The organism is Streptomyces griseoruber (genome assembly GCF_001514205.1).
Classification (GTDB): domain Bacteria; phylum Actinomycetota; class Actinomycetes; order Streptomycetales; family Streptomycetaceae; genus Streptomyces; species Streptomyces griseoruber.
The window spans coordinates 108,732-201,624 of the sequence record NZ_KQ948783.1 but is presented as its reverse complement, the minus strand read 5'-3'; the positions used below and the strand labels follow the sequence as shown (position 1 = coordinate 201,624).

Below are 92,893 nucleotides of genomic sequence, written 5' to 3'. Positions count from 1 at the left end.
AAGCGCTAGACGGCAACGTCGGCGGACGACGGCTGTAGCGGGTGGCTGTTGACCTGGTCGAGGGCATTGCAAGGCCAAGCCCGACCGTCACGATGTGAGCCTTGGCGGTTCCTGAATCAAGCTGGTGCGGCGAAGCTTCCCGACCGACCGTCCGGTTTCCATCATGCGGGTCGGCGGCCCACGTTGTCGCTCGCCATGATCCTGCACGCGCCGGCCCAGGCGGCCAAAGCACCGGGCGAGGTGCTGGAGGCCGTCAACGTCTTCCTGCCGTCCGGCCTCGTAGTCCCCGATCTCGTGGTGACCGACGCTGATGTAACCGCCGGGGACGGTGTCAGCGTCGATGCCGAGGGCGTGTAGCTCGTGGTGGAACTGGTCTCTCCCGGCAACCGCACGATGGACCGCAAGTTCAAGCCGGTGCTGTACGCCAAGGCGGCCCCCGTGCTCGCCGGCTATTTCCAGGTGGGTCAGCCCCAGGTCCTGCCGGCCGGTTCCTTGATGGTGCGGTTGATTCGGTTGAAGAAGTTGGTCAGTGCGATCTCCAAGTTGATCGCGCCGATCTGTTCCTCTGTGAAGTGGGCGTTGGCCTCTTCCCAGATTTCGTCCGTGACACCCGGCGCACCGTCCTGGAGCCGGGTCGCGGCCTCCGCCAGCGCCAGCGCCGCGCGTTCCGCCTCGGTGTAGAACGGCGCCTCACGCCACGCCGCGACGTTGTGCAGCCGCTCGTCGGTGTCACCCGCCTTCTTCCCTCCCGAGACACTCGCGTAGACGCACGCCGAGCAGCCGTTGATCTGGCTCGCGCGCAGGTGGACCAGTGCCAGCAGCTTCGGGTCGACGCCACCCGCGGCGATCGCCTTCTGGAGGTGCTGGATCGCCGTCCACACATCGGGGTTGTTCGCGTTCTTGTTCTTGTTCTTGAGCCGGTTCTCCATGGGGTTGTTCTCCTCCATCGGGTTACGTTGCGACGCCGGTGCGCGTCATCCCTATGACGGAGCAGCTTTTAGGGAGGTAACACCATGGCCGACCCCCATCCCACGGACCCCATCGTCGATGCCTTCGAGTCCCACCGTGACCGGCTCCGTGCCGTCGCCTACCGCATGCTCGGATCACACGCCGACGCGGAGGACGTGGTCCAGGAGGCGTGGCTGCGGCTGTCCCGTCAGGACACCGGCACCATCGACAACCTCGGCGGCTGGCTGACCACTGTCGTCGGCCGCATCAGCCTCGACGTCCTGCGGTCGGGCCGTACGCGCCCGGAGGTCTCCCTCGACGACCGGCTCCCCGAATTCACCGTGACGCTCGACGACACCCCCGCCCCCGAAGACCTCGCGGCCACCGGGGACTCCGTCGGCCTCGCACTCTTCACGGTCCTCGACTCGCTCCGTCCCGACGAACGACTCGCGTTCGTGCTGCACGACGTGTTCGCCGTCCCCTTCGCGGAGATCGGCACCATCCTCGGCAGATCCGCCGACGCCGCCAAGATGCTCGCCAGCCGCGCCCACCGTAAGGTACGGGCCACCGAGCGGACGGCGAGCGCCGGACGGCAGCAGCGCGAGGTCGTCCAAGCGTTCCTGGCCGCCGCCCGCGACGGCCGCTTCGAGCAGCTGCTGCGGGTTCTCCACCCGGAAGTGGAGTTCACCGTCCACACCCCGAACGGCACGTTCGTCACGCTCGGGGCCACCGAGGTCGCCACCCGCGCGCGCGTGGCCGGCGGCGCGGCACGAGGTCGTGCGGCGACCGTCAACGGCCTGCCCGGTGTCATCTCCTGGCGCGAGGACGGTACGCCGCTCTCCCTGCTCGCCTTCACCGTCACCGATGGCCGCATCACCGCGATCACCGCCGTGGTCGACCCGGCGAAGCTCGCGCTCCTGGACCTGCCGGCCCCGGTGTGACCCCCTACCGGCGAACGCAGAACGCCAGGAACTTACCCCAGGCGGGGGAGGAGAGGGTGAGGTGGCCTCCGGTGGGGTTCTTGGAGTCGCGGATGTGGATGGTGTGGGGGGAGGGGGCAACTTCGAGGCATTCGCCGCCTTCGCCGCTGCTGTAGCTGGACTTGAACCAGATGAGTTCGTCGATGGTCATAGCTCCTCCAGCTTCCGCTCGATCAAGCTCCGGGATTCCATGGGGTTGAGTGCCAGGGCGCGCATGAAACCATAGCGGTCCGCGATCTTCCTGACCTCCTCCGGATCGGTGATCAACCGGGGGTACCCCTGAGCTTCGGTGTACGCCACCTGCCCTTGTGCCTTTGGTGTCATCAGGTTGAAGGCGCTGTCCAGGTTGGGATGCTCCTCGCGCCGTGTCGGCATCACCTGGATCTCGACGTTTCGCATACTGCCAACACGCAGCAGGTTCTCCAACTGCCCTTTGAAGATGCCCGTTCCGCCGATCGGTCGATCCAAGAGGACCTCCTCGAGTACGTAGCTCACGACAGGAGGGGGCCAGGCGTCGAAGACCTGTTGCCGTGACAGCCGATCGACGACCCGCTTCTCGATGGTCTCCTCGCTCAGAAAGGGCCGCCGTTGGCGGAACACCGCGAATGCGTATTCCTCGGTCTGCAGCAGCCCAGGCATGGCTTGGTTTGCGTAGAAGTGCAGCTCAACGGAGGCCGCCTCCAACGACGCATATCCCCGATACCACTCCGGATGCCGCGTCCGTACCTTCGCCATCGCCTCCCTCAGCTCAGGGACGGCCTGCACCAACAAGCCCCCGGCCTCCAGCAGTTCGTCCGCCTTCTCCAGCACCTCCGGACGGAGCGTCCGCACCCCCCGCTCCATCGCCGAGATGGCGTCCGGCCCGTACCCCACCATCTCGCCGAAGTCCTTCTGCGTCAGCCCCCTCCGCTCCCGCAGGAGCTTCATCATCTTGCCCAGGGCCGTCAGCAGCCCCGTCGTGCCGTCGGCCTCCGCCGGGGTTTCCGGCCTGCGCTCGTTCATGACCATGCCTGACCGCCCTCGCTCGACACCCCGTACGCGCACCCCTCCGCATCCGTACGGCTACGGAGAGTCGCGATTCCTCCCCTGGTCAGGGTAGAGAGGACCGGCCACGCTCAGTCAGGTGAACTCGGAAATCTCCACCCAGATCCCCACCCCGATTTCTCCCCTAGGGGAGATGACCCTCCGCCTCAGCTCCACCCCGCGCGGGGCCCGCCTCGCCCGGCGGCTCACGCAGCGGCAGCTCGTGGAGTGGGGCCACCCGTACGACGGGGAGGCCAACCGCACCGCTCAGCAGATCGTCGCCGAACTCGCCGCGAACGCGGTCACCCACGGCCGGGTGCCCGGCCGGGACTTCGCGCTGCGGCTGCTGCTCCTCGCGGAGGGCGCCCTGCGGATCGAGGTGAGCGACCCGCGGGGTGACCGTGGGCTGCGGATCGTGCGGGAGCCGGACGCCGAGGGGGGTCGGGGGCTGATCGTCGTGAGCGTCCTGGCCACCGCCTGGGGCGTCACCGAGCGCGAAGTGGGGAAGGCCGTGTGGGCGGAACTGGCCATGCCGGGAAGGAGAGGGCCGGCTGGGGCGCCCCGGCCCGCCTCCGGCTGACGGGCCTCTGGCTCTACGCCTCCCGCGACCGCAACGCCACCGCGCTGTGGCTGTTCGACCGCGTGGGAACCCTGCTGGGCCCCGCCGATTACCGGTAGGCGGCCGAAGCGAGGAATTATGGGCTCCATGAGCGAGAACGTTTACTTCGACATCACCATCAACGACGAGCCCGCCGGGCGCATCGTCTTCAAGCTGTACGACGACGTCGTGCCCAAGACCGCCCGCAACTTCCGCGAGCTGGCCACCGGCGTGCACGGCTACGGCTACGCCGGTTCGTCCTTCCACCGTGTCATCCCGGACTTCATGCTCCAGGGCGGCGACTTCACCCGCGGCGACGGCACCGGCGGCAAGAGCATCTACGGCGAGAAGTTCGAGGACGAGAACTTCCAGCTCAAGCACACCAAGGCGGGTCTGCTGAGCATGGCCAACGCGGGCCGCAACACCAACGGCTCGCAGTTCTTCATCACCACCATCGTGACCTCCTGGCTGGACGGTAAGCACGTCGTCTTCGGCGAGGTCGTCGAGGGCATGGACGTCGTCAAGACGATCGAGGGCCTCGGCAGCCAGTCCGGCCGCACCTCGGCCAAGGTCACCATCTCGGCCTCCGGCACCGTCTGAGACGTACGCCACACACGAGGCACCTGAGGCACGTGTGACGCCTGAGGCGTCTGTGACACCTGCTGTGAGCTGCGGCGGGCGGGTCCCCTTCATCGGGACCCGCCCGCCGCAGCCGTTTACGCCCGTTCCCCCCGTCACTGCTTTCTGTAACCGTTCGCGCGCACCCTGTTGACACCCCCTGCAACCGCTTCCTAGGGTCGCGCCAACATTTTTTCGATCAGGTGACGGTATTTCGAACAGTTGAAAGGTGAGTCCCACCCCGCCGCTTCCTCGCCTGCATCTGATGCGCCGTCATCCTCTCAACGACGAGAAGAACAAGGAACGATCAGCATGCGCAACCGAAGATCCGCTCTCGCCGCCCTCGCCGGAGCGGCCTCCGCCTTGACCCTGTCCGCCTGTGGGCAGCTCAGCGGGGACAGCTCCGGCAGCGGCTCCAAGGGCGGCACCATCGGCATCGCCATGCCGACCCGTACCTCCGAGCGCTGGCTCACCGAGGGCAAGAGCATGGTCGAGGACCTGACGCACCAGGGGTACAAGGCCCAGCTCGTCTATGGCGACGACGACCCGGACAAGCAGGTCGCGCAGATCGCCGACCTCGTCAAGAAGGGCGTCGACGCGCTGATCATCGCGGCCATCGACAACAAGTCGCTGAACGACGTGCTCAAGCAGGCCGCGGCCGCGAAGATCCCCGTGATCTCCTACGACCGGCTCATCCTGGGCACCGCGAACGTCGACTACTACGTGTCCTTCGACAACGAGCAGGTCGGCCGGCTCGAGGCCCGCTACATCATCGAGCAGCTCGGCCTGGAGGACGGCAAGGGGCCGTTCACTATCGAACTGTTCGCCGGTTCTCCGGACGACAACAACACCAAGTACTTCTTCGAAGGGTCGATGGCGCTGCTCCAGCCGTACCTGGACAGCAAGAAGCTGGTGGTCCGGTCCGGCCAGACCACGCTGGAGAAGGTCACCACCCTGCGCTGGGACGGGCCCACCGCGCAGAAGCGGATGAGCGGCATCCTCTCCCAGTCGTACGTCGGGGAGCGGGTCGACGCGGTCCTCTCGCCCTACGACGGCATCTCCATCGGCGTCCTGGCGGCGCTGAAGGCGTACGGCTACGGCACCGACAGCAAGCCGTACCCCATCGTCACCGGACAGGACGCCGAGCTCGCCTCGGTGAAGTCGATCATCAAGGGCGAGCAGTCGCAGACCGTCTACAAGGACGTCCGGCAGCTCGGCGAGGTCGCCTCGGACATGGTCGACTCGATCCTCAGCGGCAGGACGCCGAGGCTGAACAACAGAAGGGACTACAACAACGGCGTGAAGGCCGTGCCCGCCTATCTGCTCCAGCCCACCAGCGTGGACAAGTCCAACTACGAGTACGTCCTGGTCGCGGGCGGCTTCTACACCGCCGCCGAGCTCAAGTAGCCGTCAGCCTCAGCCGCGCCTCAGCCGCGCCTCAGCCTCAGCCGGGCTGAAGCAGCCGTCAGCCGGCCTTGCGCAGGATCAGGAAGGCGTGCGGGGTCGTCTCGCCGAGGGCGGGCTCCGGCTGCCGTACCGTGCACGAGTGCGGGACGAAGCCGGCCGCCGTCAGCAGTTCGGTCATCGGCTCCGGGCGCCGGCGGATGAAGGTCAGGGCCACCGGGTGGCCCCACGGCTGATCGAAGTGCCGGGGTTCGTCGCCGACCTGGAAGCCGAGGAGGAGAGGGCTTCCGGGGGCGAGCACACGGTGGAACTCGGCGAAGAGGGCGGGCAGTTCGTCCACCGGGGTGTGGATGGAGGAGTAGAAGGAGAGCGCTCCGGCCAGCTGCCCGTCGGGCAGGTCCAGCTTCAGCATCGAGCCCTGTTCGAAGCGGATCCCCGGGTTCTCGCGCCGGGCGATCGCCAGCATCGACTCCGACAGGTCCAGCCCGAAGACGTCGAGGCCCTGGCGGGCGAGGAACCCCGTCGTCCGGCCGGGCCCGCACCCCAGGTCCGCCACCCGGCCGCCGGCGCCGACGAGCTCGGCGTACGCCGTGAGCACGGCCCGCTCCAGCGGCCTCGACACCAGCTCGTCGCTGTAGCGCTCGGCGTAGTCCTCGGCGATGGCGTCGTAGAAGGTGCGCGTGGCGGTGACGAAGTCGGGCGTGACGGGGGTGACGGGGGTGGCTGTGGTGTCGATGGCGTCGGTCATGGCGGGGGACCCTAGCCAACGCCACTGACAACGACGGCTGCCCGTGGGTGCTTTCAGGCCACCCCCGCCGACCGCAGCACCCCCGCCGTCACGGCCGCCCCCAGGACCACCACCGGGAAGGGCGCCCGGCGCCAGGCGAGCACGGCCCCCACCAGCACTGCTGCCGGGCGGGCCCACCCGGCGAAGCCGCCGCCCTCCGTCAGCGCGCCCGTGGCCAGCAGGGCGACCAGGAGGACGACGGCGCCCGCCGACAGCAGCTCCCGCACGCGGGCGGGCAGCTCGACCCGCCCGTGCAGCGCCGGTCCGACCAGCCGGAGGGCGTACGTGCCCACCGCCAGCGTCAGGATCATCGCGACCGTCGCGTTCATCGCCGTACGCCACCTGTACGGCCGTACGCCGGCAGCCCGGCGAGCGCGAGCAGCACCGGGACGCCGGCCGGGACGAACGGGGTGGCCGCCAGGGCGAGGAGCGCGCCGAGGGCCGCGGGGCGGCGCAGCCGGGCGTTCGCGCGCAGGGTCGGCAGGACCAGGGCGACGAGTACGGCGGGGAAGGCGGCGTCGAGGCCGTAGCGGGCCGGGTCGCCGAGCGCGGTCCCGGCGAGCGCGCCCGTGAGGACACCCGCGTTCCAGACGGCGAACAGGCCGATGCCGAAGACCCAGAAGGCGGCGCGGCGGCGGGCGGGGTCCGGCTGGGCGAGGGCGAAGGCGACCGTCTCGTCGGTGACCAGATGGGCGCCGAACAGCCGGGCGGCCCGGCCGGGGCCGAGGAGGTCGGCGACCGCGAGGCTGAATGCGGCCGTACGGGTGTTGAGGAGCAGTCCGGTGGCCGCGGCGGCGACCGGACCGCCGCCGGCGAGCAGGACGCCGACGGCACTGAACTGGGCGGAGCCCGCGTACACCACCAGGGACATGAGCACGGGCACCCAGACGGGCAGTCCGCCGGCCACGGAGAGCGCGCCGAAGGAGAGGCCGATCACCCCGCTCGCCACCCAGACGAGTGAGCTGTCGCGGACGAATGGCCGTATCGGGCCGGGTCCCGAGGGTGTTCGTTGTGGCGAACGCATGTTTTCTACAATGAACAGATGTGACCGTGTTCGTCAAGCCGAACGAACGACCCGATGGAGCGAACGGCATGCCCGAGACCCCCGCCCGCCTGCCCCTGGACTGGATCGCCGCGTCCCTGAAGCGGGAACGCGCACGCGCCGGTCTGTCCCTGTCCGAGCTGGCCAAACGGGCCGGAATCGCGAAGTCCACGCTCTCCCAGCTGGAGGCGGCGAGCGGCAATCCGAGCATGGAGACGATCTGGGCGCTGGGCGTGGCGCTGGGGGTGCCGTTCAGCGCGCTGGTCGAGCCGCCGGTGCCGGCCGTGCGGGTGATCAGGGCGGGGCAGGGGCCGACGGTCGCCTCGGAGCAGGCGCCGTACGCGGCGACCCTGCTGTCGGCCAGTCCGCCGGGTGCCCGCCGGGACCTGTACCACCTGCGGGCCGAGCCGGGCGCCGCACGGGTGTCTCAGCCGCACATCCCGGGCACGGTCGAGCATCTGATCGTGAGTACGGGGCGCGTGAAAGCGGGGCCCGCCGGAGAGCTTTTCGTACTGGAGCCGGGTGATTACCTGACCTATCGCGGCGATGTCCCGCACACGTACGAGGCGCTGCTGCCGGGGACGACCTTCGTGCTGGTGATGCAGCACGTGTGAGGGCTCGGGCGGGGTGTCCCTCGGGAATTCACCGGAAATTCACCGGGAAAGGCAGGAGCCCCGTGCCGGTGGGCGCGGGGCTCCTTGGGTACTGCTTTCAGATTGCGATCACAGGGGGGAGGATCGTCACACGGGGGTGACGTTCTCCGCCTGCGGACCCTTCGGGCCCTGCGTCACGTCGAAGGAGACCTGCTGGTTCTCCTCGAGGGAACGGAAACCCTGCGCGTTGATCGCGGAGTAGTGGACGAAGACGTCGGGGCCGCCGCCTTCCTGGGCGATGAAGCCAAAGCCCTTTTCGGCGTTGAACCACTTCACGGTTCCGGTAGCCATAAGCCCTCCTTGGGCCCAAAGGGTTGCCCTGCTCCAGAACCTGCAAGGTGAAAGCAGTGCCGCACAATGCATACGTCTGAAAATGTCAAGAGCCCGCGGTTACATGCTCCGCAGGCTCTGTACTGCAAGGGAAACCAAACTGCAACTTGCGGCGAGCCTAGCATGCGGGCAGCCGAAAGCAATAGGGGGCAAGATCACGTCACCCGGATGTTTGAACATCCGGTGAAGGGGTTGACCCGGGGGGTCGGAGTTCGAAGGGTACTCCACCGGGGCTAGTCTCGCGATGTGGACAATTCTCGCACCCGGCCGCGCGTAGGCCACATCCAGTTCCTGAACTGCCTGCCCCTGTACTGGGGGCTCGCGCGAACGGGCACGCTCCTCGACTTCGAGCTCACCAAGGACACCCCCGAGAAGCTCAGCGAGCAGCTGGTGCGGGGGGACCTCGACATCGGGCCCATCACCCTCGTCGAGTTCCTCAGGAACGCCGACGACCTGGTCGCCTTCCCCGACATCGCGGTCGGCTGCGACGGCCCGGTCATGTCCTGCGTGATCGTCTCGAAGGTCCCGCTGGACGAGCTGGACGGCGCGCGCGTCGCCCTCGGCTCCACCTCCCGCACCTCCGTGCGCCTGGCCCAGCTGCTGCTGGCGGACCGGTTCGGCGTACGGCCCGACTACTACACCTGCCCGCCCGACCTCAGCCTGATGATGCAGGAGGCGGAGGCGGCCGTACTGATCGGCGACGCGGCGCTGCGGGCCAACCTGCTCGACGGGCCGCGCTACGGCCTCCAGGTGCACGATCTCGGCACGCTCTGGAAGGAGTGGACCGGGCTGCCGTTCGTCTTCGCCGTCTGGGCGGCCCGCCGGGACTACCTGGAACGGCAGCCGGTGATCACCCGCGAGGTCCACCAGGCCTTCCTCGCCTCCCGCAACCTCTCCCTGGAGGAGGTCGGCAAGGTCGCCGAGCAGGCGGCCCGCTGGGAGGCCTTCGACGAGCAGGTCCTGGAGCGCTACTTCACCACCCTCGACTTCCGCTTCGGCACCCCCCAGCTGAACGCGGTCGCCGAGTTCGCCCGCCGGGTGGGGCCGACCACCGGCTTCCCGGCGGACGTACGGGTGGAGCTGCTGCCGGCCTGAGCGGGCCGCAACCGCCGCACGGGGATCAGTACCGGCATTGCGCCGGGTGTCGTCCGGGCACGACGATGAAGCGCTCGTACGACCGCATGCGCAGACGGGGGGAAGGGGAACGTCATGCAGCCGCTCGGAGCCGACGAACCCACAGCCGTCGGGCCCTACCGGCTGCTCGGCCGGCTCGGTTCCGGCGGGATGGGCCGGGTCTATCTCGGCCGCAGCGCCGGGGGCCGCACGGTCGCCGTGAAGATCGTGCATCCGCACCTCGCCCTCGACGACGAGTTCCGCACCCGCTTCCGGCGCGAGGTCGAGGCCGCCCGCCGGGTCGGCGGCGCCTGGACCGCGCCGGTGCTGGACGCCGACCCGGAGGCGGCCGTGCCCTGGGTCGCGACGGCCTACGCGGCCGGCCCCTCGCTCGCCGCGGCCGTCGCCGCCCACGGCCCGCTGCCCGAGCACACCGTACGGGCGCTCGGCGCGGGGCTCGCGGAGGCGCTGGCGGCGGTGCACGAGCTGGGGCTGGTGCACCGGGACGTCAAGCCGTCCAACCTGCTGCTCACCGTGGACGGACCGCTGCTCATCGACTTCGGCATCGCCCGCGCGACCGACGGCACGGCCTCCCTCACCTCGACCGGTGTCTCCGTCGGCTCGCCCGGCTACATGGCCCCCGAGCAGATCCTCGGCCGGGGCGCGTCCGGCGCGGCCGACGTCTTCTCCTTCGGCGCGGTGCTGGCGTACGCCGCCACCGGTCAGCCGCCCTTCCCCGGCGACTCCTCGGCCGCCCTGCTCTACCAGGTCGTCCACGAGGAACCCGCGCTCGGGGAGCTGGCGCCCGGGCTGCTGCGGGAGGTCGTCGAGGACTGCCTCGCCAAGGACCCCTCGGCCCGGCCGGCCCCCGGCGAACTGGCCCGGCGGCTCGCTCCCGAGGGCGCGGCGCGGCTGATGGCCGGCGGCTGGCTGCCGGGCGCGCTGGTGGAGCAGGTCGGGCGGAGCGCCGTACAGCTGCTGAACCTGGAGGCGACGGGGACGCAGGAGCCCGCTTCCGGGCCGGTCGGGTTCAGCCGGGTGGCCGTGGCGGCCCAGCGGCCGGTGACCGCGGGGGAGTTCGGGCCGCCGCCGGTGATGGACGCGGTCCCGGCGACACCGGTGGACGCGCCCGTGGCGGGGGAGACCGAGGGCGGCGGGCGCCCGGGGAAGGTGTCCGTCACCGTGTCGGCCGCGGCGGCGCCCGGGGAGGGCGGGCGCGGGCGGCGCCTGAGCTGCACCGTCGCCCTGGCGGTCGCGGGCGCGCTGGCGGCGGTGACGGTCGGCTCGGTGTTCGTGTTCGACCTGCTGCCGGGCGGCGACGACGACACGAACGCCGACGCCAGCAGCGGCGCGTACTCATCGGCGCCCACGGGCGCGTCGAGCGCGGTGCCCACGGCCGCGTCGAGTCCGGCGGCGACGGCCGCGTCGAGTCCGGCGGCCAGCGAGGCGCCCGGCGCCCTGCCGGCCCGGTACGCCGGCACCTGGGAGGGCGAGGGCACCGGCCTCGGCGGCACCCTCCCCATGGGCACCTTCCGGGTGACCCTGCGCCAGGCCGCGGTGGGCGCGAAGGTGGGCGAGCTGCGGCAGACCGACGTCCTCGGCGGGGTCTGCGTGGACGTGCTGACGCTGAAGGAGGTGACGGCGAAGGAGGTCGTCGCCGACTCGGTGGGCGCGAAGTCCAACCACTCCGGCTGCAACCCCGAGCCGCACACGATCCGCTTCACCCCGACGGGCGACGACCTCACCTACACCTCGGACAGCAGTGCGGAGGGCAACCCCACGGCCCGGCTGTCCAAGGTGGGGTAGGGGACGCCCGATGGCCACACCTCCCGACACCCTCACCCTGGTCGCCGTCGCCGCCCTCTGGGGCGCGCTGGCGGGAGCGTTCCTGCCACGCCCGGCGTACCGCCTCTCGGTACCGGTCGAACAGGCAGACCAGGGGTGGTACGACAGCTGCCCCGCGGGCCACCCCGTGCGCGGGTGGCTCGGGCGGGGCGGATGCGGAGGGTGCACGCCCCCCGGGGCGTCGTACGCCTCCGGCGCGCTCCTTTTGCCCACGGTCACCGCCGTCCTCTGCGCGGCTCTCGCCGCGGCCACCGGAACCCGCCCCGAACTGGCCGTCTGGCTGCTGCTGGCCCCGGCCGGGGTGCTCCTCGCGGTCGTCGACGTACGGGTCCAACGCCTCCCCGACCCCCTCACCCTCCCTCTCGCGGCCACCGCCCTGGCCCTCCTCGGGGTGACCGCCCTGCTCCCCGAACACGCCGGCCGCTGGACGACGGCCCTCCTCGGCTCCCTGGCCCTGGCCGCCGGCCATCTCCTCCTGCACCTGATCAACCCGGCCGGTCTGGCCTTCGGCGATGTGAAACTGGCCCTCGCGACCGGTGCCGTCCTCGGCTGGTACGGCTGGCCGACCCTCATGCTCGGCACCCTCGCCGCCTTCGTCCTCGGCGCCCTCTACGGCCTCGCGCTCACCGTCGCCGGCCGCGCCGCCCGCCGCACCACCGTCCCCTTCGGACCCTTCATGCTCACGGGAGCCTTCACGGGGGTGCTGATCGGCGCGTACGCGGCCTGAGGAGAGGTGCGGGAAAACGCTGGCGTAGGCTGGTTCGGTCCGTCCTCACCCCTTGACGAAAGGGACGCTTCCGGTGACCGAGAAGGCCGACCTCCAGTCTGTGCTCGACCGTGCCGCCGAGGGCGGGCGGATCACCCCGGAGGAGGCGCTCGTCCTCTACCGCGACGCGCCCCTGCACGCCCTGGGCGCCGCCGCCGACGCCGTACGCCGCCGCAAGTACGCCGGAACCGAGCACATCGCGACGTACATCATCGAGCGGAACATCAACTACACCAACGTGTGCGTCACGGCGTGCAAGTTCTGCGCCTTCTACGCGGCCCCCAAGGACACGGCCAAGGGCTGGACCCGCGACCTCGACGACATCCTGCGCCGCTGCGCCGAGACCGTCGAACTCGGCGGCACCCAGATCATGTTCCAGGGCGGCCACCACCCCGACTACGGCGTCGAGTACTACGAGAAGCACTTCTCCGCCATCAAGGAGGCCTACCCCCAGCTGGTGATCCACTCGCTGGGCGCCTCCGAGGTCGAGCACATGGCCCGGATCTCCGGCGTGTCCGTCGAGGAGGCCATCACCCGCATCCACGCGGCCGGTCTCGACTCCTTCGCGGGCGCCGGCGCGGAACTCCTCCCGGCGCGCCCCCGCAAGGCCATCGCGCCCCTCAAGGAGTCCGGCGAGCGCTGGCTGGAGATCATGGAGACCGCGCACCGGCTGGGCGTCGAGTCGACCTCCACCATGCTGATGGGCACCGGCGAGACCAACGCCGAGCGCATCGAGCACCTGCGGATGATCCGTGACGTACAGGACCGGACGGGCGGCTTCCGCGCCTTCATCCCGTACACCTACCAGCCCGAGAACAACCACCTGAAGGGCCGTACGCAGGCGACCCTGTTCGAGTACCTGCGGATGATCGCCATCGCGCGGCTGTTCATGGACAACATCCAGCACATCCAGGGCTCCTGGCTCACCACCGGCAAGGAGGTCGGCCAGCTCTCCCTGCACTACGGCGCCGACGACCTCGGTTCGATCATGCTGGAGGAGAACGTCGTCTCCTCGGCCGGCGCCAAGCACCGCTCCAACCGGCTGGAGATCATCGACCTGATCCGCAAGGCGGGCCGCGTCCCCGCCCAGCGGGCGACCACCTACGAACACCTCGTCGTCCACGACGACCCGGCCAACGACCCCGTCGACGAACGCGTGATGTCCCACATCTCCTCGACGGCCATCGAAGGCGGCACGGCCCACCCCGAGTTGAAGCTGCTCGCTTCCAACTAGGGCCGCGTTGCTGACGATTCACGCCGCCGACCTTCTCGTCCTCGGTGACCCGCGGCACCCCTCGGTACCCGGCGGCGCGGTGCTCGTGGACGGCCGGGAGTTCGCGGCCGCGGGGCCGTTCGAGGAGCTGGCGGCCCTGCGCCCGGCCGCCCGGGTACGGCGCTGGCCGGGACTGCTCACCCCCGGGCTCGTCAATCCGTACGGCCCCGAACTCCTCGAAGGCGCCTACCACCCGGACCCCCGCGAGGCCGCGGAGCTGGGCACCGAGCCGCTCACCGGTGAGGCACTCGCGGCCCTGCCCATGACGGAATCCCGCTGGGGTGCGAGCGCACGACGGGGCGTACAGCGGATGCTGGCCCACGGGACGGTGGCCGTGGCGGGAACACTGCGGCGGCCCGCCGTGGTGGACGCCGTAGACCGGGCGGGGCTCAGCCTGGAGGAGCGTTTCGGGGACCCCGCGGGCCCGCCCACCCTCGACCCGCTGGCCGGACGGACCCTCGCCGAGGCCATCCTGATGCCGCTGGTGCCCGAGGCGGGCATGCCCGCGACGTTCGCGGTCTTCGACGCGGAGAACGAGGCGACCTTGACGGCGAAGGGCGCCTCGAGCTGCGTGGCGACGGTGGTGGGGGGCAGATTGCTGTACCGGTCCAGGTGAGGCCCCCCAAGGGGCGCGGGGAACCGCGCGACCAGCCACAACGCACCCGCGCCTACCCCGAGAACGCCTCCGCGAACGCCCCCGAACTCTGCGACACCCCACTGCAATTGGTCAGGGCGTCATCCGTGTCCGTCCCGTCCTCGCACTGCTGGTCCCGGAACGTCGCCCACATCGACACCCACGCGATCCCCTTCTCCTCCGCGAACTCCCGCACCTGAGCCGCGTCGGACAGCGTGAACGTCTCGTTGTCCACGTCATTCGTGCCGATCATCGACGTGAGCGCCATCCCCTTCCACGCGGTCTCGTCCGACGTCCCGAAGACGTTCCGCAACTGCGCCTGCGCCGCCTTCGCCGAGGTGATCGCGTACGAGCCCATGTCCCCGGTGTACGACTCGCCGTAGTTCATCGTCATCAGATTGACCGTGGAGACCTGGACGTCGTACGTGTTCGCGGACTCCAGCAACGCGATCCCGTCGTCGTCCAGACCGGACGGCATCACCGGCAGGGTGAAGGAGACCTCCAGGTCGGACCGGTCCGCCTGGAGCAGCGCGATCGCCTTCGAGCGCAGGGCGACCGAGGCGGAGTCGGTCAGCTCGTCGCCCTCGATGTCGAAGTCCGCCTGGGAGGAGCCGGCCTCGTCGAGGGCCTCGCCGTACGCCTTGGCCAGCGCCGACGCGCTGTCGCAGGTCGACGCCAGCTCCTTGCCCGAGGCCCCGCCGAAGGAGACGCGGACCGTGGCGCCGGAATCGGTGAGCGCCGAGATACGGGAGGTGACCGCCGAGTCGTCGATGGCCTCCGTACCGTTCCACTTCGCCGTACAGCCGCTGCCGTCGGAGATGACGAAGGCCAGGTTGTACGTCCCCGGTGAGCCCGCCGCGTCGTTGTCGGAGGAATCCGACGCACTGACGTACGGCGCGTAGGACGTACCGGACGAAGCCTCCTCCGAGGCGCTCGCGGACGGGGACGACGAGCTTCGACCGGGCGGCCCGGGTGCCGCGTCCGACGTGCCGTCGGACCCTGTGGAGCACCCTGCCGTGGCCAGGGCAAACAGGCAACTGAGCCCCGCCACCGGCTTCAGGAAACTCCTCATGTGACATGCACCCGCTCTCGTGATTTGCGTCTCAGGGGGAAATGGGAGTACGTATTCCAAAGGAAAATGTCTCACATGAGGCCGCACAAATTTAAGACAGTGAACGTACAGGGGCCTCACGGACACGGCACGGCAAAAACGGACAATCACCCCTACAAGAGGGGCATTCAACCCTCCCCCATGGACGGCCTCTCGCGCAGGTTTTCTGTGAGACTCTCAGGAAAGAGACAGGTTAAGAGGTTTCTCATGGGTCTCTCACATGGATTTCCGGGTTCCCGACACATAAAGACTCCCTAATATCCGGGGAATGCATTCCGAGTCTTCCGAGCCTGCCGTCGATAGTCATGACGCCGTTCGCGGTCGCCGTCGCAAACGCGGTGGCAACGCCGCCGACGGTCCCGTGTTCGTGGACAACTCCGGACGCAGGTCCAAGCTGCTGCGACGCATCGGCATCCTCCTGGGTGTCGGCTGCCTCACCTACGCGACCGTCCTCGGCGCGGCCTTCATGGGCTGGGGCACCTCCCTGACCCCGTCCTCGCTGCTGCCGTTCGGCGGAGGCGGCCAGAACCGCCAGGGCCCCGCCGGCGGTATCCGCCCCAACGGGGGCGTGGGCTACGAGGTGGGCGGTCCGGGCGGCACCGGCCGCTCCTCGCTGCCCACCGGCACCGCCTCCCCGTCCGCCTCCGCCTCCGCCAACTGACGGGACCGCCACCACTGCCATGACCACGACGACGACACCCTCCCGCGGGCGCCGCCGCGCCCCCACCCGTATGAAGCGGGCGGCGGACAAGGCCGCGGCGCTGCAGAAACCGCGCGTCATCCTCGCCCTGCTGCTCCTGCTCGCGCTGACCAGCGTGATGCTGCTCGACGGCTATCTGCGCGCCGAGGTCGGCGGCGACCAGCGGGTGCGCACCGGCGCCGGCGCCGGCAAGGTCCCGGACAAGGTCCTCGACGGCGGCCCGATCCTCACCTTCCAGGGCGGCCAGGCGAAGACGGTGTCCGTCCCGGACAAGACGATCGCGCTCACCTTCGACGACGGTCCCAACCCGACCTGGACGCCGAAGGTCCTGAAGATCCTCGAGGAGTACGACGTACCCGGCACGTTCTTCGTCGTGGGCTCGATGGTCTCCCGCTACCCGGGCATCGTGAAGACGATGGTCGAGCAGGGCAACGAGGTGGGCATCCACACCTTCACCCACGTCGACCTCTCGTACCAGAGCGACGCCCGTGTCGACCGGGAGATGCAGCAGACCCAGCTCGCGCTCGCGGGCGCGGCCGGCATCACCACCACGCTGTTCCGCGCCCCGTACTCCTCCGAGACGGACGCCATCGACAACTACAGCTGGCCCGTCTACAAGGAGCTCGGCGCGGACGGCTACACCAGCGTCTTCGTCGACACCGACAGCGACGACTGGAAGAAGCCGGGCGTCTCGAAGATCATCAAGTGGGCCACGCCGGACGACGACGATGGCGCCTCGGTCCTCTTCCACGACGCCGGCGGCGAGCGGTCGCAGACCATCAAGGCGCTGCCGACCTACATCAAGAAGATGAAGGCGAAGGGCTACACCTTCACCACCATCAGCGGGGTGCTGGAGGACCAGAGCACCGGGCAGAACGCGGGGACGCAGAACGCGGGGACGCAGGACACGGGGACGCAGAACGCGGGTGCGGCCGGCGCGAGCGGTCAGCGGTCGGCCGGTCAGCAGCCCGGTGGTGTGCCGGGCGGCGAGGGCACCGGGACCGGGACCGGGACCGGGTACGGGTACGGCAACGGCAACGGGATCGGGAACGCCGAGGGCGGTTCGGGCGCGGAGACGGCCCGCAACCCCCTCCAGGCCGCCCACCGCGAGGCCACCGGGCTCACCCTCTACGAGGGCAAGGCCCTCATCGGGGCGGTCGCGCTCGCCGAGTGGACGGTCCCGGCGCTGTCGGTGGGGCTGATGGTGGTGGGCGTGGCCGTCATGGGCCGGTTCGGGATGATGCTCATCCTGGCCCGCCGCCACTACCGGCTGCGCAACAAGCGCCGCTTCAGCTGGGGGCCGACGATCACCCGCCCGGTGAGCGTGATCGTCCCGGCGTACAACGAGAAGGAGTGCATCGCCAACACCCTTCAGTCGCTGGCGCAGAGCACCCATCCGATCGAGATCATCGTGGTCGACGACGGCTCGACGGACGGCACGTCCGAGATCGCGCGGGACGCGGCCGCCTCGCTCGGCATGCGCAACGTCCGGGTCGTCCGGCAGGAGAACGCGGGCAAGCCCGCCGCCCTCAACAACGGTGTCCGCAACGCCAGTTACGACATCGTCATCATGATGGACGGCGACACCGTCTTCGAGCCGGACGCCGTGCACCAGCTGGTGCAGCCGTTCGCGGACCCGAAGGTCGGCGCGGTCGCCGGCAACGCCAAGGTCGGCAACCGCAACACCGTCATCGGCGCCTGGCAGCACATCGAGTACGTGATGGGCTTCAACCTCGACCGCCGGATGTACGACCTGCTGCGCTGCATGCCGACCATTCCCGGCGCGATCGGCGCGTTCCGCCGTGACGCCGTGCTGGAGGTCGGCGGCATGAGCGAGGACACCCTCGCCGAGGACACCGACATCACCATCGCCATGCACCGCGCGGGCTGGCAGGTCGTCTACCAGGAGCACGCCAAGGCCTGGACCGAGGCGCCCGGCTCGCTCAAGCAGCTGTGGTCGCAGCGCTACCGCTGGTCCTACGGCACCATGCAGGCGCTGTGGAAGCACCGCAAGTCGCTCACCGACAAGGGCCCCTCGGGCCGCTTCGGCCGCGTCGGCATGCCACTGGTCGTCCTCTTCCAGATCGTCACGCCGGTGTTCGCCCCGCTGATCGACGTGTTCACGGTCTACTCGATGATCTTCGTCGACTTCCAGGCGGCCCTGCTGGCCTGGTTCGCGGTCCTCGGCATCCAGCTCGCCTGCGCGGCGTACGCCTTCCGCCTCGACCGCGAGAAGTACCGCTACCTGCTGATGATGCCGCTCCAGCAGCTGGCCTACCGCCAGATGATGTACCTCGTCCTCATCCACTCCTGCATCACCGCGCTCACCGGCGGCCGCCTGCGCTGGCAGAAGCTGAAGCGCACCGGCGAGGTCGGCACCCCGGCGGGGGTGAGCGGATGAGCTGGGAACAGCAGCAGGCGTACGGGTACGACCAGCAGCGGTACGGCTACGGATACGACTACGGGCAGCAGCCTCAGTATCCGTACACCTACGAGCAGTACGGCGAGCAGCCGCAGTACGCCGAGTACGCGCAGGCGTCCGGGGCGACGGCTCCACTGCCGGTGCCGGTGCCGGTGCCGGTGCCGGTGCCGGAGCCGGAGCCGGCCGAGGAACCCGGACCCGAACCCGAGCCTCCGGCCGCCGCCGAGCCCGCGCCCCCCACCAGGGACCGCTACTTCGACACCCTCAGAGCCCTGGCCCTGATCAGGGTCGTCACCTATCACACCTTCGGCTGGGCCTGGGCCGGCATGGTCTTCCCCTCGATGGGGATCATGTTCGGCCTGGCCGGCACGCTCATGGCCAAGTCCCTGGAGCGCCCGGCCCCGAAGGTGATCAAGAGCCGGCTCCGCCGGCTGCTGCCCCCCTTCTGGTTCTGGGGCGTCTTCGTCGTCCTGGCCATGCTGATCCACGACTGGATGCCGAACTGGGAGATCGTCTACTGGATCGTCCCGCTGGGCGACCCCCCGGGCAACGCCTGGGGCGAGCAGGCCTGGGAGATCCTCTGGTACCTGCGGACGTACCTCTGGTTCGTCCTGCTCTCCCCGCTCCTGCTGCGGGCCTTCCGCCTGGCGCCGCTGCCGGTCCTCGCGCTCTCCCTCGCCCCGATCCTGGTCCTGAACTTCGTCTGGTCCGGCCCCGACAACCGGCTGGGCAGCGCCCTGTGGGACCTGTCGACGTACCTCTTCTGCTGGATGCTCGGCTTCGCGCACCGCGACGGAGTGCTCCAGAAGCTGAAGCCGGCCCTCGTGGGCGTGCTCTCGCTCGCCGCGGTCGGGTTCGGCGGCTGGTACGCCTTCGCGCACCAGGCCGACTTCGGCACCTACGACCTGGACGAGAACCCCCTCGCGCAGGCCTTCTGGTCGGCGGGCTGTGTGCTGCTGCTGATGTGGGCGAAGTCGTACTTCGGCATCGACTTCGCGTGGCTGACCCGCTTCCGCCGCGCGAACCGCATCGTCACCGTCTTCAACGCGCGCGCGGTCACGATCTACCTCTGGCACGAGATCGCCCTGATCCTCGCCGTCCCGCTGATCGACCAGTTCTGGAACGTCCCGGCGTTCGAGAAGTACCTGCCGCTGGAGAGCCAGTGGTTCATGTTCGGCGTCGGCTGGGTGCTGATCGCGGTCTTCGTCCTGCTGGCCGGGTGGGTGGAGGACGTGGCGGCGAAGAAGAAGCCGAGGCTGCTGCCCTGAGGGTGTCCTGCGGCCCGCCGGAGCGGTGCTGCAAGAATGGCGAGGTGACCCGCGCTTCCCTGAACAAGCAGCCCCACGAAGTCGCCTCGATGTTCGACCGCGTGGCGGAACGGTACGACCTGACCAACGACGTGCTGTCGCTCGGCCAGGACCGCAGATGGCGCAAGGAGGTCGCGAAGGCGGTCGACGCCCGCCCGGCGCAGAAGGTCCTGGACCTCGCCGCGGGCACGGCCACCTCCTCCCTGCCGTTCGCGGCGACGGGGGCGTACGTGGTCCCCTGCGACTTCTCCCTCGGCATGCTCCAGGTCGGCAAGAGGAAGCACACCTGGCTGCCGTTCACGGCCGGGGACGCGACCCGGCTGCCGTTCAAGGACGACACCTTCGACGCCGTCACCATCTCCTTCGGCCTGCGCAACGTGCAGGACACCGACGCGGCCCTGCGCGAGATGTACCGGGTGACCCGGCCCGGCGGACGGGTCGTGATCTGCGAGTTCTCGCACCCGACCTGGGCGCCCTTCCGCACGGTCTACACCGAGTACCTGATGCGCGCCCTGCCCCCGGTGGCCCGCGCGGTCTCCTCGAACCCGGACGCCTACGTCTACCTCGCCGAGTCCATCCGCGCCTGGCCCGACCAGCCCGCGCTCGCCGAGCTGCTGCGCAAGGCCGGCTGGTCCCAGGTGGCCTGGCGCAACCTCACGGGCGGCGTCGTGACCCTCCACCGGGGCTTCAAGCAGGCCTGAGCGCGTCGCGGGTCCGAGCCGGTCGCAGGAGGCAGGTGGTCGCGGGTCCGAGCCGTCGCAGGCCCGGGCCGGTCGTCCGGGCCGGTCGTCCGGGCCGGTCGTCCGGGCCGGTCAGAGAGCGAGGGGCTCGAAGGGGTCCTTGGGGCGGTCCAGCTCGCGTTCCAGTCCGCCTCCGCCCGGTCTCGGCACGCGCGGCTCCCGCACGCCCGCGCCTCCACCGCCCTCGCCCTCGGCGAAGTCGAACCACACGGTGACGACGGCCCCGCGCGGGACCTCCACCCCGGGCGGCGGGTACTGCCGTACGACGTAGTCGACGACGGCCCGGTGGAAGTCCGGCCGGTCCGGTGCGGCCAGCAGCACGCCCTGTGCCGTGGCCGTCTCGCGCGCGTCCACGGCCATCAGACCGACGAACCGTGGCACACGCACTTCGGGTGTTTTGGGTGGTATGAGCACAGATGTCACCCCCAGCGACACTGGAAGGGTAACCGCACAGGTGTGCCGTCCGGAAGCGCTGAGTGTCCATCCGTGACTTTTCGCTACCCAGCGTCACCGGCGCCGGGGCGGCAGGGGGTCAGCGGGGCTGGAGGTCCAGCCGGTAGCAGTGCCCCTCCCGTTTCCCCTCCGGCGAGGTGAAGACCTCCGCGAGCCGCATCCCGAGGCGCCGGGTGACGGCGATGGAGCGGGCGTTCTGCGCGTCGACCATGGCCACCACCGTCGGCACACCGGCCGCCCGCACCCGCTCCAGCGTCATCTGCGCGGCCGCCGTGACGTACCCCTGCCCCCAGTGCTCCCGCCCGAGCCGCCACCCGATCTCGATCTCGCCCTTGGGGCCCCAGTCGGCCGGCCACGGCTGCGCCCCCGTGAAGCCGATGACCCGGTCGTCGCGGTCCAGCATGGTCCACAGGCAGAAGCCGTGCTCGGCGTCGTGCCGGCGCTGGCGGGCGGTGAGTTCCTCGTAGACGGAGAGCTCGGCGGACCGGTGGCCCTGGAACTCCATGACGTCCGGGTGGTCGAAGATCCGGTGCCATGCGACCGCGTCCTCGTCCGTGGGGACACGCAGCCGTACTACGGGGAGAGCTCGGTTCACGGGGCAGCCCTTCAGCCGGGTGATCAATTCTGCTGAATAGACTGCCCATGTCCAGTGCCGGCCGGCACGCACATTACGAACTTGGGGAGATCCCGCCGTGACCGAGCCCCACTCCGAGTCCGCCTCCGAGTCGCTCTCCGCGAACACCGCCGACGTCATCGTCGTCGGCGCGGGGCCGGCCGGCTCCACGACCGCGTACTACCTCGCCAAGGCCGGACTCGACGTACTCCTGCTGGAGAAGACCGAGTTCCCGCGCGAGAAGGTCTGCGGCGACGGTCTCACCCCGCGCGCCACCAAGCAGCTCGTGTCGATGGGCATCGACATCTCCGAGGAGGCCGGCTGGCTGCGCAACAAGGGCCTGCGGATCATCGGCGGCGGGGTGCGGCTCCAGCTCGACTGGCCGGATCTCGCCTCCTTCCCCGACTACGGACTCGTCCGCAAGCGCGACGACTTCGACGAGCAGCTGGCCCGCCAGGCCCAGAAGGCCGGGGCCCGGCTGTACGAGCGCTGCAACGTCGGTGCCCCGATCGTCGACGACCGCACCGGCCGGATCACCGGCGTCCACGCCAAGCTGGGCGAGGAGAAGCGCGAAGTCACCTTCCACGCCCCGCTGGTGGTCGCCGCCGACGGCAACTCCACCCGGCTGTCGCTGGCGATGGGCCTGCACCGCCGCGAGGACCGCCCGATGGGCGTCGCGGTCCGCACCTACTTCACCTCCCCGCGCCACGACGACGACTACCTGGAGTCCTGGCTGGAGCTGTGGGACCGCCGCGGCCCGGGCGAGGACCGCCTCCTGCCCGGCTACGGCTGGATCTTCGGCATGGGCGACGGCACCTCGAACGTGGGCCTCGGGGTGCTCAACACCTCCGACTCCTTCAAGGAACTCGACTGGCGCGAGGTCCTCAAGGCCTGGTGCGCGTCGATGCCGGAGGACTGGGGCTACACCCCCGAAAACATGACCGGCCCGATCCGCGGCGCCGCCCTCCCCATGGCCTTCAACCGCAAGCCGCACTACACCAAGGGCCTGTTGCTCGTCGGCGACGCCGGCGGCCTGGTCAACCCCTTCAACGGGGAGGGCATCGCGTACGCCATGGAGTCCGGGCAGATCGCCGCCGACGTCATCGTCCAGGCCCACGCCCGCGCCACCCCCGCCCAGCGCGAACTCGCCCTGCGGCGGTACCCGCAGATCCTCGCCGACACCTACGGCGGCTACTACACGCTCGGCCGCGCCTTCGTGAAGCTCATCGGCAACCCGAAGGTCATGAAGATCGCCACCCAGCGCGGGCTGACCCACCCGATGCTGATGAAGTTCACACTGAAGATGCTCGCCAACCTGACCGACCCCACGGGCGGCGACGCGATGGACCGCATCATCAACGGCCTGAGCAAGGTGGCCCCGAAGGCCTGAGACGTGCGAAGGGCCGCTGCCCCCGAGCGGCTGCGGCCCTTACGCGCGAGAGGTGCGGGGTGCGGTCAGAGCACCCGCACCGCGCCGGTCGGCGGGTCGTACGAGAGAGGCCTCTCGACCACACCGGTGGACGGGTTCTGCGCGCCGACGAACATGCCGTCGCCGACGTAGACCGCCACGTGGTACGCGCTGCCCGCGCTGCCCCAGTAGAGGATGTCGCCCGGCTGCAGGTTGCTCAGCGAGACCTGGGTGCCCCGGGTCGACTGGTCCTGCGAGACGCGCGGCAGGTCGATGCCGACCTGGCGGAAGGCGGCCTGCACGAGGCCCGAGCAGTCCCAGGAGTTGGGGCCGGTGCCGCCGGAGACATAGGCGTCGCCGATCTGCGCCTTCACGAAGGCGATGACGGCCGCGGCCGAACCGGTCGCGGTCGACGTGCTGGTGGAGCTGCTCCCGTTCGCCGACGTGGCGAGCGTGGTCCGCTCGGCGTTGCGGGAGGCGGCCTCCGCGGCGGCCACCCGGGCCTCCTCCGCCTTCTTCTTCGCCTCGGCCTTCTTGGCGGCGGCGAGGTCCTTCTTCGCCTCCTTGGCGGCGGCCGCGGCGGCCGCGTCGCGCTCGGCCTCGAGCTGGTAGTTCGCGGCGGCCTGCTGCGTCGCCTGGGCGGACTGCGCCACCTGGGCGGCCAGGTCGCCCGTGAACACGGGCAGTTCGAGCGTCTGGGTCACCGGCTCGGCGGCGTTGGCCGATCCGGCCGCCGTGGCGACCGCCAGCGTGCCGAGGACACCACTGGCGACTCCGGCCCGCATCGCGATGTTCGACGCGCTGCGGCGGGGTTTCCGGTGGCTGCGTATGTGAGCGGTGTGGGACATGAGTCCAACCGGTATCAGGGGCTCCTCCATACCTTCAAGAAACGTGTGCTGCGCCACATTTGTTCAACGCGAGCCTCAAATACCCTTCGCGCCACTCTTTATTGACGCCGTAACGGACATTGCGGACAAGGGCGTTCAGGCCTGTGATCATGGCCTTTCGCTGTTACGTCCGAATTGCCCTCGACCTACCATCGGTTGGGATCGTTGGCCAAGCCCGGTTCTCAGGGGTCTCTCATCGATGTGGCGGAGGTCACGGAACGGTCACCGGTATGACCGCGTCACGCGCGTAGATCACCTTCGTCCCGCTCGTGAACGCGTGCACGCGTCCACATCTTGCTCCGGGTCTCCCTCCGACGTGTGAACGCGCCCCTCTATCAAGCCGGGATGTCCATCGCCAATTTGCATGCAAGGGAAGCCTCTTGATATAGAGACGCCCCTCACGGCCTGCGGTGACGAGCGCAAATGTCACTTCTTGTGATCACTCTGGCGCTTCCCGTACGAAGATCACCGCTGATATGACTTCATGATCCTTCATCAGGTGGTGGAGATCACAAAGCTTGTGCAATACCCCGTGTCGCAGATCACAGAGCGGCGGGCATAGGATGCGAGGCAGTTGGGCTTGTGACCTGCTTCACATGTTCGCGATCTTCGTTGGGACACGCGGGGTTCGTGAGCTGGGTGGGGTGGATGTGAGCCCAGTGCCATCGCCAGCAGTCAGTGCCGACTGAGAGGAGCGAGGAGCGGTGAACGCCTATGCGCCCATCCTCGTACTGGGAGCCCTCGGGGCAGGCTTTGCGATCTTCTCCGTGGTCATGGCCACGCTGATCGGGCCGAAGCGGTACAACCGCGCCAAGCTCGAGGCCTACGAGTGCGGAATCGAGCCGACCCCCACGCCGGCCGGCGGCGGGCGCTTCCCCATCAAGTACTACCTGACGGCGATGCTCTTCATCGTCTTCGACATCGAGATCGTCTTCCTCTACCCCTGGGCCGTCACCTTCGACGCCCTGGGTGTCTTCGGGCTCGTGGAGATGCTGCTCTTCGTGCTCACCGTCTTCGTCGCCTACGCGTACGTCTGGCGGCGCGGCGGCCTGGAATGGGACTGAGGGGCCTTTAGTCATGGGACTCGAAGAAAAGCTGCCGAGCGGTTTTCTGCTGACCACCGTCGAACAGGCCGCGGGCTGGGTGCGCAAGGCATCCGTCTTCCCCGCCACCTTCGGCCTCGCCTGCTGTGCCATCGAGATGATGACCACCGGCGCAGGCCGCTACGACCTGGCCCGCTTCGGCATGGAGGTCTTCCGCGGCTCACCCCGCCAGGCGGACCTCATGATCGTCGCCGGCCGGGTGAGCCAGAAGATGGCGCCGGTGCTGCGGCAGGTCTACGACCAGATGCCGAACCCGAAGTGGGTCATCTCCATGGGCGTGTGCGCGTCCTCGGGCGGCATGTTCAACAACTACGCGATCGTCCAGGGCGTCGACCACATCGTCCCCGTCGACATCTATCTGCCCGGCTGCCCGCCACGCCCCGAGATGCTGATGGACGCGATCCTCAAGCTCCATCACAAGATCCAGAACTCCAAGCTGGGCGTGAACGCGGAGGAAGCGGCCCGCGAGGCGGAGGAGGCGGCGCTCAAGGCCCTGCCCACGATCGAGATGAAGGGGCTGCTGCGGTGAGCGACGCGAACGGCACGCCTGCGGGCGGCGTGAACCCGGAGAGGGATCTCTCCGCCTCCAATCTCCCCGGCCAGCGCGGCCAGGGCGGCGAGGAGGTCCGCGTCCAGCGGGGCATGTTCGGCGCCAACAACGGCGGCGACACCTCCGGCTACGGCGGACTGGTCCGCTCCGTGCGCCTCCCGGGCGCCGCCGCCCGGCCCTACGGCGGCTGGTTCGACGAGGTCGCCGACGAACTCGAGGGCGCCCTGGAGGAACAGGGACTCCTCCCCGAGAACGCGATCGAGAAGACGGTCGTCGACCGCGGCGAGCTCACCTTCCACATCGAGCGCGAGCACCTGCTGCGCGTCGCCCGCACCCTGCGCGACGACCCGGCCCTGCGCTTCGAGCTCTGCACCGGAGTGAGCGGCGTCCACTACCCCAACGACAAGGGCCGCGAGCTGCACGCCGTCTACCACCTGCGCTCGATCACCCACAACCGGCTGATCCGCCTGGAGGTCAGCGCCCCGGACGCCGATCCCCACATCACGTCCCTGGTCTCCGTGTACCCGACCAACGACTGGCACGAGCGCGAGACCTACGACTTCTTCGGGATCGTCTTCGACGGTCACCCGGCCCTGACGCGGATCATGATGCCGGACGACTGGCAGGGCCATCCGCAGCGCAAGGACTACCCCCTCGGCGGCATCCCCGTCGAGTACAAGGGCGCCCAGATCCCGGCTCCGGACCAGCGGAGGTCGTACTCGTGAGCACGTCACACGCTTCTCCCCGCGAGACCACCGAGGGCACCGTATACACGGTCACCGGTGGCGACTGGGACGAGGTCGTCCAGTCCGCGGCCCGCGCCGACGACGAGCGCATCGTCGTCAACATGGGTCCCCAGCACCCCTCCACCCACGGAGTGCTCCGTCTGATCCTGGAGATCGAGGGCGAGACGGTCACCGAGGCCCGCTGCGGCATCGGCTACCTCCACACCGGCATCGAGAAGAACCTCGAGTACCGCACGTGGACGCAGGGCACCACGTTCGTGACGCGCATGGACTACCTGACGTCCTTCTTCAACGAGACCGCCTACTGTCTCGGCGTCGAGAAACTCCTCGGCCTCGAGGACCAGATCACCGAACGCGCCAAGATCATCCGGGTGCTCCTGATGGAGCTGAACCGCATGTCCTCCCACCTGGTGTGCATCGCCACCGGCGGCATGGAACTCGGCGCCACCACGATCATGATCTACGGGTTCCGCGACCGGGAGATGATCCTCGACATCTACGAGCTCATCACGGGCCTCAGGATGAACCACGCGTACATCCGCCCCGGCGGACTCGCCCAGGACCTGCCGCCCGGCGCGGTGGACCACATCCGCGAGTTCGTGAAGAAGATGAAGAAGAACCTCCCCGAGTACGACAAGCTCGCCACCGGGAACCCCATCTTCAAGGCCCGTATGCAGGATGTCGGCTACCTCGACCTGGCCGGCTGCATGGCCCTCGGCGCCACCGGTCCGATCCTGCGCTCCACCGGCCTGCCCCACGACCTGCGCAAGACCCAGCCGTACTGCGACTACGAGACGTACGACTTCGACGTCCCGACCGCCGACTCCTGCGACTCCTACGGCCGCTTCCTCATCCGCCTGGAGGAGATGCGCCAGTCGCTGAGGATCGTCGAGCAGTGTCTGGACCGGCTCCAGCCCGGCCCGGTCATGGTCGGCGACAAGAAGATCGCCTGGCCCGCGCAGCTCGCCCTGGGACCGGACGGGCTCGGCAACTCCCTCGACCACATCAAGAAGATCATGGGCACCTCCATGGAGGCCCTGATCCACCACTTCAAGCTGGTCACCGAGGGCTTCCGCGTCCCGCCCGGACAGGCGTACGCGGCGGTCGAGTCACCCAAGGGCGAACTCGGGGTGCACGTCGTCTCCGACGGAGGCACCCGCCCCTACCGGGTCCACTTCCGGGACCCGTCCTTCACCAATCTGCAGGCCATGGCGGCGATGTGCGAGGGCGGCCAGGTCGCCGACGTCATCGTCGCCGTCGCGTCCATCGACCCCGTGATGGGAGGCGTCGACCGGTGACCACCTCTTCTTCCGAGCGGGGCGTCAGCCTGGGCATGCCCGAACTGCCCGCGCCCGCCTACCCGGACGACGTCCGGGCCCGGCTGGAGGCGGACGCGCGCGAGATCGTCGCCCGCTACCCCGACTCCCGGTCCGCGCTCCTGCCGTTGCTGCATCTCGTGCAGTCGGAGGAGGGACACGTCACGCGCACCGGGATGCGGTTCTGCGCGGACGTCCTCGGCCTGACCACGGCCGAGGTCACCGCGGTCGCCACCTTCTACACCATGTACCGCCGCCGCGAGAGCGGTGACTACCAGGTGGGCGTCTGCACCAACACCCTGTGCGCGGTGATGGGCGGCGACGCGATCTTCGAGGCGCTCCAGGAGTACCTCGGCGTCGGCAACGGCGAGACCACCGGCGACGGAAAGATCACCCTGGAGCACATCGAGTGCAACGCGGCCTGCGACTTCGCGCCGGTCGTGATGGTCAACTGGGAGTTCTTCGACAACCAGACCGTGCAGAGCGCCAAGCGCCTGGTGGACGACCTGCGGGGCGGAGGCACCGTGTCGCCCACGCGGGGGGCGCCGCTGTGCACCTTCAAGGACACCGCGCGGATTCTGGCCGGCTTCCCCGACGAGCGGCCAGGGGCCGTCGAGGCGAGCGGCAGTGCGGGACCGGCGTCGCTGGTGGGCCTTCGCCTGGCAAAGGGAGAGGCCGCACCCGCGCGCGTGGTCCATCCGCGCGAGGAACCCGAGGACGCGCGGTCCACGGACGCGGTCACCGAGGAGGGGGAGTGATGACCTTGGCACCCGAGCTGAAAGGCAGCAGCCCCGAGAAGCTGCTCGCACCCGTGCTGTCGGCCTTCTGGGACGAGGAGAGGTCCTGGTCACTGGACGTCTACCGAAGGCACGAGGGGTACGAGGGACTCCGCAAGGCGCTCGCCATGTCCCCGGACGAAGTGATCGCGTACGTCAAGGACTCCGGTCTGCGCGGGCGTGGTGGCGCGGGATTCCCCACGGGGATGAAATGGCAGTTCATTCCCCAGGGTGATGGAAAGCCGCACTATCTAGTTGTCAACGCCGACGAATCGGAGCCGGGGACCTGCAAGGACATCCCGCTCCTCTTCGCGAACCCGCATAGCCTCATCGAGGGCATTGTGATCGCGTGTTATGCCATTCGGTCTTCGCATGCCTTCATCTATCTGCGTGGTGAAGTCGTCCCTGTTCTGCGGCGGTTGCACGAGGCCGTGCGCGAGGCCTACGCGGCGGGCTACCTCGGTGAGAACGTCCTGGGCAGTGGACTCGACCTCGAACTCACCGTGCACGCCGGCGCCGGCGCGTACATCTGCGGTGAGGAGACCGCGCTGCTGGACTCCCTCGAAGGCCGCCGCGGTCAACCGCGGCTGCGTCCTCCTTTCCCTGCTGTCGCGGGCCTCTACGCCTGCCCGACTGTGGTGAACAACGTCGAGTCGATCGCGTCGGTTCCCGCGATCCTGAACAACGGGAAAGAATGGTTCAGGGCGATGGGCAGCGAGAAGTCCCCGGGCTTCACGCTCTACTCGCTCAGCGGCCATGTCGCCCGCCCCGGCCAGTACGAGGCCCCGCTCGGCATCACCCTCCGTCAGCTCCTCGAGATGAGCGGCGGCATGCGACCGGGCCACCGCCTGAAGTTCTGGACGCCGGGCGGCTCCTCGACCCCGATGTTCACCGACGAGCACCTCGACGTCCCTCTCGACTACGAAGGAGTGGGCGCCGCGGGTTCCATGCTCGGCACCAAGGCACTCCAGTGCTTCGACGAGACGACGTGCGTGGTGCGTGCCGTCACCCGCTGGACCGAGTTCTACGCCCACGAGTCCTGCGGCAAGTGCACCCCCTGCCGCGAAGGCACGTACTGGCTCGTGCAGTTGCTCCGTGACATCGAGGCCGGCAAGGGCGTGCTGTCCGACCTCGACAAGCTGAACGACATCGCCGACAACATCAACGGCAAGTCGTTCTGCGCCCTCGGCGACGGCGCCGCCTCGCCGATCTTCTCCTCGCTCAAGTACTTCCGCGAGGAGTACGAGCAGCACATCACCGGCCGGGGCTGCCCCTTCGACCCGGCGAAGTCGACGGCCTGGGCCGACCGCCCGGAGGTGAACGCATGACCGTGACCACCAGCGCTCCCGCGGGAGGGGGAGAGGCGGCGGTCCCGCCGGAGGATCTCGTCACGCTGACCATCGACGGAGCGGAGATCAGCGTGCCCAAGGGCACCCTGGTCATCCGGGCCGCCGAGCAGCTCGGCATCGAGATCCCCCGCTTCTGCGACCACCCCCTCCTCGACCCGGCCGGCGCCTGCCGGCAGTGCATCGTCGAGGTCGAGGGCCAGCGCAAGCCGATGGCGTCCTGCACCATCACCTGCACGGACGGGATGGTGGTGAAGACCCACCTCACCTCGCCGGTCGCCGAGAAGGCCCAGCACGGTGTGATGGAGCTGCTCCTCATCAACCACCCGCTGGACTGCCCGGTCTGCGACAAGGGCGGCGAGTGCCCCCTGCAGAACCAGGCGATGTCGCACGGCCAGGCCGAGTCCCGGTTCGAGGGCCGCAAGCGGACGTACGAGAAGCCCGTCCCCATCTCCACGCAGGTGCTGCTCGACCGCGAGCGGTGTGTGCTGTGCGCCCGCTGCACCCGGTTCTCCAACCAGGTCGCGGGCGACCCGATGATCGAGCTGATCGAGCGGGGCGCGCTGCAGCAGGTCGGCACCGGCGAGGGCGACCCGTTCGAGTCGTACTTCTCCGGCAACACCATCCAGATCTGCCCGGTCGGCGCGCTGACCTCGGCGGCGTACCGATTCCGCTCCCGCCCCTTCGACCTGGTCTCCTCGCACTCGGTGTGCGAGCACTGCTCCGGCGGCTGCGCCACCCGGACCGACCACCGGCGCGGCAAGGTCATGCGGCGTCTGGCGGCTCCGGATCCCGAGGTCAACGAGGAGTGGATCTGCGACAAGGGCCGCTTCGGGTTCCGCTACGCGCAAGCGCGCGACCGGCTCGAGACGCCCCTGGTCCGCAACGCCGAGGGCGACCTGGAGCCGGCGTCCTGGCCGGAGGCGCTGCAGATCGCCGCGCAGGGGCTGCTCGCCTCGCGCGGCAGGACCGGCGTCCTGACCGGCGGCCGGCTCACCATCGAGGACGCGTACGCGTACAGCAAGTTCGCGCGCGTGGCGCTCGACACCAACGACATCGACTTCCGCGCGCGCGTGCACAGCGCCGAGGAGGCCGACTTCCTCGCCGCCCGGGTCGCGGGCCGCGGCCGTGATCTCGACGGTACGGGCGTCACGTACGCCTCGCTGGAGAAGGCGCCCGCCGTCCTGCTGGTCGGCTTCGAGTCCGAGGAGGAGGCGCCCGGCGTCTTCCTGCGGCTGCGCAAGGCCTGGCGCAAGCACGGCCAGAAGGTGTTCTCGCTGGCCACGCACGCCACGCGCGGCCTGGAGAAGGCGGGCGGCACACTGCTGCCGGCCGCTCCGGGCACCGAGACCGAGTGGCTGGACGCGCTGGCCGGCGGGGTCGGCCTGGAGGAGGAGGGCGGCAAGGCCGCCGAGGCGCTCCGCGGCGAGGGCGCGGTCATCGTCGTGGGGGAGCGGCTGGCGAGTGTGGCCGGCGGTCTGACGGCCGCCGTACGGGCCGCCAACGCCACCGGGGCCGCCCTGGTGTGGATCCCGCGCCGGGCGGGGGAGCGGGGCGCGATCGAGGCGGGTGCGCTGCCCTCGCTGCTGCCGGGCGGGCGTCCGGCGACCGACCCGCGCGCGCGGGAGGAGGTCGCGGCCGCCTGGGGTCTCGCCGAACTCCCGCACCGCCACGGCAGGGACACCGGCCAGATCGTCGAGGACGCGGTGTCCGGCGCTCTGCAGGCACTGCTCGTCGCGGGTGTGGAGGTCGCCGACCTGCCCGATCCGGCACGCGCGCGTGAGGCGCTCGCCGAGGCCGGGTTCGTGGTGTCGCTGGAGCTGCGGCCCAGCGAGGTCACCCGGCTCGCGGACGTCGTCCTGCCGGTGGCCGCGGTTGCCGAGAAGCCGGGCGCCTTCCTCAACTGGGAGGGCCGGGTCCGCTTCTTCGAGGCCGCGCTCAAGCCCGACCAGATGACCCGCGGGTCGGCGCCGTCCGACGCGCGCGTGCTGCAGATGCTCGCCGATGCCATGGACGTCCACCTGGGCCTGCCGGACCTGCGCACCGCGCGTGCGGAGCTGGACCGGCTCGGCGCCTGGGACGGGCCGCGCGCCACCGAACCCCTGGAGACCTCCGGCGTGCTGCCGAGGCCCGCCGCGGGCGAGGCCGTGCTGGCCGGACACCGGCTGCTGCTGGACCAGGGGCGGCTGCAGGACGGCGACGAGGCGCTCGCCGGGACACGGCACGCGGCACACGCACGCGTGTCGGCCGCGACGGCCGCCGAGGCCGGGGTGAAGGACGGTGACCTCCTCGCCGTGACCGGCCCGCAGGGTGTCGTCGCACTCCCGCTCCAGGTCACCGAGATGCCCGACCGGGTGGTGTGGCTCCCGCTGAACTCCACCGGCGGCGGCGTCGCCTCCGACGCCGGGGCAAGGCCCGGCTCCCTCGTCCGCATCGGTCCGGCGACGCCCGCCGCCGAGGCCCCCCAGGAGGTGGAGGCATGAGCCCGTACTTCGCCGCTGAAGACCTCTCGATGTTCGGCCGCGACCCCTGGTGGCTGGTCGTCGTCAAGGCGGTGTTCTGCTTCGCCTTCCTGATGGTGACGGTGCTGTTCTCCATCGTCTGGGAGCGCAAGGTCGTCGCCTGGATGCAGCTGCGCATCGGCCCCAACCGGCACGGCCCCTGGGGCATGCTCCAGTCGCTGGCCGACGGCATCAAGCTGATGCTGAAGGAAGACCTCATCGTCAAGCGCGCCGACAAGGTGGTCTACGTCCTCGCGCCGATCGTCGCGGCCATCCCGGCCTTCATGGCGATCGCGGTGATCCCCTTCGGCCCCGCCGACAACGAGATCTCGATCTTCGGCCAGCGCACCACGATGCAGCTCACCGACCTGCCGATCGCGATGCTGTACATCCTCGCGGTCGCCTCGGTCGGCATCTACGGCATCGTCCTGGCGGGCTGGAGTTCCGGATCCACCTATCCGCTCCTGGGCGGCCTGCGTTCGTGCGCGCAGATGATCTCGTACGAGATCGCCATGGGCGCCGCGTTCGCCTCGGTGTTCCTCTACTCCGGGTCGATGTCGACGTCGACGATCGTCGAGCAGCAGACGGACCGCTGGTACATCCTGCTGCTGCCGGTGTCGTTCATCCTCTACATCGTCACCATGGTCGGCGAGACGAACCGCGCCCCCTTCGACATGCCGGAGTCCGAGGGCGACCTGGTCGGCGGCTTCAACACCGAGTACTCGTCGATCAAGTTCGCGATGTTCATGCTCGCCGAGTACGTCAACATGGTGACCGTCTCGGCCGTGGCCACCACGCTCTTCCTGGGCGGCTGGCGGGCCCCCTGGCCGATCAGCGGCTTCTGGGAGGGCGCGAACCACGGCTGGTGGCCGATGCTCTGGTTCGTCGTCAAGGTCCAGCTGCTGCTGTTCTTCTTCATCTGGCTGCGCGGCACGCTCCCGCGCGTGCGCTACGACCAGCTGATGAAGCTCGGCTGGAAGGTCCTCATCCCGGTGTCCGTGACCTGGCTGATGCTCGTCGCGACCGTACGGACCCTGCGCAACGAGAACTACGACTTCGCCCAGATCGCCCTCTACGTCGGCGGGGGTGTGCTGGCCCTGCTGCTGCTCTCCTTCGTCGTGGACATGTTCCGCGGCGGCGCGAAGGCGGCCCAGGCTCCCGCCGAGCCCGCCGGCTTCGACCCGATGGCGGGCGGATTCCCCGTACCGCCGCTGCCCGGACAGGAGCTTCCCGCGGTGCCCAGGCGCCGTCCGCGCCGGGAGCGGGAGCTGATTGTCAGTGGCGGGTCGGACACTGTCAGTGACGGATCGCTGGATGGAAAGGAGGCGTCCGATGGCTGAGGAGCCGAAGGAGACCGGGCAGACGAACCCCGGCTTCCAGAACCCCGTGGCCGGCTTCGGCGTGACCTTCAAGGCCATGTTCAAGAAGCGGCTGACCGAGCAGTACCCGGAGCAGAAGAAGACCACGGCCCCGCGGTTCCACGGACGGCACCAGCTCAACCGCCATCCGGACGGCCTGGAGAAGTGCGTCGGCTGCGAGCTGTGCGCCTGGGCCTGTCCCGCCGACGCGATCTACGTCGAGGGCGCGGACAACACCGACGAGGAGCGCTACTCGCCGGGCGAGCGGTACGGGCGCGTGTACCAGATCAACTACGCCCGCTGCATCCTGTGCGGCCTGTGCATCGAGGCCTGCCCCACCCGCGCGCTCACGATGACGAACGAGTTCGAGCTCGCCGACTCCAGCCGCGCCAACCTGATCTACACCAAGGAGCAGCTGCTGGCCGGCCTCGAGGACGGCATGGTCGACACCCCGCACGCGATCTACCCGGGGACCGACGAGCAGGACTACTACCGGGGCCTGGTGACCGAGGCCGCGCCCGGTACGGAGCGCCAGGTGGCCGTCTCCCAGGGCGAGGAGCCCTCACCGGAGGAGGTGGAGGCATGAACCAGCTCGCGGCCTACTCCACCTCCACCGGCGAGGCCTTCCAGTTCTGGGTGCTCGGCACCGTCGCCGTGATCGGCGCCCTGTGCACCGTCTTCATGAGGAAGGCCGTCCACAGCGCGCTCTGCCTCGCCGGCACCATGATCGTCCTCGCGGTGTTCTACCTCGCCAACGGCGCCTACTTCCTGGGCATCGTGCAGATCGTCGTCTACACCGGCGCGATCATGATGCTGTTCCTGTTCGTGGTGATGCTCGTCGGCGTCACCGCGGCGGACTCCCTGAAGGAGACCATCAAGGGCCAGCGCTGGCTGGCCCTGGTGTGCGGCCTCGGCTTCGGCGTCCTGCTGATCGCCGGGATCGGCAATGCCTCCCTGACGGAGTTCACCGGCCTCTCCCAGGCCAACGCGAACGGCAATGTGGAGGGCCTCGCCGCCCTCATCTTCACCAAGTACGTCTTCGCCTTCGAGATCACCGGCGCCCTGCTGATCACGGCCGCCGTCGGCGCCATGGTGCTCACCCACCGCGAGCGCACCGAGCGCGCGAAGACCCAGCGCGAGCTGGCCGAACAGCGCGTCCGCGACGGCAAGCACGTCCCGCCGCTGCCCGCCCCCGGCGTGTACGCCCGGCACAACGCCGTGGACGTCGCCGGCCTGCTGCCCGACGGCACCCCGTCGGAGCTCACGGTCAGCAGCACCCTGCGGGAACGCGGCCAGATCCGTGATGTGTCCACCCAGGCGCTGAGCGACCTCAAGGCGCTGGAACAGCGTTCCGAGGACCGCCTGGAGCGCGGCGGGAGCGAGCCGCCGCACCTCGAGCGGAACTCCCGGCGGACCGAGGAGGCGTCGAAGTGAACCCCGTCAACTACCTCTACCTCGCCGCCCTGTTGTTCACGATCGGCGCGACCGGCGTGCTGATCAGGCGCAACGCGATCGTCGTGTTCATGTGCATCGAGCTGATGCTCAACGCCTGCAACCTCGCGTTCGTCACCTTCTCCCGGATGCACGGCAACCTCGACGGCCAGATCATCGCCTTCTTCACGATGGTCGTCGCCGCAGCGGAGGTCGTGGTGGGACTCGCGATCATCGTGTCGCTGTTCCGTTCCCGCCACTCGGCCTCGGTCGACGACGCCAGCCTGATGAAGCTGTAAGGGGTCGGAAGAATCGTGGAGAACCTGATCGCGCTGCTGATCGCGGCGCCCCTGCTCGGAGCGGCCGTCCTCCTGGTCGGCGGCCGCCGGCTCGACGCCGTCGGCCACTGGATCGGCACGCTCCTCGCGGCCGCCTCCTTCGTGTTCGGCCTCGTCCTCTTCGGCGACCTGCTCAGCAGGAGCGCCGACGACCGGACGCTCACCCAGCACCTGTTCACCTGGATCCCGGTCGAGGGCTTCCAGGCGGACGTGGCCTTCCGCCTCGACCAGCTGTCGATGACGTTCGTGCTGCTGATCACGGGCGTCGGCTCGCTGATCCACCTGTACTCGGTCGGGTACATGGAGCACGACGAGCGGCGCCGCCGCTTCTTCGGCTACCTCAACCTGTTCCTCGCGGCGATGCTGCTGCTCGTCCTCGCCGACAACTACCTGCTGCTGTACGTCGGCTGGGAGGGCGTCGGTCTCGCCTCCTACCTGCTCATCGGCTTCTGGCAGCACAAGCCCAGCGCGGCCACCGCGGCGAAGAAGGCCTTCCTGGTCAACCGTGTCGGCGACATGGGCCTGTCGATCGCCATCATGCTGATGTTCACCACCTTCGGGACCTTCGCCTTCGGCCCGCTGCTCGGCAGCGAGCAGGAGCCGGGCATCGCGGGCGACGCGAGCGAGGGCAGGCTGACCGCCATCGCCCTGATGCTGCTCCTCGCGGCCTGCGGCAAGTCCGCCCAGGTGCCGCTGCAGTCCTGGCTCGGGGACGCCATGGAGGGCCCGACCCCGGTCTCCGCCCTCATCCACGCGGCGACGATGGTGACCGCGGGCGTCTATCTGATCGTCCGCTCCGCGGCCGTCTTCAACGGCGCGCCCGACGCCCAGCTCGTCGTCACCGTCGTCGGAGCGGTCACGCTCCTGTTCGGTGCGATCGTCGGTTGCGCGAAGGACGACATCAAGAAGGCGCTGGCCGGCTCGACCATGTCGCAGATCGGCTACATGGTGCTGGCCGCGGGCCTCGGCCCGATCGGCTACGTCTTCGCGATCATGCACCTGGTGACGCACGGCTTCTTCAAGGCCGGGCTGTTCCTCGGCGCCGGCTCCGTGATGCACGGCATGAACGACGAGGTCGACATGCGCAAGTACGGCGGCCTGCGGACGTACATGCCGGTCACCTTCATCACCTTCGGCCTCGGCTACCTCGCCATCATCGGCTTCCCCGGTCTGTCCGGCTTCTTCTCCAAGGACAAGATCATCGAGGCGGCCTTCGCCAAGGGCGGCACCGAGGGCTGGATCCTCGGCGGCTGCGCGCTGCTGGGCGCGGCCATCACCGCGTACTACATGACGCGCGTGATGCTGATGACGTTCTTCGGCGAGAAGCGCTGGCAGCCCGACGCGGACGGCCATGAGCCGCACCCGCACGAGTCGCCCAAGATCATGACGATCCCGATGATCGTGCTGGCCTTCGGGTCGGTCCTCGCGGGCGGGTTCTTCAGCATCGGCGACCGCTTCCTGCACTGGCTCGAACCCGTCACCGGGCACAGCGAGGGCGACTCCCCGCTCAGCGTGGCGACGGTCACCGGCGCGACCATGGTCTGCCTGGTCATCGGCGTCGCCATCGCCTACGCCCAGTACGGCCGCCGCCCGGTCCCGGCCGTCGCCCCGCGCGGGTCGCTGCTCACCCGGGCCGCCCGCCGCGACCTGCTGCAGGACGACTTCAACCACGTCGTCCTGGTCCGCGGCGGCGAGCACCTCACCCGCTCCCTGGTGTACGTCGACCACACCCTGGTCGACGGAGTCGTCAACGGCACGGCGGCCTCGGTCGGCGGCCTCTCCGGACGGCTGCGCCGACTGCAGAACGGCTTCGCGCGGTCGTACGCGGTCTCGATGTTCGGCGGTGCGGCGCTCCTCGTCGCCGCGACCCTGCTGATGAGGGCGGTCTGATACCGATGTCCTTTCCTCTGCTGACAGCGACGGCCGCGCTCCCGGCGATCGGGGCGGTCGCCACGGCCGCCGTCCCGGCCGCCCGGCGCAACGCCGCCAAATCGCTGGCCCTGCTCGTCTCCCTCGGCACCCTCGCCCTGGCGATCGCCGTCCTGGTGCGCTTCGACCCGGACGGCAGCCGCTACCAGCTCACCGAGTCCCACGCCTGGATCGCGGACTTCGGGGTCCGCTACGAACTCGGCGTGGACGGCATCGCGGTGGCCCTCATCGCGCTCACCGCGCTGCTGATCCCCTTCATCATCCTGGCGGGCTGGCACGACGCCGACCCGCTGGAGACCGGCAGCAAGCGCTGGCGGCCCACCCAGGGCTTCTTCGCCCTGATGCTGGCCGTCGAGGCGATGGTGATCCTCTCCTTCGAGGCCACCGACGTCTTCCTGTTCTACATCTTCTTCGAAGCCATGCTCATCCCGATGTACTTCCTCATCGGCGGCTTCGGCGACCGTGCCCACGAGCACGGCGAGCAGGCGGCGTCCACGCAACGGTCGTACGCGGCCGTGAAGTTCCTGCTCTACAACCTGGTCGGCGGCCTGATCATGCTGGCCGCGGTGATCGGGCTGTACGTGGTGGCCGGGAGCTTCTCGCTCACCGAGATCGCCGACGCCCGCGCGAACGGCTCGCTGCACATGGCGACCAGCACCGAACGCTGGCTGTTCCTCGGCTTCTTCTTCGCCTTCGCGGTGAAGGCGCCCCTGTGGCCGCTGCACACCTGGCTGCCCAACGCCATGCAGGAGTCCACCGCCCCCGTCGCCGTCCTCATCACCGCGGTGGTCGACAAGGTGGGCACCTTCGCGATGCTCCGCTTCTGTCTCCAGCTGTTCCCGGAGGCCAGCAAGTGGGCCACGCCCGCCATCCTCGTCCTCGCGCTGATCAGCATCGTCTACGGGGCGCTGCTCGCCGTCGGTCAGCGCGACATCAAGCGGCTGGTGGCGTACGCGTCGATCTCGCACTTCGGCTTCATCATCATGGGCATCTTCGCGATGACCAGCCAGGGCCAGTCAGGCGCCACGCTCTACATGGTCAACCACGGCATCTCGACGGCCGCCCTGATGCTGGTCGCCGGCTTCCTGATCTCCCGGCGCGGCTCGCGGCTCATCGCGGACTACGGCGGTGTGCAGAAGGTCGCCCCGGTGCTCGCCGGCACCTTCCTGATCGGCGGTCTGGCGACGCTGTCGCTGCCCGGGCTGGCGCCGTTCGTGAGCGAGTTCCTGGTCCTCGTCGGCACGTTCTCGCGCTACCCGGCGATCGGCATCATCGCCACCTTCGGCATCGTGCTCGCCGCGCTGTACACCCTCGTCCTCTACCAGCGGACGATGACGGGCCCGGTGAAGGCCGAGGTCTCCGCGATGCCCGACCTCCGCGCGCGTGAGCTCGCGGTCGTCGCCCCGCTGATCGTGCTGCTGATCTTCCTGGGCGTCTATCCGAAGCCCCTCACGGACATCGTCAACCCGGCGGTCCAGCAGACCCTCTCCGACGTACATCAGAAGGACCCCCGGCCCGAGGTGGAGGCGGCCAAGTGAGCGCATCAGCCGTCCACAGCCTGTGGACAACGGCGGCCGAGCCGATCGCCAAGATCGACGCGCCGAAGATCGAATACGGGCAATTGTCGCCCACCTTGATCGTCGTGGGAGCGGCGATCGTCGGGGTGCTCGTCGAGGCCTTCGTGCCGCGCAAGCACCGCTACTACGCACAGCTGTTCGTGTCCGTCGTGGCGCTGGCCGCCGCGTTCGCCGCGGTCGTCGCCCTCGCGGCGGACGGCTACGGCACGACGAAGGCGCGCATCGCCGCCATGGGCGCGATCGCGGTCGACGGACCGGCCCTCTTCCTCCAGGGCACGATCCTGCTGGCCGCCCTGGTCGGCCTGTTCACCTTCGCCGAACGCCGCCTCGACCCCGAGGCACACGGCAACCGGGTCGACTCCTTCGCCGCCCAGGCGGCCTCCGTGCCCGGCAGCGACAGCGAGAAAGCCGCGGTCAAGGCCGGTTTCACCACCACCGAGGTCTTCCCGCTGCTGCTCTTCGCGGTCGCCGGCATGCTGGTCTTCCCGTCGGCCAACGACCTGCTGACCCTCTTCATCGCCCTGGAAGTCTTCTCGCTCCCGCTCTACCTCCTGTGCGCCCTGGCCCGCCGCAAGCGGCTCATGTCGCAGGAGGCCGCGGTCAAGTACTTCCTGCTCGGCGCGTTCGCCTCCGCGTTCACCCTCTTCGGCATCGCCCTGCTCTACGGCTACGCCGGCTCGGTGTCGTACGGGACGATCTCCCAGGTCGTCGACGGCACCGTCAAGAACGTGAACCCGGCGCTCGCCGACACCATGGGCAACGACGCGCTGCTGCTCATCGGCACCGCGCTGATCGTCATGGGCCTGCTGTTCAAGGTCGGCGCCGTGCCGTTCCACATGTGGACGCCGGACGTCTACCAGGGCGCCCCCACCCCGGTCACCGGCTTCATGGCCGCGGCGACCAAGGTGGCCGCCTTCGGCGCGCTGCTGCGGATCCTGTACGTCGTCCTGCCCGGCCTGCGCTGGGACTGGCGGCCGGTCATGTGGGGCGTCGCGGTCATCACCATGCTGGGCGGCGCGATCGTCGCGATCACCCAGACCGACATCAAGCGGCTGCTGGCGTACTCGTCCATCGCGCACGCCGGCTTCATCCTCGCGGGTGTCATCGCGACCACCCCCGACGGTGTCTCGTCCGTGCTGTTCTACCTGGCCGCGTACTCCTTCGTGACGATCGGCGCGTTCGCCGTGGTGACGCTGGTGCGCGACGCCGGCGGCGAGGCCACGCACCTGTCCAAGTGGGCGGGGCTGGGCCGGCGGTCGCCGCTGGTCGCGGCCGTGTTCGCGGTGTTCCTGCTGGCCTTCGCCGGTATCCCGCTGACCTCCGGGTTCGCCGGGAAGTTCGCCGTGTTCAAGGCGGCCGCCGAGGGTGGGGCCGGGCCGCTGGTCGTGGTCGGTGTGATCTCGTCGGCGATCGCCGCGTTCTTCTACATCCGGGTGATCGTGCTGATGTTCTTCAGCGAGCCGAAGCCCGAGGGCCCGACCGTCGCGGTGCCGTCGCCGCTGACGATGACGGCCATCGGCGTGGGGGTCGCGGTCACCCTGGTGCTCGGTGTGGCGCCGCAGTACTTCCTGGACCTGGCGAACCAGGCAGGGGTGTTCGTGCGCTGACCCGCGAGACGCGCGTATACGGCGGGCGCGGCTCCCTCGGTTTCCGGGGGGCCGGGCCCGTCCGCGTGTTCGAGTGAGGACAGATGTACACAGGGTGACCTGATCGAGCCTGTGGATAACTCCGGCGGTGTCAGTCCGGACCCCTATCGTGGAGGCAGTGGTCGAGGGACGACGTACGGGGGACGAGACGATGGGCGGGACGGGCGGGATCAGCGAGATGACAGGGATCACCGGGACACCGGGGCGGACCGAGAGCGAGGCCCTGGCCACGCTGCACCGGGTCTTCGGGTACGAGGCCTTCCGCGGCGAGCAGGAAGAGGTCATCGAGCATGTGGTGGCCGGCGGGGACGCGGTCGTCCTCATGCCGACGGGCGGCGGCAAGTCGCTCTGCTACCAGATTCCGGCCCTGGTCAGACCGGGCACGGGCGTGGTCGTGTCACCTCTGATCGCCCTCATGCAGGACCAGGTGGACGCACTCCGCGCGCTCGGTGTGCGCGCCGGGTTCGTCAACTCCACGCAGGACTTCGACGAGCGGCGCGTGGTCGAGGCCGAGTTCCTCGCGGGCGAACTGGACCTGCTGTACCTGGCGCCGGAGCGGCTGCGTCTGGACTCCACGCTGGATCTGCTCTCACGCGGCAAGATCTCGGTCTTCGCGATCGACGAGGCGCACTGCGTGTCCCAGTGGGGCCACGACTTCCGCCCCGACTACTTGTCCCTCTCCCTGCTCGGCGAGCGCTGGCCGGACGTCCCGCGCATCGCGCTCACCGCGACGGCCACCCACGCGACGCACCAGGAGATCACCCAGCGGCTGAACATGCCGGCCGCCCGGCACTTCGTGGCGAGCTTCGACCGCCCCAACATCCAGTACCGGATCGTGCCCAAGGCCGACCCCAGGAAGCAGCTCCTGGGCTTCCTGCGCGAGGAGCACTCGGGCGACGCGGGCATCGTGTACTGCCTCTCGCGCAACTCGGTGGAGAAGACCGCCGAGTTCCTCTCGAAGAACGGCGTCGAGGCGGTCCCGTACCACGCGGGCCTGGACGCCGGCACCCGCGCCGCGCACCAGGCGCGGTTCCTGCGCGAGGAGGGCCTGGTCGTGTGCGCGACCATCGCCTTCGGCATGGGCATCGACAAGCCGGACGTCCGCTTCGTCGCCCACCTCGACCTGCCCAAGTCGATCGAGGGCTACTACCAGGAGACCGGCCGCGCGGGCCGGGACGGCCTCCCCTCGACGGCCTGGATGGCCTACGGCCTCAACGACGTCATACAGCAGCGCAAGCTGATCCAGTCCGGCGAGGGAGACGAGGCGTTCCGCCGGCGGGCCACCGCCCACCTGGACTCCATGCTGGCGCTGTGCGAGACGGCCCAGTGCCGGCGGGGCCAGCTCCTCGCCTACTTCGGGCAGGAACCCGCCCCGGCGGGCTGCGGCAACTGCGACACCTGCGTCGCCCCGCCGGAGACCTGGGACGGCACGATCGCCGCCCAGAAGGTGCTGTCGACGGTGGTGCGGCTCCAGCGGGAGCGCGGGCAGAAGTTCGGCGCGGTGCAGATCGTCGACATCCTGCTGGGCAAGCGCACGGGCAAGGTCATCCAGTTCGACCACGACCAGCTGTCCGTGTTCGGCATCGGAGAGGAGCTCGCCGAGGGCGAATGGCGAGGCGTCATCCGGCAGTTGCTGGCACAGGGTCTCCTCTCGGTCGAGGGGGAGTACGGCACCCTGGTGCTGACCGAGTCCAGCGGGGAGGTCCTGCGGCGCGAGCGGGAGGTGCCGCTGCGCAAGGAACCCAGGAAGCCGGCGACCCCCAAGGCGTCGGGCGCGTCGTCCGGGGGGAAGGGCAAGGCCAAGGCGGCCGCGGCCGAGCTGCCCGAGCAGCTGCAACCCGTCTTCGAGGCACTGCGCGCCTGGCGCGCCGAACAGGCCCGCGAACAGGGCGTCCCGGCGTACGTCATCTTCCACGACGCCACCCTCCGGGAGATCGTCACCGCGTGGCCGACGTCGGTGCGGGAGCTGGGCGGCATCAGCGGCGTCGGCGAGAAGAAGCTCGCGACGTACGGGGAGGGTGTCATCGCGGTGCTGGCGGAGCTGGGCGGTGCGCAGGCTCGGGAGGCCGGAGGGGAGACGGACGGCGTCGGCGGGGCCGACGCCGGGTCCGGCGCAGCGTCCCCGCCCGACGACGACTGGCCCGAGATGGACATGGAGCCCGAGCCGGACGACTGGATATAGGTTCCCGGACCCAGGGCGCCCGGCCGCCCGGACCGGGGGCGGACCCGACGGTGCGGCCGCCCGGACGGCGGGTCGGACCGCCGGGGTTCGGTCCACGGCCTCACAACGCCCGTCCCGCGTACGCCCTGACATCCGCGTCCGAGTCGGCCGGGGCCGTGGCCAGGGCCGCGCGCCCGACTTCGGCGGGGACACGTAGTCGTTCACGAAGCGGCGCAGCTTGTACTCGACCTGGGGCTGCGGCGGGCCGTCCGGGTTGTGCAGCGGGCGGTAGACCAGCTCGTGCGCCTCCCTCAGCTGCTCGGCGGGCAACTCCCCTTCGTAGGGGGAGTGCTGAGCGGCGTCGGCGCCCGCGAGGTCGCCGAAGACGAACGTGCCGATCATGTAGTTGTGCGGGACACAGGCCAGGTCGCCCGCGGCGTACAGCCGGGGGACGGTCGTCCGGGCGTGGCCGTCGACCCGTACGCCCGAGGCCGAGTGGCCGCCGCACAGGCCGATCTCGGAGATGTGCATCTCGATGTCGTGCGTGCGGTAGTCGTGGCCCCGCCCGGAGTGGAAGGTGCCGCGCGTCGGACGCTCCGTGGAGTGGAGGAGGGACTCCGGTGCGGAGATCGACTCCTCGGGGAGATGGCTCAGCTTCGGGTACACCGGGCCGCGGTCGCTCGCGACAAGATCTGCCACCACCGTGCCGTCTGCGGGGCGCGGTACGGAGCCGGTGTCACGCCAGGGCGTTGAGGCCCGGTGCGAAGGCGATCAGCAGGGGGAGCAGGGGCACCAGTCCGGCCACCGCCGTCGTCAGCGCCCGGTGCCTGCGGCCCAGCCGGGGCGGTGGCTCCAGGAGACGGTCGACGCGCTCGCCGAGGAGACGGTGGCTGGAGGCGCAGGACAGGACGCCCCGGTGCTGGTTCAGCTCGATCAGTGCCAGGGCGGTGGTCAGGTGGCCGCAGCGACGGGAGGCGGTGTCGTCGGCGGCGAGTTCGACCAGGCGGTGGGTCTGGTCGCAGAAATGGGAGAAGAGCGGAATGCGGGGGAATCCGGTGGCCAGGGCGGTCGAGAGGTGCAGCAGCCAGTCGTGGTGGGCGCGGGCGTGGTCGCGCTCATGGGCCAGGACGGCGTCCAGCTGGTGGGAGGTGAGGCGGTGCAGGGCCCCGGTGGTGACGATCAGCTGGGGCGGGTTGCCGGGCATCCACCAGGCGTCGGGGTACTCGTCCTCCAGCACGAGCAGCGGGCCCCGGGCGGACGGCAGGCCCGCGGGCAGCTCGGGGGCGCGTTCCCGCAGATGGGCGCGGGTCTGGCCGCGGCGCCGGCGTGCCTCGACGAGCTCCCGGGCCAGCATCGCGGTGGTCCAGGCGGCCCCGCAGGCCAGCAGCAGGGTGAGCGCGGCGGCCCAGGGCGGGGCGGCGGAGAGGTCGTACGCCTCGGTGACCGCGGGTGGCGCGGGCGCGAACACCTGGGCACGGACGGTGTGGAAGACGGCGGCGGCACCGAGCACCAGCGCCGTCAGACAGCACAGCAGGACCGTGGCGACCAGGCACTGCCACACCCACAGCGCCACCACCGGCTCCCGCTCCGGCCACTGCGCCCGGGTCAGCGCACGCGGCACCGGCACGGCGGCGGTCACCGCGACGGCGCTCAGCAGGAGCAGGCAGACGGTCATGCCATCGGTCATGCCAGGGGCTCCGGATCCTGATCGGAGAGAACGGGCGAGGGACGCGCAAGGTGCGGCGGGGCCGTGCTCCGGGAGCGGAGGTCCGGCCGGGGGTGCGACAGACGTGCGGCGGGAGCGGCACGAGAACCGCGCCCGCCGCCAGTATGACGGCGGCGACCGCCCGCGTCAGCCTGCTGGAAGCAGGCCGTCATCCCGCCACGATCCGCCCGCTCACCTCCCCGAGCCCCACCCGCAGGCCGCCGGGACCCGGGGCCCAGGCCGACAGGGTCACCTCGTCGCCGTCCTCCAGGAAGGTGCGCTTGCCGTCGGGGAGTTCCAGGGCGTCGCGGCCGTTCCAGGTCAGTTCCAGCAGGGAGCCGCGCTGCTCGGGGGCCGGGCCGCTGACCGTGCCCGAGCCGTAGAGGTCGCCGGTGCGCAGGGAGGCGCCGTTCACGGTCATGTGGGCGAGCTGCTGGGCGGCGGTCCAGTACATCGAGGCGAAGGGGGGTTCGGACACGACATGGCCGTTGATCGCGATCGAGATGCGCAGGTCGTAGCCGGCGGGTTCGGCGGAGGTGTCGTCCAGGTAGGGCAGCAGCGGATGGGTGCGCCCGGGCGGCGCCACCCGGGCCTCCTCCAGCGCCTCCAGCGGGGTGATCCAGGCCGACACCGAGGTGGCGAAGGACTTCCCGAGGAACGGACCGAGGGGGACGTACTCCCAGGCCTGGACGTCCCGGGCGGACCAGTCGTTGAGCAGGCAGAGGCCGAACACATGGTCCCGGAAGGCGGCCGCGGCCACCGGCTTCCCCATCGCCGACGGCACGCCCACCACGAAGCCGACCTCGGCCTCGATGTCGAGGCGGACGGACGGACCGAACACCGGGGCGGGATCGGCCGGGCCCTTGCGCTGGCCCGACGGGCGGACGACATCGGTGCCGGAGACGATCACCGTGCCCGAGCGGCCGTGGTAACCGATCGGCAGATGCTTCCAGTTCGGGGTGAGGGAGTCGGGTGCGTCGGGGCGGAAGATCCGGCCGACGTTCCGGGCGTGGTTCTCGGAGGCGTAGAAGTCGACGTAGTCCGCGACGTCGAACGGCAGGTGCAGGGTCACCGAGGACAGGGGGTGCAGGAGCGGTTCGAGGGTGGCGCGGTGCGCGGGGTCGGTGACGGCCTCCGTGAGGGTGCGCCGGACCTCCGACCAGGTGGTGCGGCCCGCCGCCAGCAGGGGGTTGAGGGTCGGCCGGGCGAGCAGGGCGGCGTGCGGCGAGCCGAGCGCACGGGCCGCGGCGCCCGCGTCCAGGACGTGGTCGCCGAGCCGTACGCCGACGGTCCGCTCCGCAGGGCCGGGGAGCGAGAAGACGCCGTACGGAAGGTTGTGCGGGCCGAAGGGGTCGCCCTCGGGGATGTCGAAGGGGGGCATCGGGTACTGCCTCTCTTTCCTGCTCACCATGTCGTGCTCGCGTCCGCTCCGCGGGTGCGGGCGGCCGGGCCACACGTTACGTCCGACCTCGGGCGGGCGGCACGGGTCGGCCTGCGGGCCGCCCGGATCTCGGACAGCTGTCGAAGGGTGCGGGTCGCCGACCGGTCGTTACCCGGCGATGTGCCGGAAGGCGTTTCCCGGACCCGTGTTCACCCGCGATCGGTGAGTGATCGGTCAACAAAAGAAGGGGAGTTGACAGAAGGGGGCCGGACTCCGTCCTGGTCCGGTTCACGTCGAGTCCGGGGGGTGCGGGATCCGTATTCTCTGATCATGGCCGCACCCACCGCATATGCCGAGCGCACCACGTACTCCCTCGTCGCCACCGACCTGGACGGAACGCTGCTGCGCGGCGACGACACGTTCTCCGACCGGTCGCTGGACGCGCTCGCGCGGGTGGCGGCGGCCGGCGCTCGCCATCTGGTGGTGACCGGCCGGCCCGCGCCGCGTGTACGACCGCTCCTGGACCGCCTGCACAGCAGAGGACTCGCGGTGTGCGGACAGGGTGCGCAGCTGTACGACGCCGGCGGGGACCGTCTGCTGTGGTCGGTCACCCTGGACCGGGAACTCGCGGAGACCGCGCTCGGCAAGATCGAGGCCGAGGTCGGGCAGGTGTACGCGGCCGTCGACCAGGACGGCGTCGACGGGCTCACACTGATCGAGCCGGGCTATCTGATGCCGCACCCGACCCTGCCCGCCCTGCGCGTGGAGCGCCGCGACGACCTGTGGTGCGAGCCGATCAGCAAGGTGCTGCTGCGCCATCCGACGCTCTCCGACGACGAACTGGCCTCGACGGCCCGCGCGGTGGTCGGCTCGCTCGCCACCGTCACCATGTCCGGGCCGGGCACGGTGGAGCTCCAGCCGTGCGGGATCACCAAGGCGACGGGGCTGGCCCTGGCCGCCGAGCACCTGGGCATCGGACCCGAGGACACCATCGCCTTCGGGGACATGCCCAACGACATCCCGATGTTCGACTGGGCCGCCCGCGGGGTCGCGATGGCCAACGCCCATCCGGAGCTGAAGGCGGTGGCCGACGAGGTGACGACGTCGAACGAGGACGACGGCGTGGCCGTCGTCCTCGAACGTCTCTATGCGTAGCCGCAGGCCGGCTCAGTACGCGCCGAACACGTTGTCGATCGAGCCGTACCGCGCGGCCGCGTAGTTGCAGGACGCGGTGATGTTCGCGACCGGGTCGTACGGGTCCCAGGACGTGCCGGAGACGTGGTACGCGTTGAAGGTCGGGTCGATGATCTGCAGCAGCCCCTTGGAGGGGGTGCCGGCGGCCGCGTTGGAGTCCCAGAGGTTGATGGCGGACGGGTTGCCCGAGGACTCCCGGATCACGTTGCGGTAGATGCCGTTGTAGGTGCCGGGGATCCCGTGCTGCGCCATGACCTGGAGCGAGGCGCGGATCCAGCCGTCGAGGTTGTTGGCGTAGCCGAGGCTGCTGGCGGTGGCCACGGTCGGCGTGGCCGCGGAGGCGGTGGTCGCGCCGAGGATCGGCAGGGCGAGCACGGTGACGCCGGTGGCGGCGACGGCGAGCGTGCGGGCGAGGCGGCGGGTACGACGGGGCTGAGCAGGCATGGCGAAGTTCCTCTCCGTCGCCTGCGAGGTGAGCTGTCGGGTTCGGGCGGGAGCTGCCCGGTCGTGCCCTCACGGACACGACTTCACCCCAAGCCGTACCGGTCTGTCCGGAGCGTGCCCATGGGCACGGCCCGGCTGGACCGGTGCGGCGACTTACCTGGTTCCCCCGCTCCTGCCGTGGTGTTCTCGGTGGGTGTTCGGGCGGCGGCAGGATTAGGCGTCCGCCCGACAGGCCGGGAACGTATGCGAGAGCACATGTCCGGAACAAGTGGTGAATTCATGGTTAACCCCTATTGACCTTGATCCGTGGCCTATGAGGCGCTTGATCCTTTGTGGCTGCAAAGCATCAACTCGCCCGTGTCGGCCGAGGTGTCGGGGTGAGGCGGAGGGGAACCGGAAGGGGGTCGGTTCGGCTGGGCGAGTGAGGCAACTCACCGGGGTCCACAAGAGGGGTGAATCGGGCAATAAACCCAGATGGCGGCTTAAGGGGTGCCCCTTCTCATAGGGCCTGTCCGGGCTGTAACCGTGGGGGCTCGTGGTGATCGAAACCTGACCGGATACGCTGACTTGAGTGAGCGCAGAGACCTATCGACAAACCGCGTAGCCGCCGATAGACACCAGCAGACAGGAGACTCCTCGTGACCGTCGTCGAGCCGTTTGGGCTGAGCGTGCGGGACCAGGCTCTGGAAGCCGATGTCCAGGCCGGATTGGCGGCTGTCGAGGAAGGCTTGCTCGAGGCCACCAAGAGTGAGGTCCCGTTCATCACGGAGGCGGCCCAGCATCTGCTGCGGGCCGGCGGGAAGCGGTTCCGGCCGCTGCTCGTGATGCTCGCCGCGCGCTTCGGCGACCCGTACGCGCCGGGGGTCGTCCCCTCCGCGGTCGTCGTCGAGCTCACCCATCTGGCGACCCTGTACCACGACGACGTGATGGACGAGGCCGCGGTGCGGCGCGGCGTGCCCAGCGCGAACGCCCGCTGGGGCAACTCGCTCGCCGTCCTCACCGGCGACTTCCTCTTCGCGCGCGCCTCGCACATCCTGGCCGACCTCGGCCCGGAGGCGGTGCGGGTGCAGGCGGAGGCGTTCGAGCGGCTGGTCACCGGCCAGATCCTGGAGACGGCCGGCCCGGTCGACGGCCGGGACCCGGTCGACCACTACCTCGACGTCCTCGGCGGCAAGACCGGCTCCCTGGTGGCGGTGTCCTGCCGCTTCGGCGCGATGATGTCGGGCGCCGACGAGACGGTGGTGGACGTGCTCACCCAGTACGGGGAGCGCCTCGGCGTCGCCTTCCAGCTCGCCGACGACGTCCTGGACATCGCCTCCGACTCCCACGAGTCGGGCAAGACGCCCGGCACCGACCTGCGCGAGGGCGTCCCCACCCTGCCCGTGCTGCGGCTGCGCGAGCGGGCGGCCCAGCAGGCGCTGCCCGAGGACATCGCGCTGTGCGAGCTCCTCGACTCCGACCTGAGCGACGACGCCCGGCTCGCCGAGGCGGTCGCGGCCCTGCGCGCCCACCCGGCGCTGGAGCAGGCCCGCCGCGACACGGTGCGCTACGCGGAGGAGGCCCGCGCCGCGCTGGCCCCCCTCACGGAGTGCGACGCGAAGGCGGCGCTCATGGGGCTCTGCGACGCGGTGGTCCACCGCGCCGGCTGACGCCCCCTGGCGCCCCCTGGCGCCCCGCGCGCTCGTCGTCCCCTACCCCTAGGGGGCGGAGCACCCCGGCGTCCCTCGTGTCATACCGCAGGTGTACGCGGAGTTGAGTCCGTGGGGTGACGCCTCCTCACGTGGGATTTGGTCAGATGGGAATCACGGAAAACACCACTCCTCACCGATTCGGGTGAGAATGGCGGCACGGGGTGGGGACGCTCTCCGTGAGATGACCAGCCGCCGCCGACGACGGAGGTAAGGCACACATGGCACCGAACGCAACCGACGACAGCACGACCGCCGGGGAGACGGACGACCTGCGCGTCGGGCGGCGCAAGGCCGTGCGGTACATCGTCCCGGTCACCGTGATCGGCGTCGCCGCGGCGACGATCGGCCTGGTCCCGGCGCTCGCCGACTCCGGCGACCCCGACCTGCCGAAGATCACCGCCCAGCAGCTCCTCGACAAGATCGCCGCCTCGGACGTGCAGCAGCTGTCCGGCACCGTGAAGATCACCACCGACCTTGGCCTGCCCGACCTCGGCGGCCTGGAGAGCGGCCTGCTCTCCGGCGTCGCGGGCAACGGCGGTGACGGATCGTCCGCCGACCCCTCGGCCAAGCTCACCGAACTCGCCTCCGGCACCCACACCCTGCGCGTGGCCGCCGACGGCCCCGACCGGCAGAAGCTCTCCCTGGTCGAGGACGCCGCCGAGTACAGCGTCATCCACAACGGCAAGGACGTGTGGGGCTACGACAGCGCCTCCAACGAGGTCTACCACGCGACCACCGACGAGAGCGCCGGCAAGGGCGCCGCGGAAGCGGAGCCGCCCGCCACCCCCAAGGACCTCACCGAGGACGCCCTCAAGGCGGTCGACGACACCACCTCCGTCACCGTCGACGGCACGGTCCACGTCGCGGGCCGCGACGCCTACAAGCTGCTGATCAAGCCGAAGCAGTCCGGCTCCACGGTCGGCGCGATCAGCGTGGCGGTGGACGCGAAGACCGGGCTGCCGCTGAAGTTCACGCTGACCCCGTCGAGCGGCGGCGCCGCCGTCGTGGACGCCGGCTTCACCCAGGTCACCTTCGCCGAGCCCGCCGCCTCCACCTTCGACTTCACCCCGCCCAAGGGGGCGAAGGTCACCGAGGCCGACGAGGCGGCGAAGGACTCCGGCAAGCCGGGCGCGGCCGGCGAGGACCTGCCCAAGGACCTGCCCAAGGGCCTCGAAGGCCTCGGCGGATCCGGCGGCCTCACCGGCTCCGGCGAGGAGCCCGAGGGCTTCGACGTCCTCGGCAAGGGCTGGACCTCCGTCGCCGTCATCGAGTCCGGCGGCAAGGGCGTCCCCTCCGACTCCGAGCTCAACTCCGAACTCGGCTCCGACGCCGGCGGCGCCCTCAGCGGCTTCCTCGGCTCCTTCGGCGACAAGGTCAGCGGCAAGTTCGGCTCCGGCACCGTCTTCTCCACCCGGCTGATCAACGCCCTGGTCACGGACGACGGCAAGATCTACGTCGGCGCCGTCACCAAGGACGCCCTGGTGAAGGCGGCGGACTCCGCGAAGTAGGGGGGCCTGCGGAACCGCAGGCCCGGGGAAGCGAGCGAAGGGGGAGCCCATGGATGACGCACCCGTCATCCACACCCACGCCCTCACCAAGCGCTACCACGGCGGCCAGCTTGCCGTGGACCGCCTCGACCTCACGGTCCCGGCGGGCAGCGTCTTCGGCTTCCTCGGCCCCAACGGCTCCGGCAAGACCACCACGATCCGCATGCTGATGGGCCTGATCGAACCCACGTCCGGTGCGGCGCGCGTTCTGGGGCAGCCCGTGCCCCGGGCCGCGCGCACCGTGCTGCCCCAGGTCGGCGCGCTGATCGAGGGCCCCGCGCTGTACGGCTTCCTCTCCGGCCGCGACAACCTCCTGCGCTACGACGCCGCCGACCCGACCGCCGACCCCCGCACCCGGCGGACCCGCGTCGCCGCGGCGCTGGAGCGGGTCGGGCTGACGGCGGCGGCCGGGAAGAAGGCGAAGGCGTACTCGCTCGGCATGAAGCAGCGGCTGGGCCTGGCCGCCGCGCTGCTCCAGCCGCGTCGGCTCCTCGTCCTCGACGAGCCGACCAACGGCCTCGACCCGCAGGGCATGCGGGAGATCCGTTCCCTGGTGCGGGAACTGGCCTCGGACGGCACGACCGTCTTCCTCTCCTCCCACCCCCTCGACGAGATCGAGCAGGTGTGCACCCATGTGGCGGTGATGGCACAGGGCCGGCTGGTCACCCAGGGCCCGGTGGCCGAACTGGCGGCGGGCGCGCGCGGCCGGCTGGTGGTGATCACGCCCGACACCGCCGAGGCGGCGCGGGTGCTGAAGGAACAGGGCGCGGCGGACGTGACCTCCGAGGAGGACCGGGTCGCCGCCGAGCCCCCGGACCGCGATCTCGCCGAAGTCAACGCCGCACTGGTGACGGCCGGCGTCCGGGTCCGGGGCTTCACCGTCGAACGCGCCTCCCTGGAGGACGCGTTCGTGGCACTCACGGGGGAGGGCTTCGATGTCGCGGGCTGAGCCGGCGGAGGCGGAACCGGCGGGAGCGGAACCGGCGGAGGCGGAACCGACGGAGGACGCGGGCGAGGGCGCGACGGCCGAAGACCCGCGCGAGCCGACGGCCGGCCTCGTCCGCAGGCCGAGCCCCTGGTGGTCGCTCGGTCTGCTCCGCAGCGAGCTGCTGATCACCTTCCGCCGCTGGCGCACCCTCGCGCTGCTCGGCGTCCTGGCGGCCGTACCGGTGCTGATCGGGATCGCCGTGAAGATCGAGACCGGTGACGGCTCCTCCGGGGGACCGGGGGGACCCGGCGGCGGAGGGGACGGCGGCCCGGCCTTCATCGCCCAGGTCACCAACAACGGTCTGTTCCTGGTCTTCACCGCGCTGGCCGCGACGCTGCCGTTCTTCCTGCCGATGGCCATCGGCGTCATCGCGGGCGACGCGATCGCCGGCGAGTCGAACGCCGGGACCCTGCGCTACCTCCTCGTCGCCCCGGCCGGCCGCACCCGCCTCCTCCTCACCAAGTACGCGACGGTGCTGGCCTTCTGTCTGGTGGCCACCCTCGTGGTCGCGCTCTCGGCGCTGACGGTGGGCGCACTGCTGTTCCCCCTGGGAGACGTCACCACCATCTCCGGTACGACGATCGGTTTCGCCGACGGACTGGGCCGAGCCCTGCTGATCGCCCTGGTGGTGGCCGCCTCACTGACCGGGGTGGCCGCGCTCGGCCTGTTCGTCTCCACGCTGACCGGCAGCGGTATCGCCGCGATGGCGACCACCGTCGGCCTGCTGATCACGATCCAGATCCTCGACCAGATCCCCCAGCTCCACGCGATCCAGCCGTATCTCTTCTCCCACTACTGGCTGTCCTTCGCCGACCTGGTCCGCGACCCCGTCTACTGGGACGACCTGGTGAAGAACCTCGGCCTTCAGGGCCTGTACGTGGCGGTGTTCGGCTCGGCGGCCTGGGCGCGCTTCACCACGAAGGACGTCACGGCCTAGCGTCTCGGCCTAGTGCCGCGGCAGGCAACGTTCGCCCCGTCGCGACGCCCGGCACGCACTCTCGCCGCACCGGCCGAAAGCCCAAGTACGTCCAGTACGAGGACTTCCGGCCGACACGCCGAGAGCACGCACCGGACGCCGCTCCTTGACGGGCAAACGTTGCCTGCCGCGGCACTAGCGTCTTGGCACAGCGTCACGGCAGCCTTCAGCGCGTCTCGTGGGGGAAGCGTGCGAGCGGGGCCCCGCCCCCGAAGAACGACTTCGCGCGCGCCAGCGCCTCGGTGTCGCCGAGTACGTCACCGGGCTTGCTGCCGTTGCCCAGCAGCACCCCGCCGAACCGCATCCCCAGATACGCGGCCGAGTTGTTGAGCGTGCCCACCAGCGGATCGGCGACCGAGGCCTCCGTGTCGGCGAGTACGGTCACCCCCCAGAGCGTGCGCCCGGCCAGGGTCGCCCCGAAGTCGACACCGGGCGTGCGCAGCCAGCCCGACCAGTGGTCCAGATAGCGCTTGACCTGGGTGGACACCGAGTACCAGTACAGCGGCGAGGCGATGACGACGTCCGTCGCGGCCAGGGTCGCGTCGAGCAGTGCCGCGAGGTTCCCCTCGGTGGGCCGGACGTGGTCGCTGTCGTGCCGCAGATCCTCGAAGTCGGGCAGCGGTCGCTCGGCGAGGCTGAACCAGGTCTGCTCGACGGAGGGGTCCAGCTGCTCGGCGGCCCTGCGGGCCAGCGCCTCCGTGTTGCCGTCCGTACGACTGCTGCCCAGTACGAAGAGAAAACGGCGGTCCATGACTCCCCCAGGTGATCGGCGTACGATAATAATCCGCGCCTGCATCATATGCACATGCAAGTATCCTGCGGAAGGGTCCCTGCGTTCTCCGCCGCCCGGACCACCGCCAGCAGCGTCTCCTCCCGCCCCCACGCGGCGACCAGCTGCACCCCCACCGGACAGCCGTCGGCCCCGATCCCCGCCGGAAGGCTGGCCGCCGGATGCCCGCTCAGATTGAACGCCCAGGTCAGCGCGGTGGAATACCGCTCACCCGACCCTTCGTGACCATGCGCCGCATTCGGGGTGGTCGGCGTCAGCAACAGGTCGGCCCGGGCGAAGAGACCGGCCAGCAGCCGATCGTTGACCTCCCGGATCCGCGCGGCCTCGCCGAGACCGCCGGCCCCCGACCCGCGCAACGCGAGCCAGGCGGGCGCGGGATCCTCCAGCCGTACGGCCGCCTGGCCCGGCAGCAGCCGTACGACACCGGCGGCGGCGAGACGCTCGACGGCGGCCCGGGCGAGGGCCAGCGGCTCGGGGTCGGGGGAGGCGGAGGCGAACCCGAGATCGGGCGAGAAGACGGCGGTGACCGGCGCACGCACACCGGTGCCCTCGGACGGCCGGGCGGTCACCGCCGCGGCCGTCGTCGCCGTCGTCGCCGCCGTGGCCGTCGCCGCCGTGGCCGTCGCCGCCGTGGCCGTCGCCCCCGTCATCGCCCGCCAGTACGCCGCCGCGTCCGCCGCGTACCGCACCAGCACGCCCGGGGCCGCGAGACCCGTACGGTCCGGGGACGGCAGCCGGCCGTTCGTCGTCTTCAGGCCGATCACCCCGCACCAGGCCGCCGGGATCCGCACCGAGCCCGCCCCGTCGCTGCCCGTCGCCAGCGGCACCAGCCCGGCCGCCACCGCCGCCGCCGACCCGGCCGAGGACCCGCCCGGCGTACGGTCCGCCCGCCAGGGGTTGACGGTACGGCCGTACGCGCCGACGCCCCAGGTCTGCCACGGCGTACCGGGACCGGGCACCGCCGTCGCCCCCACCGGCACACAGCCCGCGGCGAGCAACGGCCCCGCCGCCCGCAGCCCGTGCCGCCCCTTGACCCCGATCGGCACGCCGGCCAGCGGCAACCGCTCACCCGCCGCCACCCGCGCGTCCACCGCACGCGCCCGCTCGACGGCCTCCCCCTCCCACACCTCGGCGAAGGAACTCAGCGAGGGGTCCACCCGGGCGATCCGCGCCAGCGACTCCGCGACCGCGTCCACGGCCCGCAGTCGCCCGTCCCGCACGTCCGAGGCGATGGCGACCGCCGACGGCGTCCGGTGGGTCCCCCGGTTCAGCGCCTGACCCCCGTGAGCCGGGCCAGGGCCTCCGTCTCCCGGGGCGGCCCGCCCCCCAGGTCACCGAGGCGCCACTCGGTCACCCACGGCACCCGGTGGACGTCGACGACCGACTCGATGAGCCGGATCCGCTGTGCCAGCGGTCGCGGCAGCCGTCCCGGCGCGTCCGCGACCAGCACCACCGCGTCCAGGTCGAGCCCCTGCGGGGCCTCTCCGTGCCGGAAGACCTCCAGGGCACGCAGGGCCGACTCCAGCCCGGTCGCGTGCGTCCGCGCCACGAGCAGGACGGACGGGGGATCACCGGGGGCGGGCCAGTCCCGTCCGCAGTCGTGGCCGCCGTAGACCGCCGCGAGCGTGGAGGCGCCGGCCCCGCCGTGCGTGGCCAGCCAGGAGAAGCGGCGGGGAGCGGTGGCCGACGGGTACGGTCCCGGTACCGGCTCCGGTTCGGGCACCGGACCGCGCAGCCAGATCTCCGGCCCCGGCCGTCCCGCCGGTGCCTGAGTCGTCCCGGTCGTCCCCATGGCCGTACCCCCTCCTTCTGGTGGGCGCTCCCGGCAAGCCCGGCGCGGGTCCTTGGAACGAGGCTGTGACGTCGTGGTGACGCACCGGCCGGGAGCGAACAGAGAGACTCAACAGTACGTGCACGCGTACGCGCACCTGGACGACCGGAGCGTGACGACGCATCCGAGTGAGGAACCGATGTCTCGACTCAGTCGCGAGAAGAAGCGGGAACAGAACCGCACCGGGCGGCCCGCCGCCCTGGTCGCCCCGCTCGACGTCCACGTCCGCGCGGGCGGCCCGGCGACGATAGGAGGAGTACCGGTCGCGGCGGCCGACGGCGAGGAGATCCAGCACGCCGTCCTGGGCCAGCTCCACCGCATCGCCGTCGCCACCGGGCACCCCGTCCTCGCCACGGTCCACGACGAGCGCATCGGTTACGTCGTCCCCCTCCGCATCGACACGGACGGCTCCAGCCACTTCACGGCGGAGCCACTGCGGGCACCGGCGGTGTCCTCGGCGCAGATGACCTCGGCGGCTCCGGTTGCTCCGGGCGCCCCGGCCGGCCCGATCGCTCCGGCGGCACCCACGGTGGCCCTTCCGGTGCTGAGCGCTCCGGCGGCCTCGGCGGCTCCGGCGGCTCCGGTTGCTCCGGGCGCCCCGGCCGGCCCGGTCACTCCGGCGGCACCCACGGTGGCCCTTCCGGTGCTGAGCGCTCCGGCGGCCCCGGTGGCCCCGGTGAACCCGGCCCCGGAAGCCCCGGCGCCCGCCCCCGAAGAACCCCGGCGGGACAAGCCCACGCACGTCCTGCGGCAGGTGCAGGCACCGGAAGAACCGCAGGACGGAATCCCGCCCCTTCCCCCGGCGCCCCCGGCGCCCACGGCAACCCCGGCGCAGGCCCCGGCCCCCGGCACGGTCGTGGCCCCCACGGGAGTCTTCGGCCCGCCTCCGGCCATGGATCTCCAGCCGGAGGGGGCGGTGCCCGCCTCGCCGGAACACGCGCCGTCCCCTTTCCCGGAGTCCGGGGTGCCCGCCGCCCCGGACCAGGGCCAGGGCCGGGACCAGGACCGCGACCGGGCCTCGGAGCACGCCCCGCACCGCTTCCCGGAAGCCGCCTTCACCACCCCCGAGCCGGAGCTGAAGCCCCTCCTCGCCTTCACTCCCACCCCCGACCCCGAGTCGGCCGCCGCACTCGACCCCGACCCCAAGCCGACCCCCGCCCGTGGCTTCGACGCCGTGGCGGAAGCGGTCCTCGGTGACGACCCCCGCACCCTCCCCGGCACCGACGGTGCCCCCGCGCTGCTGGGGGAGCCGATGGCGCACATCAACGAGGCCGTGCGGGCCGGCCGTATCGACGTGGCCGCCGGGCTCGCCGAGCGGACCGTGCTGGAGGCCTCGGGAACGCTGGGACCGGAGCACCCCGAGGTGCTCCGGCTCCGTGAACTCGGCGCGTACATCGCCTACCTGGCGGGCGACCCGCTGCGTGCCTTCCATGTCTCCCTCGACCTGGCCCGGATCCGCCGCCGCGCCCGGGACGGCGAGGCCGCGTACGGCAACGTCCAGAGCGCGGCGGCGGCCTGGCGTGCCGTGCGCGACCCCTTGCAGGGCCTGAACCTGGGCACCGAACTCCTCGGCCTGTGGACGGAGCTGACCACCGAGGAGGGCCCGGCCGCCGACGACGTCGAGCAACTGGAGTCGGCCCGCGCCCGGATGCTCCGGCTGGCGGAACGCGCCCGCAGGTCCGGAGCACCGGGCCGGTAGGCCGGGCGAGGCGCGTCCACGGGCCGGGCGCGCCGGGCCGGGTCAGGAGGACAAGGTCCACACGGCGTACGCGAGCGCGTCCGCGTTGCGGTTCAGGGCGGTGTCGTTGATGTTGGCGGTGGTGTCGCAGGAGGAGTGGTAGCAGCGGTCGAAGGCCTGCCCGGCCGTACCGCCCCACTTGGCCGCCTGCGCCGCCGTCTTGATGTAGTCGGCGCCGCTGAACAGACCTCCCACCGGGACGCCCGCGTTCTTGAAGGGCGCGTGGTCGGAGCGGCCGTCGCCCTCGGTCTCGATCTCCGTCGCGACGCCGAGGCCGGCGAAGTAGTCCTTGAAGGTCTTCTCGATGGTCGGGTCGTCGTCGTAGACGAAGTAGCCGGGGTTCGGCGAGCCGACCATGTCGAAGTTGAGGTAGCCGCTGATGCGGGCGCGGTTCGCGGAGGAGAGGTTGTTGACGTAGTAACGCGAGCCGACCATGCCCAGCTCCTCGGCGCCCCACCAGGCGAACCGCAGATGCCGGGTGGGCCGGTAGGCGGCCCGGGACACGGCGAGGGCGGTCTCCAGGACGGCCGCCGAACCGGAGCCGTTGTCGTTGATGCCCGCGCCCGCGGTGACGCTGTCGAGGTGGGAACCGGCCATGATGACCTGGTCGGTGTTGCCGCCGGGCCAGTCGGCGATCAGGTTGTAGCCGGTGCGGCCGGAGGACGTGAACTGCTGGATGGTGGTGGTGTACCCGGCGGCGTCCAGTGTGGCCTTCACATAGTCGAGCGAGGCCTTGTAGCCGGCCCGGCCGTGGGCGCGGTTGCCGCCGTTGGCGGTGGCGATGGACTGCAACTGGGCGAGGTGGGCCTTGACGTTCGCCACGGGGATGTCGGGGGCGGCGGCCAGGGGTGCGGGCGCCGCGCCGGCTATCGCTCCGCCAGTCAGGAGCATGACAATCGAGCAGGCGCAGGCGGCCGCCGTACGCCCGGGAACCGAGAGCTTCATGTGGGGGGCTCCGAATTCCGCGGGAATCAAAGGGATTCCACAGTGAATGGGGTTCCAGGATGGTGAACGCTCCGCCAACGGCACGTCAAGAGCGCTATCAGGACAGGAGGTTCACATTCCGGACGGTTCCGCGGAATACCCAGCCCCGGCGCGCCTAGTGCACGCAGAACTCGTTGCCCTCGGGATCCGCCATCACCACCCACTCCCCGGACGGTTCCCTCACCTCCCGCAGCACACTCGCCCCCAGCGCCCGCAGCCGCTCCACCTCGTCGGCCCGCCGCCCCGCACCGGGGTGCAGATCCAGATGCAGCCGGTTCTTCACCGTCTTCGCCTCCGGCACCCGCTGGAACAGCAGCCGCCGCCCCAGCCCGGTCCCGCTGTCCGCGTCGAACGGGTCCTCCGGATGGCGTACGGCGATCAGGTCCCGGAAGGCAGGACGGCCGTGGAACTCCACGGCTGCCGCCCCCGGCAGCGCACCGGCCGCCAGCAGCCGCTCGATCAGCGCGCTGTTGTCCTCCACCGCGTAGTGCAGCGCACCGGCCCAGAAGTCGGCCTGGGTATGCGGATCGGCGGCGTCGACGACGAGCTTCCAGTGGACGGGTGTGGGCGCGGGTGTCCGACTCATGCGACCCACTTAACCAGCCGCCACTGACAATCGGCCGGAGGCGGGCACCACCGGCCCCGGTCACACATCCACTGCGGCCGACGGCACCTGAGGGACCTGCGGCACCTCGGCCGACGTCTTCGGCCGCCGCGCGGAGCGCCACGCGTCGGCGGTCAGCAGCACCAGCGCCAGCCACACCAGCCCGAACCCGGCCCACCGCTCGGCCGGCATCTCCTCGCCGAAGTAGACGACCCCGAGCAGGAACTGGAACACCGGTGCCAGATACTGCAGCAGCCCCAGCGTGGACAGCGGCACCCGGATGGCGGCGGCCCCGAAACACACCAGGGGCAGCGCGGTGACCACACCGGTCGAGGCCAGCAGGGCCGCGTGACCGGCGCCCTCGGAGGCGAAGGTGGCGCCGCCGTGCGCCGACAGCCACAGCAGATAGGCCAGCGCGGGCAGGAACTGGATCGCGGTCTCCGCGGCCAGCGACTCCACCCCGCCGAGGTTGACCTTCTTCTTCACGAGGCCGTATGTGGCGAAGGAGAACGCCAGACACAGGGAGATCCACGGCGGACGGCCGTAGCCCACGGTCAGCACCAGCACCGCGGCCAGACCGACGCCGACCGCCGCCCACTGCACCGGCCGCAGCCGTTCCTTCAGGATCAGCACGCCCATCGCGATGGTGACCAGCGGGTTGATGAAGTACCCGAGGGAGGCCTCCACCACGTGCCCCGAGTTGACGGCCCAGATGTAGACGCCCCAGTTCACGGTGATGACGGCCGCGGCGATCACCACCAGCCCGAGCCGGCGCGGCTGCCGCAGCAGCTCCCCGGCCCACGCCCAGCGCCGTACGACGAGCAGGGCCGCGGCGACGAAGAAGAGGGACCACACCATGCGGTGGGCGAGGATCTCCACCGCCCCGGCGGGCTTGAGCAGGGGCCAGAACAGGGGGACCAGCCCCCACATCCCGTACGCCGCGAAGCCGTTCAGCAGACCTATCCGGCCCTCACCCTTCGACGACCCGGCCACGGGCGCCCCTCCTTCTCGCGTCCTGGCGCACCTTCACGCACGCGTGCACGAAGGTAACGCCGAACACCCCCGTCCGTCATGCCCGTATCGCCATACGGTCATGACAGGCGGAGGTGAGGAGGTCCCGAGGCCGTGCGGTGCGGGTCAGCCCTTGAGCGCGGCCGTGATCGCCTCGGCGAACGGGGTGGTCGGGCGGCCCGCCAGACGCGAGAGGTCGCCGCTGTCGACCACCAGCTCGCCCTTCTCGATCGACGCGTCCACGCCGGCCAGGGTCGCGGCGAACGGCTCGGGCAGCCCCGCGCCGGTCAGGATGCCGACGAGCACCTCGGCGGGCACCGCGTTGTAGACGATCTCCTTGCCGGTCTGCCGGCTCAGCTCGGCCGCGTACTCGGCGAAGCCCCACGCCTCGTCGCCGCCCAGCTCGTACGTCTTGTTCTCGTGGCCCTCGCCCGTCAGCACGGCGACGGCGGCGGCCGCGTAGTCCGCGCGGGAGGCGGAGGACACCCGGCCCTCACCGGCGGCCGCGACGACCGCGTTGTGCTCCAGGACCGGGGCGAGCTGCTCGGTGTAGTTCTCGTGGTACCAGCCGTTGCGCAGCAGCACGTACGGCACGCCCGAGGAGGTCAGCGCCGCCTCGGTGGCACGGTGGTCGTCGGCCAGCGCGGCGCTCAGCGTGCCCGACGCGCTCGTGTACGCCAGCAGCGCGACCCCGGCGGCCTTCGCCCGGTCGATGACGACCTGGTGCTGCGCGGGGCGGCCCTTGTCGAACTCGTTGCCCGAGATCAGCAGCACCTTGTCGCCGGCCGCGAACAGGCCGTCGAAGGTCTCGGGGGTGTTGTAGTCGGCGACCGCGAGCTTCACGCCGCGCGCGGCGAAGTCGGCGGCCTTGGCCTCGTCGCGCACGACGGCCGTGATCTGCTCCGCCGGAACCTTCTCCAGCAACTGCTCCACGACGTGACGGCCGAGCTTTCCGGTGGCTCCGGTGACGACGATGCTCATGGCTCAGAACTCCTAGGGGGGTAGCGGGTCTGCCACCCACCCTAGGAGGAGCGCTAACTGAGCGAAAGTACCCACTTCAAAGTAAGGTACTGGTGTCAGGGTAAGTGCCCCTGACCTGTGGTGATCGCTCTCGGCGGTTGCTCAGCCGACGACCGTCCAGGTGTCCCCGCCCGCCAGCAGCGCGGCCAGGTCGCCCTTGCCGTGCTGCTCGACGGCCGTGTCGAGCTGCTCGGCCATCTGGGTGTCGTAGACCGGCCGCTCGACGGAGCGCAGCACACCGATCGGGGTGTTGTACAGGGTGTCGGGGTCGGCGAGCCGGGAGAGCGCGAAGGCGGTGGTCGGGGAGGCCGCGTGCGCGTCGTGGACCAGGATGTCCCCCTCGTTCTCCGGTGTCACGGCGACGACCCGCAGATCGCCGGTCGCCGCGTCCCGTACGACGCCCTTGCCGCCCTCGGCCCCGAACCGGATCGGCTGCCCGTGCTCCAGCCGGATCACGGCCTCCTCGGCCTGCTGCTTGTCCTTGACCGCGTCGAAGGCGCCGTCGTTGAAGATGTTGCAGTTCTGGTAGATCTCGATCAGCGCCGTGCCCGGGTGCGCGGCGGCCTGCCGGAGCACCTCCGTCAGATGCTTGCGGTCGGAGTCGATGGTGCGGGCGACGAACGAGGCCTCGGCGCCGAGGGCCAGGGAGACCGGGTTGAAGGGGGCGTCCAGCGACCCCATCGGCGTCGACTTGGTGATCTTGCCGACCTCGGAGGTGGGGGAGTACTGGCCCTTCGTGAGCCCGTAGATCCGGTTGTTGAAGAGGAGGATCTTGAGGTTGACGTTGCGGCGCAGGGCGTGGATGAGGTGGTTGCCGCCGATGGACAGCGCGTCCCCGTCACCCGTCACCACCCAGACGCTCAGATCGCGGCGGCTGGCGGCGAGCCCGGTCGCGATCGCCGGGGCCCGGCCGTGGATGGAGTGCATGCCGTACGTGTTCATGTAGTACGGGAAGCGCGAGGAGCAGCCGATGCCGGAGACGAAGACGATGTTCTCCCTGGCCAGCCCCAGTTCCGGCATGAACCCCTGGACCGCGGCGAGGATCGCGTAGTCGCCGCAGCCCGGGCACCAGCGCACCTCCTGGTCCGACTTGAAGTCCTTCATGGACTGCCGGCCTTCGGCCTTGGGCACGAGGTGGAGTGGCTCAGTGGTCATGGATGGCCTCCTTGAGCGCCGCGGCGAGCTGCTCCGCCTTGAACGGCATGCCGTTCACCTGGTTGTAGGAGTGGGCGTCGACCAGATACCTCGCCCGGATGAGGGTGGCGAGCTGGCCGAGGTTCATCTCGGGGACGACGACCCTGTCGTAGGCCCCCAGCACCTCGCCCAGATTGCGCGGGAAGGGGTTCAGGTGCCGCAGATGGGCCTGCGCGACCGCTTCCCCGGCCGCCCGCAGCCGTCGTACGGCCGCGGTGATCGGCCCGTACGTCGACCCCCAGCCCAGAACCAGGGTTCTCGCCCCGTCCGGATCGTCGACCCGCAGGTCGGGGACCTCGATGCCGTCGATCTTGGCCTGGCGGGTGCGGACCATCAGGTCGTGGTTGGCGGGGTCGTAGGAGATGTTCCCGGTGCCGTCCTGCTTCTCGATGCCGCCGATGCGGTGTTCGAGGCCCGGGGTGCCCGGGATCGCCCACGGCCGGGCGAGGGTCTGCGGATCCCGCTTGTACGGCCAGAAGACCTCGGTGCCGTCGTCCAGGGTGTGGTTCGGGCCCGAGGCGAACTGCACCCGCAGATCCGGCAGCTCGTCCAGCTCGGGGATGCGCCAGGGTTCGGAGCCGTTGGCGAGGTAGCCGTCGGAGAGCAGGAAGACGGGGGTGCGGTAGGCCAGGGCGATCCGCGCGGCCTCCAGGGCGGCGTCGAAGCAGTCGGCGGGCGTGCAGGGAGCGACGATCGGCACCGGGGCCTCGCCGTTGCGCCCGAACATCGCCTGGAGCAGGTCGGCCTGCTCGGTCTTGGTCGGCAGCCCGGTCGACGGACCCCCGCGCTGGATGTCGACGACCAGCAGCGGCAGCTCCAGCGAGACCGCGAGCCCGATGGTCTCCGACTTCAGCGCCACACCCGGCCCGGAGGTGGTGGTGACCGCGAGGGACCCCCCGAAGGCCGCCCCCAGCGCGGCGCCGATGCCGGCGATCTCGTCCTCGGCCTGGAAGGTGCGCACACCGAAGTTCTTGTGCCGGCTCAGCTCGTGCAGGATGTCCGAGGCCGGGGTGATCGGGTACGACCCCAGGAACAGCGGCAGATCGGCCTGCCGGGAGGCGGTGACCAGCCCGTAGGCGAGCGCCAGGTTCCCGGAGATGTTCCGGTAGGTCCCGACGGGAAAGGCCTTCGCCGCCGGGGCCACCTCGTAGGAGACGGCGAAGTCCTCGGTCGTCTCGCCGAAGTTCCAGCCGGCCCGGAAGGCGGCGATGTTGGCGGCCGCGATGTCCGGCTTCCTGGCGAACTTGGACTTGAGGAACTTCTCGGTGCCCTCGGTGGGGCGGTGGTACATCCATGACAGGAGGCCGAGCGCGAACATGTTCTTGCTGCGCTCGGCCTCCTTGCGGGTGAGGTCGAATTCCTTGAGTGCCTCGACGGTCAGGGTGGTCAGCGGGACCGGGTGGAGCTGGTAGCCGTCGAGGGAGCCGTCCTCCAGCGGCGAGGCCGCGTACCCCACTTTCTGCATGGCGCGTTTGGTGAACTCGTCGGTGTTGACGATGATCTCCGCGCCGCGGGGCACATCCCCGATGTTGGCTTTCAGGGCCGCCGGATTCATCGCGACCAGCACATTGGGTGCATCGCCCGGCGTGAGGATGTCGTGGTCGGCGAAGTGCAGCTGGAACGAGGAGACGCCGGGGAGAGTGCCGGCGGGCGCGCGGATCTCGGCCGGGAAGTTCGGCAGGGTGGACAGATCGTTGCCGAACGAGGCCGTCTCGGAGGTGAAACGGTCACCGGTGAGCTGCATACCGTCACCCGAGTCGCCCGCGAACCTGATGATCACCCGGTCGAGACGGCGTACGTCCTTCGCCGTCGCGTCCGGTTTGCGCTGTTCTCCCACGACGGTCCCGTCGGCCTGCTCGGCCTGCCCGGTCTGTCCCGTTGCGCTGCTGACCCGACTGGTCACTGAACTGGACCTCCCTCGAGGTGGCTGTCCCGGAGGGGTCTTCCCGAAGGCCCCCCTGGATCAACCCTACGTCTGTAAGGGTCACCTTCCCTCGGCCGTTCGTATGACGGTCACTGCCCTGAGACGGCCCGGCACCCCGACTTGTCATGATTTCCCGCCCCACGGTGTCGCCCTGGTAGACGCACCGTCCGAGTTCCCCGGTTCACGTGAGGAACGACGTCCGGCACGGCTCCGATCACCGCCGGGTCACCGTCGAGCCACAGTGTCACTCCGTCATGAATTGAGGTAGGTGAGTACCGCAAGAACCCGACGGTGATCCCCGTCACTGGGCGAGAGTCCGAGCTTCAGGAAGATATTGCTGACGTGCTTCTCGACGGCCCCGTCGCTGACGACCAGCTGACGGGCGACGGCGGAGTTGGTCCGCCCCTCGGCCATCAGCCCCAGCACCTCCCGCTCCCGAGGAGTGAGACCCGCGAGCACATCCTGCTGACGACTGCGCCCCAGCAACTGCGCGACGACCTCCGGATCGAGCGCGGTCCCCCCGGAAGCCACCCGCACCACGGCGTCCACGAACTCCCGCACCTCGGCGACCCGGTCCTTGAGCAGATACCCCACACCACGACTGGAACCGGCCAGCAGTTCGGTGGCGTACCTTTCCTCCACGTACTGTGACAGCACCAGCACACCGAGCCCCGGATGCTCCTTGCGCAGCTCCACGGCGGCCCGCACCCCCTCGTCGGTGTGCGTGGGCGGCATCCGCACATCGGCGACGACGACATCGGGCAGCGCCCCCTCGTCGTGCAGCTCGGTGATCGTCTTGAGCAGCGCCTCGGCGTCCCCGACCCCGGCCACGACCTCATGCCCCCGGTCGGTGAGCAACCGGGTCAGCCCCTCCCGCAACAGCACCGAATCCTCGGCGATGACCACCCGCACCCTGTCCTCCACGCTCCCGGCCCCCCAGCCGTCCACCCGTCAAGTCGAACACCTCCAGCATTCCAGCAAAGAGGCGTCCCGCACCTGGCAATGGCCCGACGGCGGGGGAGGACGGCGCGAAGGGGGTGGGGGGCGGCGAGAAACGGTGGGCCGGATGGCGGCGCGACGTCGCGGAGATCCATCAGAAGGGCCCCGGAACCCTCAGGCCCGCCAGGGCAGCTCCGCCACCGCCCGTGTGGGCCCGCCCACCGGCGAATCCACCACCAGCACCCCGTCCACCGCGTCCAACCGCTCCGCCAGCCCCGCCAGCCCCGACCCCCCGGACACCTCCGCACCCCCCACCCCGTCATCCACCACCTGCACCATCAACCGCTCATCCACCCGCCACACCTCCACCGAAGCCGCCCGGGCCCCACTGTGCTTGCTCACGTTCTGGAGCAACTCCGACACGGTGAAATAGGCGATCCCCTCGATCGCGGCCACCGGCCGTGCCGCCCCCAGATCCACCTCCACCCGCACCGGCACCGTGCACCGCGAGGCCACCGCCGACAACGCCGCGTCCAGCCCCCGGTCCGTCAGCACCGCCGGATGAATCCCCCGCGCCAGATCCCGCAGCTCCTGAAGCGCCGTCTTCACCTCACCGTGCGCCTCGCCCACCATCCGCGCCGCCGCCTGCGGATCCTCCCGCAGCTTCTCCTTCGCCAGCCCCAGATCCATCGCCAGCGCCACCAGCCGCGCCTGCGCCCCGTCGTGCAGATCCCGCTCGATCCGCCGCAGATCCGCCGCCGCCGTGTCCACCACGACCCCCCGGTCCGACTCCAGCTCCACCACCCGCGACGCCAGCCGCGACGGCCCGAGCAGCCCGTGCACCAGCAGCCGGTCCACCGTCGTCAGCGCCCGCACGATCCACGGCGTCGCCAGGGTGACGAGCAGCCCCACCGACGCCGTGACGGTGATCTCGAAGGGGTTGTCCAGATACACCTGGTGGTGCGCGTCGCCGTACAGCTGAAGCCCGCCCTGCCCGCCGTACATCGGGAACAGCCAGAACCACAGCGGATACGTCAGCATCGTCCAGCCGAACGCCCACACGGTGACCGTCACGCAGAACGAGAACACCGCCCACGGGAACCGCACCAGCACGAACAGCGCGTGCCGCCACGACGTGCCGCTCTTCAGCACGGCACCCATCCACGCCAGCAGCCCGGCACGCCCGTCCCGCCCCCGCACCCGCAACGGCTCCGGATCCCGCACCTGAAGCCCCAGCAGCCCCCGCGCCCGCGCCCGCTCCAGCGCCCCGAAGCCCCGGCAGGCCGCCAGCCCCGCCGCCAGCACCGGGATGCCGAGGAACGTCACCAGCAGCCCCGCCCCGACCGACAGCATGGTCACGGTGAAGACGAACAGCGTGACGCTCAGCGGAAAACCGAGCAGCACATAGGCCAGCTCCCGCCAGTGCCGCCCGCTGACCGGCTCGCACAGCGCGGCCGGCAACCGACGCCGCCGGACCCCATGACCCCCGTGATCTCCGTACGTCCCGTACGTCCCGTGCGACCCGTACGTCCCGTACGGCCCCTCGTGCTCCGCGTCGTGCCCATCGCCGTACGACTCGTAGGGCTCGTAGGGCTCGTAGTGTTCATACCGCGTGGCCATCGGCGCCGTCCGTTCCGCTCGTCTCCACCCGCTCCGCTCATCGCGCAGCTTCTGTGCCCTGTCTCCACCCTCCCCGGCACCGCCCCTGGGGGCCATGGAGTCCGTCGGCCTATGGAACGGGGGGTTTTCCCCACCCCTCCGGCTGCCGCTCCCGCCAGGGCAGCTCCGCCGTCACCGTCGTCGGCCCCCCGACCGGCGACTCCACCACGAACACCCCGTCCACGGCGTCCAGCCGTTCCGCGAGCCCCCGCATCCCCGTCCCCGCGTCGAGCCGCGCACCGCCCCGGCCGTCGTCCCCGACCTGGATGAGCAGCCGCTCGTCCGTCCGCCACACGTCTACCGACGCCGACCGGGCCCCGCTGTGCTTGCTGATGTTCTGCAACAGCTCCGAGACGGTGAAGTAGGCGATCCCCTCGATGGCCTGCGCAGGTCTGGACGCCAGATCGACGGTCACCTTCACCGGCACCGTGCACCGTGAGGCCACCGCGGACAGCGCCGCGTCCAGCCCGCGGTCGGTCAGCACGGCCGGATGGATGCCCCGCGCCAGATCCCGCAGCTCCTGGAGCGCGAGCTTCACCTCGCCGTGCGCCTCCTCGACCATCGCCGCCACCACGTCGTCGGCCCGCCCCTCCTGGAGCTTCTCCTTCGCCAGCCCCAGCCCCATCGCCAGATTGACCAGCCGCGCCTGCGCCCCGTCGTGCAGATCCCGCTCGATCCGCCGCAGATCCGCCGCCGCCGTGTCCACCACGACCCCCCGGTCCGACTCCAGCTCCGCGATCCGCCGCTCCAGCTCGTCGGACGGCGACAGCAGCGCCCGCACCATCGCCCGGTCCACATTCGTCAGCCCCCGCGCGATGTAGGGGAGGACCGGCCACAGCACGAACAGGGCGGGCAGCACGACGGTGAAGGTGAGGATGCCCCAGGGCAGCCGGACGAAGTCGTAGAGCACCGTGCGCCAGGCCACCGGATCCTTCAGCGCCAGCCACATCCGGGCGAGCGGCCCGCCCGCCCTGCGCAACGGCAGCCGGCTCGGCTCGTCGATCCGCACCCCCAGCAGCAGCCGCGCCCGCCCCCGCTCGAACCGGCCCACCAGCCGCGCACCCGCCAGCCCGAGCGCCAGCAGCGGCAGCCCGACCACGGTGAGGGTCAGCGAGGCGCCCGTGAACAACACCGTCATCACATAGACGAACCCGAACAACGACATCGGCAGGTTCGCCAGAAGATGCGCGATCTCCTTCCACGTCTGCACATCGAGCGCCGGCCTCACCGGCGGCACCTCGTCGTCGGGCCGCCCACCCCCGAGCCGGGGGCCGTCGGGTCGGCGGTCGTCGGGTCGGCGGTCGCCGGGCTGGTGGGAAGTGGTCATATGCGTTAGCGTGCCGCGCCGCACGCCCCGGCGCCATGAGGTTCCCCGCCCCGGTTCCCTGGGGAAAACCCCCGACCCACGGCCCAAGGCGTGACGGGCTGCTTACCGTCCCTTTATCAGGGCCTAGACTCCGTGCGTACAGATCGTCGAAGTGGCCCGAGTGGCCGAAGTAGCCGAAGAGGCTGAGGTCAGGGAGCGAGGGACGGACGTGCGGGAACCGACCGTCGAGATCGCGGCGGACTACTTCCGGTCCTATTCGGTCGTCGGACTGCTCGCCGTCGTCGGCGTGCTGTTCGTGGCCGTCGCCTTCGGCGCCGGACGCCTGCTGCGCCCGGTGGTCCCGACCCCCGAGAAGCTCCTGACGTACGAGTGCGGCGTCGACCCCGTCGGCGAGGGCTGGGCCCACACCCAGGTCCGCTACTACGTGTACGCCTTCCTCTACGTCATCTTCGCCGTCGACTCGATCTTCCTGTTCCCCTGGGCGACGGTCTTCGCCGCCCCCGGCTACGGCGCCACGACCCTCGTGGAGATGTTCATCTTCCTCGGCTTCCTCGCCGTAGGCCTGCTGTACGCATACAAGAAGGGCGTCCTGACATGGACGTGACCCCAGAGGCGACCGCTTCCGCCGAAGCCACGGCCTCCGCACCCGTCCTCCTTCCGGAGCCGAAGCGCCTGGGCACCCTCGCGCGCCTCGCCCCCGAGCCGATGAAGGTCGTCCTCAACTGGGGCCGCCGCTACTCGCTCTGGGTCTTCAACTTCGGCCTCGCCTGCTGCGCCATCGAGTTCATCGCCGCGTCGATGGCCCGCCACGACTTCATCCGCCTCGGTGTCATCCCCTTCGCCCCGGGCCCCCGCCAGGCCGACCTGATGGTCGTCTCCGGCACGGTCACCGACAAGATGGCCCCCGCGGTGAAGCGCCTCTACGAGCAGATGCCCGAGCCGAAGTACGTCATCTCCTTCGGCGCGTGCAGCAACTGCGGCGGCCCCTACTGGGACTCGTACTCCGTGACGAAGGGCGTCGACCAGATCATCCCCGTCGACGTCTACGTCCCCGGCTGCCCGCCCCGCCCCGAGGCTCTCCTCCAGGGCATCCTCAAGCTCCAGGAGAAGATCGCCCGGGAGTCCCTGCACGAGCGCTACGGCACCTCCCGTCCGTCGGCCGCCGCCCTCCAGAGCGGCCTGGTGAAGCCGCCGGCCACAGAGGGGAACGCGGGATGACCACGATCGGTTGGCTGCCGACCCCCGTCGAGGACCTCTTCGGTACGGACGCCACGGCCGAGGAGTCCTACGACGTCCTGACCGTCGACGTCCCGCCCGCCTCCTGGACCGCCGCCCTGCGCACCGCCCGCGACGAACTCTCCTGCACCTACTTCGACTGGCTGAGCGCCGTCGACGAACCGGGCACCGGCTTCCGCGTCTCCGCCCATGTCGTCGCCCTCGCCCCGGTCCGCCGTCTGCTCCTGCGCACGACCGTCCCGCACGAGGCCCCGGTCCTCGCCTCCGCCGTCGACGTCTACGCGGGCGCCGGCTGGCATGAGCGCGAGACCCACGAGATGTTCGGCGTCGCCTTCGAGGGCCACCCCTTCCTGCACCACCTCCTCCTCCCCGAGACCTTCGAAGGCCACCCCCTCCGCAAGGACTTCGTCCTCGCGGCCCGCGTCGCCAAGGCCTGGCCCGGCGCCAAGGAACCGGGGGAGCCCGCGGCGGGTGCGGCGCACGGCGGCCCCAAGCGCCGCCAGATGCTGCCCCCCGGCGTCCCCGACCCGAACGACTGGGGCCCCCTCAAGGGCCAGCTCCCGCCCGCCCCGGCCCGCCCGGCCCGGGCAGCCGCCGGCCGCACCGCAGGCGACCGCCCGGCCCGCCCGGCCTCCGGCGAACGCCCGCCCCGCCGCACCCGCACAGCTGCCGAGGGCTCCGCCAGCCAGACAGCCCCGGAAGCGCCGGCCGCCCCGGAAACCGGCGCCCCTCCGGAGACGACCCCGCCCCCGTCCACGGCCCGCCGCACGAGGACCGCAAGCGGAGGCTCGGCGTCCCAGCGCACCGAGGTCACGAAGACGGCCGAAGCCGCAAAGGACGCCGAGGAGCCCCCCGGCACGTCCACCACGGCGCGAACCGACGCCCCGGCAGCAAAGCCCACCCCGGCCGGAACGGACACCCCGGCAGGCGAGGCCGCCACGGCAGGAACGCCCACGACGGCAGGAACGCCCACGACGGCAGGAGCGGCCCCGGAAGGGCAGGCTCCGGAAGCTGCAACCGCTGCAACCGCTGCAACCGCTGCAACCGCTGCAACCGCTGCAACCGCTGCAACCGCCGTAACCGCCGTAACCGCCGCAGGCACCGCCCGCGCCCCTCGCAGCTCCGACGCCCCCTGGCACCACGCCCGCCCGGCCTTCGACGAGCCGACGCCGACGCCGACGTCGCCGCAGGAGCAGGAGCAGGAGCAGGAGCAGGATCCGGAGCCGGAGCCGGAGCCGGAGCCGGAGCAGGCATCTGCCCCCGGCGCGCAGCCATCCCCCGAGGACCCCGGCCCGGTCCCGGACCCCGAGGCCGACCCCGAACCCCCCGCCCCCGAACCCCCGTCAGGAGGCCCGCGGTGAACGACGCTCTCGACGTCGCCCTGCGACTCCTGCTCGTCTTCGTCGTCTTCCTCACCTTTCCCCTGATCGTCGGTCAGACCGAGCACAAGGTCATGGCCCATATGCAGGGCCGCCTCGGTCCGATGTACGCGGGCGGCTTCCACGGCTGGGCCCAGCTCATCGCGGACGGGGTGAAGTTCGCGCAGAAGGAGGACGTGGTCCCCGCGGGCGCGGACCGCCGTATCTTCCAGCTCGCCCCCGCCGTCGCCCTCCTGCCCTACCTCCTCGTCCTGCTCGCCCTCCCGATCGGCCCCGGCGAGGGCGCCGTCGGCCAGGTCCTGGACGCGGGCGTGTTCTTCGTGCTCGCGGTGATGGGTGTCGGCGTGCTCGGCTCCCTCATGGCCGGCTGGGCCAGCGCCAACAAGTTCTCCCTCCTCGGCGGCCTGCGCACCGCCGCCCAGCTCCTCGCCTACGAACTCCCGATGCTGCTCACCGCCGCCTCGGTGGCGATGGCGGCCGGCACGGTCTCCCTGCCCGGCATCGTCGACGCCTTCGAGTGGTGGTGGCTGCCCTGGCAGATCGTCGGCGCGCTCGTGTTCTTCGTCGCCGGCCTCGCCGAACTCCAGCGTCCGCCCTTCGACATGCCCGTCGCCGACTCGGAGATCATCTTCGGCGCGTACACCGAGTACACCGGTCTGCGGTTCGCCCTGTTCCTCCTCGCCGAGTACGCCGGGATCGTCGTCCTGTGCGGCCTGACCACCGTCCTCTTCCTGGGCGGCTGGCACGGCCCCTGGGGCGCCGACGGCCTCGGCTGGGTGTGGACCCTGCTGAAGACGGCCGTCCTCGCCTTCGTCGTCATCTGGCTGCGTGTCACCTATCCCCGGCTGCGCGAGGACCAGCTCCAGAAGCTGTCCTGGACCCTCCTCGTCCCCCTTTCCCTCGCCCAGATCGCCCTCACCGGCGTCGTCAAGGTGGTGATCTCCTAGTGGCCCCCATTCCTGGCTCCGGCCTCGCCAAGGGCCTGGCCGTCACCCTGCGCACGATGACGAGGAAGTCCGTCACCGAGCAGTACCCGGACGCCCAGCCGGAGCTGCCGCCCCGCACCCGGGGTGTGATCGGTCTGTTCGAGGAGAACTGCACGGTCTGCATGCTCTGCGCCCGTGAGTGCCCCGACTGGTGCATCTACATCGACTCCCACAAGGAGACGGTCCCGCCCGCCGCCCCGGGCGGCCGTGAGCGCAGCCGCAACGTCCTCGACCGCTTCGCCATCGACTTCTCCCTGTGCATGTACTGCGGTATCTGCATCGAGGTCTGTCCTTTCGACGCCCTGTTCTGGTCCCCGGAGTTCGAGTACGCCGAGACCGACATCCGTGAGCTCACCCACGAGCGGGACAAGCTCCGCGAGTGGATGTGGACGGTCCCGGCCCCGCCCGCCCTCGACCCCGCCGCCGAGGAGCCGAAGGAGATCGCCGCCGCCCGCAAGACGGCGGAGAAGCTGGCCGCCGCCCAGGCCGAGCCCGCCGAACCGCAGGGAGGAGAGTCGTGAACCCCGCCGCCACAGCGGCCCTGGCCGCCGCGCAGCACGGCTTCCTCTCCCCGTCCGGCGTCGAGATCGCGTTCGTCCTCGTCGGCCTGGCCACCCTCGGCGCCGCCCTGGTCACCGTCACCACCCGGCAGCTGGTCCACGCCGCCCTGTGGCTGGTGGTCGCCCTCGGCGGCCTCGCCGTCGAGTACCTCCTGCTCACCGCCGAGTTCATCGCCTGGGTGCAGGTCCTCATCTACGTCGGTTCCGTCGTCGTCCTCCTTCTCTTCGGTCTGATGCTCACCAAGGCCCCCATCGGCCGCTCCCCGGACGCCGACTCCGGCAACCGCTGGGCCGCCCTGACGGTCGCCGTCGCCGCGGCCGCCGCGCTCGTCTGGGTGGTCGTCGACGCCTTCCGCACCACCTGGATCGACCTGGACGGCCCCGCCGCCGGCTCCACCGAGGTCACCGGAGCGAGCCTCTTCCAGAACTGGGTCCTCCCTTTCGAGGCGCTCTCCGTCCTCCTCCTCGCGGCCCTGGTCGGCGCGATCGTCCTGTCCCGCAAGGCGAAGGCTGAGTCGAGCTCTCCCCCTGTGAACGCCCGGAGCGTCACCAAGAGTTCCCTGGGCGTCACAGAGAGTTCCGATCGGGAAGGTGCCCGCTGATGCACCTCGCCTATCCGGCCGTCCTCGCCGCGCTCCTCTTCTGCACCGGCCTGTACGGCGTCCTCGCCCGCCGGAACGCGATCCTGGTCCTGATGTCCGTCGAGCTGATGCTCAACGCCGTCAACCTCAACCTCGTCGCCTTCGACGTCTGGCTCAGCCGGGCCGCCGAGGAGACCCTGCACTCCGGGCAGGCCCTGACCCTGTTCACCATCGCCATCGCCGCCGCCGAGATCGGCATCGGCCTGGCGATCGTCCTCGCCGTGTACCGGGCTCGCGGCACCTCGGACATCGACCGGCTCCGCGACACCGCCGAGGGCCACGAGACCGACACCTCCGAGACCGGGCCGGGCACCGAGAAGGCTGAGGCCACCGCGTGACCACGACCACCCTCGCCGTCCTCGTCCCTCTCCTGCCCTTCCTGGGCGCGGTCGCCGGACTGCTCCTCGGACGCAACGCCCCCGGGTTCGTCCGCCCCCTCGCCGTCCTGCCGACGCTCACCGCCCTCGCCCTGGCCGTCGTCGTCGCCGTACGCCAGGGCGGCGACGCCGCCCTCACCGCGGCCACCGAACTCACCCCCACCGGCTCGGTCCCGATCGAGCTCTCCCTGTACATCGACGGCTTCGCCGCCCTGGTGGCCGTCCTGGTCGGCACCGTCGCCACCTGTGTGCAGATCTACTCGACCGGCTACCTCCGCGAGGACCCGCGCTACCCCTCGTACGCCGCGCTCGTCTCCCTGTTCACCTCCGCGATGTTCCTGGTCGTCTACACCGGCGACCTGATCGTGCTGCTGGTCGGCTGGGAAGTCATGGGCATCTGCTCCTACTTCCTCGTCGGCCACTACTGGGAGACCCCGGAGGCCCGCGCCGCCTCCCTCAAGGCCTTCCTGGTCACCAAGCTCGGCGACGTCCCGTTCCTGATCGGCCTGTTCGCCCTCGCCACCGACGCCGGCTCCTTCGAGATCACGAAGGTCCTCGACGCCGTCGCCCACGGCGGCCTCGGCCACCCGACCGTCATCGCCCTGCTGCTCCTCGCGGGCGTGGCCGGCAAGTCCGCGCAGTTCCCGCTGCACACCTGGCTCCCCGACGCGATGGCCGGCCCCACCCCCGTCTCCGCGCTGATCCACGCCGCGACGATGGTCGCCGCCGGTGTCTACTTCATCGCCCGGCTCCTCCCGGTCTTCGAGGCCTCCCAGGCCGCGATGGTCGTCCTCGCCGTGATGGCCGCCGTCACCATGGTCGGCTCCGGCCTCGCGGCGCTCGCGCAGGACGACATCAAACGCGTCCTCGCCTACTCCACGATCGGCCAGCTCGGCTACATGACCGGCGCCCTCGCCGTCGGCGACCGCTCGGCCGCCGTCTTCCACCTCCTCTCGCACGGCGCCTTCAAGGCCCTGCTGTTCCTCGCGGCCGGCGTGATCATCCACGCCGCCGGCACCAACTCGCTCGCCGCCATGTCCCGGACGAGCCGGCTGCGCGAGCGCATCCCGGACGCCTACTGGACGATGACCGTGGCCCTCCTCGCGCTCGCCGCGATCCCGCCGTTCAGCGGCTTCTTCTCCAAGGAGTCCGTCCTCGGCGCCGCCGAACACGTCACCACCGGCCACACCGAGCACGCCCCCGGCGCCGCCGGCTGGCTCGTCCTCCTCGCCGGACTGATCACCGCCCTCCTCACCGCCGCCTACGCCACCCGGCTGTGGCTGCTCGCCTTCCACGGCCGGGGCGCCGAAGCCCCCGACCACGGCCGCCAGCCCCTCACCATGACCGTCGTGCTGTGGGTCCTCGCCGTCCCGTCCCTCGGCCTCGGCGCGCTCGCCTACCGCACGCTCCCCGGCTGGTTCGACGGCAACGACCTCGCCCCGACCGTCACCACCTCCGTGCTCGGCACGGGCGTGGCCCTGGCCGGCGCGCTCATCGCGTACGCCGCCTGGCGCCACCTCAGGCCCCTCGCGGCCGTCGCTCCCCTGGGCGCGGTCGCCGCACACCCCGAGGGCGACGCGGGCCAGGTCGAGGCCGAGGCCATCGCGACCCACGCGCCCGCCTACGGCGACGTGGCCTCGGCGCCCGACCCGGCCGACCCCGGGCGGCTCCTGCTCGGCCCGCTGTACCGCCACGCGGCCGTCGGCTTCCACCTCGACGCCGTGTACTCGGCGCTGTTCGTCCGCCCCGTCCAGGGCGGCGCCAGCCTCGTCCGGTTCCTCGACCGCGAGGTCGTCGACACCTACGTACGCGGCGCGGGCGCCCTGCCCCGCTGGCTCGGCGCGGCCGTACGGCGCGCCCAGACCGGCAACGTCCAGACCTATGTGAGCGCGCTGCTCGCCGGCACCGTCGTCCTGGCGGTCGCCGTCCTCCTCGTCGCCTCGGGAGCGTGAGCACGCGTGATCGATATCAACGAGTCCGTGATGCAGTTCCTTCTGGCGTTCGTCGTCGTCGGCCCGCTCCTCGGCGCCGCCGCCGCCCTGCTGCCCGCACCGCCCGGACTGAAGGGGAAGTCACCCGAACAGGCCGTGCTCCGGCACGGCGTCACGGTCACCGGCGTGATCCTCGCCGCCGCGATCGTCCTCGCGCTGGGCTTCGACCACGACCACCCGTCGAAGATGCAGGCCGGCACGGACATCAGCTGGATCCCGGCACTCGACGTGCGCATCCATCTCGGCATCGACGGCATCTCCCTCCCCCTCGTCGTCCTGACCGCGCTGCTGACCTTCCTCTGCGCGCTCTACTCGTACTTCAAAATGCCCGCGGGACCGACCCCGAAGGCCTTCGTCGCACTGCTGCTCGTCCTCGAGTCCGGCACCCTCGCCACCTTCGCCGTCCTCGACCTGCTGCTGTTCTTCCTCGCCTTCGAGACGGTCCTCATCCCGATGTACTTCCTCATCGCCCGCTGGGGCGGCGAGAACCGGGCCCGGGCGGCGATGAAGTTCATCCTGTTCACGCTGCTCGGATCCGTGGTCATGCTGCTCGGCCTGCTCCTGATCGGCATCAAGGCGGGCACCTTCGACATGGTCGCACTCGCCACTGACAACGGCCGGTCGCTGAGCACATCCGTGCAGGTCATCGCCGTTCTGACGATCGGGATCGGGCTCGCGGTCAAGACCCCGATGTGGCCCCTGCACAGCTGGCTGCCCGACGCCCACACCGCCGCCCCGACCGTCGGCTCGGTCCTGCTCGCCGGGGTTCTGCTGAAGATGGGTACGTACGGGTTCGTCCGGATCCTCCTGCCGATCGCGCCCGACGGCTTCCACACCTTCGCGCCCTACCTCGCCGCCTTCGCCGTCGTCGGGATCATCTACGGATCCCTGGCCTGCCTCGCCCTCGCCCAACAGGGCGCGAAGGGCGACCTCAAGCGCCTCATCGCCTACTCCTCCGTCGGCCACATGGGCTTCGTCCTGCTCGGCATCGCCTCGACCACCCCGACCGGTGTGAACGGCGCCCTGTTCGCCAACATCGCCCACGGCCTCATCACCGGCCTGCTCTTCTTCCTGGTCGGCGCGCTGAAGGACCGCACCGGCACCACCGACCTGGACGCCCTCGCCGAACAGACCGGCGCCGCGCTGTACGGCAAGGCCCCCCGCCTCGGCGGACTGCTCGCCTTCGCCGCCGTCGCCTCCCTGGGCCTGCCCGGCCTCGCCGGATTCTGGGGCGAGATGCTCGCCATGTTCGGCGCGTTCGACCCGGCGGCCGACCTCAGCCGCCCCGCCTTCCTCACCTTCACGGCGATCGCCGCGTCCGGCACCCTGCTCACGGCCGCCTACCTGCTCGTCGTGGTCCGCCGCGTCTGCATGGGCGCCCTCCCGCAGGACGCGCCGAAGCTCGCCGACGTCCAGTCGTACGAGTTCGCGGCCTGGACCCCGCTCGTCGTCCTCACCGTCGTAGCCGGCCTGTGGCCCAAGGCCCTCCTCGGCCTGACCGACCCGGCCGTGCAGCAGCTCCTCGCAGGAGGCACCCGATGAGCTCCCCGGCCCAGCACCTTGCCCAGCCCGTGGCCGAGTCGCTGGTCCAGTCCGTCGACTGGCTCGCGATCGCCCCGCCCACGCTCGCGGCGGTCGTCGCCCTCGTCGTCCTGGTCGCCGACCTGTTCGTGACCGACACGCGCAAGCCGCTCCTCGGCTGGCTCTCCGTCGCCGGACTCGCCGCCTCCACGGCCCTCCTGCTGCCCCTCCTGGACGGCGACCGCTCCACGTTCTGCCTGACCGGCGACCCGAGCGCGTGCAGCTACACCGCCGACCGCTTCACCCTCGTCATCCAGTTCCTGGTCCTCGGCGGAGCCCTGCTGGCCGCCCTCCTGTCGGTCACCGTCCTGAAGGACGCGCGCGGCCGGCTCCCCGAAGGGGAGTACTGGTTCCTGCTGCTGTCCTCCGCCGCCGGCGCCGCGCTGCTGCCCGCCTCCCGCGACCTCGCCACCCTGGTCGTCGCCCTGGAGGTCGCCTCCCTGCCCGCGTTCGCCCTCGTCGGCATCCGGCACGGCGAGGGCAGGTCCGCGGAGGCGGCCCTGAAGTTCTTCCTGTCGTCCGTCACCGCGACCGCCGTCAGCCTGATGGGCATCAGCTTCCTCTACGCCACGACCGGCACCCTCTACCTCACCCGGATCGCCGACCGCATCCAGCACGTCGACGGCCAGTTCCACACCCTCGCCCAGACCGGCGTCGTCCTCACCCTGGTCGGCTTCGCCTTCAAGACGGCCGCCGTCCCCTTCCACTTCTGGGTCCCCGACACCTACATCGGCGCTCCTTTGCCGATCGCCGCCTATCTGTCGGTCGTCGGCAAGGCCGTCGGCTTCACCGGCCTCATCCTCGTCACCGTCGTCGGCCTGCCCTCCTACGCCGACGTCTGGGGCCCCGCCCTGGCCGCGCTGGCCGCCCTCACCATGACCGTCGGCAACGTCGGCGCCCTCCGCCAGCAGGCCACGCGCGCGTACAGCGCCGTACGCCTGCTCGCCTGGTCCTCCGTCGGCCAGGCCGGCTACCTCCTCGTACCGATCGCCGCCGCCGCGTACACCGACGACGCCGAACACGCCGTCGGCTCCACCGTCGCGTACGCCCTCATGTACGCCGCCGTGAACCTCGGCGCCTTCGCGGTGGCCGCCCTGGTGGGCCGTACGAGCCCGCAGAACCGCCTCACGGACTACCGGGGCCTGCACGCCCGCCACCCGCTCTCCGCGCTGCTCCTGGCCTTCTTCCTGCTGTGCCTGGCGGGACTGCCGCCGGGTGTCATCGGGCTCTTCGCGAAGGTCACCGTCTTCTCGGCGGCCGTCGACGCGGGCCTGGGCTGGCTCGCGGTCGTCATGGCCGTCAACGTCGTGATCGCCCTGTACTACTACCTCCGGTGGACGGCCCTGCTGTTCCGCGCCCCCGAAGGCGAGACCGAAGTCGGAACCGAGGGCGGAGCCGAGGGCGCACCCGTCAAGCACCGCGTGCCCGCCCCCCTCACCGCCGCGATCACCCTCACCGCCGCCCTCGGCATCGTCCTGTCCGGAGCACCCCAGCTGATCCTGCGCTTCACCGACACCGCCCTCTTCTGAGCGCTCCGCTCCGAGCGCTCCACGCGCCCCGCACGCCCACGTACGCCCCGCCGTCACCCCGACGGCCCACACCCGTGCCCGCACGCACAAGGGAACTCGTGACTTCCACCTGGCGTTGACCAGTACGGGAGGGTCCACTGGACGTGACACCACGACTCCAGTGGGCACCGGAGAGACGGAACACCAGCAAGCAAAGGGTTCCCCTGCTGCACGATTTGGAGGGCGTACCGTGCACCGCCGGCACAACGGGCTCAGGACGGCAGTACTCCTCGGGGGGCTGTCCGCGCTCATCATCGTCATCGGCAGCTTCTTCGGGCGCACGGGGCTCGTCGTCGCGGTCGTGATCGCCCTCGGGACGAACGCGTACGCGTACTGGAACAGCGACAAGCTGGCGCTACGCGCGATGCGCGCCCGTCCGGTCAGCGAGTTCGAGGCACCCGCCCTGTACCGGATGGTCCGGGACCTCTCCACCCAGGCCCGCCAGCCCATGCCCCGGCTGTACATCTCCCCGACCGAGGCACCCAACGCCTTCGCCACCGGCCGCAACCCGCGCAACGCCGCCGTGTGCTGCACCGAGGGCATCCTGCGCATCCTCGACGAGCGGGAACTGCGCGGAGTCATCGGCCACGAGCTCAGCCACGTCTACAACCGCGACATCCTCATCTCCTCGGTCGCCGGCGCCCTCGCCTCCGTGATCATGTTCCTGGTCAACTTCGCCTGGCTGATCCCGATCGGCCGCTCCGACGACGACGACGGCCCCGGTCTCCTCGGCATGCTTCTGATCATGATCCTCGGCCCGCTCGCCGCCAGCCTCATCCAACTCGCCATCAGCCGCTCCCGGGAGTACGAGGCCGACGCCTCCGGGGCCCAGCTCACCGGCGACCCGCTTGCCCTCGCCGGCGCCCTGCGCAAACTGGAGATGGGCACCAAACAGCTTCCACTGCCCCCCGAGCCCCGGATCGAGACCGCGAGCCACATGATGATCGCGAACCCGTTCCGACCGGGCCAGGGCCTCTCCAAGATGTTCTCGACCCACCCGCCGATGGCGGAACGCATCGCCCGGCTCGAGAAAATGGCAGGTCGCCACCAGTGAAGACCATCCTGAACGTCATCTGGCTCGTCCTGAGCGGGTTCTGGCTGTTCCTCGCCTACCTCCTCGCGGGCCTGCTGCTCTGCATCACGATTATCGGCATACCTTTCGGTGTCGCCGCCTTCCGTATCGGCGTCTACGCGCTCTGGCCCTTCGGCTACACCACGGTCGAACGGCAGGACGCGGGCGCGCCCTCCTGTGTCGGCAACGTGCTCTGGCTGGTCCTCGCCGGCTGGTGGCTGGCCCTCGGGCACATCGTCACCGGGCTCGCCCTGTGCGTGACCATCATCGGCATCCCGTTCGGCATCGCGAACTTCAAGCTGATCCCGGTCTCGCTGTTCCCGTTGGGCCGCGAGATCGTGCCCACGGACCAGCCGTTCGCCGGGCGCTGACGCACGGCGGGTCGGCCGGGGCGTGGGGGACGCCGGAGGCCGCTCACCGCGCGCCGAGCCGGCCGCGCGCCCCGTACGCGAGCACGCCCGCCGCCAGCACGGCCGCCCCCGTCGCCACGGACGTCACCGGCAGGGCGAACGCCAGGGTCACGCAGCCGAGGAGGCCCAGAGCGGGAAGCGCCCGCGCCGTCGGGGAGCCGTCCAGGGTCCAGGCCGAGGCGTTGGCCACCGCGTAGTAGGCGAGCACACCGAAGGAGGAGAAACCGATCGCGCCCCGTACGTCCACCGTGGCGGCGAGCACCGCCACCACCGCGCCGACGGCCAGTTCGGCCCGGTGGGGCACCTGGAAGCGCGGGTGGACGGCCGCCAGCGCGCCGGGCAGATGGCGGTCGCGGGCCATCGCCAGGGTGGTGCGTGAGACGCCCAGGATGAGCGCGAGCAGGGAACCCAGCGCGGCCACGGCCGCCCCGACCCGCACCACCGGCACCATCCCCGGCGCGCCCGCCGCCCGCACCGCGTCGGCCAGGGGGGCCTGCGCCTGCCCGAGCTCCCCGGTGCCGAGCACGGAGAGGACGGCGATCGCGACGCACGCGTAGACGACCAGGGTGACGCCCAGTGCGAGGGGGATCGCGCGGGGGATGGTGCGCGCCGGATCCCGTACCTCCTCGCCGAGGGTCGCGATGCGCGCGTACCCGGCGAACGCGAAGAACAGCAGGCCCGCGGCTTGCAGCACACCGCCCGGGCCGCCTGAGGCCCCGACGTCCAGACGCCCGGCGTCCGACGCGCCGGAGCCCAGGCACACCACGACCACGGACGCGAGGACCGCGAGGACCACCGACACGATGGCCCGCGTCAGCCAGGCGGACTTCTGGATGCCGCCGTAGTTGACGGCGGTCAGGGCCACCACGGCCGCGACCGCCACCGCGTGCGCCTGCCCCGGCCAGACGTACGCCCCGACCGTCAGCGCCATCGCCGCGCAGGAGGCCGTCTTCCCGACCACGAACGACCAGCCGGCCAGGTATCCCCAGAACTCCCCGAGGCGTTCGCGCCCGTACACATAGGTGCCGCCCGAGGCCGGGTACAGGGCGGCGAGGCGGGCCGACGACATGGCGTTGCAGTAGGCGACCAGGGCGGCGAGGGCGAGCCCGAGCAGCAGTCCGGAGCCCGCGGCGTGCGCGGCGGGGGCGAGGGCGGCGAAGACGCCGGCGCCGATCATCGAGCCGAGCCCGATGACCACGGCGTCGCCGACGCCCAGGGTCCGCCGCAGTGCGGCGGGGGATCCGGGCTGTGTCATGGGCCGCACCCTACTGACCGGCGGAACCACCGGATGCCGTGGGGACGTCGTCCCCGACAACACGACATGAACCCGCACGACATGAACCCGAGTGAACGCGACACGGACCCGCGGGTGACGGAGGGGACGCAGGGCGTGGGGCGGGAGGTGCCACGACCGGCACGGTCCGTCCGGAGCGAGCGAGCGAGATCACAGTGCCCGGGCGGCACGGGCACAGCGCGGAAGGGCAGGTTCAGGACATGGGCATCATCAGCTGGATCATCCTGGGACTGTTGGCCGGAGTCGTCGCCAAGGTCCTGCTGCCGGGGCGTGACCCGGGCGGGTTCATCGGAACGACCTTCATCGGCATCGCGGGCGCGTTCATCGGCGGCTGGATATCGGCCCGCTGGCTGGACCACCCGATCACCAAGGACTTCTACGACGGTGCCACCTGGGTGGCGGCGATCGGCGGATCGCTCGTGCTCCTGATCGTCTACCGGCTGCTGTTCGGCAACTCGCGCGACTGAGCGCGGCCCGGCCGGCGGGTCCGACGGGTTCGGCGGTCCGGTGGGCGAGAAGGGCGGGCACCGCGGGGTGCCCGCCCTTCGTCGTCACCGGGAGCGGCCGACCGGCGGCCGACTACCGGTAGTTCACGAACTGGAGTGCGAAGTCGAAGTCCTGACCCTTCAGCAGGGCGATGACGGCCTGGAGGTCGTCGCGGCTCTTGGAGCTGACGCGCAGTTCGTCGCCCTGCACCTGGGCCTTGATGCCCTTGGGGCCCTCGTCGCGGATGAGCTTCGCGACCTTCTTGGCGTTGTCCTGGGAGATGCCCTCCTTGATCTCCGCGAACAGCTTGTACTCCTTGCCGGAGAGCTGGGGCTCGCCCGCGTCCAGCGCCTTGAGCGAGATCCCGCGCTTGATCAGCTTCGACTGGAAGACGTCGAGGACGGCGTTCACCCGGTCCTCGGAGTTCGCCTCCATGAGGATCTTCTCGCCGGACCACGAGATGGAGGCGCCCACACCCTTGAAGTCGTAGCGCTGCGAGATCTCCTTGGCGGCCTGGTTGAGGGCGTTGTCGACCTCCTGCCGCTCGACCTTCGAGACAATGTCGAAACTGGAGTCGGCCATGTCCTGTGGCTCCTTGTATCGGGGTGCGTATGAACTGCGGATCGGCGTACGTGGGGGCGGCCGCCGAGCCCGGTGTGATCCCGGGCCGCATCCGGACAAGCCTAGCCACCCGCGGTCGTCCGGGTGGAGATCAATCGGGTGGCGAAGCACCCCTCGGTATCGGGTATTGTTTACGTCGTTGCCAGGGAGCACCGCCGAAAAGCGGTTCGAACGGCAGCAAACCCCGGCGGTGTGCCCGAGCGGCCAAAGGGAGCAGACTGTAAATCTGCCGGCTTCGCCTTCCCAGGTTCGAATCCTGGCGCCGCCACACGACCGAAAGGGTCTGTGACCAGCAGCAATGCTGATCGCAGACCCTTTCGTCGTTCCCGGATCACGAGACGTTGATTTAGCCGCTTCCTCCCGCTATGTCTCACCCTGACTCGCGTGCTGACCGACCTGTGTGGGGCAGGCGTGGGGCAGCTTTCCGGCTCCCTACCTGCCGTTTCTCAGCATCGCTTCAATGCGAGCGTTGGCCGTGGCCGCAGCTCCCTCGAGGCACTTTGCGTAGACCCGAAAGAGCACAGCCACGCTGTGCCCCGCGCGCGCGGCGACCACCTGCGGCTCCACGCCGGAACTGAGCCATGTGGAGACAGCGGCGTGGCGTAGATCATATGGGCGCTTGGCGAGCTGCGAGGCGCGCTGAGAGGGCGTGAGGGCGCGCGACCGAGCCTCTGCCCACACTTCGCCGTACCCGGTGTCCTGGATGAGCCCGCCCCGCTGCGTACGAAATAGCCGCCCATCCGGGGCGACGCCGTAGGCCGTGACGTGCCATCTGAGCAGGGCGACCAGGTCCGGCGGGACCGGCACCGTTCGCACCGCCTTTCGAGGGCGATGCTTGAGCCCTCGTTTGTCATGTGCCTCGCCGCTGTCGGTCCATGCGGAACCCGACCGAGGGCGTGTCTCGCGGAGCCGCAGAGCACCCCAACCGCACCGCGGTAAGTCGCAGTCCTGCGCCCGGAGCCCGATCACCTCCGCCGGCCGTGCCGCCGCGTAGTACATGCACCCGAAGAACGCCACTAGATGCCGCCCCCGGGCGCTCTGCGCCCGCACGGCATCGAGCAGGGCGAGAGCCTGGCGTGGGTCTGGCACACAGGCCGGGTCCAATTCCTCGTCCACCTGCTCGGGTGCCTTCCACTGGACCCGGGGCAACGGCAGGCGCCCGGCGTCGACCGCGTAGCCCAGGGCGTTGTGGAAGATGGCGCGCTTCCTGCGGATCGTGGACGCGGACGCCGTGGTGCCGTCCAGCTTTTTTGTCAGCGCGTCGAGGGCGGCGCGCACCTTCATCCGGTCGGCGAGCGCCGACGTTGGCAGAGATTTACGCTCGAACCAAGCGAGCACCCTGGCGACCTCGTCCGGCGGCTGCTCGTCGCGCCGGCTCACGTTGAACGCCCAGCTATAGAGAGCGGTCCGCACAGTCCTGGCGTCGGCCATGCCCTTTGTGTCCACCACCAGGGCAGGCGCCACGGTGGCCATGGCTTCCGCGAGCGTCCGACGTGTCGAGCCGGGGGAGTGCTTCCACTTCATCTCGATGTACTCGCGGGCGTGCTGGTACCAACTGACGTCATCACGCTGCCGCAGCTCTGCGAGCGGCAGGCCGGTTTCCTCGTCGAACGGCTCTCCGGCGTGCGCCACCCGCAACAGTTCGGCCCTACGGCCTTCGGCCAGCGTCTTCGTGCGGAACGTCTGGGAGTGCGGGGTCTCCCCGGTCTTCCAACGCAGCTCCGCCGAGGTCTGCCCTCGATCCTTCCGCTGCCGGACAGACCAAATCCGAACGTCGTACGTCTTCCCCATGGGGGCCTCTCTGTAGCTGGGGCCCGGCATCGGCCGGGCCCCAGGGGTGATCAGTAGGTGGCTGCGTGGCTGTTCAGCCAGGCGTCCAGGTCGCTGCGGCGTATACGCAGGTGACCGTTCGGGAGCTTGACGAGTCGGGGTGCCTGGCCGCGGGCACGCATGCGGTAGAAGGCGGCGCGGCTCATGTTGATCTCTTCGAGGGCTTCGGGGAGCTTGAGCATCTGGGGGCGAGCCATCGTTGCTTCTCCTCGGTCTCTTCCTTCTGGGGAATCCGCAACATCCGCCACGCCGCAACATCGCTGGTCAGCGGCTTGAATCTGTGGCGGATGCCGTTTTTGTTGCGGATAGCTGCCGCCGCACGGAGTGCGCGGCGGCAGCGTCGGGCCCGGCTGGTCAGCCGACGATGCGGAGCTGTCGTGTGTCGGTTTCGGCGAACATGTGGCGGCTCTCGGAAGGGGTATCCGCCACAGATTCACCCTCGCTGACCTGCGGTGTTGCGGACGTTGCGGATGTTGCGGATTTCCCAGGGGTCAGGGGGCAGTAGCGGGCCCACGCGTCACTGAGGTCTTCCGCGTAGTAGCCCTTGGGGGTGGTGCTGCCGACCCGGATCCCGCGGGGCTTGATCGGGGTGTTGTCGGGGCGCACGTACTGACTCAGCAGCCGGGACAGCGCGCGTGCGGTGAGCGGCTTGCTGCTCTGTCCGTCCTCGCTCAGATCGGCCCACGGGGCGTCATCGAGCTGGAGCAGGACTTCGAGGATGGCGGCGGTGGGCATCCGGTCCACGCCGCAGAACACCCGGTCGCGCAGGTCGGTGAGGAGCTTGACGCCGAGGGAGGCTTGGTCGCCCTCGGAGGCGGCCTTGATGAGCGCGACGCACGCGGTGCGGGCCCGCTCGGGCCAGTGCCCGCCGGCCGCGTCTGCGACGGCGAGCAGTGGTTCCCACACGTCGGCCGGCCGGTCGGTGACGCCCTCGGGCATTTCGGGCCAGGCGTCGGCGATCTGGTCGTGGATGGTGTCGGTCCAGTCGGCGAGCTGGTCGCGCAGGATGTGGCCCTGCTTTTCGTGGATGCGGCGCCGGTAGGGCTCGCACTTCTCGTTGGGCGCCTTCTTGCGCATGCGGATGATGACCGAGCGGGTCAGGATCGTGTCTGGCAGCGATCCGAGCCCGGCCATGGCGACTGCGCAGAACGAGTCGAACCAGCCGGCCCGCTGCTCGGAGCCTTCTCCGACGCAGCGCAGGGACTTGGCGCCGCGCCGGTAGCCGGAGTTGAGGAACCCGCGGACCTCTTCGTTCCCGCCGGCCTTGGGCCCGAATACGGTGTCGATCTCGTCGAACAGCAGCGTCGGTGTCCCAGCATCGGCCGCGACCAGTCGGAACAGCGCGTTGGCGGACGCGTTGACGGTGGTCGCGGAGCGTGGGGTGAGCGTTTCGATGATCTCCAGGGCGCGGGACTTGCCCGAGCCGGGTTCGGGGCTGAGGAAGGCGATGCGGGCGGTGCCGTCGAGCGCGTCGATCAGGTGCGCGTGCGCGTCCCACAACGTGACGGCGACGTAGGCGTGTTCGGTGGGAAAGATGTTGAAGCGGAGGTGGAAGGCTTCCACCTCGTCGAGCAGCGCGGCCCCGTCGATGGTGTCGGTCATGCGGCGTACCTCCTGTCCGTGTGGCGGGCCGTGCCCGTGCTGCGGGGGATGGTGGGAAGAGCTGAAAGGACGCCCTGACGGGCGGACTTCTTTCGGGCGCCTACGACCGGCCGTGCGCGGGTGCGTTCGGCGTCCTGCGGGCCGCCGGTGGCGGGGATGGGGCAATCCAGGTGGGGGGAGTGGGGGCCGGTCATACGGCGTCCTGGCGCGGTGTGGCGTTGGCGATCAGCCTGCCGCACGTCGTGGGCAGCCATGGACTGAACACGGGGCGTTCGGCGAGAACCGTCGCTTACATCGCAAGGTCGATTACCCCCGAAGTTGCGTTGGCCAGACCGATCCGGGGAGCTTCTTCCGTAGTGATCCGATGCGCTGAATCCACCCGGCGGACGCTGCATCCAAGCTCTTCATCCGTATCCCAACCATCCGAGTTACTACGACGATAGAGTCCCTCTAGCAACGTCCTACTGGCCGTGGCTCACCACCGTGCGGCTGGATTGGCTCGTCCACAAGGAATCTCAATGCCCCGTGAGCGCCGACAGACCACCCAAACCGTCGCCTGGTTTCGCGACCTTTGGAACCGAGAGCTACTGGAGCTCGACCCTCCTTACCAACGCAGAAGTGTTTGGAATCAGTCCTACAAGGACTACTTTATCGAAACGCTAATGCTTCAATATCCGGCTCCAGCGATTTTCATTTATGAAAACATGTCGGCCGACGGGATCGCGACATACTCTGTTGTTGACGGCAAGCAGAGGCTGAGTGCGATTTTTGAGTTCACTGCGAACGAATTCCCTGTCAGTGAGAAGAGTGCGATTAAACGCGCTCGGGGCCTTTTCTTCAATCAGCTCTCCGACGAGGAGAGGAAGGAATTTTGGTCGTATCAATTCGCCGTCGAATACCTCCCTACTACGGACGACAATACCCTAAATAACATTTTCGACAGGATCAACAGAAATGTTGCGCGCCTGACTCCTCAGGAATTGCGTCATGCTCGATATAGCGGGCAGTTTGCGCGAACCTGTGAAGAGCTTGCCGAAGTTCTTCCGGTAGTTTTGTCGCAAGATTTTCCCCGCTTCGCACCTGCATCGCGTCGCCAAATGAAGGACGTCGAGTTCGTAACCAACCTTCTGCTCCTCACCGAAATTGGAGTTCGGGCTTACTCTCAAGATGACCTGGACAGGGAATACGGTTCACGGGAAGACGAGTGGTCCGAGCAGCAGACTGTCGAGGTAGAGTTCCGGGAAACAATTCGAACCATGTCGGAAATCAGCTCCGAGCTTCTCTCTGGCATCGGTAAGCGGCTAAAGAATCAGGCGGACTTCTATTCTCTTTATGGCGCCATTCTCGAACTCTCTCGTCAAGGGCGACTGCCTGGTAGATCGGAGATTAATGAGCGCCTGACCAGCTTCATGAGAGTCGTAGTCAACGACGAGGCGCGGACTAATGACGAGGTCGCCAAGCAATACTTTGAAGCTGCCCGTTCAGCATCTAACGACGCGCTGCAACGGCGCACCCGAATTGGGGTCGTCAAGGATGTGCTGACGGGGGTGTGGGATGCCAGTGCCGCAGAGCGTCTCTAACGCTTACAGTCAAGTAGAGCCGCTGCTTAAAGGCATCTCGGAGTACGCGGAACAGACGCTGCGTACATATTGCGATCGATCCGGCTATCTCTTCTTCGATCGAATCAAGAAGGTTGAGTCGCTCTCCGAGAAGCTGGAAGGTGGACGCATCGCTAAATGGTCAGACATCGATGACCTCTACGCATGCACCATCGTGATCCCAACAGCATCTCATGAGCCTGGTGTAATCCGAAAACTGGATGCTTGCTTTGCGCGAGTAGCCATGAGATCCCGAGGCACCGCCAAGAAGGCTCCTGAAGTTTTCCGTTTTGATACGACTCGCTACTACGCGCGCCTTTCAGAAAATGCGGCAGCGGAACGGGTGCCTGGCATCGGGGGCGTTACGTTTGAAGTTCAGATTGCCACCGCATTCGAGTATGCGTGGTCCACGGTGACTCATGATCTCGTTTACAAAGGTGACCGAGTTGACTGGAAGAAGCAGCGACTCGCCGCGCAGCTAAAAGCCGCAGTTGAGCAAATTGAAATGATCATTGGAGCGTTCGATCAGGTTTCTGGTGCGGTTCCAGAATCCGAGTGGCCTGAGATCGCCGCGAAAGACTCGATCGTTGCGCGCTTCCAAGAGCTTATTGCGGATGGAGTTATTGCCTCAAATCTGACTCCCGTTAGCTGGCGGCGCTTCGCCGATAACGTATTTGCTTTGGTTGCGAGCTATACGTCCAATAATCACGCTAGACCGGTTGCCGTCGACTCGCTTCTAACCGAGTTTGCGACAGCGTGGCGACAGCCGGGCGCGCCGCCATGCCCCGAGAGTGGATCACTCTTTCAAATGGTCCTCGGTCACGTTGGCAAGCCAGATACAGTCGGCTCGCTGGACAGGTATACTGTTGTGAATTCGGTTGAGATGCGCGATTTTTATAATCTCGACAATGTCTGCAGGGAATTCGAATTCGACAGCGCTAGTCACGGTCTCGATGGCTGAGAGGAATTTCCGACTTCCGTATTCATGCAGCGGGCCAGCGTCTCCAGTGCATCGCGGTCGACTGCAGCCAGGGCAGTGACCAGGTCTATCGGGGATTCGAGGGCCAAACCTTCAGCCAGCGCCGTGCGCCCCTGCACTGTGCTTCCATGTGCCTGGGCGACAGCAGCCAGGGCCCGAGCCTGCTGCTTGGGGTGGGTAGGGGTGCGGGCCAACTCGGTGGCCTCCTCTCCTTGCCCGGTTAGGGCCAGCGCCTCGGCGACAACCAGCACGGTCTGGGTCTGCCGGGTGCGGCCGGTGAGGGTGCGGGTCAAGTCGGCAGCATGGCGGGCGATGCCAGCAGCTTCCTCCTCCTGTCCAGCCTGCATCAGTGCCTTGGCGACAGCCTGCAGGGCCCAGGCCTGCTTCTCGGGGTCGGTGAGAGTGCGGGCTAGAGCAGCGGCTTGTCGAGCGATGCTGGCGGCTTCCTCCTCCTGTCCGGCCTGCATCAGCGCCTTGGCGACAGTGGTAAGGGCCTGGGCCTGCTGGTTGGGGCTGGTGAGGGTGCGGGTGAGAGCAGCGGCTTGTCGGGCGATGCTGGCGGCTTCTTCCGTCTGGCCGGCTTGGGCCAGGGCCTCGGCGACGTCAGTCAGGGCTTGGGTCTGCTGCTCGGGGTCGGTGAGAGTGCGGGCCAAGTCGACGGCTTCGTCATGCCAACCGGCTTGGGCCAGCGCCTTGGCGACAGCCTGCAGGGCCCAGGCCTGCTTCTCGGGGTCGGTGAGAGTGCGGGCTAGAGCAGCGGCTTGTCGGGCGATGCTGGCGGCTTCTTCCGTCTGGCCGGCTTGGGCCAGGGCCTCGGCGACGTCAGTCAGGGCTTGGGTCTGCTGCTCGGGGTCGGTGAGAGTGCGGGCCAAGTCGACGGCTTCGTCATGCCAACCGGCTTGGGCCAGCGCCTTGGCGACAGCCTGCAGGGCCCAGCCCTGCTTCTTGGAGTCGGTGAGAGTGCGGGCTAGAGCAGCGGCTTGTCGAGCGATGCTGGCGGCTTCCTCCTCCTGCCCGGCTTGAGCCAGGGCCAAGGCGGCAGTAGTCAGGGCTTGGGTCTGCTGCTCGGGGTCGGTGAGAGTGCGGGCCAAGTCGACGGCTTCGTCATGCCAACCGGCTTCGGCCAAGGTGTTGGCCACGTCAGTCAGGGCCCAGGCCTGCAGCTCGGGGTCAGTGAGCGTGCGGATCAAGTTGACGGCTTCGTCATGCCACCCGGCTTTGGCCAAGGTGCTGGCGACAAGAGGCAGGGCCCAGGCCTGCTGCTCGGGGCTGGTGAGGGTGCGGGTGAGAGCAGCGGCTTGTCGGGCGATGCTGGCGGCTTCTTCCGTCTGGCCGGCTTGGGCCAGTGCCTCGGCGATACTGGCCAGGCTTTGGGCCTGCTTCTCGGAGTCGGTGAGAGTGCGGGCCAAGGTGACGGCTTCTTCCCTCTGCCCGGTTAGGGCCAGCGCCTTGGCGACAGTGGTAAGGGCCTGGGCCTGCTGGTTGGGGCTGGTGAGGGTGCGGGTGAGAGCAGCGGCTTGTCGGGCGATGCTGGCGGCTTCTTCCGTCTGGCCGGCTTGGGCCAGGGCCTCGGCGACGTCAGTCAGGGCTTGGGTCTGCTGCTCGGGGTCGGTGAGAGTGCGGGCCAAGGTGACGGCTTCTTCCCTCTGCCCGGCTTGGGCCAACGCCTTGGCGACAGCCTGCAGGGCCCAGCCCTGCTGCTCGGGGTCGGTGAGGGTGCGGGTGAGAGCAGCGGCTTGTCGGGCGATGCTGGCGGCTTCTTCCTTCTGCCCGGTTAGGGCCAAGGCGTTGGCGACACTGGCCAGGCTTCGGGCCTGCAGCTCGGGGTCGGTGAGCATGCGGGCCAAGTCGACGGCTTCTTCCCTCTGCCCGGTTAGGGCCAAGGTGTTGGCGACAGTGGTAAGGGCCTGGGCCTGCTGGTTGGGGCTGGTGAGAGCAGCGACCTGTCGGGCGATGCTGGAGGCTTCTTCCGTCTGCCCGGCTTGGGCCAGGGTTTCGACGACGTCAGTTAGGGCCCCGGCCTGCTGCTCGGGGTCGGTGAGCGTGCGGACCAAGTCGACGACTTTCTCCCACTGCCCGGCTTGGCCCAATGCTTTGGCGGCACCTCTCAGAGCCTGCTCCTGCTGCTTGGAGTCTGCGAGGGTGCGTGCTAAGTCCGCGGCGTGCCGAGCTAGCTCGGCGGCCTCGTCGTGCCACCCAATCTGGGCCAGCGTTTCGGCGACCGTGGTTAGGGTCTTCACATGGTGGTCGATGCGAGGTATTCGGGCTGCCTCGAGCACCAGCGCGACGGTCTCGCTGGCTGAGCCTCCGATTCTCAGGATGCTGGCCAGCAGATAGGGGAGGGCGTACTCGTCTTGTCGCTGTGTGGCCATGGTGACGGCCCGTCGTACGTAGCCAAGGCGCGCCCAAGTGCGGATGACCCCGTCGGGGACGGTGCCAGCCTTTCGCCGAAGGGCATCTCGGTGGTGAGCCAGGCGTACGCAGGCGGATAGGTCGGGGTCGCCAGCGGTCCGATGGAGGGCTAAGGCCTCGGCGATTTCGGTGAGGGCTTCGCTGTCTGTGCCGATGATTTGCCACAGCCGCTCGTGGCGGGACGGGTCGGTGGCGAGCGCTGTGAGTCGGTCGGTGTCCTGGCACTCGCGGAGCATCTGCGGGTAGCCAGTCAGGGCCCACTCGGGAGTGTCAGCGGGCCAACCAGCGTGGCGATCACGGTCGATCCAAGTGTGCAGGCGCTGACGGTAGGCGGCCAGGGCGGCCGGGGCGATGAGCATGCGGGCGCCGTCGAGGAGCGCTTGGTGGGCGAAGGAGTACACGGCGACTGGCTGGCCGTCGTCGGTGGTCCACTGGGCGGGGCGGTGCTGAAAGGCACGGCCAACGCTGCCGCCGAGGACGAGTTCGATCCGGCGCTGGGACTGGTACGTGAGTTCGGCAAGGTCGGCGGCGGCCAGACCGCCCCCTGCCGCAGCGGTCAGGCCGACCAGTTCCTCGCCGAGTCCGCCTGCGGCGATGAGGGCATCGAGGTTGCGTTCGGCGTCTTCCTGAACCGCCTGGGCGGCGTGAGAGGGAGCCAGCGCATGGTTGACGGCGGGATCACGCAGCGGATGGCCATGGGAAACGTCACCGGGGATGGGCGGGTTGGGGCGGCCGGCAACCAGGATGCGCAAGCCTGGAGGCGGGGTGCGGGGCAGGAGGGCGGCGATGCTGTGGCCGCTGCTGGCAGTGGGTATGCCGGTGTCCTCGTCCAGGCCGTCGACAGCTAGCAGCAGCCACCGACCAGCGGCGCGTGCTTTGGCGGTCGCACGCTGTAGGGCGTCGAGGAAGGCCCCCTGTGTTGGGCATTCGACATCGTCGTGCAGGTATTCACGCAGCTGCCCTTCGAGTGCGTTGAGGAAGGCGGTGCGGTCCGCGCGGCCAGCACTGCGCGCGGTTATGAAGAAGGCCAGCACATCGGTTTTCTCTGGCGGATGCAGGACGAACTGGGCCATCAGCGCGGTCTTCCCTGCCCAGGCTGGCGCCAGCCATCGCCAGTACCCGCGCTGCGAGCACTCCGGGGCGGTAGCGAAGGCGGCCATGGCCGCAAGTTCCGCTTCTCGTCCTTCGAACCGGTGTGCGGTCTGTTCCTGTACTTCCAGCAGATAGCCCGAGCGCAGCACCTTAGAGGCTTGACCAATGACAACGTCACCGTGGACATCGACTTGGTTGTGATCTCCGGAAATCCCGAGTCCGAGGCTTTCCCCGGCCGTCATCGATCGCTCAGCGCCCCCGTGTATGCCGCAATCCTGACCGCTGTCCGAAGGTCTCGTGGCCGCTTGTCCTGTCGCGCCTGTCGATTCGTTGAGCTGCGGGATACGCGCTAGCCCACTGCTCTCGTCGCCGGGCGTTGCAGCGGCTTGTCCTTTGTTCGCGTGCCCAGGCCAGGATGAGGTTGGCGACTCGGCCTGTCGTGCTGCGGCGGAGTGAGACCGTCGCCGCCAAAAGCTCACGTCAGCTGGTTTCCGTCGCCGGTGACCGCTTCGCCGATGCCACCAGCGGCGGAGACACCTCTCTCACCAACCGACGGGGCGTTGCCGACAGCCGAGACTATGCCCCCTGGAGCGGTCGCCTGTGGAGCCGGACCCTGGAGGCGGTTGTTGTCCCCGGTCACAGCTCGCCCGATGCCGCTTCCCGCCTGAACGGATCGGACACCAGCCACTGGGACTCCGTTGGGGCTACCAAACAGGGTGTAGACCGACAGGGCTAGGCCTGCAGCAGCCAGCACCGACCCAGCCAGGCTGGCCACACGGTCGGCAGTATCCAAATCGGCCAGGATCGCCACGGATGCAAGGCCGACCGCGATCACAGCCGTCACCACCGCACCCACCCATAGAGCGATGCGAGCCTGCCTCGTTGAGACTCTTGCCACCGGACCCTCCCATCGCACATCATTCGGCCGCGCTGGAGATTGCACTCGGAACACGCGCAGACACGGAAGATAGTTCCCGCGTCACATACCTGATGTGCACTTTGCCCAACGAGTCTGTATGTGGCCGTCGTTACAACCCATCTGGGGATCAAGTGGCCGCAGAGTGGGAGGGCCACGTGCCCGGGCACCTCTTGTGGGGTCGGCGTGGGGCTGCCAACCACGCACCTGAGGAAATGCCAGGTCAAGTGAAACGTTAGGCGCAGACTGTAAATCTGCCGGCTCAGCCTTCCCAGGTTCGAATCCTGGCGCCGCCACGCTGAGAACGAAGGGCCCGTGGCCTGCTGAAATAGCAGGCCACGGGCCCTTCGTCGTGTGGTGCGGCGAGGGGAGGGGGGACGGTCCGTTCGAGGGACGGCGTGGGGCGAACGGGTCATGGGTGGCCCAACTGTCATGCCCTGAGGGGAGATCTTCTTGCGGCACCCCTCAGACCTGGAGGTCCTGCATGGCTCGGCTCCTCATGGCCGGCGTCGTCTCGGCGGCTCTGTTCACGCTGGGAGTGCCGGTGACCGCCGCGGTCGCCGCTCCTCCTACCTGTTTCGGCGTCTCCGCGACCCTCACCGGCGCGGGCCCGCTCACCGGTACGCCGGGCGCTGACGTCATCGTGGGCTCCGCGGGGGCGGACGTCGTCGACGGGCGCGGGGGCAACGACGTCATCTGCGGCCTCGGCGGCGACGACCGTCTGATCGGCGGGCTCGGCAACGACCGGATCGACGGCGGCGCCGGTGACGACGTGATCCGCGGAGACGTGTCCGTCGAGAGCGGGGACGCCCGGGGCGGCGGCAACGACGTCCTGTACGGCGGTGACGGCGACGACGACCTGGTCGGTGACGCGCAGAGCGG

General features: G+C 70.2%; 85 protein-coding genes, 2 tRNA genes, 1 pseudogene and 1 riboswitch (1 of these 89 running past the window's edge). Of the genes and pseudogenes, 55 read left to right on the top strand and 33 right to left on the bottom strand.

The window, feature by feature from the left end; genetic code table 11:
* The first annotated feature begins 195 nt into the window (after nucleotides 1–195).
* The gene (locus AQJ64_RS49360) at nucleotides 196–357 is read left to right on the top strand and encodes a hypothetical protein (RefSeq protein ID WP_157880990.1); all 162 of its coding nucleotides are present in this window, start codon (nucleotides 196–198) and stop codon (nucleotides 355–357) included.
* A gap of 107 nt (nucleotides 358–464) precedes the next feature.
* Here AQJ64_RS49360 and AQJ64_RS39590 read toward each other — a convergent pair whose 3' ends face one another.
* Nucleotides 465–929 carry a carboxymuconolactone decarboxylase family protein gene (locus AQJ64_RS39590; protein WP_055635363.1) on the bottom strand — a complete coding sequence of 155 codons (465 nt, stop codon included), beginning with the start codon at nucleotides 927–929 and terminating at the stop codon, nucleotides 465–467.
* An 84-nt stretch (nucleotides 930–1,013) separates the two neighbouring features.
* On the opposite strand from AQJ64_RS39590, the gene AQJ64_RS39585 reads away from it, so the two are divergent.
* Nucleotides 1,014–1,889 (top strand): sigma-70 family RNA polymerase sigma factor, encoded by an 876-nt coding sequence (locus tag AQJ64_RS39585; protein ID WP_055635327.1) that lies wholly within the window; start codon nucleotides 1,014–1,016, stop codon nucleotides 1,887–1,889.
* A gap of 4 nt (nucleotides 1,890–1,893) precedes the next feature.
* Here the strand turns inward: AQJ64_RS39585 and AQJ64_RS39580 are convergent, their stop codons facing one another.
* Entirely contained in the window at nucleotides 1,894–2,079 is a 186-nt protein-coding gene (locus AQJ64_RS39580) for a DUF397 domain-containing protein (RefSeq protein WP_055635328.1), read from the bottom strand.
* Nucleotides 2,076–2,930: a helix-turn-helix domain-containing protein gene (locus tag AQJ64_RS39575; protein ID WP_055635364.1), complete on the bottom strand. Its 855-nt coding sequence runs from the start codon at nucleotides 2,928–2,930 to the stop codon at nucleotides 2,076–2,078. Before AQJ64_RS39575 ends, AQJ64_RS39580 begins: the two co-directional genes overlap by 4 nt.
* Nucleotides 2,931–3,051: 121 nt before the next feature.
* Here AQJ64_RS39575 and AQJ64_RS39570 point away from each other — a divergent pair, with 121 nt between their 5' ends.
* The 3 genes from AQJ64_RS39570 to chvE all read left to right on the top strand — a co-directional run bounded on the left by AQJ64_RS39570 (nucleotide 3,052) and on the right by chvE (nucleotide 5,574).
* Nucleotides 3,052–3,531 carry an ATP-binding protein gene (locus AQJ64_RS39570; protein ID WP_055635329.1) on the top strand — a complete coding sequence of 160 codons (480 nt, stop codon included), beginning with the start codon at nucleotides 3,052–3,054 and terminating at the stop codon, nucleotides 3,529–3,531.
* A gap of 126 nt (nucleotides 3,532–3,657) precedes the next feature.
* Nucleotides 3,658–4,149 (top strand): peptidylprolyl isomerase, encoded by a 492-nt coding sequence (locus tag AQJ64_RS39565; RefSeq protein WP_055635365.1) that lies wholly within the window; start codon nucleotides 3,658–3,660, stop codon nucleotides 4,147–4,149.
* A 330-nt stretch (nucleotides 4,150–4,479) separates the two neighbouring features.
* Nucleotides 4,480–5,574, top strand: coding sequence for a multiple monosaccharide ABC transporter substrate-binding protein (chvE, locus tag AQJ64_RS39560; protein ID WP_055635330.1), 1,095 nt, complete (start codon nucleotides 4,480–4,482; stop codon nucleotides 5,572–5,574).
* Nucleotides 5,575–5,632: 58 nt separating this feature from the next.
* Here the strand turns inward: chvE and AQJ64_RS39555 are convergent, their stop codons facing one another.
* The 3 genes from AQJ64_RS39555 to AQJ64_RS39545 are packed head-to-tail and all read right to left on the bottom strand — an operon-like array spanning nucleotide 5,633 to nucleotide 7,382.
* Nucleotides 5,633–6,319, bottom strand: coding sequence for a class I SAM-dependent methyltransferase (locus tag AQJ64_RS39555; RefSeq protein WP_055635331.1), 687 nt, complete (start codon nucleotides 6,317–6,319; stop codon nucleotides 5,633–5,635).
* A 53-nt stretch (nucleotides 6,320–6,372) separates the two neighbouring features.
* The gene (locus AQJ64_RS39550; protein ID WP_055635332.1) at nucleotides 6,373–6,687 is read right to left on the bottom strand and encodes an AzlD domain-containing protein; all 315 of its coding nucleotides are present in this window, start codon (nucleotides 6,685–6,687) and stop codon (nucleotides 6,373–6,375) included.
* Nucleotides 6,684–7,382 carry an AzlC family ABC transporter permease gene (locus AQJ64_RS39545; RefSeq protein ID WP_055635333.1) on the bottom strand — a complete coding sequence of 233 codons (699 nt, stop codon included), beginning with the start codon at nucleotides 7,380–7,382 and terminating at the stop codon, nucleotides 6,684–6,686. Before AQJ64_RS39545 ends, AQJ64_RS39550 begins: the two co-directional genes overlap by 4 nt.
* A 68-nt stretch (nucleotides 7,383–7,450) precedes the next feature.
* On the opposite strand from AQJ64_RS39545, the gene AQJ64_RS39540 reads away from it, so the two are divergent.
* A complete protein-coding gene (locus tag AQJ64_RS39540) occupies nucleotides 7,451–8,014 on the top strand; it encodes a helix-turn-helix domain-containing protein (RefSeq protein WP_055635366.1) in 564 nt (187 codons plus the stop codon).
* A gap of 126 nt (nucleotides 8,015–8,140) precedes the next feature.
* Here the strand turns inward: AQJ64_RS39540 and AQJ64_RS39535 are convergent, their stop codons facing one another.
* On the bottom strand, nucleotides 8,141–8,344 hold the full coding sequence (locus AQJ64_RS39535) for a cold-shock protein (protein ID WP_003974443.1): 204 nt from the start codon (nucleotides 8,342–8,344) through the stop codon (nucleotides 8,141–8,143).
* A gap of 285 nt (nucleotides 8,345–8,629) precedes the next feature.
* Between AQJ64_RS39535 and AQJ64_RS39530 the strand changes: the two genes are divergently transcribed.
* The 5 genes from AQJ64_RS39530 (at nucleotide 8,630) to AQJ64_RS39510 (ending at nucleotide 13,996) form a co-directional block, all read left to right on the top strand.
* Nucleotides 8,630–9,478, top strand: coding sequence for a menaquinone biosynthetic enzyme MqnA/MqnD family protein (locus AQJ64_RS39530; RefSeq protein ID WP_055635334.1), 849 nt, complete (start codon nucleotides 8,630–8,632; stop codon nucleotides 9,476–9,478).
* A 114-nt stretch (nucleotides 9,479–9,592) separates the two neighbouring features.
* Nucleotides 9,593–11,302: a serine/threonine-protein kinase gene (locus AQJ64_RS39525; protein WP_055635335.1), complete on the top strand. Its 1,710-nt coding sequence runs from the start codon at nucleotides 9,593–9,595 to the stop codon at nucleotides 11,300–11,302.
* Nucleotides 11,303–11,312: 10 nt separating this feature from the next.
* Complete coding sequence (locus AQJ64_RS39520; RefSeq protein ID WP_055635336.1) at nucleotides 11,313–12,068, top strand: prepilin peptidase; 756 nt, start codon at nucleotides 11,313–11,315, stop codon at nucleotides 12,066–12,068.
* Nucleotides 12,069–12,141: 73 nt separating this feature from the next.
* Nucleotides 12,142–13,341 (top strand): cyclic dehypoxanthinyl futalosine synthase, encoded by a 1,200-nt coding sequence (gene mqnC / locus AQJ64_RS39515; protein WP_055635337.1) that lies wholly within the window; start codon nucleotides 12,142–12,144, stop codon nucleotides 13,339–13,341.
* A 7-nt stretch (nucleotides 13,342–13,348) separates the two neighbouring features.
* On the top strand, nucleotides 13,349–13,996 hold the full coding sequence (locus AQJ64_RS39510) for a hypothetical protein (RefSeq protein WP_055635338.1): 648 nt from the start codon (nucleotides 13,349–13,351) through the stop codon (nucleotides 13,994–13,996).
* A gap of 52 nt (nucleotides 13,997–14,048) precedes the next feature.
* On the opposite strand, the gene AQJ64_RS39505 is transcribed toward AQJ64_RS39510, so the two are convergent.
* Entirely contained in the window at nucleotides 14,049–15,086 is a 1,038-nt protein-coding gene (locus AQJ64_RS39505) for a chitinase (protein WP_055635339.1), read from the bottom strand.
* 406 nt (nucleotides 15,087–15,492) lie between these two features.
* Between AQJ64_RS39505 and AQJ64_RS39500 the strand changes: the two genes are divergently transcribed.
* From AQJ64_RS39500 to AQJ64_RS39485, 4 genes are read left to right on the top strand one after another with little or no spacing between them, the layout of a single operon-like run.
* Nucleotides 15,493–15,786 (top strand): hypothetical protein, encoded by a 294-nt coding sequence (locus tag AQJ64_RS39500; RefSeq protein WP_338059989.1) that lies wholly within the window; start codon nucleotides 15,493–15,495, stop codon nucleotides 15,784–15,786.
* Between the two features lie 19 nt (nucleotides 15,787–15,805).
* Nucleotides 15,806–18,226 (top strand): bifunctional polysaccharide deacetylase/glycosyltransferase family 2 protein, encoded by a 2,421-nt coding sequence (locus AQJ64_RS39495; RefSeq protein ID WP_055635341.1) that lies wholly within the window; start codon nucleotides 15,806–15,808, stop codon nucleotides 18,224–18,226.
* Nucleotides 18,223–19,515: an acyltransferase family protein gene (locus AQJ64_RS39490; protein ID WP_055635342.1), complete on the top strand. Its 1,293-nt coding sequence runs from the start codon at nucleotides 18,223–18,225 to the stop codon at nucleotides 19,513–19,515. Before AQJ64_RS39495 ends, AQJ64_RS39490 begins: the two co-directional genes overlap by 4 nt.
* Nucleotides 19,516–19,559: 44 nt before the next feature.
* Nucleotides 19,560–20,255: a demethylmenaquinone methyltransferase gene (locus AQJ64_RS39485; protein WP_055635343.1), complete on the top strand. Its 696-nt coding sequence runs from the start codon at nucleotides 19,560–19,562 to the stop codon at nucleotides 20,253–20,255.
* Nucleotides 20,256–20,366: 111 nt separating this feature from the next.
* Here the strand turns inward: AQJ64_RS39485 and AQJ64_RS39480 are convergent, their stop codons facing one another.
* Both AQJ64_RS39480 and AQJ64_RS39475 read right to left on the bottom strand, forming a co-directional pair.
* Entirely contained in the window at nucleotides 20,367–20,681 is a 315-nt protein-coding gene (locus AQJ64_RS39480; protein ID WP_055635344.1) for a PASTA domain-containing protein, read from the bottom strand.
* Nucleotides 20,682–20,826: 145 nt separating this feature from the next.
* Nucleotides 20,827–21,342, bottom strand: a complete 516-nt coding sequence (locus AQJ64_RS39475) for a GNAT family N-acetyltransferase (RefSeq protein WP_099054012.1) — start codon at nucleotides 21,340–21,342, stop codon at nucleotides 20,827–20,829.
* A 97-nt stretch (nucleotides 21,343–21,439) separates the two neighbouring features.
* Between AQJ64_RS39475 and AQJ64_RS39470 the strand changes: the two genes are divergently transcribed.
* Nucleotides 21,440–22,750 carry a geranylgeranyl reductase family protein gene (locus AQJ64_RS39470; protein ID WP_055635346.1) on the top strand — a complete coding sequence of 437 codons (1,311 nt, stop codon included), beginning with the start codon at nucleotides 21,440–21,442 and terminating at the stop codon, nucleotides 22,748–22,750.
* Nucleotides 22,751–22,815: 65 nt separating this feature from the next.
* Here the strand turns inward: AQJ64_RS39470 and AQJ64_RS39465 are convergent, their stop codons facing one another.
* Nucleotides 22,816–23,616, bottom strand: a complete 801-nt coding sequence (locus tag AQJ64_RS39465; RefSeq protein ID WP_055635347.1) for a C40 family peptidase — start codon at nucleotides 23,614–23,616, stop codon at nucleotides 22,816–22,818.
* Between the two features lie 743 nt (nucleotides 23,617–24,359).
* On the opposite strand from AQJ64_RS39465, the gene AQJ64_RS39460 reads away from it, so the two are divergent.
* From AQJ64_RS39460 to recQ, 15 genes are all read left to right on the top strand, one after another.
* The gene (locus tag AQJ64_RS39460) at nucleotides 24,360–24,719 is read left to right on the top strand and encodes an NADH-quinone oxidoreductase subunit A (protein WP_007383963.1); all 360 of its coding nucleotides are present in this window, start codon (nucleotides 24,360–24,362) and stop codon (nucleotides 24,717–24,719) included.
* Between the two features lie 13 nt (nucleotides 24,720–24,732).
* Nucleotides 24,733–25,287: a NuoB/complex I 20 kDa subunit family protein gene (locus tag AQJ64_RS39455; protein ID WP_055635348.1), complete on the top strand. Its 555-nt coding sequence runs from the start codon at nucleotides 24,733–24,735 to the stop codon at nucleotides 25,285–25,287.
* Nucleotides 25,284–26,033, top strand: coding sequence for an NADH-quinone oxidoreductase subunit C (locus tag AQJ64_RS39450; RefSeq protein ID WP_055635349.1), 750 nt, complete (start codon nucleotides 25,284–25,286; stop codon nucleotides 26,031–26,033). Before AQJ64_RS39455 ends, AQJ64_RS39450 begins: the two co-directional genes overlap by 4 nt.
* Nucleotides 26,030–27,352, top strand: coding sequence for an NADH-quinone oxidoreductase subunit D (locus AQJ64_RS39445; protein ID WP_055635350.1), 1,323 nt, complete (start codon nucleotides 26,030–26,032; stop codon nucleotides 27,350–27,352). Before AQJ64_RS39450 ends, AQJ64_RS39445 begins: the two co-directional genes overlap by 4 nt.
* Nucleotides 27,349–28,128 carry an NADH-quinone oxidoreductase subunit NuoE gene (gene nuoE, locus AQJ64_RS39440; RefSeq protein WP_055635351.1) on the top strand — a complete coding sequence of 260 codons (780 nt, stop codon included), beginning with the start codon at nucleotides 27,349–27,351 and terminating at the stop codon, nucleotides 28,126–28,128. The genes AQJ64_RS39445 and nuoE overlap by 4 nt, the downstream gene beginning before the upstream one ends.
* A complete protein-coding gene (nuoF, locus tag AQJ64_RS39435; RefSeq protein WP_206189755.1) occupies nucleotides 28,125–29,474 on the top strand; it encodes an NADH-quinone oxidoreductase subunit NuoF in 1,350 nt (449 codons plus the stop codon). The genes nuoE and nuoF overlap by 4 nt, the downstream gene beginning before the upstream one ends.
* Nucleotides 29,471–31,975, top strand: a complete 2,505-nt coding sequence (locus AQJ64_RS39430) for an NADH-quinone oxidoreductase subunit G (RefSeq protein ID WP_055635353.1) — start codon at nucleotides 29,471–29,473, stop codon at nucleotides 31,973–31,975. Before nuoF ends, AQJ64_RS39430 begins: the two co-directional genes overlap by 4 nt.
* Nucleotides 31,972–33,333, top strand: coding sequence for an NADH-quinone oxidoreductase subunit NuoH (gene nuoH, locus AQJ64_RS39425; RefSeq protein WP_055635354.1), 1,362 nt, complete (start codon nucleotides 31,972–31,974; stop codon nucleotides 33,331–33,333). Before AQJ64_RS39430 ends, nuoH begins: the two co-directional genes overlap by 4 nt.
* The gene (nuoI, locus tag AQJ64_RS39420) at nucleotides 33,326–33,937 is read left to right on the top strand and encodes an NADH-quinone oxidoreductase subunit NuoI (protein ID WP_055635355.1); all 612 of its coding nucleotides are present in this window, start codon (nucleotides 33,326–33,328) and stop codon (nucleotides 33,935–33,937) included. Before nuoH ends, nuoI begins: the two co-directional genes overlap by 8 nt.
* Nucleotides 33,934–34,785 (top strand): NADH-quinone oxidoreductase subunit J, encoded by an 852-nt coding sequence (locus tag AQJ64_RS39415; protein WP_055635356.1) that lies wholly within the window; start codon nucleotides 33,934–33,936, stop codon nucleotides 34,783–34,785. The genes nuoI and AQJ64_RS39415 overlap by 4 nt, the downstream gene beginning before the upstream one ends.
* On the top strand, nucleotides 34,782–35,081 hold the full coding sequence (nuoK, locus tag AQJ64_RS39410) for an NADH-quinone oxidoreductase subunit NuoK (protein WP_020130147.1): 300 nt from the start codon (nucleotides 34,782–34,784) through the stop codon (nucleotides 35,079–35,081). Before AQJ64_RS39415 ends, nuoK (AQJ64_RS39410) begins: the two co-directional genes overlap by 4 nt.
* 15 nt (nucleotides 35,082–35,096) lie before the next feature.
* Nucleotides 35,097–37,010, top strand: coding sequence for an NADH-quinone oxidoreductase subunit L (gene nuoL / locus AQJ64_RS39405; protein WP_055635357.1), 1,914 nt, complete (start codon nucleotides 35,097–35,099; stop codon nucleotides 37,008–37,010).
* Nucleotides 37,011–37,015: 5 nt separating this feature from the next.
* Complete coding sequence (locus AQJ64_RS39400; RefSeq protein WP_055635358.1) at nucleotides 37,016–38,587, top strand: NADH-quinone oxidoreductase subunit M; 1,572 nt, start codon at nucleotides 37,016–37,018, stop codon at nucleotides 38,585–38,587.
* Entirely contained in the window at nucleotides 38,584–40,233 is a 1,650-nt protein-coding gene (nuoN, locus tag AQJ64_RS39395; RefSeq protein ID WP_055635359.1) for an NADH-quinone oxidoreductase subunit NuoN, read from the top strand. The genes AQJ64_RS39400 and nuoN overlap by 4 nt, the downstream gene beginning before the upstream one ends.
* Nucleotides 40,234–40,423: 190 nt before the next feature.
* A complete protein-coding gene (gene recQ, locus AQJ64_RS39390) occupies nucleotides 40,424–42,454 on the top strand; it encodes a DNA helicase RecQ (protein ID WP_055635367.1) in 2,031 nt (676 codons plus the stop codon).
* Between the two features lie 165 nt (nucleotides 42,455–42,619).
* Here the strand turns inward: recQ and AQJ64_RS51430 are convergent.
* From AQJ64_RS51430 to fahA, 3 genes and pseudogenes are all read right to left on the bottom strand, one after another.
* A pseudogene (locus AQJ64_RS51430) lies at nucleotides 42,620–43,120 on the bottom strand (fumarate reductase/succinate dehydrogenase flavoprotein subunit); the annotation flags it as partial.
* A gap of 49 nt (nucleotides 43,121–43,169) precedes the next feature.
* A complete protein-coding gene (locus AQJ64_RS39385) occupies nucleotides 43,170–44,108 on the bottom strand; it encodes a M56 family metallopeptidase (protein WP_055635368.1) in 939 nt (312 codons plus the stop codon).
* 199 nt (nucleotides 44,109–44,307) lie between these two features.
* Nucleotides 44,308–45,519, bottom strand: coding sequence for a fumarylacetoacetase (gene fahA / locus AQJ64_RS39380; RefSeq protein WP_055635360.1), 1,212 nt, complete (start codon nucleotides 45,517–45,519; stop codon nucleotides 44,308–44,310).
* Nucleotides 45,520–45,849: 330 nt separating this feature from the next.
* On the opposite strand from fahA, the gene AQJ64_RS39375 reads away from it, so the two are divergent.
* A complete protein-coding gene (locus AQJ64_RS39375) occupies nucleotides 45,850–46,674 on the top strand; it encodes an HAD family hydrolase (RefSeq protein ID WP_055635361.1) in 825 nt (274 codons plus the stop codon).
* A gap of 12 nt (nucleotides 46,675–46,686) precedes the next feature.
* Here AQJ64_RS39375 and AQJ64_RS39370 read toward each other — a convergent pair whose 3' ends face one another.
* A complete protein-coding gene (locus tag AQJ64_RS39370; protein ID WP_055635362.1) occupies nucleotides 46,687–47,157 on the bottom strand; it encodes a transglycosylase SLT domain-containing protein in 471 nt (156 codons plus the stop codon).
* Nucleotides 47,158–47,160: 3 nt separating this feature from the next.
* A riboswitch (cyclic di-AMP (ydaO/yuaA leader) is annotated at nucleotides 47,161–47,359 on the bottom strand.
* A 436-nt stretch (nucleotides 47,360–47,795) separates the two neighbouring features.
* Between AQJ64_RS39370 and AQJ64_RS39365 the strand changes: the two genes are divergently transcribed.
* The 4 genes from AQJ64_RS39365 (at nucleotide 47,796) to AQJ64_RS39350 (ending at nucleotide 52,320) form a co-directional block, all read left to right on the top strand.
* On the top strand, nucleotides 47,796–48,806 hold the full coding sequence (locus tag AQJ64_RS39365) for a polyprenyl synthetase family protein (RefSeq protein WP_059203419.1): 1,011 nt from the start codon (nucleotides 47,796–47,798) through the stop codon (nucleotides 48,804–48,806).
* 260 nt (nucleotides 48,807–49,066) lie between these two features.
* The gene (locus AQJ64_RS39360) at nucleotides 49,067–50,356 is read left to right on the top strand and encodes a LolA family protein (RefSeq protein WP_055638946.1); all 1,290 of its coding nucleotides are present in this window, start codon (nucleotides 49,067–49,069) and stop codon (nucleotides 50,354–50,356) included.
* 49 nt (nucleotides 50,357–50,405) lie between these two features.
* On the top strand, nucleotides 50,406–51,344 hold the full coding sequence (locus AQJ64_RS39355) for an ABC transporter ATP-binding protein (RefSeq protein WP_055638947.1): 939 nt from the start codon (nucleotides 50,406–50,408) through the stop codon (nucleotides 51,342–51,344).
* A complete protein-coding gene (locus tag AQJ64_RS39350; protein WP_063788887.1) occupies nucleotides 51,331–52,320 on the top strand; it encodes an ABC transporter permease in 990 nt (329 codons plus the stop codon). Before AQJ64_RS39355 ends, AQJ64_RS39350 begins: the two co-directional genes overlap by 14 nt.
* A 205-nt stretch (nucleotides 52,321–52,525) precedes the next feature.
* Here the strand turns inward: AQJ64_RS39350 and AQJ64_RS39345 are convergent, their stop codons facing one another.
* The 3 genes from AQJ64_RS39345 to AQJ64_RS39335 are packed head-to-tail and all read right to left on the bottom strand — an operon-like array spanning nucleotide 52,526 to nucleotide 54,941.
* Complete coding sequence (locus AQJ64_RS39345; RefSeq protein ID WP_055638948.1) at nucleotides 52,526–53,110, bottom strand: flavodoxin family protein; 585 nt, start codon at nucleotides 53,108–53,110, stop codon at nucleotides 52,526–52,528.
* Between the two features lie 44 nt (nucleotides 53,111–53,154).
* Nucleotides 53,155–54,369, bottom strand: a complete 1,215-nt coding sequence (locus tag AQJ64_RS39340) for an amidase family protein (RefSeq protein ID WP_244902718.1) — start codon at nucleotides 54,367–54,369, stop codon at nucleotides 53,155–53,157.
* A 47-nt stretch (nucleotides 54,370–54,416) separates the two neighbouring features.
* Nucleotides 54,417–54,941: a DUF6668 family protein gene (locus AQJ64_RS39335; RefSeq protein WP_055639118.1), complete on the bottom strand. Its 525-nt coding sequence runs from the start codon at nucleotides 54,939–54,941 to the stop codon at nucleotides 54,417–54,419.
* A gap of 178 nt (nucleotides 54,942–55,119) precedes the next feature.
* On the opposite strand from AQJ64_RS39335, the gene AQJ64_RS39330 reads away from it, so the two are divergent.
* Nucleotides 55,120–56,679, top strand: a complete 1,560-nt coding sequence (locus AQJ64_RS39330; protein ID WP_059203425.1) for a hypothetical protein — start codon at nucleotides 55,120–55,122, stop codon at nucleotides 56,677–56,679.
* A gap of 42 nt (nucleotides 56,680–56,721) precedes the next feature.
* Here the strand turns inward: AQJ64_RS39330 and AQJ64_RS39325 are convergent, their stop codons facing one another.
* The 9 genes from AQJ64_RS39325 to AQJ64_RS39285 all read right to left on the bottom strand — a co-directional run bounded on the left by AQJ64_RS39325 (nucleotide 56,722) and on the right by AQJ64_RS39285 (nucleotide 67,380).
* Complete coding sequence (locus AQJ64_RS39325; RefSeq protein WP_055633923.1) at nucleotides 56,722–57,663, bottom strand: M28 family metallopeptidase; 942 nt, start codon at nucleotides 57,661–57,663, stop codon at nucleotides 56,722–56,724.
* A gap of 154 nt (nucleotides 57,664–57,817) precedes the next feature.
* Nucleotides 57,818–58,288, bottom strand: a complete 471-nt coding sequence (locus AQJ64_RS39320; RefSeq protein ID WP_055633924.1) for a VOC family protein — start codon at nucleotides 58,286–58,288, stop codon at nucleotides 57,818–57,820.
* Between the two features lie 60 nt (nucleotides 58,289–58,348).
* Nucleotides 58,349–59,299 carry an EamA family transporter RarD gene (gene rarD, locus AQJ64_RS39315; protein ID WP_055633925.1) on the bottom strand — a complete coding sequence of 317 codons (951 nt, stop codon included), beginning with the start codon at nucleotides 59,297–59,299 and terminating at the stop codon, nucleotides 58,349–58,351.
* Between the two features lie 144 nt (nucleotides 59,300–59,443).
* Nucleotides 59,444–60,298, bottom strand: a complete 855-nt coding sequence (locus AQJ64_RS39310; protein WP_055633926.1) for an SDR family oxidoreductase — start codon at nucleotides 60,296–60,298, stop codon at nucleotides 59,444–59,446.
* A 141-nt stretch (nucleotides 60,299–60,439) separates the two neighbouring features.
* Entirely contained in the window at nucleotides 60,440–61,492 is a 1,053-nt protein-coding gene (locus AQJ64_RS39305; protein WP_055633927.1) for a 2-oxoacid:ferredoxin oxidoreductase subunit beta, read from the bottom strand.
* The gene (locus AQJ64_RS39300) at nucleotides 61,482–63,434 is read right to left on the bottom strand and encodes a 2-oxoacid:acceptor oxidoreductase subunit alpha (RefSeq protein WP_055633928.1); all 1,953 of its coding nucleotides are present in this window, start codon (nucleotides 63,432–63,434) and stop codon (nucleotides 61,482–61,484) included. The genes AQJ64_RS39305 and AQJ64_RS39300 overlap by 11 nt, the downstream gene beginning before the upstream one ends.
* Before the next feature lie 273 nt (nucleotides 63,435–63,707).
* Nucleotides 63,708–64,379, bottom strand: a complete 672-nt coding sequence (locus AQJ64_RS39295; RefSeq protein WP_055633929.1) for a response regulator transcription factor — start codon at nucleotides 64,377–64,379, stop codon at nucleotides 63,708–63,710.
* 189 nt (nucleotides 64,380–64,568) lie between these two features.
* Nucleotides 64,569–66,014: a sensor histidine kinase gene (locus AQJ64_RS39290; protein ID WP_079062202.1), complete on the bottom strand. Its 1,446-nt coding sequence runs from the start codon at nucleotides 66,012–66,014 to the stop codon at nucleotides 64,569–64,571.
* A gap of 109 nt (nucleotides 66,015–66,123) precedes the next feature.
* Complete coding sequence (locus AQJ64_RS39285) at nucleotides 66,124–67,380, bottom strand: sensor histidine kinase (RefSeq protein ID WP_079062201.1); 1,257 nt, start codon at nucleotides 67,378–67,380, stop codon at nucleotides 66,124–66,126.
* Between the two features lie 208 nt (nucleotides 67,381–67,588).
* Between AQJ64_RS39285 and AQJ64_RS39280 the strand changes: the two genes are divergently transcribed.
* From AQJ64_RS39280 to AQJ64_RS39225, 12 genes are all read left to right on the top strand, one after another.
* Nucleotides 67,589–67,984 (top strand): NADH-quinone oxidoreductase subunit A, encoded by a 396-nt coding sequence (locus AQJ64_RS39280; RefSeq protein ID WP_055637671.1) that lies wholly within the window; start codon nucleotides 67,589–67,591, stop codon nucleotides 67,982–67,984.
* Complete coding sequence (locus AQJ64_RS39275; RefSeq protein ID WP_055637670.1) at nucleotides 67,975–68,598, top strand: NADH-quinone oxidoreductase subunit B; 624 nt, start codon at nucleotides 67,975–67,977, stop codon at nucleotides 68,596–68,598. Before AQJ64_RS39280 ends, AQJ64_RS39275 begins: the two co-directional genes overlap by 10 nt.
* Complete coding sequence (locus AQJ64_RS39270; RefSeq protein ID WP_059203417.1) at nucleotides 68,595–69,977, top strand: NADH-quinone oxidoreductase subunit C; 1,383 nt, start codon at nucleotides 68,595–68,597, stop codon at nucleotides 69,975–69,977. The genes AQJ64_RS39275 and AQJ64_RS39270 overlap by 4 nt, the downstream gene beginning before the upstream one ends.
* Entirely contained in the window at nucleotides 69,974–70,942 is a 969-nt protein-coding gene (locus tag AQJ64_RS39265) for a complex I subunit 1/NuoH family protein (protein ID WP_055636314.1), read from the top strand. Before AQJ64_RS39270 ends, AQJ64_RS39265 begins: the two co-directional genes overlap by 4 nt.
* Entirely contained in the window at nucleotides 70,942–71,502 is a 561-nt protein-coding gene (locus tag AQJ64_RS39260) for a NuoI/complex I 23 kDa subunit family protein (protein WP_055636313.1), read from the top strand. Before AQJ64_RS39265 ends, AQJ64_RS39260 begins: the two co-directional genes overlap by 1 nt.
* Nucleotides 71,499–72,143 (top strand): NADH-quinone oxidoreductase subunit J family protein, encoded by a 645-nt coding sequence (locus AQJ64_RS39255; protein ID WP_055638282.1) that lies wholly within the window; start codon nucleotides 71,499–71,501, stop codon nucleotides 72,141–72,143. Before AQJ64_RS39260 ends, AQJ64_RS39255 begins: the two co-directional genes overlap by 4 nt.
* Nucleotides 72,143–72,520 (top strand): NADH-quinone oxidoreductase subunit NuoK, encoded by a 378-nt coding sequence (gene nuoK, locus AQJ64_RS39250; RefSeq protein WP_055638283.1) that lies wholly within the window; start codon nucleotides 72,143–72,145, stop codon nucleotides 72,518–72,520. The genes AQJ64_RS39255 and nuoK (AQJ64_RS39250) overlap by 1 nt, the downstream gene beginning before the upstream one ends.
* Nucleotides 72,517–74,511 carry an NADH-quinone oxidoreductase subunit 5 family protein gene (locus AQJ64_RS39245; protein WP_055638284.1) on the top strand — a complete coding sequence of 665 codons (1,995 nt, stop codon included), beginning with the start codon at nucleotides 72,517–72,519 and terminating at the stop codon, nucleotides 74,509–74,511. The genes nuoK (AQJ64_RS39250) and AQJ64_RS39245 overlap by 4 nt, the downstream gene beginning before the upstream one ends.
* Before the next feature lie 6 nt (nucleotides 74,512–74,517).
* Nucleotides 74,518–76,092 carry a complex I subunit 4 family protein gene (locus AQJ64_RS39240; RefSeq protein WP_055638285.1) on the top strand — a complete coding sequence of 525 codons (1,575 nt, stop codon included), beginning with the start codon at nucleotides 74,518–74,520 and terminating at the stop codon, nucleotides 76,090–76,092.
* Nucleotides 76,089–77,660: an NADH-quinone oxidoreductase subunit N gene (locus tag AQJ64_RS39235; protein ID WP_055638286.1), complete on the top strand. Its 1,572-nt coding sequence runs from the start codon at nucleotides 76,089–76,091 to the stop codon at nucleotides 77,658–77,660. Before AQJ64_RS39240 ends, AQJ64_RS39235 begins: the two co-directional genes overlap by 4 nt.
* Before the next feature lie 229 nt (nucleotides 77,661–77,889).
* Nucleotides 77,890–78,753: a zinc metalloprotease HtpX gene (gene htpX, locus AQJ64_RS39230; protein WP_055638287.1), complete on the top strand. Its 864-nt coding sequence runs from the start codon at nucleotides 77,890–77,892 to the stop codon at nucleotides 78,751–78,753.
* Nucleotides 78,750–79,142, top strand: a complete 393-nt coding sequence (locus tag AQJ64_RS39225) for a YccF domain-containing protein (protein ID WP_055638288.1) — start codon at nucleotides 78,750–78,752, stop codon at nucleotides 79,140–79,142. Before htpX ends, AQJ64_RS39225 begins: the two co-directional genes overlap by 4 nt.
* Before the next feature lie 43 nt (nucleotides 79,143–79,185).
* Here the strand turns inward: AQJ64_RS39225 and AQJ64_RS39220 are convergent, their stop codons facing one another.
* Nucleotides 79,186–80,436 carry an APC family permease gene (locus AQJ64_RS39220; protein WP_055638289.1) on the bottom strand — a complete coding sequence of 417 codons (1,251 nt, stop codon included), beginning with the start codon at nucleotides 80,434–80,436 and terminating at the stop codon, nucleotides 79,186–79,188.
* A 239-nt stretch (nucleotides 80,437–80,675) separates the two neighbouring features.
* On the opposite strand from AQJ64_RS39220, the gene AQJ64_RS39215 reads away from it, so the two are divergent.
* Nucleotides 80,676–80,942: a GlsB/YeaQ/YmgE family stress response membrane protein gene (locus tag AQJ64_RS39215; RefSeq protein ID WP_055638290.1), complete on the top strand. Its 267-nt coding sequence runs from the start codon at nucleotides 80,676–80,678 to the stop codon at nucleotides 80,940–80,942.
* Nucleotides 80,943–81,054: 112 nt separating this feature from the next.
* Here AQJ64_RS39215 and AQJ64_RS39210 read toward each other — a convergent pair whose 3' ends face one another.
* Nucleotides 81,055–81,543, bottom strand: coding sequence for a YajQ family cyclic di-GMP-binding protein (locus AQJ64_RS39210; protein ID WP_055638291.1), 489 nt, complete (start codon nucleotides 81,541–81,543; stop codon nucleotides 81,055–81,057).
* Nucleotides 81,544–81,768: 225 nt separating this feature from the next.
* Between AQJ64_RS39210 and AQJ64_RS39205 the strand changes: the two genes are divergently transcribed.
* Nucleotides 81,769–81,850: transfer RNA gene (locus AQJ64_RS39205), tRNA-Tyr, on the top strand.
* 164 nt (nucleotides 81,851–82,014) lie between these two features.
* Here the strand turns inward: AQJ64_RS39205 and AQJ64_RS39200 are convergent.
* The 3 genes from AQJ64_RS39200 to AQJ64_RS39190 form a co-directional block, all read right to left on the bottom strand.
* A complete protein-coding gene (locus AQJ64_RS39200) occupies nucleotides 82,015–83,373 on the bottom strand; it encodes a tyrosine-type recombinase/integrase (protein ID WP_055638294.1) in 1,359 nt (452 codons plus the stop codon).
* A 50-nt stretch (nucleotides 83,374–83,423) separates the two neighbouring features.
* Nucleotides 83,424–83,609, bottom strand: coding sequence for a helix-turn-helix transcriptional regulator (locus AQJ64_RS39195; protein WP_055638292.1), 186 nt, complete (start codon nucleotides 83,607–83,609; stop codon nucleotides 83,424–83,426).
* 157 nt (nucleotides 83,610–83,766) lie between these two features.
* On the bottom strand, nucleotides 83,767–85,014 hold the full coding sequence (locus AQJ64_RS39190) for a DUF3631 domain-containing protein (protein ID WP_055638293.1): 1,248 nt from the start codon (nucleotides 85,012–85,014) through the stop codon (nucleotides 83,767–83,769).
* A gap of 518 nt (nucleotides 85,015–85,532) precedes the next feature.
* On the opposite strand from AQJ64_RS39190, the gene AQJ64_RS47085 reads away from it, so the two are divergent.
* Together AQJ64_RS47085 and AQJ64_RS47080 are read left to right on the top strand one after the other, a co-directional pair.
* Nucleotides 85,533–86,594 carry a DUF262 domain-containing protein gene (locus AQJ64_RS47085; RefSeq protein ID WP_079062200.1) on the top strand — a complete coding sequence of 354 codons (1,062 nt, stop codon included), beginning with the start codon at nucleotides 85,533–85,535 and terminating at the stop codon, nucleotides 86,592–86,594.
* Nucleotides 86,575–87,573 carry a hypothetical protein gene (locus tag AQJ64_RS47080; RefSeq protein WP_157881055.1) on the top strand — a complete coding sequence of 333 codons (999 nt, stop codon included), beginning with the start codon at nucleotides 86,575–86,577 and terminating at the stop codon, nucleotides 87,571–87,573. The genes AQJ64_RS47085 and AQJ64_RS47080 overlap by 20 nt, the downstream gene beginning before the upstream one ends.
* Here AQJ64_RS47080 and AQJ64_RS39185 read toward each other — a convergent pair.
* A complete protein-coding gene (locus tag AQJ64_RS39185) occupies nucleotides 87,555–91,337 on the bottom strand; it encodes a hypothetical protein (protein ID WP_159060337.1) in 3,783 nt (1,260 codons plus the stop codon). The two genes, AQJ64_RS47080 and AQJ64_RS39185, sit on opposite strands and share 19 nt — an antisense overlap.
* 854 nt (nucleotides 91,338–92,191) lie before the next feature.
* Here AQJ64_RS39185 and AQJ64_RS49355 point away from each other — a divergent pair.
* Nucleotides 92,192–92,307 (top strand) — tRNA-OTHER (locus AQJ64_RS49355).
* A 188-nt stretch (nucleotides 92,308–92,495) separates the two neighbouring features.
* On the top strand, nucleotides 92,496–92,893 hold the 5' portion of the coding sequence (locus AQJ64_RS39180; RefSeq protein ID WP_059203415.1) for a calcium-binding protein. The gene runs 799 nt beyond the window's last position; the window shows 398 of its 1,197 coding nt (coding positions 1–398); its start codon is at nucleotides 92,496–92,498; its stop codon lies beyond the right edge, outside the window.

Coding starts and splice junctions, on each gene's coding strand:
- AQJ64_RS49360 (WP_157880990.1), top strand. CDS start 196: ATGATCCTGCACGCGCCGGCCCAGGCGGCCAAAGCACCGGGCGAGGTG.
- AQJ64_RS39590 (WP_055635363.1), bottom strand. CDS start 929: ATGGAGAACCGGCTCAAGAACAAGAACAAGAACGCGAACAACCCCGAT.
- AQJ64_RS39585 (WP_055635327.1), top strand. CDS start 1,014: ATGGCCGACCCCCATCCCACGGACCCCATCGTCGATGCCTTCGAGTCC.
- AQJ64_RS39580 (WP_055635328.1), bottom strand. CDS start 2,079: ATGACCATCGACGAACTCATCTGGTTCAAGTCCAGCTACAGCAGCGGC.
- AQJ64_RS39575 (WP_055635364.1), bottom strand. CDS start 2,930: ATGAACGAGCGCAGGCCGGAAACCCCGGCGGAGGCCGACGGCACGACG.
- AQJ64_RS39565 (WP_055635365.1), top strand. CDS start 3,658: ATGAGCGAGAACGTTTACTTCGACATCACCATCAACGACGAGCCCGCC.
- chvE (WP_055635330.1), top strand. CDS start 4,480: ATGCGCAACCGAAGATCCGCTCTCGCCGCCCTCGCCGGAGCGGCCTCC.
- AQJ64_RS39555 (WP_055635331.1), bottom strand. CDS start 6,319: ATGACCGACGCCATCGACACCACAGCCACCCCCGTCACCCCCGTCACG.
- AQJ64_RS39550 (WP_055635332.1), bottom strand. CDS start 6,687: ATGAACGCGACGGTCGCGATGATCCTGACGCTGGCGGTGGGCACGTAC.
- AQJ64_RS39545 (WP_055635333.1), bottom strand. CDS start 7,382: ATGCGTTCGCCACAACGAACACCCTCGGGACCCGGCCCGATACGGCCA.
- AQJ64_RS39540 (WP_055635366.1), top strand. CDS start 7,451: ATGCCCGAGACCCCCGCCCGCCTGCCCCTGGACTGGATCGCCGCGTCC.
- AQJ64_RS39535 (WP_003974443.1), bottom strand. CDS start 8,344: ATGGCTACCGGAACCGTGAAGTGGTTCAACGCCGAAAAGGGCTTTGGC.
- AQJ64_RS39525 (WP_055635335.1), top strand. CDS start 9,593: ATGCAGCCGCTCGGAGCCGACGAACCCACAGCCGTCGGGCCCTACCGG.
- AQJ64_RS39520 (WP_055635336.1), top strand. CDS start 11,313: ATGGCCACACCTCCCGACACCCTCACCCTGGTCGCCGTCGCCGCCCTC.
- AQJ64_RS39505 (WP_055635339.1), bottom strand. CDS start 15,086: ATGAGGAGTTTCCTGAAGCCGGTGGCGGGGCTCAGTTGCCTGTTTGCC.
- AQJ64_RS39495 (WP_055635341.1), top strand. CDS start 15,806: ATGACCACGACGACGACACCCTCCCGCGGGCGCCGCCGCGCCCCCACC.
- AQJ64_RS39490 (WP_055635342.1), top strand. CDS start 18,223: ATGAGCTGGGAACAGCAGCAGGCGTACGGGTACGACCAGCAGCGGTAC.
- AQJ64_RS39465 (WP_055635347.1), bottom strand. CDS start 23,616: ATGTCCCACACCGCTCACATACGCAGCCACCGGAAACCCCGCCGCAGC.
- AQJ64_RS39455 (WP_055635348.1), top strand. CDS start 24,733: ATGGGACTCGAAGAAAAGCTGCCGAGCGGTTTTCTGCTGACCACCGTC.
- AQJ64_RS39430 (WP_055635353.1), top strand. CDS start 29,471: ATGACCGTGACCACCAGCGCTCCCGCGGGAGGGGGAGAGGCGGCGGTC.
- nuoH (WP_055635354.1), top strand. CDS start 31,972: ATGAGCCCGTACTTCGCCGCTGAAGACCTCTCGATGTTCGGCCGCGAC.
- nuoI (WP_055635355.1), top strand. CDS start 33,326: ATGGCTGAGGAGCCGAAGGAGACCGGGCAGACGAACCCCGGCTTCCAG.
- AQJ64_RS39415 (WP_055635356.1), top strand. CDS start 33,934: ATGAACCAGCTCGCGGCCTACTCCACCTCCACCGGCGAGGCCTTCCAG.
- AQJ64_RS39400 (WP_055635358.1), top strand. CDS start 37,016: ATGTCCTTTCCTCTGCTGACAGCGACGGCCGCGCTCCCGGCGATCGGG.
- recQ (WP_055635367.1), top strand. CDS start 40,424: ATGGGCGGGACGGGCGGGATCAGCGAGATGACAGGGATCACCGGGACA.
- AQJ64_RS39385 (WP_055635368.1), bottom strand. CDS start 44,108: ATGACCGTCTGCCTGCTCCTGCTGAGCGCCGTCGCGGTGACCGCCGCC.
- fahA (WP_055635360.1), bottom strand. CDS start 45,519: ATGCCCCCCTTCGACATCCCCGAGGGCGACCCCTTCGGCCCGCACAAC.
- AQJ64_RS39375 (WP_055635361.1), top strand. CDS start 45,850: ATGGCCGCACCCACCGCATATGCCGAGCGCACCACGTACTCCCTCGTC.
- AQJ64_RS39370 (WP_055635362.1), bottom strand. CDS start 47,157: ATGCCTGCTCAGCCCCGTCGTACCCGCCGCCTCGCCCGCACGCTCGCC.
- AQJ64_RS39360 (WP_055638946.1), top strand. CDS start 49,067: ATGGCACCGAACGCAACCGACGACAGCACGACCGCCGGGGAGACGGAC.
- AQJ64_RS39355 (WP_055638947.1), top strand. CDS start 50,406: ATGGATGACGCACCCGTCATCCACACCCACGCCCTCACCAAGCGCTAC.
- AQJ64_RS39350 (WP_063788887.1), top strand. CDS start 51,331: ATGTCGCGGGCTGAGCCGGCGGAGGCGGAACCGGCGGGAGCGGAACCG.
- AQJ64_RS39345 (WP_055638948.1), bottom strand. CDS start 53,110: ATGGACCGCCGTTTTCTCTTCGTACTGGGCAGCAGTCGTACGGACGGC.
- AQJ64_RS39335 (WP_055639118.1), bottom strand. CDS start 54,941: ATGGGGACGACCGGGACGACTCAGGCACCGGCGGGACGGCCGGGGCCG.
- AQJ64_RS39330 (WP_059203425.1), top strand. CDS start 55,120: ATGTCTCGACTCAGTCGCGAGAAGAAGCGGGAACAGAACCGCACCGGG.
- AQJ64_RS39325 (WP_055633923.1), bottom strand. CDS start 57,663: ATGAAGCTCTCGGTTCCCGGGCGTACGGCGGCCGCCTGCGCCTGCTCG.
- AQJ64_RS39320 (WP_055633924.1), bottom strand. CDS start 58,288: ATGAGTCGGACACCCGCGCCCACACCCGTCCACTGGAAGCTCGTCGTC.
- AQJ64_RS39310 (WP_055633926.1), bottom strand. CDS start 60,298: ATGAGCATCGTCGTCACCGGAGCCACCGGAAAGCTCGGCCGTCACGTC.
- AQJ64_RS39305 (WP_055633927.1), bottom strand. CDS start 61,492: ATGACCACTGAGCCACTCCACCTCGTGCCCAAGGCCGAAGGCCGGCAG.
- AQJ64_RS39290 (WP_079062202.1), bottom strand. CDS start 66,014: ATGGCCACGCGGTATGAACACTACGAGCCCTACGAGCCCTACGAGTCG.
- AQJ64_RS39285 (WP_079062201.1), bottom strand. CDS start 67,380: ATGACCACTTCCCACCAGCCCGGCGACCGCCGACCCGACGACCGCCGA.
- AQJ64_RS39275 (WP_055637670.1), top strand. CDS start 67,975: ATGGACGTGACCCCAGAGGCGACCGCTTCCGCCGAAGCCACGGCCTCC.
- AQJ64_RS39270 (WP_059203417.1), top strand. CDS start 68,595: ATGACCACGATCGGTTGGCTGCCGACCCCCGTCGAGGACCTCTTCGGT.
- nuoK (WP_055638283.1), top strand. CDS start 72,143: ATGCACCTCGCCTATCCGGCCGTCCTCGCCGCGCTCCTCTTCTGCACC.
- AQJ64_RS39235 (WP_055638286.1), top strand. CDS start 76,089: ATGAGCTCCCCGGCCCAGCACCTTGCCCAGCCCGTGGCCGAGTCGCTG.
- AQJ64_RS39220 (WP_055638289.1), bottom strand. CDS start 80,436: ATGACACAGCCCGGATCCCCCGCCGCACTGCGGCGGACCCTGGGCGTC.
- AQJ64_RS39215 (WP_055638290.1), top strand. CDS start 80,676: ATGGGCATCATCAGCTGGATCATCCTGGGACTGTTGGCCGGAGTCGTC.
- AQJ64_RS39210 (WP_055638291.1), bottom strand. CDS start 81,543: ATGGCCGACTCCAGTTTCGACATTGTCTCGAAGGTCGAGCGGCAGGAG.
- AQJ64_RS39200 (WP_055638294.1), bottom strand. CDS start 83,373: ATGGGGAAGACGTACGACGTTCGGATTTGGTCTGTCCGGCAGCGGAAG.
- AQJ64_RS39195 (WP_055638292.1), bottom strand. CDS start 83,609: ATGGCTCGCCCCCAGATGCTCAAGCTCCCCGAAGCCCTCGAAGAGATC.
- AQJ64_RS39190 (WP_055638293.1), bottom strand. CDS start 85,014: ATGACCGACACCATCGACGGGGCCGCGCTGCTCGACGAGGTGGAAGCC.
- AQJ64_RS47085 (WP_079062200.1), top strand. CDS start 85,533: ATGCCCCGTGAGCGCCGACAGACCACCCAAACCGTCGCCTGGTTTCGC.
- AQJ64_RS39185 (WP_159060337.1), bottom strand. CDS start 91,337: ATGACGGCCGGGGAAAGCCTCGGACTCGGGATTTCCGGAGATCACAAC.